This window comes from Ruminococcus sp. NK3A76, assembly GCF_000686125.1.
Taxonomy (GTDB): Bacteria; Bacillota; Clostridia; order Oscillospirales; family Ruminococcaceae; genus NK3A76.
Genome location: NZ_JMMA01000002.1, coordinates 2191517 through 2306859 on the forward strand (window position 1 = coordinate 2191517; position 115343 = coordinate 2306859).

114 protein-coding genes, 1 tRNA gene, 1 pseudogene and 2 riboswitches (2 of these 118 running past the window's edge) are annotated in these 115343 nt (G+C 48.6%); of the genes and pseudogenes, 75 read left to right on the forward strand and 41 right to left on the reverse strand.

The genetic code is table 11. The annotated features are described in order from the left end of the window. Positions 1–358, forward strand: the 3' end of a protein-coding gene (locus CD05_RS0110105) for a GGDEF domain-containing protein (RefSeq protein WP_028510397.1). Its footprint begins 1574 nt before the window's first position; only the last 358 of its 1932 coding nucleotides appear in the window; the start codon falls outside the window, past its left edge; it ends in the stop codon at positions 356–358. Between the two features lie 63 nt (positions 359–421). Here the strand turns inward: CD05_RS0110105 and CD05_RS0110110 are convergent, their stop codons facing one another. The 3 genes from CD05_RS0110110 to CD05_RS0110120 are packed head-to-tail and all read right to left on the reverse strand — an operon-like array spanning position 422 to position 2972. Continuing rightward, positions 422–1492, reverse strand: coding sequence for a hypothetical protein (locus CD05_RS0110110; RefSeq protein ID WP_028510398.1), 1071 nt, complete (start codon positions 1490–1492; stop codon positions 422–424). A 58-nt stretch (positions 1493–1550) separates the two neighbouring features. After that, positions 1551–2339: an APH(3') family aminoglycoside O-phosphotransferase gene (locus CD05_RS19785; protein WP_028510399.1), complete on the reverse strand. Its 789-nt coding sequence runs from the start codon at positions 2337–2339 to the stop codon at positions 1551–1553. 51 nt (positions 2340–2390) lie between these two features. Beyond that, positions 2391–2972 (reverse strand): hypothetical protein, encoded by a 582-nt coding sequence (locus CD05_RS0110120; RefSeq protein ID WP_028510400.1) that lies wholly within the window; start codon positions 2970–2972, stop codon positions 2391–2393. A 167-nt stretch (positions 2973–3139) separates the two neighbouring features. On the opposite strand from CD05_RS0110120, the gene hpt reads away from it, so the two are divergent. From hpt to CD05_RS0110205, 13 genes are all read left to right on the forward strand, one after another. Further along, a complete protein-coding gene (gene hpt / locus CD05_RS0110125; protein WP_028510401.1) occupies positions 3140–3688 on the forward strand; it encodes a hypoxanthine phosphoribosyltransferase in 549 nt (182 codons plus the stop codon). Between the two features lie 12 nt (positions 3689–3700). Beyond that, a complete protein-coding gene (locus CD05_RS0110130; protein ID WP_028510402.1) occupies positions 3701–5062 on the forward strand; it encodes an NCS2 family permease in 1362 nt (453 codons plus the stop codon). Between the two features lie 20 nt (positions 5063–5082). Beyond that, positions 5083–5526, forward strand: a complete 444-nt coding sequence (locus tag CD05_RS0110135; protein WP_028510403.1) for a nucleoside deaminase — start codon at positions 5083–5085, stop codon at positions 5524–5526. A 32-nt stretch (positions 5527–5558) separates the two neighbouring features. After that, positions 5559–6344 (forward strand): hypothetical protein, encoded by a 786-nt coding sequence (locus CD05_RS0110140; RefSeq protein WP_028510404.1) that lies wholly within the window; start codon positions 5559–5561, stop codon positions 6342–6344. 30 nt (positions 6345–6374) lie between these two features. Beyond that, positions 6375–7343, forward strand: coding sequence for a glycosyl hydrolase (locus CD05_RS0110145; protein WP_028510405.1), 969 nt, complete (start codon positions 6375–6377; stop codon positions 7341–7343). A 325-nt stretch (positions 7344–7668) separates the two neighbouring features. Further along, positions 7669–7754: transfer RNA gene (locus tag CD05_RS0110155), tRNA-Leu, on the forward strand. Positions 7755–8470: 716 nt separating this feature from the next. Next, positions 8471–8617 (forward strand): DUF6329 domain-containing protein, encoded by a 147-nt coding sequence (locus tag CD05_RS20635; RefSeq protein WP_156947427.1) that lies wholly within the window; start codon positions 8471–8473, stop codon positions 8615–8617. A gap of 209 nt (positions 8618–8826) precedes the next feature. Beyond that, entirely contained in the window at positions 8827–9759 is a 933-nt protein-coding gene (locus CD05_RS0110175) for a hypothetical protein (RefSeq protein ID WP_156947429.1), read from the forward strand. Continuing rightward, complete coding sequence (locus tag CD05_RS0110180) at positions 9756–10427, forward strand: response regulator transcription factor (protein WP_028510407.1); 672 nt, start codon at positions 9756–9758, stop codon at positions 10425–10427. The genes CD05_RS0110175 and CD05_RS0110180 overlap by 4 nt, the downstream gene beginning before the upstream one ends. After that, positions 10424–11485 carry a HAMP domain-containing sensor histidine kinase gene (locus CD05_RS0110185; RefSeq protein ID WP_028510408.1) on the forward strand — a complete coding sequence of 354 codons (1062 nt, stop codon included), beginning with the start codon at positions 10424–10426 and terminating at the stop codon, positions 11483–11485. Before CD05_RS0110180 ends, CD05_RS0110185 begins: the two co-directional genes overlap by 4 nt. A gap of 381 nt (positions 11486–11866) precedes the next feature. Beyond that, complete coding sequence (locus tag CD05_RS0110195) at positions 11867–12790, forward strand: ABC transporter ATP-binding protein (protein WP_028510409.1); 924 nt, start codon at positions 11867–11869, stop codon at positions 12788–12790. Beyond that, positions 12783–13688 (forward strand): ATP-binding cassette domain-containing protein, encoded by a 906-nt coding sequence (locus tag CD05_RS0110200; protein ID WP_028510410.1) that lies wholly within the window; start codon positions 12783–12785, stop codon positions 13686–13688. Before CD05_RS0110195 ends, CD05_RS0110200 begins: the two co-directional genes overlap by 8 nt. Beyond that, positions 13688–14455 carry an ABC transporter permease subunit gene (locus CD05_RS0110205; protein ID WP_028510411.1) on the forward strand — a complete coding sequence of 256 codons (768 nt, stop codon included), beginning with the start codon at positions 13688–13690 and terminating at the stop codon, positions 14453–14455. Before CD05_RS0110200 ends, CD05_RS0110205 begins: the two co-directional genes overlap by 1 nt. Before the next feature lie 607 nt (positions 14456–15062). Here CD05_RS0110205 and CD05_RS0110215 read toward each other — a convergent pair. Further along, positions 15063–15506 carry an Hsp20/alpha crystallin family protein gene (locus tag CD05_RS0110215; protein WP_028510412.1) on the reverse strand — a complete coding sequence of 148 codons (444 nt, stop codon included), beginning with the start codon at positions 15504–15506 and terminating at the stop codon, positions 15063–15065. A gap of 303 nt (positions 15507–15809) precedes the next feature. On the opposite strand from CD05_RS0110215, the gene CD05_RS18280 reads away from it, so the two are divergent. From CD05_RS18280 to ptsP, 14 genes are all read left to right on the forward strand, one after another. After that, complete coding sequence (locus CD05_RS18280; protein ID WP_051588942.1) at positions 15810–18029, forward strand: alpha-L-arabinofuranosidase C-terminal domain-containing protein; 2220 nt, start codon at positions 15810–15812, stop codon at positions 18027–18029. Positions 18030–18624: 595 nt separating this feature from the next. Next, positions 18625–18999: a GntR family transcriptional regulator gene (locus CD05_RS0110230; RefSeq protein WP_028510413.1), complete on the forward strand. Its 375-nt coding sequence runs from the start codon at positions 18625–18627 to the stop codon at positions 18997–18999. Positions 19000–19026: 27 nt separating this feature from the next. Further along, a complete protein-coding gene (locus tag CD05_RS0110235) occupies positions 19027–19914 on the forward strand; it encodes an ABC transporter ATP-binding protein (protein ID WP_028510414.1) in 888 nt (295 codons plus the stop codon). Next, positions 19904–20593: a hypothetical protein gene (locus tag CD05_RS0110240; RefSeq protein ID WP_028510415.1), complete on the forward strand. Its 690-nt coding sequence runs from the start codon at positions 19904–19906 to the stop codon at positions 20591–20593. Before CD05_RS0110235 ends, CD05_RS0110240 begins: the two co-directional genes overlap by 11 nt. 16 nt (positions 20594–20609) lie before the next feature. Then, positions 20610–21299 (forward strand): hypothetical protein, encoded by a 690-nt coding sequence (locus CD05_RS0110245; RefSeq protein ID WP_028510416.1) that lies wholly within the window; start codon positions 20610–20612, stop codon positions 21297–21299. Further along, entirely contained in the window at positions 21292–21498 is a 207-nt protein-coding gene (locus CD05_RS0110250; RefSeq protein ID WP_028510417.1) for a hypothetical protein, read from the forward strand. The genes CD05_RS0110245 and CD05_RS0110250 overlap by 8 nt, the downstream gene beginning before the upstream one ends. A 23-nt stretch (positions 21499–21521) precedes the next feature. Continuing rightward, positions 21522–22688, forward strand: a complete 1167-nt coding sequence (locus tag CD05_RS0110255; RefSeq protein ID WP_028510418.1) for a TraB/GumN family protein — start codon at positions 21522–21524, stop codon at positions 22686–22688. 663 nt (positions 22689–23351) lie between these two features. Further along, a complete protein-coding gene (locus tag CD05_RS0110265) occupies positions 23352–24353 on the forward strand; it encodes a LacI family DNA-binding transcriptional regulator (RefSeq protein WP_028510419.1) in 1002 nt (333 codons plus the stop codon). Positions 24354–24500: 147 nt separating this feature from the next. Continuing rightward, complete coding sequence (locus CD05_RS0110270; protein ID WP_028510420.1) at positions 24501–26387, forward strand: PTS beta-glucoside transporter subunit IIBCA; 1887 nt, start codon at positions 24501–24503, stop codon at positions 26385–26387. Between the two features lie 25 nt (positions 26388–26412). Continuing rightward, positions 26413–26967 carry a glycoside hydrolase family 32 protein gene (locus tag CD05_RS19790; protein ID WP_051588943.1) on the forward strand — a complete coding sequence of 185 codons (555 nt, stop codon included), beginning with the start codon at positions 26413–26415 and terminating at the stop codon, positions 26965–26967. Then, on the forward strand, positions 26918–27646 hold the full coding sequence (locus CD05_RS19795) for a GH32 C-terminal domain-containing protein (protein WP_051588944.1): 729 nt from the start codon (positions 26918–26920) through the stop codon (positions 27644–27646). Before CD05_RS19790 ends, CD05_RS19795 begins: the two co-directional genes overlap by 50 nt. Continuing rightward, positions 27639–28616 carry a carbohydrate kinase gene (locus CD05_RS0110280; protein ID WP_028510421.1) on the forward strand — a complete coding sequence of 326 codons (978 nt, stop codon included), beginning with the start codon at positions 27639–27641 and terminating at the stop codon, positions 28614–28616. The genes CD05_RS19795 and CD05_RS0110280 overlap by 8 nt, the downstream gene beginning before the upstream one ends. A 15-nt stretch (positions 28617–28631) precedes the next feature. Then, on the forward strand, positions 28632–28892 hold the full coding sequence (locus CD05_RS0110285; RefSeq protein WP_028510422.1) for an HPr family phosphocarrier protein: 261 nt from the start codon (positions 28632–28634) through the stop codon (positions 28890–28892). A gap of 35 nt (positions 28893–28927) precedes the next feature. Further along, entirely contained in the window at positions 28928–30559 is a 1632-nt protein-coding gene (gene ptsP / locus CD05_RS0110290; protein ID WP_028510423.1) for a phosphoenolpyruvate--protein phosphotransferase, read from the forward strand. Positions 30560–30622: 63 nt separating this feature from the next. On the opposite strand, the gene CD05_RS0110295 is transcribed toward ptsP, so the two are convergent. The 8 genes from CD05_RS0110295 to CD05_RS0110335 form a co-directional block, all read right to left on the reverse strand. Next, positions 30623–31792, reverse strand: coding sequence for a hypothetical protein (locus tag CD05_RS0110295; RefSeq protein WP_156947431.1), 1170 nt, complete (start codon positions 31790–31792; stop codon positions 30623–30625). A 305-nt stretch (positions 31793–32097) separates the two neighbouring features. Then, complete coding sequence (locus CD05_RS0110305) at positions 32098–33207, reverse strand: ADP-ribosylglycohydrolase family protein (protein ID WP_028510425.1); 1110 nt, start codon at positions 33205–33207, stop codon at positions 32098–32100. 79 nt (positions 33208–33286) lie between these two features. Next, on the reverse strand, positions 33287–34189 hold the full coding sequence (locus tag CD05_RS0110310) for a hypothetical protein (RefSeq protein WP_028510426.1): 903 nt from the start codon (positions 34187–34189) through the stop codon (positions 33287–33289). A gap of 308 nt (positions 34190–34497) precedes the next feature. Beyond that, on the reverse strand, positions 34498–34833 hold the full coding sequence (locus CD05_RS21410; RefSeq protein ID WP_084262158.1) for an HD domain-containing phosphohydrolase: 336 nt from the start codon (positions 34831–34833) through the stop codon (positions 34498–34500). A 31-nt stretch (positions 34834–34864) separates the two neighbouring features. Further along, the gene (locus CD05_RS0110320; protein ID WP_028510427.1) at positions 34865–35527 is read right to left on the reverse strand and encodes a metallophosphoesterase; all 663 of its coding nucleotides are present in this window, start codon (positions 35525–35527) and stop codon (positions 34865–34867) included. A gap of 150 nt (positions 35528–35677) precedes the next feature. Next, positions 35678–36508, reverse strand: a complete 831-nt coding sequence (locus tag CD05_RS19800) for a CHAP domain-containing protein (protein ID WP_051588945.1) — start codon at positions 36506–36508, stop codon at positions 35678–35680. A 249-nt stretch (positions 36509–36757) separates the two neighbouring features. Continuing rightward, entirely contained in the window at positions 36758–40129 is a 3372-nt protein-coding gene (locus CD05_RS0110330; RefSeq protein WP_028510428.1) for a TIR domain-containing protein, read from the reverse strand. A 3-nt stretch (positions 40130–40132) separates the two neighbouring features. After that, positions 40133–40423 (reverse strand): RyR domain-containing protein, encoded by a 291-nt coding sequence (locus tag CD05_RS0110335; RefSeq protein ID WP_028510429.1) that lies wholly within the window; start codon positions 40421–40423, stop codon positions 40133–40135. 158 nt (positions 40424–40581) lie between these two features. Here CD05_RS0110335 and CD05_RS0110340 point away from each other — a divergent pair, with 158 nt between their 5' ends. Next, positions 40582–41256, forward strand: coding sequence for a hypothetical protein (locus CD05_RS0110340; RefSeq protein ID WP_028510430.1), 675 nt, complete (start codon positions 40582–40584; stop codon positions 41254–41256). Between the two features lie 57 nt (positions 41257–41313). On the opposite strand, the gene CD05_RS0110345 is transcribed toward CD05_RS0110340, so the two are convergent. From CD05_RS0110345 to CD05_RS19805, 6 genes are all read right to left on the reverse strand, one after another. Then, positions 41314–41940 (reverse strand): hypothetical protein, encoded by a 627-nt coding sequence (locus CD05_RS0110345; protein WP_028510431.1) that lies wholly within the window; start codon positions 41938–41940, stop codon positions 41314–41316. Beyond that, complete coding sequence (locus CD05_RS0110350; RefSeq protein ID WP_028510432.1) at positions 41937–43352, reverse strand: ABC transporter permease; 1416 nt, start codon at positions 43350–43352, stop codon at positions 41937–41939. Before CD05_RS0110350 ends, CD05_RS0110345 begins: the two co-directional genes overlap by 4 nt. Beyond that, a complete protein-coding gene (locus CD05_RS0110355) occupies positions 43342–44970 on the reverse strand; it encodes an ABC transporter permease (RefSeq protein WP_028510433.1) in 1629 nt (542 codons plus the stop codon). The genes CD05_RS0110350 and CD05_RS0110355 overlap by 11 nt, the downstream gene beginning before the upstream one ends. Beyond that, on the reverse strand, positions 44939–45853 hold the full coding sequence (locus CD05_RS0110360) for an ABC transporter ATP-binding protein (protein ID WP_028510434.1): 915 nt from the start codon (positions 45851–45853) through the stop codon (positions 44939–44941). The genes CD05_RS0110355 and CD05_RS0110360 overlap by 32 nt, the downstream gene beginning before the upstream one ends. Before the next feature lie 13 nt (positions 45854–45866). Further along, positions 45867–46223, reverse strand: coding sequence for a GntR family transcriptional regulator (locus CD05_RS0110365; protein WP_028510435.1), 357 nt, complete (start codon positions 46221–46223; stop codon positions 45867–45869). Positions 46224–46438: 215 nt separating this feature from the next. After that, the gene (locus tag CD05_RS19805) at positions 46439–47068 is read right to left on the reverse strand and encodes a 4'-phosphopantetheinyl transferase superfamily protein (protein WP_051588946.1); all 630 of its coding nucleotides are present in this window, start codon (positions 47066–47068) and stop codon (positions 46439–46441) included. A gap of 108 nt (positions 47069–47176) precedes the next feature. Between CD05_RS19805 and CD05_RS18305 the strand changes: the two genes are divergently transcribed. The 7 genes from CD05_RS18305 (at position 47177) to CD05_RS0110405 (ending at position 54483) form a co-directional block, all read left to right on the forward strand. Further along, complete coding sequence (locus CD05_RS18305) at positions 47177–47635, forward strand: MarR family transcriptional regulator (RefSeq protein ID WP_051588947.1); 459 nt, start codon at positions 47177–47179, stop codon at positions 47633–47635. 188 nt (positions 47636–47823) lie between these two features. Then, positions 47824–49230, forward strand: coding sequence for a condensation domain-containing protein (locus tag CD05_RS0110380; RefSeq protein WP_028510436.1), 1407 nt, complete (start codon positions 47824–47826; stop codon positions 49228–49230). Between the two features lie 17 nt (positions 49231–49247). Further along, positions 49248–49472, forward strand: a complete 225-nt coding sequence (locus tag CD05_RS0110385; protein WP_028510437.1) for a phosphopantetheine-binding protein — start codon at positions 49248–49250, stop codon at positions 49470–49472. After that, positions 49472–50986 carry an AMP-binding protein gene (locus tag CD05_RS0110390; protein WP_028510438.1) on the forward strand — a complete coding sequence of 505 codons (1515 nt, stop codon included), beginning with the start codon at positions 49472–49474 and terminating at the stop codon, positions 50984–50986. Before CD05_RS0110385 ends, CD05_RS0110390 begins: the two co-directional genes overlap by 1 nt. A gap of 6 nt (positions 50987–50992) precedes the next feature. Beyond that, positions 50993–51637: a hypothetical protein gene (locus CD05_RS0110395; protein ID WP_028510439.1), complete on the forward strand. Its 645-nt coding sequence runs from the start codon at positions 50993–50995 to the stop codon at positions 51635–51637. A gap of 282 nt (positions 51638–51919) precedes the next feature. Then, positions 51920–53257, forward strand: coding sequence for a TldD/PmbA family protein (locus CD05_RS0110400; protein ID WP_028510440.1), 1338 nt, complete (start codon positions 51920–51922; stop codon positions 53255–53257). A gap of 14 nt (positions 53258–53271) precedes the next feature. Then, positions 53272–54483, forward strand: a complete 1212-nt coding sequence (locus CD05_RS0110405; protein ID WP_028510441.1) for a metallopeptidase TldD-related protein — start codon at positions 53272–53274, stop codon at positions 54481–54483. A gap of 189 nt (positions 54484–54672) precedes the next feature. Here CD05_RS0110405 and CD05_RS0110410 read toward each other — a convergent pair whose 3' ends face one another. Then, a complete protein-coding gene (locus tag CD05_RS0110410; protein WP_051588948.1) occupies positions 54673–55581 on the reverse strand; it encodes a cation diffusion facilitator family transporter in 909 nt (302 codons plus the stop codon). A gap of 38 nt (positions 55582–55619) precedes the next feature. Then, a riboswitch (NiCo riboswitch) is annotated at positions 55620–55703 on the reverse strand. 234 nt (positions 55704–55937) lie between these two features. Between CD05_RS0110410 and CD05_RS0110415 the strand changes: the two genes are divergently transcribed. The 7 genes from CD05_RS0110415 to CD05_RS0110445 all read left to right on the forward strand — a co-directional run bounded on the left by CD05_RS0110415 (position 55938) and on the right by CD05_RS0110445 (position 62472). Next, positions 55938–56699 carry a response regulator transcription factor gene (locus CD05_RS0110415; RefSeq protein WP_028510443.1) on the forward strand — a complete coding sequence of 254 codons (762 nt, stop codon included), beginning with the start codon at positions 55938–55940 and terminating at the stop codon, positions 56697–56699. Positions 56700–57135: 436 nt separating this feature from the next. Next, on the forward strand, positions 57136–58470 hold the full coding sequence (gene gdhA / locus CD05_RS0110420; RefSeq protein ID WP_028510444.1) for an NADP-specific glutamate dehydrogenase: 1335 nt from the start codon (positions 57136–57138) through the stop codon (positions 58468–58470). A 27-nt stretch (positions 58471–58497) separates the two neighbouring features. Further along, positions 58498–58653, forward strand: a complete 156-nt coding sequence (locus CD05_RS20640) for a hypothetical protein (protein WP_156947433.1) — start codon at positions 58498–58500, stop codon at positions 58651–58653. 337 nt (positions 58654–58990) lie between these two features. Continuing rightward, on the forward strand, positions 58991–60112 hold the full coding sequence (locus CD05_RS0110430) for an NAD(P) transhydrogenase subunit alpha (RefSeq protein ID WP_028510445.1): 1122 nt from the start codon (positions 58991–58993) through the stop codon (positions 60110–60112). 17 nt (positions 60113–60129) lie between these two features. Next, positions 60130–60435 (forward strand): NAD(P) transhydrogenase subunit alpha, encoded by a 306-nt coding sequence (locus tag CD05_RS0110435; protein ID WP_028510446.1) that lies wholly within the window; start codon positions 60130–60132, stop codon positions 60433–60435. Beyond that, on the forward strand, positions 60432–61868 hold the full coding sequence (locus CD05_RS0110440; protein ID WP_028510447.1) for an NAD(P)(+) transhydrogenase (Re/Si-specific) subunit beta: 1437 nt from the start codon (positions 60432–60434) through the stop codon (positions 61866–61868). The genes CD05_RS0110435 and CD05_RS0110440 overlap by 4 nt, the downstream gene beginning before the upstream one ends. A gap of 22 nt (positions 61869–61890) precedes the next feature. Next, positions 61891–62472, forward strand: a complete 582-nt coding sequence (locus CD05_RS0110445; protein ID WP_028510448.1) for an ANTAR domain-containing protein — start codon at positions 61891–61893, stop codon at positions 62470–62472. A 278-nt stretch (positions 62473–62750) separates the two neighbouring features. Here the strand turns inward: CD05_RS0110445 and CD05_RS0110450 are convergent, their stop codons facing one another. Beyond that, positions 62751–63023 (reverse strand): hypothetical protein, encoded by a 273-nt coding sequence (locus CD05_RS0110450; protein WP_028510449.1) that lies wholly within the window; start codon positions 63021–63023, stop codon positions 62751–62753. Position 63024: 1 nt separating this feature from the next. After that, positions 63025–64416 carry an MATE family efflux transporter gene (locus CD05_RS0110455; protein ID WP_028510450.1) on the reverse strand — a complete coding sequence of 464 codons (1392 nt, stop codon included), beginning with the start codon at positions 64414–64416 and terminating at the stop codon, positions 63025–63027. 295 nt (positions 64417–64711) lie between these two features. Here CD05_RS0110455 and CD05_RS0110460 point away from each other — a divergent pair, with 295 nt between their 5' ends. The 11 genes from CD05_RS0110460 to CD05_RS20360 all read left to right on the forward strand — a co-directional run bounded on the left by CD05_RS0110460 (position 64712) and on the right by CD05_RS20360 (position 77473). Next, the gene (locus tag CD05_RS0110460) at positions 64712–64915 is read left to right on the forward strand and encodes a DUF1858 domain-containing protein (protein ID WP_028510451.1); all 204 of its coding nucleotides are present in this window, start codon (positions 64712–64714) and stop codon (positions 64913–64915) included. Between the two features lie 73 nt (positions 64916–64988). Beyond that, on the forward strand, positions 64989–65687 hold the full coding sequence (locus tag CD05_RS0110465; protein WP_037322944.1) for a class I SAM-dependent methyltransferase: 699 nt from the start codon (positions 64989–64991) through the stop codon (positions 65685–65687). Beyond that, positions 65684–66445 carry a Nif3-like dinuclear metal center hexameric protein gene (locus CD05_RS0110470; protein ID WP_028510453.1) on the forward strand — a complete coding sequence of 254 codons (762 nt, stop codon included), beginning with the start codon at positions 65684–65686 and terminating at the stop codon, positions 66443–66445. Before CD05_RS0110465 ends, CD05_RS0110470 begins: the two co-directional genes overlap by 4 nt. 79 nt (positions 66446–66524) lie before the next feature. After that, positions 66525–66914, forward strand: a complete 390-nt coding sequence (locus tag CD05_RS18310; RefSeq protein ID WP_037322949.1) for a four helix bundle protein — start codon at positions 66525–66527, stop codon at positions 66912–66914. A gap of 46 nt (positions 66915–66960) precedes the next feature. Next, a complete protein-coding gene (locus tag CD05_RS0110480; protein WP_028510454.1) occupies positions 66961–68718 on the forward strand; it encodes an NFACT RNA binding domain-containing protein in 1758 nt (585 codons plus the stop codon). Positions 68719–68764: 46 nt separating this feature from the next. Further along, complete coding sequence (locus tag CD05_RS18315) at positions 68765–69313, forward strand: barstar family protein (RefSeq protein WP_037322951.1); 549 nt, start codon at positions 68765–68767, stop codon at positions 69311–69313. Positions 69314–69329: 16 nt separating this feature from the next. Then, positions 69330–70241 carry a 1-phosphofructokinase gene (gene pfkB, locus CD05_RS0110490; RefSeq protein ID WP_028510455.1) on the forward strand — a complete coding sequence of 304 codons (912 nt, stop codon included), beginning with the start codon at positions 69330–69332 and terminating at the stop codon, positions 70239–70241. A gap of 24 nt (positions 70242–70265) precedes the next feature. Further along, positions 70266–70769 (forward strand): hypothetical protein, encoded by a 504-nt coding sequence (locus CD05_RS0110495; protein WP_028510456.1) that lies wholly within the window; start codon positions 70266–70268, stop codon positions 70767–70769. Between the two features lie 218 nt (positions 70770–70987). Continuing rightward, complete coding sequence (locus CD05_RS0110500) at positions 70988–74782, forward strand: hypothetical protein (protein ID WP_028510457.1); 3795 nt, start codon at positions 70988–70990, stop codon at positions 74780–74782. Between the two features lie 189 nt (positions 74783–74971). Continuing rightward, positions 74972–77311 carry a ferrous iron transport protein B gene (gene feoB, locus CD05_RS0110505; protein ID WP_347495241.1) on the forward strand — a complete coding sequence of 780 codons (2340 nt, stop codon included), beginning with the start codon at positions 74972–74974 and terminating at the stop codon, positions 77309–77311. 12 nt (positions 77312–77323) lie between these two features. After that, a complete protein-coding gene (locus tag CD05_RS20360) occupies positions 77324–77473 on the forward strand; it encodes a FeoB-associated Cys-rich membrane protein (RefSeq protein ID WP_084262161.1) in 150 nt (49 codons plus the stop codon). Between the two features lie 44 nt (positions 77474–77517). Here CD05_RS20360 and CD05_RS0110515 read toward each other — a convergent pair whose 3' ends face one another. Then, entirely contained in the window at positions 77518–78414 is an 897-nt protein-coding gene (locus tag CD05_RS0110515; protein ID WP_156947435.1) for a hypothetical protein, read from the reverse strand. Between the two features lie 303 nt (positions 78415–78717). Here CD05_RS0110515 and CD05_RS0110520 point away from each other — a divergent pair, with 303 nt between their 5' ends. From CD05_RS0110520 to CD05_RS0110535, 4 genes are all read left to right on the forward strand, one after another. Further along, the gene (locus CD05_RS0110520) at positions 78718–79131 is read left to right on the forward strand and encodes an ATP-binding protein (RefSeq protein ID WP_028510460.1); all 414 of its coding nucleotides are present in this window, start codon (positions 78718–78720) and stop codon (positions 79129–79131) included. 3 nt (positions 79132–79134) lie between these two features. Then, complete coding sequence (locus CD05_RS19810) at positions 79135–81294, forward strand: SpoIIE family protein phosphatase (protein WP_051588949.1); 2160 nt, start codon at positions 79135–79137, stop codon at positions 81292–81294. Positions 81295–81508: 214 nt separating this feature from the next. After that, a complete protein-coding gene (locus CD05_RS0110530; RefSeq protein WP_028510461.1) occupies positions 81509–81805 on the forward strand; it encodes an STAS domain-containing protein in 297 nt (98 codons plus the stop codon). A 10-nt stretch (positions 81806–81815) separates the two neighbouring features. Next, complete coding sequence (locus CD05_RS0110535) at positions 81816–82445, forward strand: hypothetical protein (protein ID WP_028510462.1); 630 nt, start codon at positions 81816–81818, stop codon at positions 82443–82445. Between the two features lie 46 nt (positions 82446–82491). On the opposite strand, the gene CD05_RS0110540 is transcribed toward CD05_RS0110535, so the two are convergent. Next, positions 82492–85578, reverse strand: a complete 3087-nt coding sequence (locus CD05_RS0110540; protein ID WP_051588950.1) for an HD domain-containing phosphohydrolase — start codon at positions 85576–85578, stop codon at positions 82492–82494. Positions 85579–86299: 721 nt separating this feature from the next. Here CD05_RS0110540 and CD05_RS0110545 point away from each other — a divergent pair. Both CD05_RS0110545 and CD05_RS18325 read left to right on the forward strand, forming a co-directional pair. Then, positions 86300–86851, forward strand: a complete 552-nt coding sequence (locus CD05_RS0110545) for a hypothetical protein (RefSeq protein WP_028510464.1) — start codon at positions 86300–86302, stop codon at positions 86849–86851. Then, positions 86848–87528 carry an EAL domain-containing protein gene (locus CD05_RS18325; protein WP_242841296.1) on the forward strand — a complete coding sequence of 227 codons (681 nt, stop codon included), beginning with the start codon at positions 86848–86850 and terminating at the stop codon, positions 87526–87528. The genes CD05_RS0110545 and CD05_RS18325 overlap by 4 nt, the downstream gene beginning before the upstream one ends. A gap of 140 nt (positions 87529–87668) precedes the next feature. Here CD05_RS18325 and CD05_RS0110555 read toward each other — a convergent pair whose 3' ends face one another. Together CD05_RS0110555 and CD05_RS0110560 are read right to left on the reverse strand one after the other, a co-directional pair. Continuing rightward, entirely contained in the window at positions 87669–88505 is an 837-nt protein-coding gene (locus CD05_RS0110555) for an IS3 family transposase (RefSeq protein WP_028510465.1), read from the reverse strand. After that, positions 88502–88852 (reverse strand): helix-turn-helix domain-containing protein, encoded by a 351-nt coding sequence (locus CD05_RS0110560; protein WP_028510466.1) that lies wholly within the window; start codon positions 88850–88852, stop codon positions 88502–88504. The genes CD05_RS0110555 and CD05_RS0110560 overlap by 4 nt, the downstream gene beginning before the upstream one ends. A gap of 101 nt (positions 88853–88953) precedes the next feature. On the opposite strand from CD05_RS0110560, the gene CD05_RS0110565 reads away from it, so the two are divergent. The 3 genes from CD05_RS0110565 to CD05_RS0110570 all read left to right on the forward strand — a co-directional run bounded on the left by CD05_RS0110565 (position 88954) and on the right by CD05_RS0110570 (position 91592). Further along, on the forward strand, positions 88954–89454 hold the full coding sequence (locus CD05_RS0110565) for a hypothetical protein (protein ID WP_028510467.1): 501 nt from the start codon (positions 88954–88956) through the stop codon (positions 89452–89454). Between the two features lie 51 nt (positions 89455–89505). Then, positions 89506–89661: a hypothetical protein gene (locus CD05_RS20915; RefSeq protein WP_198021595.1), complete on the forward strand. Its 156-nt coding sequence runs from the start codon at positions 89506–89508 to the stop codon at positions 89659–89661. A 560-nt stretch (positions 89662–90221) separates the two neighbouring features. Further along, positions 90222–91592 carry a TrpB-like pyridoxal phosphate-dependent enzyme gene (locus tag CD05_RS0110570; protein ID WP_028510468.1) on the forward strand — a complete coding sequence of 457 codons (1371 nt, stop codon included), beginning with the start codon at positions 90222–90224 and terminating at the stop codon, positions 91590–91592. Positions 91593–91678: 86 nt separating this feature from the next. Here CD05_RS0110570 and CD05_RS0110575 read toward each other — a convergent pair whose 3' ends face one another. From CD05_RS0110575 to CD05_RS0110605, 7 genes are all read right to left on the reverse strand, one after another. Next, positions 91679–93442, reverse strand: coding sequence for a 1-deoxy-D-xylulose-5-phosphate synthase (locus tag CD05_RS0110575; RefSeq protein WP_028510469.1), 1764 nt, complete (start codon positions 93440–93442; stop codon positions 91679–91681). A 47-nt stretch (positions 93443–93489) separates the two neighbouring features. Then, positions 93490–94251: an SDR family oxidoreductase gene (locus tag CD05_RS0110580; protein WP_028510470.1), complete on the reverse strand. Its 762-nt coding sequence runs from the start codon at positions 94249–94251 to the stop codon at positions 93490–93492. Beyond that, the gene (locus tag CD05_RS0110585) at positions 94244–95266 is read right to left on the reverse strand and encodes an SDR family oxidoreductase (protein WP_028510471.1); all 1023 of its coding nucleotides are present in this window, start codon (positions 95264–95266) and stop codon (positions 94244–94246) included. The genes CD05_RS0110580 and CD05_RS0110585 overlap by 8 nt, the downstream gene beginning before the upstream one ends. A 121-nt stretch (positions 95267–95387) precedes the next feature. Beyond that, a complete protein-coding gene (locus tag CD05_RS0110590) occupies positions 95388–96266 on the reverse strand; it encodes an AraC family transcriptional regulator (RefSeq protein WP_028510472.1) in 879 nt (292 codons plus the stop codon). 142 nt (positions 96267–96408) lie between these two features. Then, positions 96409–97482 carry an acyltransferase gene (locus CD05_RS0110595; protein ID WP_028510473.1) on the reverse strand — a complete coding sequence of 358 codons (1074 nt, stop codon included), beginning with the start codon at positions 97480–97482 and terminating at the stop codon, positions 96409–96411. Further along, complete coding sequence (locus CD05_RS19815; protein ID WP_028510474.1) at positions 97479–97871, reverse strand: hypothetical protein; 393 nt, start codon at positions 97869–97871, stop codon at positions 97479–97481. Before CD05_RS19815 ends, CD05_RS0110595 begins: the two co-directional genes overlap by 4 nt. Before the next feature lie 20 nt (positions 97872–97891). Beyond that, positions 97892–99739 carry a fibronectin type III domain-containing protein gene (locus CD05_RS0110605; protein ID WP_028510475.1) on the reverse strand — a complete coding sequence of 616 codons (1848 nt, stop codon included), beginning with the start codon at positions 99737–99739 and terminating at the stop codon, positions 97892–97894. A gap of 185 nt (positions 99740–99924) precedes the next feature. Here CD05_RS0110605 and CD05_RS0110610 point away from each other — a divergent pair, with 185 nt between their 5' ends. Next, on the forward strand, positions 99925–100278 hold the full coding sequence (locus CD05_RS0110610; protein ID WP_028510476.1) for a hypothetical protein: 354 nt from the start codon (positions 99925–99927) through the stop codon (positions 100276–100278). Between the two features lie 198 nt (positions 100279–100476). Further along, complete coding sequence (locus CD05_RS0110615) at positions 100477–100809, forward strand: hypothetical protein (protein WP_028510477.1); 333 nt, start codon at positions 100477–100479, stop codon at positions 100807–100809. A gap of 64 nt (positions 100810–100873) precedes the next feature. On the opposite strand, the gene CD05_RS20645 is transcribed toward CD05_RS0110615, so the two are convergent. From CD05_RS20645 to thiW, 6 genes and pseudogenes are all read right to left on the reverse strand, one after another. Beyond that, on the reverse strand, positions 100874–101122 hold the full coding sequence (locus CD05_RS20645) for a hypothetical protein (protein WP_156947439.1): 249 nt from the start codon (positions 101120–101122) through the stop codon (positions 100874–100876). A gap of 62 nt (positions 101123–101184) precedes the next feature. Beyond that, positions 101185–102489, reverse strand: coding sequence for a phosphomethylpyrimidine synthase ThiC (gene thiC, locus CD05_RS0110630; RefSeq protein WP_028510478.1), 1305 nt, complete (start codon positions 102487–102489; stop codon positions 101185–101187). Between the two features lie 13 nt (positions 102490–102502). Beyond that, positions 102503–103309 carry a bifunctional hydroxymethylpyrimidine kinase/phosphomethylpyrimidine kinase gene (thiD, locus tag CD05_RS0110635; RefSeq protein WP_028510479.1) on the reverse strand — a complete coding sequence of 269 codons (807 nt, stop codon included), beginning with the start codon at positions 103307–103309 and terminating at the stop codon, positions 102503–102505. A 17-nt stretch (positions 103310–103326) separates the two neighbouring features. Then, on the reverse strand, positions 103327–103962 hold the full coding sequence (thiE, locus tag CD05_RS0110640) for a thiamine phosphate synthase (protein WP_028510480.1): 636 nt from the start codon (positions 103960–103962) through the stop codon (positions 103327–103329). 28 nt (positions 103963–103990) lie between these two features. Beyond that, on the reverse strand, positions 103991–104794 hold the full coding sequence (gene thiM / locus CD05_RS0110645; protein ID WP_028510481.1) for a hydroxyethylthiazole kinase: 804 nt from the start codon (positions 104792–104794) through the stop codon (positions 103991–103993). Between the two features lie 199 nt (positions 104795–104993). Continuing rightward, positions 104994–105509 (reverse strand): annotated as a pseudogene (thiW, locus tag CD05_RS0110650) (energy coupling factor transporter S component ThiW); the annotation flags it as partial. A gap of 247 nt (positions 105510–105756) precedes the next feature. Further along, positions 105757–105864: riboswitch (TPP riboswitch) on the reverse strand. A gap of 169 nt (positions 105865–106033) precedes the next feature. On the opposite strand from thiW, the gene CD05_RS0110655 reads away from it, so the two are divergent. Continuing rightward, a complete protein-coding gene (locus CD05_RS0110655; RefSeq protein ID WP_028510483.1) occupies positions 106034–107302 on the forward strand; it encodes a hypothetical protein in 1269 nt (422 codons plus the stop codon). Between the two features lie 48 nt (positions 107303–107350). Here the strand turns inward: CD05_RS0110655 and CD05_RS0110660 are convergent, their stop codons facing one another. From CD05_RS0110660 to CD05_RS0110670, 3 genes are read right to left on the reverse strand one after another with little or no spacing between them, the layout of a single operon-like run. Further along, positions 107351–107869 (reverse strand): hypothetical protein, encoded by a 519-nt coding sequence (locus CD05_RS0110660; protein ID WP_156947441.1) that lies wholly within the window; start codon positions 107867–107869, stop codon positions 107351–107353. Between the two features lie 5 nt (positions 107870–107874). After that, entirely contained in the window at positions 107875–109056 is a 1182-nt protein-coding gene (locus tag CD05_RS18335; protein ID WP_051588953.1) for an SPFH domain-containing protein, read from the reverse strand. A gap of 15 nt (positions 109057–109071) precedes the next feature. Next, positions 109072–109986, reverse strand: coding sequence for a hypothetical protein (locus CD05_RS0110670; RefSeq protein ID WP_028510485.1), 915 nt, complete (start codon positions 109984–109986; stop codon positions 109072–109074). 180 nt (positions 109987–110166) lie between these two features. On the opposite strand from CD05_RS0110670, the gene CD05_RS0110675 reads away from it, so the two are divergent. The 9 genes from CD05_RS0110675 to CD05_RS19820 all read left to right on the forward strand — a co-directional run. After that, positions 110167–110883, forward strand: coding sequence for a DUF134 domain-containing protein (locus tag CD05_RS0110675; RefSeq protein ID WP_028510486.1), 717 nt, complete (start codon positions 110167–110169; stop codon positions 110881–110883). Continuing rightward, entirely contained in the window at positions 110883–111347 is a 465-nt protein-coding gene (locus CD05_RS0110680) for a C-GCAxxG-C-C family protein (protein WP_028510487.1), read from the forward strand. Before CD05_RS0110675 ends, CD05_RS0110680 begins: the two co-directional genes overlap by 1 nt. 4 nt (positions 111348–111351) lie before the next feature. Next, positions 111352–112161: an MBL fold metallo-hydrolase gene (locus CD05_RS0110685; RefSeq protein ID WP_028510488.1), complete on the forward strand. Its 810-nt coding sequence runs from the start codon at positions 111352–111354 to the stop codon at positions 112159–112161. Between the two features lie 66 nt (positions 112162–112227). Further along, positions 112228–112644 carry a sigma-70 family RNA polymerase sigma factor gene (locus CD05_RS18340; RefSeq protein ID WP_051588954.1) on the forward strand — a complete coding sequence of 139 codons (417 nt, stop codon included), beginning with the start codon at positions 112228–112230 and terminating at the stop codon, positions 112642–112644. Positions 112645–112673: 29 nt separating this feature from the next. Further along, positions 112674–112928: a helix-turn-helix transcriptional regulator gene (locus CD05_RS18345; RefSeq protein ID WP_156947443.1), complete on the forward strand. Its 255-nt coding sequence runs from the start codon at positions 112674–112676 to the stop codon at positions 112926–112928. 153 nt (positions 112929–113081) lie between these two features. Then, positions 113082–113753, forward strand: coding sequence for a DUF3990 domain-containing protein (locus CD05_RS0110700; protein WP_028510490.1), 672 nt, complete (start codon positions 113082–113084; stop codon positions 113751–113753). Continuing rightward, a complete protein-coding gene (locus tag CD05_RS0110705; protein ID WP_028510491.1) occupies positions 113731–114372 on the forward strand; it encodes a helix-turn-helix transcriptional regulator in 642 nt (213 codons plus the stop codon). The genes CD05_RS0110700 and CD05_RS0110705 overlap by 23 nt, the downstream gene beginning before the upstream one ends. Before the next feature lie 324 nt (positions 114373–114696). Beyond that, complete coding sequence (locus CD05_RS18350; protein WP_084262163.1) at positions 114697–115152, forward strand: GNAT family N-acetyltransferase; 456 nt, start codon at positions 114697–114699, stop codon at positions 115150–115152. A gap of 16 nt (positions 115153–115168) precedes the next feature. Further along, a protein-coding gene (locus CD05_RS19820; RefSeq protein WP_051588955.1) for a GNAT family N-acetyltransferase crosses the window boundary here: on the forward strand, positions 115169–115343 show its start. 560 nt of this gene lie beyond the right edge of the window; only the first 175 of its 735 coding nucleotides appear in the window; its start codon is at positions 115169–115171; the stop codon falls past the right edge of the window.

Below are 115343 nucleotides of genomic sequence, written 5' to 3' on the forward strand. Positions count from 1 at the left end.
CAAATACATAAACGACACATTCGGCCACACCGAGGGCGACTACGGCATAAAGCTCGTAGGCGAAGCTGCTCTTGCAGTGACCGAGCAAGGCGACATATGCGCCCGTGCAGGCGGCGATGAATTCTACATCGCAGGCATAAGGCCAAAGGGCAGCTTTAACAGCAGCAAATTGACAGAGCTTTTCTGCGACAAGCTCAGCGAGCTCGGCAAAGCGCACGACAACAAGCCGTTCCTTGTTTCGGCGAGCATAGGCTGTGCTGTAGGCAGCGGTGATGATATCGACTTTGAGACGATACTTGCCGAGGCTGATGAGAATATGTACCGCTTCAAAATGGCAAGAAAAAAGCAGCGCAGATGAATATCTGCCCGGTCAGAATCACACAAAAAAGGTATCGCACAATGCGATACCTTTTTTAATTGTTCACTCTTCACTCGGCGGCTGCTCCGCTTCGGGCATTATTATATCACAGATACCGAAATAATCTGTGGGGTCCTGCTTATTGGCATAGTCGGGGGTGGTTATCTTAAAGTCTTTAAGAAACGTCTCCGGGGGCGTGAGCCAGACTGCGCCCTTGTCCTTTGAAAACTCAACACGGCGCATATAGCAAATATCCTCCTGCGCATCGGGGTCTAAAAGCCAGTAGACCTCCTTATCCATAGCGATACCGTTACGCTTTATGTCATAGGTGAGCTTTACGCCTAAATATCCGCTGTCAAGCTCAACGCTCTCGCACTTTATCTCGCTCACACTGCTGTCATCGGCAGGCTCACGGAAGACATTTGCGGTATTAAACACATTTAAGATCTCGGGTATGGCGGCAGTATCGTTTGTATTTATGCCAAGCTCGAGCCATTCTCTGTGTGAAGCGTCAAGACCTGTGTAGTTATAGGCATCAAGTCCTTCATTTGCGATAAATGCAGGGGTGAGTTTTTCGATGTCGCTTTTGAGAAGTTTTACAAAATCCGCCTTGTTCTGTATGGGCGATATGCCATATTCGGGGTGCTCCTCCCACCAGGAGAGCGGCTGGAACACAGCGCCTATGCTCGTAGTGAACCCCACCCTCACAAACTCATGCGAGTGCGGGAAATTGCCGTTTGTAAGGAATATAGCCGCTATGCAGGTCTTGTTCTGCTCGTGGGTCTCTATTTCCTTTGGCTTTCTGTTCTCTTTTTCGGCTGCCTTGCGCTCGTCGTCAAGACGCTTTTCGTCATTCTGCTCGTAGATATAGGCATTATAGCCGTCAGGCAGCTTAAAGCTGACACCCAGCCTGTCATAAGACACGGTGCCGCCGTCGGGTGCAAGCTCACGGGCATACATATCGTCGAGCCTTACCGTATCGGGCAGGCAGGCGTATTCGTCAGCCTCGGTTTGGTTTATCTCGTTTGCCTGCGACATCATATCCTCTATCGTTTCGTGAGATGAATCCTTTTCATTGCAGGCACACAGCAGCAAAGCCGCTGCAAGAAGCGGTATCAGCTTTAAACATTTCATAGCGCTATCCCTCCTGACCATATATACGAGGCTGACATGGTAAATCACTCAAACTTTTTTAAAACAACTCATCAAGCAGCAAATAATACCGCAGCTTTTCCTCGTTCTTTTTGACACCTATGGCATCGAACAGCTTCTCGGGGTCAACGCCCTTGTAGACGTGGCCGAAGGTGCCGTCGGCGTTGTGCTTCAGGCTACGGTAGAGCAGTGAGATATCACGCCACTTGTCGGCAACGCCCATATCACCGGTGTCGATAAGGCCGCTTAATTTGTCGCCGTTTATAAAGATATTGGGCAGGCAGAGATCGCCGTGAGAAACGCACAGCTCCTCCTTGGGCTTATTCTGCTCTAACCATTCAAGCAGCTCCCACGGGTCGGAGAAGCCGCCCTCGCCATATGTACCGGGAGCGCTTTTTGACATATCGACACGCCCTGCGACCACTCTTGCCCTTGCCTCTCTGAGCTCGGTGTCGAGCCTGCGCTCACGGGGGCATTTTCTTATATCGACCGACCACAGTCTGTGCAGGCTGTCAGCAAGCACAGGTATCAGAAGGTCAGGGTGCTCCATATAGAACCTGTCGCACGCCATGACGCCCTTTACACGCTCCATGAGCATATAACTCACGCCCTCGCACACGCCGTGGTAGATAAGATGCGGCAGCGGCAGAAGCTCTTCAAGCGAGCACATGACACTTATCGATGCAAATATGCTCTCACTCATAGGCTCGGTCTTTAGCACCATATCATCATAGATATACACATTGCCCTCAGACATACCTGTCTTGTCTATCTGACAGGTCTTGCCTTCGATATAGTGTCTTATGTTTTCGGGAATGTTTTGGGTCATTTTTCTCACCTCTTAAGTACTATTGTTATAAAACTCAATTATATATGCAGATCAGAGATCAACAGTAACATATTCTGTCAATCCGTTTTCTTTAATGATCCTTTTTGCATCTGCGGCCGTCAGTGAAGCACTTATGATATACGGTATCTTCCGGGTCGCTTGCAGAAACTCTCCTAACGGCATCTCTAAAGAGAATGCTATTTTTATTTTCATCAGGATACGCTTGTCAGTTATTTCCTTTTTTATAATGATCTGTGGTGTCCTGTATGCATTGCCGACAGAGCCGGTTTCAATAAAGCAATCATTTTCCAGATAATAATTGACAGCATTTATCAGCTGCTCTACTGACAGCCTGCTGTTTTTTATCATATAGGCGGTGATAACATCGACTATTATTTCATCTGTAACATAGCAATACATATCATTCAGGGCAGCAAGGGCGGGAAGGATCTCCTCATCGTCATCTGTCACTGTAACCCAGTCGGTAATACAGCATTTCGTATTATTCTCGATCTTTGATGTGTCTTTATAGTATACAGCCCATCCGTCATCAGGTATCTCTCCGTTTTCATCATAGATACAGAGTAATTCTTTTATCAGTTCCCCGAAATCCAATATCCTGTCCTTTAACATTTTTTGAGACCTCCATGATCCGCCGCACTGACAGTACATATATACCCGGCTATGTTTTTTACATTATATCATATCCTATCGCAAATAGCAAGTATTGACTTGTTTTTTGGCACAGGATATGGTATAATGAATGTAACACAATAATACTCAAAAAGGAGGTATGACATATGATAATGACCGACAAGAATAACTTTGAAAAAAGGATAGAGCGTGTGCTCATATCAGAAGACGAGATAAGGCAGAAGCTGGCTGAATACGGCAGCATCATCGACCGTGAATACGAGGGCAAGCCGCTGCTGCTCGTGAGTGTATTAAAGGGGGCGTTCATCTTCCTTGCAGACCTATCAAGAAACATCAGCATACCGCACGAGATAGCCTTCATGGCAGCACAGAGCTACTTTGACGGCACGACTTCTTCGGGAAACGTGAACATCACCCTCGACATAGCTCAGGACATAAGCAATTATAATGTGCTTATCGTTGAAGACATCATCGACACCGGCAGAACGCTCAGTCTCATCTACGACAAGCTGAGAGCCAGAGCTCCCCTGTCACTTAAAGTCATAACGCTGCTCGACAAACCGGAAAGACGTGTCGTTGATTTTAACGCAGACTACACGCTGTTTACCATACCCGACCATTTCGTGATAGGCTACGGGCTCGACTGCGGCGAATACTACAGAAACCTTCCCTACATCGCACAGTACAGGGAATAAGAGGTGATGCCGATGCTTGAAAAGATATTTAAACTCAAAGAGCACGGCACAAGTGTGCGGACTGAGATAGTTGCAGGCGTTACCACATTCATGACTATGGCGTATATCCTTGCTGTAAACCCGAGCGTGCTCTCGGACGCCGGCATGGACCCGACAGCAATACTGCTTGCGACCTGCATTGCGACCTTTATCGGCACAGCCTGCATGGCACTTACGGCAAATCTGCCGTTTGCCGTTTCATCAGGCATGGGGCTGAATGCGTTTTTTGCCTACACGATAGTGCAGCTTGGCGGCTACAGCTGGCAGACGGCACTATTAGCGGTGTTTGCAGAGGGTGTCATATTCATCATATTCTCACTTACAGGTGTCAGGGAAGCTATATTCAACTGCATACCTCTCATGCTCAAGCATTCCGTATCGGTGGGCATAGGCCTGTTCATATGCTTTATTGGCTTGCAGAATTCAGGGCTCTCTGCCGATGCTGACACGCTTGTGTCTTTGATCGATTTCAAGGAGCATTTCCACACAGCCGGGATATGCGCCCTGCTCGCACTTATCGGAACTGTGGGCATGGCTGTGCTGTACATCAGAAAAGTCCCCGGCTCAATACTCATAGGCATTTTCGGCACATGGGCGCTCGGCATAATATGCGAGCTGACAGGCATATACACCCCCGATGCCGATGCAGGATATCAGACACTTATACCCACATTTACAGCAACCGATTTCTCAAAGCTCGGCGAGACGTTCGGCAAATGCTTTGAGACTGACCTGAATGAAGTCGGCATAGTCAATTTCATAGTGATAGTGTGCTCGTTCATGTTTGTTGACCTGTTTGACACGATAGGCTCGCTGATAGGTGTCAGCGCAAAGGCAGGCGTGCTCGATGAAAACGGCAGGCTGCCTGCAATAAAGCCTGCGCTTATGGCTGATGCGGCTGCGACGACGGCAGGCGCTGTGCTCGGCACCTCGACGACTACAACATTTGTCGAGTCAGCCTCAGGTGTCGGCGCCGGAGGAAAGACAGGCCTCACCTCGATGACGACGGCTGTGCTTTTCCTGCTGTCGATGTTCTTTGCACCGATATTTATAGCGATACCCTCATTTGCGACAGCGCCTGCGCTTATACTTGTAGGCTTTCTGATGTTCTCATCAGTCGGTGAGCTTAAATTTTCCGAGGAGAACTACACGCAGGTCATTCCGGCATATCTTTGCATAATCGCAATGCCGCTGTTTTACAGCATTTCGGAGGGCATTGCACTGGGCGTTATCTCTTATGTGGTGATAAACCTCACCTGCGGAAAGCGCAAGGAGATAAAGCCGGTGATGTATGTGCTGGCGGTGCTGTTCATCATCAAATACATATTCCTGTGATGTAAAAGGAGGGAGTTTTTATGGACAGATTTATGAAAGAAGCTATAGATGAGGCCCGTGACGGTATCCATGCAGGACACGGCGGACCGTTCGGCTGCGTGATAGTAAAGGACGGCAGGATAATAGGCCGTGGGCACAACGAAGTAGTAAAGCAAAACGACCCCACCTGTCACGGCGAGATGATGGCGATACGAATCGCCTGCAAAAACACCGGCAGCTTTGACCTGAGCGGCTGCGAGCTTTACACAACGGCAGAGCCCTGCCCGATGTGCAGCGGCGCTATAAAATGGGCAAACATCGCAAAGGTCTACTACGGCTGCAATGTTTCGGACACTGACAATATAGGCTTCCGTGACAAGGTGTTTTATGAAAACCCCGACGATGCATCGCAGGAGCTTGACCGGGCAGAGTGTCTTGAACTGTTTGAGGAATACAGGGGCATTCAGGGCAGGACGATGTACTGACCCGAAAAAAACATATACGGAGAAGTGTCGATATGAACAGGCTTATAATAGTTGAGGGGCTGCCCTGCTCCGGCAAGAGCACAGTCTCAAAATACATTGCCGACAGAGCGGGTGCGGTCTTTTATGACGAAGGCAGCGGCGAGCACCCTGCCGATTACGAGTTCCATGCTTTTTTGACTGAGTGTGATATATACACCTTTTCAGCCGGAGAGCAGACGCTCATAAGACAGCAAGCAACGCCAACTCACGGAGGATACATAGTGCCGATAGGGGCATTCAGCGGTGCGATGTGTGACAGGCTGATCCAATACAAGATATACGACTTCCTGCCGTGGGAGACAGAGCGGCCTCTGATGCTTGGCAAGTGGGAGGAGTTTGTAAAAAGTGCTGACAAGAACAAGCGATATGTATTCAACTGCGTGCTGCTGCAAAACCCCATGTGCGAGACAATGATGAGGTTCGGGTCTGACAGGCAGGTGTCTTTTGAGCACATAAAAAGCATCTGCGATATCATAAGGCCTATGGAGCCCTTTGTGGTATATCTTAAAATGAGCAATATCCGTGCTGCGATAGAAAAGGCCTTGCCGGAGCGTGGCAATGATTGGCTTGACGGGGTGATAAACTATCACTGCGGCGGAGCTTACGGAAAGGCAAATCACCTGAGCGGCTTTGACGGATACATCGCAGCGCTTGAAGAACGCCAGCGCAGAGAAACGGAGATACTGACAGCCTCAGGGATAGAGCACATGATACTTGATGACCCCTGCAATGACTGGGAGCGTGCCTACGCTCAGATAGCCGGGCGGCTCAGGATATAAGCAATAATTATTTGACACAAGGAGAAAAACATGAGCGACAAGCTGTACACACCTACAAACACCAACTCACAGAAATGCGTGAGAGATGTGCTCAAATACCTCTCAGGCATTACATATAATAAGATCATCACAGGGCAGCACGTTCAGACGCTTGACATGGAGGAGTACGAGCTGATAAAGGAGCAGACCGGCAAGGAGCCTGCGCTGCTCGGCTTTGAGCTGCTTTCATACTCCCCGAACATCAACTATCTCGACACAGACGACGAGTGCATGACCGAGGTCGTGGAAAACTACGGTATGCTTAAGCGTGCGTGGGAGTGGGCAGAGAAGAAGGGGCTTATCACATTCACATGGCACTGGTTCTCGCCGCTGGGAGGAAGGAGCAAGTCGTTCTTCACGGAGAACACAGAGTTTGACGCTTCGCTTGCTATCAAGGAAGGCACGCCCGAGCACGATGCACTGATAAAAGACATGGACGTTATGGCAGGGCTGCTGCGGCCTTTCTGTGACAAAGGCATACCGATACTCTGGCGGCCTTTCCACGAGGGCGACGGCGGCTGGTTCTGGTGGGGCGCTAAGGGGGCAAGTGTTGTAAAAGCGCTTTGGCGGATAATGTATGAGAGATACACCGTTCATCACGGGCTCAACAATCTCATATGGGTATGGAACTCACAGGTGCCGGAATGTTACCCGGGTGATGATGTGGTAGACATAATATCCCGTGACCTCTACCCCGAGCCTCACGCTCACACCTCACAGAAAGCTGCCTACGACGAGCTGTTAAAGATAACAGACACGCCAAAGATAGCAACTATCGGCGAGATAGGCGTTCTGCCCGACCCGGGTGCGATACACTCAGAAGGTGCAGGCTGGGCAGCATTCATGGTATGGTCGAAGGAATTTTGTCTGGGCGAGAAGCACAGCAGCTATGACTATCTCAGGCAGGTCTACAGCAGCCCGTTCTCGGTGACGCTCGACACTCTGCCGGCGCTTTACTGAAATTTCAAAAAAGCTCTTGACAAGTCGGGCATAATATGATATAATTTTAAAGTCGGGTCGGCAAGGCTCGGCTTTAAATTGTGGATCAGTGCGCAAGACACCCACCTCGCCGGATACGGGCGTGTAAAAATTCATATCTTTATTTTTTGGCTCTGCCAAAAATAATGCAGGAGTGGCGGAATGGCAGACGCGCTGGCTTCGGGTGGCGTTATGTTGATGACATATCCTGTACTATCGTGGATCAATTTGCATAAACTCAGCAAGCAGAGTTTGCACCCACCTCGCCAAATTTGAGGCGTATAAAAGTTTCAAATATTTATATTTTGCAGGAGTGGCGGAATGGCAGACGCGCTGGCTTCAGGTGCCAGTGATCGCAAGGTTGTGTGGGTTCAAGTCCCATCTCCTGCACCAACAAAAAGCACAATGTCTTGAGCGAAGCGAAAGATATTGTGCTTTTTGTTTTGGAGCAGAATGCAGACTTGAAGCCACTGTTCAACGTCCCATCTCCTGCACCAACAAAAAGCACAATGTCTTGATCGAAGTGAGAGATATTGTGCTTTTTGTTTATGGAGCAGAATGCAGACTTGAAGCCACTGTTCAACGTCCCATCTCCTGCACCATCACCTATTAACAAAAAAGATGACAAGGGCTCAAACAGCGTAGATACGCGGTTTGAGCCTCTTGCTTTACCCAAAATTTTTATATCTTAACCGAGGATGACATTTTCAAAATAACGCAATGCAACGGGACTTGAACCCGTACATTACTAAACATTATCAAGCAAATATCCATTTTTCGAGAGCGGAAAGCTCCCAAAAACAAGATTTTTTCAAAAAAACATTCATAAACATATCTGCCTGGATTTGTTGGTATCTCACAAAAATGAGGTACCAAGAAATTCGGGCTTTTTTTATTGCCCGAAAAACCATATACCATATTAATGGAGGACGAAAACAATGGACAACTACAAACTGTACGCAAACCTCATACGCAAGCCGAACTCAAGTGATTTCAACGCCCGTCCCTGCGTGGTGGAAGAATAGATCCCGCTCAGCCATTGGAGCTTTGAGCAGATCAAGCAGGATCCCCTGCACGACCATGAAGCGGTCAAGGCTTACCGCGACATTATGTTCTGCGATAATGAGACCAACCACTGCATTATGCTCCTTGATGACTTCGGGAGTGACGGCATACTTGTGGAGAGCGAGGGATATGACTATCCCCGGTACTCCTGCTTCGTGCCGAATGCAAGGGTGCTGTATGTCAGCTTCTAACCCTTGGTCACTGCCTTTGCTATCTTTGCCATTTTAATTACCTCCGTAAAGTATGGCAGATTTTGTTTTCAATGTCTGAATTATACTGTCCGTTTGTTGCAGTAAAGTTTGAGTTTTGTTTCAGTAATATTAAAATGAGCTGATGTGTCTTGAAAGCTGAATGGATTTTTGGTATAATGATAACAAGAATAGTCAAAGGGAGTGATACTTTGAGATCTCCACACTTTGCATACCAAAAACTGCTTCACCCGTCGGGGAAAGCAGTCGTACTCATAGATATTATCGCAGCTCCGCTTGTTATCATCGCACTGGTGTTTTTATCGCCGCTGAATCCCATTTCTATAGTCGCCTATCTGTTGTCCGCCTATGCACTTGCGATCTCGGTCATGAATGCAGGGCGAATATACAGAAATATCCGAACAGCAGTCAGGGAGGATAAAATTCCCGTAGTTGTGTGGTTCAAAAAAATGATGCGGAAAAACAAGTACACAGCTCTCTATTTGGAAAGCGCTGATTTCCGTGCGGAAATATCACTGTATTCCGGGCTTACAGCAAACCTGATATTTGCCGTATTCAAGGGTACATCGGGTGTGTATTATCATTCTACATGGCTTGGCTCTGTAGGGGTATACTATCTTGTGTTCGGGGCGATACGCTTTATGCTGATGAAGAATTACCGTGTTCATAAAAATGACGAGCATACAAAAGACATCCGTCTGCATGAATATGTGACCGTGCGAAGCTGCGGCGTTATGATGATCCTGCTCACGCTCACTGTAACGAGCATAGCTTACCACATGATCGAAAAGAACGATACGAGTAATTATTCAAAGCTCGTTGCAATCGTTTCAGCAGTCTATACATTTTATTATGTTATCACAGCGATCATCAGTGCGGTGTCCTTCCGAAAGCGTGACAATGCGATACTTGCCGCCACAAAAAAACTGAATATCTCAGGGGCGGCACTTTCGATGTTCACTTTGCAGACCGCCATGATACACACCTTTGACGGAACGGTAAGCAGTTATTCACGAACGATGAATACCATTACGGGTACAGCAGTCATGCTTATCATGCTGTGGAATGCCTTGTCTATGAGCGTCAGGGCGCAGCGAAACATCAGACAGGAGGAATTACAATGATACATATTTTAGTTGTTGACGATGACAAAGACCTGAACCGCCTTGTGTGCAGTTATCTGAATGACAGCGGATTTTCGGCAAAGGGCTGTCTGTCGGTAAATGAGGCATATGATGAGATGTACGCCAATCTTTACGACCTCATCATTTCAGACATTATGATGCCGAAAATTGACGGCTTTGAGTTTGCGGAGACTGTCCGTAAGCTGAATGCGAATATCCCTATTCTGTTTCTCTCGGCAAGAGATGATCTGTCGGCAAAAGAAAAGGGCTTCCGATTGGGCATTGATGATTATATGGTCAAGCCCGTGGAGCTTGCGGAACTGGAAATGCGTGTGAGGGCGCTCCTGCGCAGGGCGAATATCGCAGAGTCCAAAAAGCTGACGGTGGGCGACCTGACACTTGACGGCGATGCGATGTCAGGCACGGTAAACGGCGAGGAAATGCCCCTTTCCACACGGGAATTTAATATCCTGTTCAAGCTGCTGTCCTACCCGAACAAGACATTTTCGAGGGCGCAGCTCATGGACGAGTTCTGGGGCGTGGACTCTGACGCAAGCCTGCGTTCGGTGGACGTGTATATCACAAGGCTGCGTGACAAAACGGCGGTCTGCTCCGGATTTGAGATCAAGACGATTCGGGGTATCGGCTACAAGGCGGTACTGAAATGAAACATCAGGGAATTGCAAATGCCGTCAAAAACAGCCGTTTTCCGAAGTCGATTTTTTTCGGATATTTCGGTGCCTTGCTGCTGCTGTCCGGTGTGCATATCGCACTGCTGCTCGGTATGCAGCGGGCGCATTTCAATGAAATCCTCCTGATCCATGTGATTCTGATTTTCTGGGCACTGGTCGCAGGCGGGCTGACGCTCTACACGCGCCATCAGGTACGAAAGACCTATGAGCTGCCTATGCTCCGTCTTGCAGATGCGGCTGCAAAGATCGCAAAGGGCGATTTTTCGGTGCGCGTCGAGCCGATCAATGAGCATGAGAAATTTGACTATCTCGATGTGATGATCGGGGATTTCAACAAAATGACAGAGGAGCTTGGCAGCATTGAAACGCTCCGTGTGGACTTTTTTTCAAATGTTTCCCACGAGATCAAGACGCCGATCGCCGTGATCCAGAATGCAGCAGAAATGCTGAAAAAGCCCGGCCTGTCCGAGGAAAAACGACAGGAATACGTTGACACGGTCACAAATGCTGCCAAACGTCTGAACACACTCATCACGAATATCCTGAAGCTCAACAAGCTGGAAAAGCAAAGCATAACGCCTCATGTCAGTGCGTTTGATCTGTGCGATCAGCTTGTGCAGTCTGCACTGCTGTTTGAATCAATATGGGAGGAAAAGAGCATTGAGTTTGAAGCAGACATTGCAGACGAGCGCAGGCTCATCACCGCCGATGCAGAGCTTCTTCCGCTGGTGTGGAACAATCTGCTGTCCAATGCGTTCAAGTTTACAGAGAAGGGCGGAACGGTCACACTTCGGGAATACTCCGGAAACGGCAAGGTCATTGTCGAGATCGAGGACACCGGCTGCGGCATGGACGAGCAGACGAAAAAGCACGTCTTTGATAAATTCTATCAGGGCGACACCTCCCATTCTACTGAAGGGAACGGTTTGGGACTCGCGCTTGCGCTGCGTGTGTTGCAGCTTTCAGGCGGTGAAATTGATGTGCAGAGCGAACCGGGTAAGGGTACTAAATTTACCGTGACACTGAATATTTAGCGGAAAGCTGTCAGCTTACAGGGCTGGCAGCTTTTTAAGGCAACACCGCACGAAGATTGTGCGCAAATTACGCAGTCAGCTTTTTCGTCAGATTGCGCAGATTTTCCGAAGGAATACTACCGTATTTCAAGGAAAAAATGTGTAATATGACGGAAAAGATGCAAGTAAGTTGCGTACAAAGCCTTCAGGCGGTCTTTGTGCGGTGTTGCCTTAATATAACTGCAACAAAACTCAAACCTTACTGCAACAAAAGGGTAGTAAAATACAGACATACCAAATGAAACAGGAGGTCGCCTGAATGAGAAAGCGTATTGCGGTCATTGCAGGAATCACTGCTGCTGCCGGTGCAGTCATCGGTATATTTGTATGGAGGAAGAAAAAATGAGTATGATCGAAGTAAACAAACTTACAAAGGATTACGGTCACGGGAGAGGAATTTTCGATGTTACTTTTGAGGTGCATAAGGGTGAGACGCTCGGCTTTCTCGGCCCGAACGGTGCAGGCAAATCCACGACGATGCGCCATCTTATGGGTTTTGCTAAGCCCCAGAGCGGGACGGCGAGCATCGGCGGCCTTGACAGCACGGCAAAGCATCACGAGATCCTCAGAAATGTCGGCTATCTGCCCGGAGAGGTAGCACTCCCCGACGGCCTGACGGGCAGACAGTTTATCGAGATGATGCTTGCAATGAAGGGCACGGTCAGCAAGGGGCGCTCGGAAGAACTGCTTGAACGCTTTGCGCTGAATCCGGACGGCAATGTAAAACGAATGAGCATCGGCGAAAAACGAAAGCTGGCGGTCGTTACGGCTTTTATGTCAGACCCCGATATTCTTCTGCTCGATGAGCCGACAAGCGGTCTTGACCCTGTGATGCAGGACGTATTTATCGACTTTATCCGTGAGGAAAAGAAGTGCGGCAAAACGATACTGCTTTCAAGCCATATTTTCAGCGAGGTCGAAGCCCTCTGTGACCGCATTGCGATCATCAAGGACGGAAAACTGATCTCCACCGTAGATGCCGCCGATGTCAAGCACGGGCTGAAAAATGAGTTTACGATAGAATTTGAGACCAATGATGACTATGATAGATTCGTTCATTCGGGGCTGAATCCTGAAAAGGGCAATAAATCGTCTAAAAAGTGCGTGATCTCTGTTCCCGATCAACTGACAAATGCCTTTTTGTCGGCTCTTTCAAAGTGCCGTATCAGAAGTATTGACGAGCATTCCGTCAGCCTTGAGGAATACTTCATGCACTTTTATAAGAACGATAAGAGATTCGGTGTGGGGGGTGTGCAAAATGCCTGAGATCATCAAAATCGAGCATATGACCAAGGATTACGGCAAAGGGCGTGGAATATTCGATTTCAATATCTCGATCAATGAGGGCGAGGCATATGGGCTTGTGGGCACGAACGGCAGCGGAAAGACAACTACGATGCGTCACCTTATGGGCTTTCTTGCTCCCGACAGCGGAAGCTGCGAGATCGGCGGAATCAACTGCCGTCAGCATCCCGATCAGATTGCAAAGCGTGTAGGCTATGTGCCGGGGCAGATAGATTTTCCTGATGTAGGCAGCGGAACAAATTTCCTGAAAATTCAGGCGCAGTATCTCGGCATCAAGGATATGAGCTACACAGAAAAGCTGATAGATCTGTTCAAAATCGACACCTCTGCACCGCTGAAAAGAATGAGCAAGGGCATGAAGCAGAAAATGGCGCTTGTTGCAGCGTTCATGGCAAAACCGGATATTCTGCTGCTGGACGAGCCCTCTACAGGACTTGACCCCGTTATGCGTGATGCCCTGATAGAGCTTATCCTTGAGCAGAAAAAGCGTGGAGCAACAGTTTTTATGTCCAGCCACATTTTCAAGGAGCTTGAAGATACCTGTGATAAAGTTACGTTTATTCACAACGGTAAAGTAATCAATACCATAGGACGTGATCTCTACGATGAGAATATGCCGAGACTTTATCGTGTAGGCTTTGCGGATGAAAAACAATATCATGAGTTCAAAAGTCACACCGGCTTTCAGATAGAAAGCAGCAATGACAAGTATAAGCATCTAATGGCAGTTGTTCCGATGAACGAGATGAACAGCTTTGTCAGAGAGCTTGCAGATTACGATATGCGGTATATGCGGTATGTGCCGTATTCCCTTGAAATGTATTACAAGAAAGAGATAGAAAACGGAGGAAATGTATAATGTTCAGCTTACCTTTATTCAAGCAGTCAGTGAAATCAAACTGGGTGTTGTGGACTGCCATTACGTCTGTCATGTCAGTACTGTGCGTGCAGTTTGCGGCGCTTGAAATGACGCAGCCATTGCTTTTTATTATATTCTACGGAATGATGACGACCATTCTCCCTTCCATTTATGCTCTCGTGACAGCCAATAAGCTCATCGCCAATCAGGTCGATCGCGGATCTATGGCATATGTGCTGTCAACACCGATCAAACGCTCTGCTGTGAATATTACACAGTCTGTATTTCTGATAGGTTCTCTTGCGGCGATGTTCGGCATCGAAACGCTCCTTCACCTTGCGGTCAATGCTGCAAAGCCGATCACGATTGCAACGGCTCTTGGCAACAGTGAGCTCCCGCTTCAAGGAAATCTGACCGCAAAGATGATCGTGCAGGTAAACCTGTCAGCGTTTGTGGTCTGCATTGCGATCGCTGCTGTATGTTTCATGTTCTCCGACATTTTCAATTCTGCAAAATACGCCATCGGTCTGAGCGGAACATTCGTGGGGGTGAATATCCTTGCCAATATGCTCTCCATGTTCGGAAGCCTCGGTGTCGGAGGTCTTGACAAGTTCAAGTATCTGACTATCTGCTCTTTTTACGATTATCAGTCAGTGCTGTTTTCAGAGAATAACTGGATCACAAAAATGATATACCCTGCGGCAATTGCTATTGTGGCTTTAACGATAGGCTTGGTAGTTTTTAAGAAAAAAGACCTGCCGCTGTGATGATATAAAAAATATAATAAGAGGTCTATGCCCTCCATTCGGGGGGACATAGACCTTTTTTGTTTTGATATGGTGTTTATTAAGGCAACACCGCACAACCATTGTGCGTCAGACACGCAGTCAAATTTTTCGTCAGATTGGCTAAATTTACCGCAGGAATACTAACGTATTTCAAGGTAAATTTGGGTAATATGACGGAAAATTTGCAAGTGGATGGCGTGCAAAGGTATCCGCCGGTGGTTGTGCGGTGTTGCCTTAAGTAAATCGTTATTCCTGTATTTCCTGTATCAATGCCGCACCGTCCTTGAAACCGACTTTATATGCTGAACGCATCTCATCAGCAGCAGTCTCGCTCACGCAGTCAAGTATCTTGTGGATCACTTCGATCTGCTCCTCTCTCAGCGAATCCTCAAAGGGGATCGAACGGGTACTTGGGCGTATTATCGGGAATTACTTATCTTGTTATCGACTTTGAACCCAGTGGATTCAAAGTTTAGATCATGGCAGGATAATGATTCATTCAAATCACATAAAAACAAACTCCCCGGAACTGCTCATACGAACAGCTCCGGGGAGCATCATTTTGGGATCATAACTTAGCGAGGTATTATCCCTCAATTGCAATATACTTGTGATTCTCCATCTTCTTAGGCTCTGCCTTCGGAACGCAGATGTTCAGAACACCGTCCTCGAACTTCGCCTTCACATCGGCTTCTTTAACAGTATCTCCGATATAGAAGCTCCTCTGCATTGCGCCTGCGTAACGCTCCTGACGGATCAGCTTGCCCTTCTTAGTTTTTTCGTCCTTGTCAAGTCCCTTTGCGGCGCTGACAGTCAGATAACCGTTCTGAAGCTCAAGATTGATCTGATCTTTCTTGAAGCCCGGCAGGTCGATCACGATCTCATAGTGATCATCATGCTCATGAACATCAGTCTTCATGACCTGTGCAGCGTGCTTGCCGTACAGCTTCTTCTCCACGTCTCTGCCGAAGTCAGGGAATCTGAAGAAATCATCGAATAAGTTTTCACCGAAAATGCTTGGATATAACATAGGTCAGTCCTCCTTTTTTACTCGTCACATTGTTTCCATTGCTTCGAGCAAGGGGACGGAGGGTTCAGCACCCGGATCCTTTGGTGCTTCTCTGTTCCTTTGTTCTGATTATATTATAGCACTCTGAATTAGCACTGTCAAGGGGAGAGTGCTAATTTTCACACAGGTTTCATTTTTTTGACAAGATTGTCACATTAGGTTGTGAGCAATAATAATCTGCCAATTGACCTTTTGACCGCAGTATGGTATAATTATCCTATATCGATCAAAGAAGCATAATAATACACAGTGAGGTTTTTAAAAATGTATAAGATCAAAATTGACACAGATAAAAAGATCACAGATATTTCAAAGAGTCTTTACGGCATTTTCTTTGAGGATATAAACCGTTCGGGTGACGGCGGACTCTATGCCGAGATGCTGGCAAACAGAGCCTTTGATGACGGCGTTATCCCTGACAGATGCACCTACTCCCCGGAAAGTAAAACTATTACCTCGCCTACGGGCTGGGTATGCAGCTTTAACTGCTTTGAGGGTGAGGGGATCTACGGCTGGAGGGCTGACAGCGCCGAAATGTCGCTTACCGATAAATGTACTCTGAACAGTGCAAGAAAGCGTGCTTTGAATGTCCTCTTTAACGGCGGAAAAATATACAACAGGGGCTTTGAAGGGCTTGCTGTCAGAGAAGGCAGTGAATACAGATTCTATATGTTCGCCAAAACCGAGACCGCCGCAGAGGTCGAAGCTCGTCTGGTTTTAAGTGACGGTGTCTGCATAAGCGACAGTCACACGTTTATTGTAAAGGGCGGATATACAAAATACGAGTGCATTTTCAAGGCAAACAAGACCGACTTTAATGCGGCACTTGAACTGTATTCGGATTCTTGTGAAACAGTAACTATCGGGTTTACATCTCTGTTCCCCATTGATACTTTTTGCGGCAGAGAAAACGGGCTTAGAAAAGACCTGGCCACTATGCTTGTAGGGCTTAAACCGTCCTTCCTGCGTTTCCCCGGAGGCTGCATTGTCGAAGGCTTCACAAGGGAGACCGCCTACCGTTTTGAGGACAGCATAGGTCCTGTGTGGGAGCGCAGACCGCACCGCCTGCTGTGGGGATATAACTCCACCAACGGGCTCGGATTTCACGAGTTTATGCAGTTTTGCGAGGACGCAGGGATAGACGCTATGTATGTTTTCAACTGCGGTATGACCTGTCAGGCTCGCTGTCCCGATTATTTTGATGACGGGCTTGTGGAGGAGTTTTATCAGGACGCCCGCCATGCAATACTCTATGCGACCGCACCTGCCGACAGCGAATGGGGTTCACAGCGTGCCGCCAACGGTCACACCGAGCCGTTCAAATGTCTGAAATATCTCGAGATCGGCAACGAGAATTATGGTGAAGAGTATGAAAAGCGATACAAGCTGTTTTACGACAGACTCAAAGCGGAATTTCCACAGTTTAAGTATATCGCCACCGACCACGTTGAAAACAGCGGTCTTTCTGCTGATCTGATCGACGATCATTACTATGCCGATCCGCTGTTTTTCGCATCAAACCATGATACCTACAACGGTCACACAAGCACAGATATCTATGTTGGCGAATATGCATCAACTATCGGCTGTAAACAGGGTACACTTATGGGTGCGCTGGGTGAGGCGGCATTACTGACAGGGATAGAATGGGATCAGGACAAGGTAAAAATGACCAGCTATGCACCGCTTCTTAATAACCCGAGATTCACAGAGTGGCAGCCCGACCTTATAACATTTAACAATCATCAATGCTATGGTATTCCCAGCTACTATATGCTGAAAATGTTTGCAGAAAACAGGGGCAACTATGTTTGCGGCTGCGATGTGGAAACTGGATACTTTTCCCGTCACGATAAGGGCAGCACTTGCCTGCTCACAGACGGAGATAAAAAAGCTATCGACAGCACCGAAACAAACACGGGTGTTGTTTACAGTTATGATTTTGATAAGCCTGTCAATGAACTGCATCTCACATTTTTTGACAACGGACTTAAAAACGAAGATCAGAACCGCTATGAACTGACAGCGGCAGACGGCAGATGTACTGTGACACATTATAACGGCTGGTCAAAAATGATAGTTTCCGAAAGCGAATACACGGGCGAGCTTGAAGTCAAGAGTTTTACTTTTTCTATTGACGGAAACAGCTATGAACTCTGCATAAACGGCGATCTCCTGCACAGCGGAATTATAAAACAAGTGCCTGACATCACAGCGGTCTGCACAGTAGATACAGCTAAAAATGAACTGATAATAAAGCTGGTAAATCTGACTGAGAGTGATATTGAGGTTTCACTTGAAAGCGACAGAGCATTGAGCAGGGAGTTCTGTGTTCAGACTCTCACCGCAAACAGCAAGGACGATGGCAACAGCTTTGCTGAACCCGAAAAGGTCATACCAAGGCGCAGATGTATTTCGGTCGACGATAGTATTGTGCGCGTGTCTGCAAGTTCGGTCAATGTATTCAGGGCAGGTATAGGTTAAGGAGAACTTGATTTGTGATCAGTATATCATAATAAGAAATGGCTATCAAGAAAAAAGGGCAAAACTTACGGCAAAAACTCAAAATCTTACGGCAGATTTTCTGGGCTCTTTTTTCAGATATGATTTAAGGCAACACCGCACAACCCACGGCTAACGCCTCTGCACGTCATCTGCTTGCCAGCTTTCCGTCATATTACCCAAATTCTCCTTGACTTGCGCCAGCAAACCTGCGTCGAATTTAGGCAATCTGACGAAAATCTAGACGTCGCATCTGACGCACAGGAGTTGTGCGGTATTGCCTTAAAAAAAACAGAGAGTGTCCAGAAAAATAAGTAAGAATGATAGAAACTAAAAAAGCTCCATAATGGAGCAGAATGCAGACCCCCACCCGCTCAACGTCCCATCTTTTCATTAAAACATATACAGTCAAAAGCTCGTGTTCTACGGGCTTTTTTCTATGTTTTGGGCAATATCACCAATCAAGAAAATGAAATCATCCTGCTTTTTGACAAAATGATGTCTTGACAAAACTGTTTATGTGTTATATACTGTATATATACCACATAAACAGTTAAAACTGGAAGGAGTGCATCAGGTGAAAATATATCAGAATTCAAACGAACCTATATACAAGCAGATAGCCACCCAGCTCAGAGAGCAGATACTGACCGGCAAGCTGAAAGCCGGCGACCCTCTCCCCTCGATACGGGGTCTGGCACAGGACTTGAAGATAAGCGTTATCACCACTATGAAGGCTTACGAAGAGCTTTCAAACGAAGGACTGGCGACCGCTTCAAAGGGCAAGGGCTATTATGTCAACGCACAGGACGAGCGTATGCTCAAAGAACAGCATATGCGCCAGCTTGAAAAGAATCTGTCAGATGCGATATACTCCGCAAGGATAGCAGGTATCGGGCTTGAAGAAGTAGAACAGACGCTTGAGATGCTATGGAGCATTGACGAGGAATGATAGGCAATAAATAAGGAGATTAAGGATATGAATAACGCAATTGAGATAAATGGTATTACCAAAAGCTACAAGGATTTCACACTTGGTGAGGTTCAGGCCGCTATCCCCTGCGGCTTTGCAACGGCTCTGATAGGTGCCAACGGTGCAGGAAAGACCACGCTTATTGACATTCTTTGCGGTGTCACGAACAAAACGAGCGGTGACACTGTATACTTCGGCGACATGACAGATATTGATGATGACAGGCTGCGCAACCGAATCGGCTACTGTTCTTCGGCTAACTTTTTCCCTATGGACTGGACGCTCAAAAAGATAGCCGATTCTATGGAGCTCGGCTTTGACAATTTTGACAGGCAGCGCTTTGCACAGCTTTGCAAGCGCTTCAAGCTGGGCGACCCGGCTGAAAAGAAGCAGAAAAAACTCATGAAGCTATCAGACGGCAACAAGATGCGCACATACTTAGCCGCTGTGCTTGCAAGAGACACCGAGCTGCTTGTGCTCGATGAGCCTGCATCATCGCTCGACCCCCTCGCCCGTGATGTGCTCTGCGACCTGTTCCGTGAGTATCTTAACGAGCGTGACGGTGAACGTTCGGTGCTGTTCTCGACACACAATATCGCTGATATGGAGTATGCCACCGACTATGCGATATTCATGTCAAACGGCAAGGTCATAGAACAGGGCTTTGTCGAGGACTTAAAGCAGAAATACATACTCGTTCACGGCGATGCAGAGAACGCTGACAAGGCAAGGCCTTTCATGCTCTCCTTCTCAGGCGGAAGAACAGGCTTTGAGGGCATCGCACTTGCAAAAAACACAGATATGCTCGCAGCATACGACACAGCTATAGAGACACCCACATTACAGCAGCTGAGTGTCGGCATACTCAGAAAGGCGGAGGAAGATGACAAGTAAAACTCTTACGCTCTCGCAGGCGCACAAGATATACACAGGCAGCGGTATGTGGCTGTACGCTTTAAAGCTCGGCATATGCGGTGTGCTGATGTATTTTGCAAGCATACTCACCTTTTTTGCAATATCTATGCTGTCGAAGTGGGATGCTTCAGATGCTCTTAAAGAGATAACCGACATAGGGCTTATAAACATATTCCTGACGGTAGATGCAGGCATCATACTGATGATAACAGGGCTTGTGCAGTATAACAAATCATTGCCCGGCGGCAAGTATTTCCGCACGGTAAACGGCGGTTTTGACACTTACAGAAAGATGAAAGCCGCTTCAACTGTCGCCCGTGTCACAGCACTCATAATGATACTCATCTTCGGGGTCATCATTGATATTACGGGGACATTCACGTTCACACACGGAACAGTCGGTGCGGTGTATATAGGGGCATTTTTACTTGTCTGCGTTGGTCTTATAGACCTGTTGAGCCTTATCAAAAGCCCTGCATTAAGAGGCGGTGTAACGCCGGTCATTATCTTCGGGGCAGGCGCACTTGGTGTGGTAACGCCTGAAATATTTGACGGCAAGCTGTATTTTCCTCTTGCAGTTGCCGGGGCAGCAATACCACTTATCATTATTTCGCAGAAGGTAATGCTTGGCAACTACAAAAAGCATAAATGGAACTGACAAAGGAGTAAAAGCTATGAATAAAGCTGTAAGAGCATTAAAGCTATACGCAGAAGCGGCAGCACACCCGTTCGTGATAGGCTTTGGGCTGTTTTTGATGATAGGAATGGCACTTGCATTTATCATTGACCCTGACCCTGTCGGCGGTGATGAGTATTTATCAATGCTCGGTGCTGTTCAAATGGGCAATATGGGCGTGATACTAATGGTGTTTGCAGCAAGTACAAAGCTGCAGCAGAACAAGTTTTTCAGCTCCTGCACCTGTGCTAAGGAGCTGTTCACGATAGGGCCTGTGGTTGCGGTCACTATACTGTGCGTGTTATATGACACGCTGCTTGACGTATCGGCATATATCAATCTTGGCACACAGGGCTTGGCAGATACACTGGTATTCAACACTGTAAGCAGTATGCTGCTTATCATAGTTGGCGGCTGCTACGGCAAAAAGGGCGTTCCGCTCACGGCATTATTACTCGGTGCGGCATACTTTACTTTCCTGGGTTTCCCGATGGCAAGCAAAATCACAAATATCTCAAGCCATATCATCGGGCTTTCCCTGACGACAGCAGTTATCATTGCCGTATGCGGTTATACATTTGCAATTGCCTTTACGCTGATGATAGAGAACATCTGGTGGAAGAAGGGTAACAGATTTGCCCCGAACAAGTTTATACAGAATGCGCTGGAGGTACAGGAAAATGAATAAAACAAAGAAAAAGGCAATGTACATAAACCTTGCAGCACAGTGTGTGCTATATATATCAGTTGCAATATTTGCTGTAACTTATTTAACGGATAAAGAGCTGCCTGAATTACTGCTAATGATACTTATGGTGCTTGATCTGCTGACGCTGCCGGCGTTTATGTACGCATATCTGAAAACTATAGAGAAAGACAAAGAATAGAGACACAACAAACGGAGGTTTATATGAAAAGCAAAGCTATTATATCAGTCATTGCTATAGTGACAGCACTTTTCTGTGCATCATGCGGCAAGAAGGGAGCTGAGTCGTCTTCAAAGGGAGATTCATCAGCAGCAGAAACTACTGCTGAAAGCATCGTGACCGATGCGGAAGAAAGCAGCGACTCCGCCCCTGAGGGATCGTCCGAGCCTGCTGCCGAGGAGCCTTCGGAGACTGACAAGCAGCAAACACCTGAGTCCGTCTCAGAAAACTCTGCCAATACAGATAAAAAGAAATACGGCAGGACTGTTGACATCAATGATTACATCAGCACCAAGGAGATAGACCCGCCTTTATGGAAAGTCACCGACCCCATAAGCGGAAACTCGATATACCTTTTAGGAACGCTGCATTTTCTTCCCTCTGGTGTATCCGAATATCCCTCAGACCTGATAGACATTTACAACAGCTGTGATTCAATTGCAGTTGAGTATGACATCACGGCTATGCAAAGTGATCTCGGCGCTCAGTTAGCATATGCAAAAGGCATGATATATTCAGACGGAACCAATATCAAAGATCACATCTCGGAGGAGTCTTACAACAAGGCAAAGGATTACCTGACAAGCATCGGCGCATACAGCAAGATGCTCGACCTTTACACAGCAGGCTACTGGATAAACCAGCTGACCAATGTTGAGATCCAAAGGCTTGAAAACATTGATCTTACAGGCACGGATATGTATTTTATAACCAAGGCAAAGGAGAACGGCAAGGAAATCATAAACATCGAGGAGCTGTCAATGCAGACAGATGCGCTCAATGCTTATTCAGACGATTATGCTGATTACACGATAAGTGAAATGGTCGACAGTATCGACGACATCGACGGCTTTGCAAAAGCCTACGGCGATATGTTTGATATGTGGGCAATGGGCAGCGATGATGTTCTCACAGCGACGGAAACTGATGCAGAGGTCATCGAGTTTCCGCTAGATCTTTATGACGACTATGAAGCCTATACAAAGACAGTATTCTATGACCGCAATCAGTACATGGCCGGCAAGGCATCAGAGTATATCAAAGAAGGTAAGAACTGTCTGTTCATGGTAGGCTCTGCACATTACTCGGGAGAGTACGGCGTTGATGATCTTCTTGCACAAATGGGGTACAGTGTTGAGAAGATAAGCTGACATTCTGTTACCGTAAAAGCTGTTGCTCAAAGCGTGAATATGCAGATGACAATATCTATGATACAGACCCGGACGAACATGACCCTGACTGAGATATCGGGCGCTGACAAGGTACCTTTAAAACCAACTGATACGAGCTATGGAGGAGCATTATGAACTATCCCTACAAAACCGGCGGCGGTATTATCCCTGAAGGAGATATAAACGGGCCGGAAAAGGCAGATATTCATAAATATGACCCGGTGTATGATGATTAGCAAGACTTCAGGCAACACAGAAAATACCATATTTTAATATAGAAAAAGGAGCTGCGTTAGAGGAGCTCCTTTGCTTTTTCGGGTCATAGACCCAAGTGTTCAGTTTTTGTTTGTGGGTTTTAAAACAGCACTGTCACGAAACAAGATTATTAAATGTTATTGAGGTTCATATCCTTGTTGTTGTTGTTAAGGCTCTTAACGCTCTCTCTTTCGCCGATGTTTTCTTCGAGCTTGTCAAGTTCGTTCTTTTTGGGTACAAATTTTTTTATGTTTTTTCTATCTCATCTCACAAATGCCGCAGATATAAAAAAATCACGCCTGCATTTATGCAGTTTCACTATTGAACGGATATGAAAAACGTGATATAATATATGCAAACGATATCACATCGCAAGGAGGTGCGTTTATGAATATTTCCGAATTTGCAAAAGAAGCCGGCGTATCAGTTTCAGCAGTCAGCAGATTTTTCAATGACGGATATCTGAGCGATGACAAGCGTGAAAAGATACAGGCCGCCCTTGACAGAACAGGCTATATGCCAAGCTACAATGCAAGGACAGTGCGCACCAAGGTGACAAAGCTCGTGGGAGTTATACTGCCGAAGCTGTCAAGCGAGAGCATATCCCGTGTCACTGAGGGCATTAGCGAGGTGCTGGGCAAGGAGGGCTTTGAGCTGCTGCTCATCAACACAGCCAACGACTACAACCGTGAGATAAGCTCTCTCGAACTGCTGCGGCAGAACCGTGTTGACGGGGTGATACTGCTTGCAAGCGTATTCACGGAGCTCCACCGCTCGGTGCTTTCAAAGATGCGAATTCCCGTCGTGATAGTCGGCCAGCAGCTCAAGGGCTTCAACTGCGTCTGTCACAACGACATGGGCGCCGCCTATGCCATGACAAAGCTGATGCTCGACAAGGGAGCTGTGCGCCCTGCATTCATCGGCGCAAACCCGGACGACAAGGCCGCCGGGAACGACAGGCGTGCAGGTTTTGAAAAAGCGCTTCTTGACCACGGCATCACGCCCGACAAGAGCCTTATGGAGATTGCCAAATTCAACATGGATTCCGGCTACGAGAAAGCAAGGCTGCTCTTTTCACACCGCAGCAGACCCGACTGCATATTCTGTGCGACCGACAACATAGCCGCCGGTGTAATGCTCTACTGCCACGAGAACGGCATCAGGATACCTGAGGACGTTATGATAGGCGGCATAGGCGATTCAAGAATGGGCAAGGTGCTGCTGACACCATTAAGCTCGGTGCATCTGCACTACAAGACAGCCGGTATGTGGGGCGCAAAGATGCTGCTCGCAGAGCTTAAGGAGCCCGGCAGTGTACACCGCATACTCCAGCTCGAATACGACATCATCGAGCGTGAATCCACAAACCGCAAATGTGAAACTGTGTGAAACTTACGGAATATCTCGTTATAATTCTTGCTATCCGTCAATAGACTTTCATTCTGACCCGTGATATAATATATACAACAAATGAAACCGATATCATTTCATATGTGAAACAACATGAATGTCAGGATCATCTAAGGAGGGGTCAGTATGGATTACAACAAGTGTGCATCCGAGATACTGGGTGCCATAGGCGGCAAGGATAACCTCGCAAGTGCCGCCCATTGCGCCACAAGACTAAGGCTGGTAATAGCCGACAATTCAAAGGTAAAGAAATCCGTGCTCGAAAGCACAGACGGTGTCAAGGGCGTGTTTGAGGCTGCCGGGCAGCTTCAGATAATCATCGGCACAGGCACGGTGAACAAGGTCTATGATGAATTTATAGCGCTTGCAGGTATAGAGGCTGCAAGCAAGGACGATGTGAAAAAGGCCGCAGCGGCAAGATCACCCTGGTACAAGAGGGCTATCAAGTCACTCGGCGATATATTCGTTCCTATCATCCCTGCTATCGTGGCAACGGGTCTTCTGTGCGGCCTGCTCGGCTGTCTTTCAAAGGCCTTCCCCGACATAGCCGACACGCAGATTTACGCTCTGCTCGATATCTTCTCAAACGCAGCACTCACATTCCTGCCGATACTTATTGCAGTAAGTGCGGCAAAGATATTCGGTGCCAACACCTATCTCGGCGCCGTTATCGGTATGATAATGATACACCCGAACCTGATAAATGCATGGAGCGTCGGCGACGGCTCAGACCTGCCCACCCTCTGGTCGTGGTTCGGTCTGTGGGAGATACACGCTACCGGCTATCAGGGTCACGTTATCCCTGTAGTTATCGCAGTATTGCTGCTCTCGGTCATTGAGAAATGGCTGCACAAGAAAGTTCCTGAGATGTTCGACCTTTTCGTGACACCTCTTGTATCAGTTTTAGTCACAGGCTTCCTTACCATGACAGTTATAGGCCCTGTATTCTCGCAGATAGAGAGCTGGGTGCTCTCAGGCGCACAGTGGCTCATATCTATCCCCTTCGGCATAGGCTCGTTCATCATGGGTGCGGCATATGCACCGACTGTAGTTGCAGGCGTTCACCATATGTACAACGCTATCGAGCTCTCGATGCTCGCTGACAACGGCAAGAACATCTGGATGCCTATCGCAACAGCTGCAAACGTGGCACAGGGCGCAGCTGCCCTCGCAGTTGCTCTTAAGACACGCAACAAGAAGATAAAGTCAAAGGCTCTGCCTGCATCTCTCTCAGCGTTCATGGGCATTACCGAGCCTGCAATATTCGGTGTAAACGTAAGATTTGTAAAGCCCCTTATCGCCGGCATGATAGGCGGTGCCTGCGGTGCTGCTGTAGCTTCGATGACAAACGTTTATGCTACAGCAAACGGCGTAACAGGTATATTTGGCTTCCTTATCACTACCGACAGCTTTGTAGGCTATCTGCTCACATTCGCAGTTGCAGCAGGTGTGGCATTCGCTCTTTCGTGGTTCATGCACAAAGACCCTGCCGATGAGGAGCAGGCTGCTCCTGAGACAACTCAGGAAGACATTACTCCTGCACCGGCAGCAGAGTATGATGACAGCTCAGTTTATTCTCCCCTTAAGGGTCAGGCAGTTCTGCTTGCAGATGTACCCGACGAGACTTTCGCAGCCGAGGTGCTCGGCAAGGGCGCAGCAGTTGAGCCCTCAGAGGGCAGAGTGATAGCCCCTGCTGACGGCGAGGTAAGCACACTGTTTGATACTCACCATGCGATAGGTCTTACACTTGACAACGGCATGGAGCTTCTGATACACGTCGGCATAAACACAGTCGAATTAAACGGCGAGGGCTACACCGCTCACGTTTCCGAGGGCGACAGAGTGACAAGGGGGCAAACTCTTATAACCTTTGACACAGAGCTTATCAGAAACAAGGGCTACAAGCTCATAACACCTGTAATAGTCACCAACGCTGACGATTATTCCGAGGTGAAAATGGCTGACATTAAGAATACAGGATTCCTTGATGAGCTTATAAAGACTGCTAAGTAACAGCAAGTGAAGGGGTGTGTGCAAAATGGTAAACAGCTTCCGGCAGAGATTACACCTTGAACCGCCGACTGGCTGGCTCAATGACCCGAACGGTCTGTGCTTTTTCAAAGGCGAATACCACGTTTATTTCCAATACGCCCCTGACAGTGCCGAGGGCAGGGGCAACAAATGCTGGGGACATTTTTGCAGCCCCGACCTTATAAAATGGCGCTTCACAGGCACAGTGCTTTTCCCAGACACGCCAGATGACAAGGACGGCGTATACTCCGGCTGCGGCTTTGTTAAGGGCGACAAGCTGTATCTCTTTTACACTGGCAACGTAAAGGAGGAGGGCGAGCATGATTACATCACCTCTGGCAGAGGGGCAAACGTCATTCTCGTGACTACCGAGGACGGTGTGACGATGAGTGAGAAAAAGGTGCTTCTGAGAAACGCCGACTACCCCGACTACTGCTCATGCCATGTGCGTGACCCGAAGGTCTGGGAGGAGGACGGGCGCTACTTTATGGTGCTCGGTGCAAGGACGCTCGATGACAAGGGCTGTGTGCTATTTACGCTTCGGCGAAAGGGAATATCTTAGCATATCTCCGCAGGGCGTGCCGCATGAGAAATACAGCTTTCAGAATGTTTACAGCTCAGGGTATCTTGCATTGCAGACAGGCAAATACACCGAGTGGGACTGCGGCTTTGATTTTTACGCACCGCAGACATTTGAAGCCCCGGACGGCAGACGGCTGCTCATAGGCTGGGAGGGCATCGGCGATATCCCCTACACAAATGCCACAACAGCGCTCGGCTGGCAGCACTGTCTGACACTCCCCCGTGAGCTGACAGAGCATGACGGCGTGATATTTCAACAGCCGGCAAGAGAGCTTAAAAGCCTTCGCTATGACGAAAAACCTATAGAATATGAAAACACAGTGCAGCTGCCTTTCGAGCTTGAAGGGCGCTGCGAGGACAGCTTTATGATACAGCTTGGCGACATACTGACGCTTGAATACAACGGCGATGACTTTGCCATGCGCTTTACAGACCTTAAAGCCTCCGGCGGCAGAGACTGCCGGTATGCAAAGATAAAGGGCTGCAAGGACATTAGAGTGATAGCAGACACATCATCAGTGGAAGTGTATCTTGCAAATGGCAAGAAGGTGCTATCATCGAGAATGTACCCTGCCGGCAGTGAGATAAAGCTGCTCACAAAGGGCGTTACGGGAACGCTTTACAGACTTAACGGAACAGAGGTGAGTTACGATGGGTAATATACTTGCGGCGATAGGCGAAGCGCTTATCGACTTTATCCCCGACAGGAGCGGCTGCTCGTTTGACGAGGTGGGGGCTTTCGCACCAAAGGTCGGCGGTGCGCCGGCAAATGTATGCGCTGCTTACTCCAGGCTCGGCGGCAGGTCAAGGCTGCTCACGCAGCTCGGCGACGACCCGTTCGGCCACAGGATAATCCACAGATTAGAGGACGTAGGTGTAGGAACAGAATGCATTACGCTTACCGACAAGGCAAACACAGCGCTTGCATTCGTATCACTGGCAGAGAACGGCGACAGGACTTTTTCTTTCTACCGCAAGCCGTCTGCCGATATGCTGTACAGTGCCGAATGTGTTAAGGAAGAATACTTTGATGATGTATTCTGTCTGCACTTTTGCAGCGTGTCGATAGGCGATTTCCCGATGAAGCAGGCACACAGCAAAGCTATAGAGCTTGCAAGGGCAAGAGGCTGTATCATCAGCTTTGACCCGAATCTTCGCTTCAACCTGTGGGACAGCAAGGAGGCGCTCAGAGCCGCCGTACACGAGTTTATCCCACAAAGTGACATAGTCAAGCTCTCGGAGGACGAGCTTGGATTCATAACAGGCTGCTCCTCCCCCGAGGAGGGCGCACGGTGGCTGTTTGAGCGTGGTGTCAGAATGATGCTCTACACCTTAGGCAGCAAGGGCGCATATGCTTTTACTCAAAGCACTATGGCATTCTCTCCGGCGTACAAAGTACGGGCATCAGACACAACAGGAGCAGGTGACGGCTTTACAGGGGCATTTCTGTATAAGCTGCACGAGCTGGGCGCCAACGCAGACACGCTCTCAGAGCTTTCAGAGGAAACACTTGCCGGGTGTCTTGACTTTTCAAACAGGTTCTGCGCTGTGAGCGTAACTAAAAAAGGAGCTATCGCATCTTACCCTGACACGGACGAGATGCGGAACATAGATCTAAACCAAAACTGAAAGGAAGAATGACTTATGAAAACATTTGACTACACCGTAAAGGACGAGATCGGTATCCACGCAAGACCGGCAGGAAACCTCGTTAAGCTCATCAAGGGCTTTTCAAGCTCGGTGACTATCGAGAAGGAAGGCAAGCCGCCTATCAATGCATCAGCTCTTATGAAGCTCATGGGACTGGGTGTAAAATGCGGCGACACTGTAAAATTTACAGTTGAGGGCGAAGACGAGGAAGCAGCAGCATCGGCACTGGAAGAATTCATGAAAGCTAACCTCTGATCTCACAACAAAACAAGAAAGGCCGGGTGACGGATATGATCATATTTAAGGGCACGGGTGTTTACGGTGCTGTAGCTATAGGCAAGGCTTTAGTCTTCAAAAGGCAGGCCGCCGAGGTGCGCCGCAGCAGAGTCGAGGACACTGCCGCAGAGCTTGAACGCATCGAGGCTGCAAAGGCTCTTGCGGTCGAGCAGCTGACAGCGATATACGAAAAGGCTATCAAAGAGGTCGGCGAGACGAATGCCGAGATATTTGAGATACACATTATGATGCTCGATGATGATGACTACAACGAGTCTATCCGCAGCATAATCGAAACTCAGCAGGTCAACGCCGAGTATGCGGTCGCCGTCACCTCGGATAATTTTGCTGATATGTTCTCATCTATGAGCGATGCCTATATGCAGGCCCGTGCAGCAGACGTAAAGGACATATCAAACCGTCTTATCGCCTGCCTGACAGACAGCACTGCATCGGCATCATCAGATGATGACAAGATGATAGTATGCGCAGACGACCTTGCACCGAGCGAGACTGTGACGCTTGACAAGGACAAGGTGCTTGCATTCGTGACGGCATTCGGTTCAAGCAACTCACACACGGCGATTCTTGCAAGGAACATGAACATTCCGGCAGTCATCAGCGCCGGAGAGGAGTTTCTGTCATCTGTCGAAGACGGTGTGATGATGATAGTTGACGGCCACACCGGCGAAGTATACATCGACCCCGACGAGGAGACACTAAAGCGCTTTGAAGCCAAGCAGGCAGAGGACGCCAAAAAGAGCCAGCTTCTCCAGCTGCTAAAGGGCAAGGAAAATGTCACGCTTGACGGCACAAAGGTAAAGATATTTGCAAACATCGGCGGTGTCAGTGGCATCGGCGCAGTGCTTGCAAACGATGCAGGCGGCATAGGGCTTTTCAGGAGCGAGTTTTTATACCTTGAAAGCGAGGACTACCCGACCGAGGAGCAGCAGTTTGCCGCATACAAAAAAGTGCTTGAAAGCATGGCCGGCAAAAAGGTGATCATACGCACGCTCGACATCGGCGCTGACAAGCAGATAGATTATTTCGCACTCGACAAGGAGGACAATCCCGCACTCGGATTCAGGGCGATAAGGATTTGTCTTACACGGCCGGAGATTTTCCGCACACAGCTGCGTGCTCTGTTCAGAGCTTCTGTTTACGGCGACCTTGGGATAATGTTTCCGATGATAACGAGCGTATCCGAGGTCGAGAAGTGCCTTGCCGCCTGCGATGAGGTCAGATCAGAGCTTAAGGCTGACGGCATACCCTTTAACGAGAACACCGAGATAGGCATTATGATAGAGACGCCGGCTGCGGCCGTGATAAGCGACAGGCTTGCACCGCTCGTGGACTTTTTCAGTGTCGGCACAAACGACCTGACGCAGTACACACTTGCCTGCGACAGGCAGAATGCAAAGCTCGAAGCGTTTGTTGACACGCATCACGAGGCCGTGCTGCGGCTTATCGAGATGTCGGCCAAGAACGCCCACGCTAACGGCGCCTGGATAGGCATCTGCGGCGAGCTTGCAGCAGACACGACACTGACTGAGGCCTTCCTGCGAATGGGCATAGACGTGCTTTCATTCTCGCCGCCGTTCGTACTGCCGCTGCGTGAGAAGGTGCGCAGTCTTGACTTAAGATAAAACAGCAAAAACCACCGCTTTCCATTTGGGGGAAGCGGTGGCTTTTTAGTTATTCAGTTGTGATTATGCTCGCTTGTCAACATACGCCTTTGCGGCTTTGTAGTAAGCGTAGAGCGCCTTGACCATGTTCTTGTTTTTATCAGTCTGCTTGTCGCTGTTTGCAACGGCTTCGCAGTAGTCGATGACATTGTAGTTCTCGATGCTGATAGCATTTGTGCTATCGGGTGTTTCTGAACCTTCAAATCCGTAAACAACTATCTTGCCGTTCTCCTTATCAAGCTCGTATGCAAGCTGCGGAGCAACATCATAGTAATAGCCGGTGTTGTTCTTGGGGAGGTCTTTGAGTGCTAAGACTTTATCGCCGACCTGTATTTTCACAGCACTAAGCTCCTTGGCAGTCATGCTTGAATCTACTGTGAAATAGTGGCGGACATAAACATCGCTTACTGTCATAGCTGTCGAGCCCTTGTATGTTACCTTTGCGCCCTGAGCAGATACAGGTCTTACGAACGGTGTAGCGCTCTTGGGTGCTACGGCCGATACATCAACTGCAATGCCTTCCCCACTGTTTGCGAGCAGGGTCGTATTGTTGTTAAGTGCAGTCTGAGTATAGCCGCCGTAATTGAGCATAGCCTTAAGAACTTCTGCACCGTCGAGGTTGGATTTTATTGCTGCTTCGGCATAATCCTTGATACTTCTTGTCTTTGTATCGACCGGCTTGTCTGAGGTTGCAAGATACAACTCGGCCTTGATGTCGATTGCCATTTCAGAGGCTGTCAGCGGAAGTCTTACTCTGTAATACTTGCCGTTCTTGTCTGACTTGTTGATAGGCTTCTTGACTGTGGTTGTTGTGCCATAGTGGTCGTAGGTGAAGACTACATATGCGCCTTCGACTGTATCAACATCAGTTGCTTCTACAAGGAAATTGAACTCAACTTTTTCCTTGAAGCTAACGGTATTTCCTGTTGAGAATTTTGCACCCTTGATTGTATACTCTGCCGATTCGAGCTTTGAAAAATGCGTCTCATCGCCGCTTGATGATACGGATACTCTGTAATCGCCCGGCTCTGTGGGAGCTGTGTTTCCTAAGCATACACCGGCTGCTGTGAAGTAAGTATATGTGAGCTTGCCGTAAGCTGTGCCGTTTATTGTAGGCTCGTGAGCCGTGCCGTCGTAGACATAATCGGGCATTGAAAGCGTCCATGTCTGCTCTGACTTATTGGTGACGGTCACAGTGCCGAGCTTTGTGGGTGCTACGGCGTTCCAGTCTGTGCCCTCGGCTATTTTGTACCAAACATAATATGTGCCGGCAGCATCTGCTTTGATGTTGTCGTATGTTGTCCAGCTCTCGGCATCAGCGGCAGGGGCTGTGTCTGAGGTCGTAACAGCGTATTTTACGGCTGCAGCTTCGCCGGAACTGTACCGGCCACTATAGCGAATGCCAGCAGGCTGGCTGTCATTCGCTTACATGCAATATTCATGGTTACTTTCTCCTTGTAAGTTTTTATCCTGCAAATGCGTATTTGTAATATATCAACTCACCTGATAAACGGATATATCGCCCTGATGTACTTTCTGTCCCACACCGGGTCGAAGACCTTGCCGAACTCGCTCATCTTGCAGTCGTTGTACAGGTCGTCTGCTATTTCAAGTATGGTGTCGTAAAGCTCTAAGCCCTGCTTGAACTTTTCGGGTATCGCCTCAAAGCCCGTGTATGTGCCGAGGATATTGCCGAGCACTGCACCTGTCGAATCGCTGTCGCCGCTGTGGTTGACTGCTGCGGCAATGGCTTTTTCAAAGTCGTCCTGATAGCGCACGGCACAGAATACGGCTATGGCAAGCGTCTCCTCTGCCACCCAGCCCTCGCCGAGCTGACGAATGGCTTCAAGATCGGGGGTGGTGCTCTTTGCAAGGGAGAGAGCTCCGCTCATTATCTCTGAAAAATAATCGGTGTTCTTAGTGGCCGGGAACAGCTCACGCATGGTGTTTAAGGCGTCATTCACAGCGGCTTCTACAGTAATGTCGCTCTCGCTTAAAAGCCTTACTATATGCGAAAGCGCCGCCGCAGGAATGTAGCCCAGCTCGTGCCCGTGAGTGAGGGCTGCTGCATCTGCTGCGAGCATATCGCTCTGTGTGATATCCATGGTCGTATCGGTAAAATACAGCCCTATCGGCGCTACTCGCATAACGCCGCCGCAGCCCTTGCTGTCGTTTATCGGCTTGTCTATCGTGCCGTCTGCACCGCCGGCTATCGCACTCATGCAGGTGCCGCCGGGGGCACGCCTGTCATAAAGCCCCGGAACATTCAATAGCCACGACTTGCGGTATTCGTTCTTTGTCGGGAAGCCGCCCTCCTGCGTTCTGTACCACGCCTTGTACATATCCCTTATGTAATCTATATAACTGAGCCTCAGCCCCTTCATCATCGCACGGGTGGTGCAAAGCAGAAGACCGTTTGCTGTAAAGAGCGTCATCTGCGTGTCGTCGGATATCTGCGCCGTGCCGTTTGTGAGGGAATACTCTGTTATCCCCTGCTCGCCGAATTCCTTGAAGATGCTGTTTGCCGTCATGAATTCGACCCTGTAGCCGAGCGCATCGCCTGCTGCCCCTGCAACAAGGCAGCCCCTGAATTTATCTATGCTTCTCATATCAATTCACCTCGTATAGTAAACACAAATGCCCCCGGCACAGCTTTTGCAGTGCTGGGGGGTGTGTTATTGTTGTTTATCAGAGCTTCTGTACAATGGTCTTATCGTTGCTGATGATCTTTTCGCTGTCCTTTATCATCTGGTCAACGTTTATGCCTGCGCCGAAGTTTTCATTGAGCGTGCCGACAAGCTTATTGAAGGTATCGAGCGGATAGTACATCTTGTAATTGGGATAGAAGTCCTGCTCCCGTATCTCAAATTCCTGCTCTGTCTTGATAGCATTATAATACTTCTTGCAGAAGCCGTCTGAGGAGAGCATCGACTTAAAGATATCCACAGCGTCCTTAAGGCCGTTTTCCCACTGCTCCTTGGTCATGCCGTCTTTGTTAAGCTCGCTTGCAGGCTTTAGCAGCTTGCCGAAGTCTTCATATATCTTGCCGAGCTTCTGCTTTTCAGCTTCGCTGATGCCGATTTGCACCAGTGAATCCTGGAGCTTGCCCTTTATATCAGCCGATGTGACAGTCTTCCTCTCAAATAACTTTGCATCTGTACGCTCAGGAGCTTCCTTATCAAGCTCAGCCGATCTCTTGGGGTATGCAGAGTACCACTTGTCATATTCTGATGCAGGCTGCTCGTTTGCCTTTTCGTTCTTTTCCTTGTCTGCATCTGTAGGTGAAAGCAGCTTGTCATATTCAGCTATCTTCTTTGTAACGTACTTGTCAATAAGTGCTGTTACCTCATCGAGCTCCTGAACTGCGGCTATACGTCTCTCGGCCTTTTTGCTGTCCTCGCCCCATATTCTGCCGAGCTTGTATATCTCGCCTGCAACACCGTTGCCGGCTTCACCGTTGTAAATATCACGGATATCCTTATACGGCTTCCGGAAGAAAGGTACATCCTGCTCCCTGATCTCGCCTCTTCCGAGCTTTTTCTTATATCCGTTCTCGCACAGATATGCATTTGAAACAAAGTGCGCCATCATATCCTACATATCTCTTATGAGCTTGACCTGATCCTCGTTAAGTGATCTTGTATTCTGTAAGAATTCCTGATAAGTGAATGGCATAACTGATTCCTTCATTTACATTTATGATGGTGCGGCCTGTTTTTAAGGCTGCTTGATTTGCGTTTCCATAAGTAATACCCTCTGCTCCACCTGACGGATGCAGTTTTGGCAAATTTCGGCACATTGCACAAGTAAACTCGTTATTATGCATAACGCTCACATAACAGCTACAACATAGCGGTCCATGTGATATGAGCCGCTTATTTATAATATGCTGTTTTGTGTTATTCGTGCAGCCTGTACTCAGTATCCGAGTCGATAATTTCGAGCATTATCTTTGCAGGAATGGGGTCAAACTGCGTGCCGATGTTCTTTTCTATCTCCTCACGCACCACATTCTGAGGAAGGTATTTTCTGTAGCTGCGGTTAGAGGTCATAGTGTCGTAGCTGTCAGCCACGGCGATTATCCTCGCAAAGAGGGGTATCTTCTCGCCGGAGATACCGTCTGGGTAGCCCTTGCCGTCGTAGCGCTCGTGGTGCCAGCGTGCGCCGACAGGCAGCTCCTGCAGGCTCTCTATCTCGGAAAGTATCTCATAGCCCCTTAACGGGTGCGTCTTTATGACATCTGTAAAAGTCTGTCAAATCGTTTAGCTATATTTTTACAACATCTTCATAAAGAATATACAAGTTGCCGAAATCATTATCGACATGGAAATGCCCGGCGTACCATTTCTTAAAGTCAAGCTCTCTGTAAAGCCATTCAAAGTAGCCGGTAAGCTCTGCGTCGTGCCTGTCGGGTACCAGACCGAGCCTGTGTATGAATGATTCCGGAACGGTATGTGTGAGCACATAATCCACCTTATAGCCAAGGCGTTCGAGGGTGCTTTTAGCGTTGTCGTAATCTTCATTGCCTGGCAGCTCCTGCGGCCACCATGATATACCCTCATATCGGGTTCCCTTATCAACTGAATATGCACCGCCAAAGCAGAAGAAGGAATGCCCCTCAATTTCAAAGCACTCGCCACGCATCAGGTGGAAGATATTCTTTCTGACACGGTGAGCTTTTCCTCCGCAGAACTCCTCGACCGGGTAGGAATACAGCCTGTTGAAGTTCTCGTGATTGCCGTCAACAAATGCTATGGTAAACGGCATAGCCGACAGCGCTTCAAGAGCCTTTTCGCTCTGATAGCTGCCAAGTGTAAACCCGAAGTCGCCGCAGACTATCAGTATATCTCCCTGCGAGATGCCGCATTTATTTATCTTTGGTGTTATATCATTTATATCTCCGTGAGTATCGCCTGTTATGTAGATCATTCTTTCGCCCTCTTTCCATAATATATTATATCACACCTTAAAGAAAATGTACAGAAGAAAAATGCAAGCACCTGTCAGCTTTTCCAAAAAGCGTTACGCACAAAAAAAGAGCCGCAATCTGCGACTCTTTTCACTAATATTCAGTTTTTTTCAAGGCTTGACCAGTGATCCCTTCTTGAGCTTTCCAAGCATGGCGATATTCTGAGCGGCCGTACCTCTATAGGTCTTACCGTACTTGGAGACAAGGTCAGAATTTGCGTAGTATATCTTTGTCCTGTAGTCAAATGAGCTCTTTGCACCGATGGAGTTGAGTGCTGTGACTACCGAGCCGCTGCCTCCGGTGTACTTCTTAAATGTTGTGACTGTGCTTGCAGTTGAAACTGCCTTTGATGCTTCTGTAAGTACGCCGCCAATCACGTTGTCGTTTGTCTTGTATGCAGGCCTTATGAAAACTGTTGCATACTTTATCTCACGGGTGTACTTATGAGCTGCTGTGCCGCTGCCGCCTCTTGTCTCGACTGTTGTTACTGTGCCCTTCTTGCTGTTTACTGCAACAACCAGACCTACATGGCCGTACTTGTTGAGACGGTAGTTTGCATTTATCTTTGTCTTGCCGCCCCATACGATAACGTCACCGGGCTGAGGAGTATTTGTGCGCTTCCAGCCGCTGGGGAGCTTGTTTGACTGATAGTTTGTAGCGTTGCCGCCTACATTGTAACCTACGAGGTATCTGTAGTAAGCCATTACAAGGTCTACACACTGGCAGCCATAGCTTCCGTCTACGTCCTTTGCCCAGCTCTCGCTTGCTCTTGCGTTTATCCACTTGACTGCCTGATCCTTTGTTCTGCTGCTGTCTGCTGCATCAGCCGTGATAGCCGTCTCATTGAAAATACCCTCTGTCACACTGTTGCTGAATGCGCCTGTCATCATTGTTGCTGCCATACCGAGTGCTACTACTGTTGTTGTGATCTTCTTCATCATTCTTGATTCCTCCTGAGAATTTGTTGTGAGGCGTTGCCTCTGGGTTTGTTTTTCCTTCTGTATTAGTTATACCACAGATGATTTTCTGTGTTTTAAGGGGGGGAGGTTTTTTCTCTCGCCCTTTTTTATCCGAGCCGTTTTCCTTGGCTCTGATATAGTTATACCATATCGGGTGAGGAGCGTTTTGAGGGGGGGATAAAAAACTCACCGTCCCGGAAGCTCACTCCCGAAACGGTGGTATTGAAAAACCTATTCAAGCGCTGACAGATACTCGTCTGCCTTTTTCTTTAGCTGACTGGTGTTGTAATACGGCACGACCGCCGAAGTCTCCATGCTATCATCATAGATAAACAGCCGCTCATTCTCGCCGCTGCCGCCCCTTGCCACAAGATCGGGGACAGTGTACTTTATAGTAAACCGCTCTGTGTCTATCACATAGCCTGCACCCGACACCCGAAGCAGCAGGCAGCCGTCGCTCATGCTGTCAAGTGATGCGTAGGCTTCGTTTTCCGCTATTCCCGAAAGGATATCTTTAGAGCCTGCCATATCGAGCTGTATGCTGCCGTCAACAGCGCCGTCTTCACCCAGCCGGTAAAACGCCCCGTCGGCACCGAGGATATAGACCCTCTCGTCATACGCCATGCCCAGTGCAGGCAGAGAACTGAGCCCTGTGATGTCAGTTCTCCTAAGCAGCTCGCCTGTGCCTGCGCTGAAGTATTCGACAAACATACCGCTGTGAAGCACGCCGACTGTGTTGTCATCGAGCCAGAAGGTATTCATTATATCAATGCCCTCTGCCAGCTCGTGGCTCTCGCCGAGCTTTGTCCTTTTGCCGGTCTCGCTGTCGAATACTGCAATGCAGTATTTGCTCTCGCCTCGCACAAACTTATCTTCAAGCAGGCCGAACACTGCCTTTTTCATATCAGGTGAAGGTGAGATGCAGTCAGGATAATCGCCTTCAGTCTGGGAACCAAGGAATATGCTGCCAAGTATCACCCCGTCATCGCCGGGCTCAAATTTCGTTACCTTGCCTGACTTGTCGATGAAGATAAAGCTGTTGCCTCTTTTTTTATACCAGAAAGCATTATCCCCGGCAGACATGACCGTGCCGCTGTTTATATCTTTATCATCCAGTATCTCTTTAGCACTCTTGGCATCAAGGTCAATAAGCAAAAACTTTGTGCTCACCTTTGCCAGTGCCGTGTCATCACCAAGAAAAACAGCTCCGCCAAAGCTGCTTAAGCTGTATTCTGCATCACTGTCAAATGCTCCTTCTATAGCCGAGTATTTCTTCTTGCCGGCATCATAAAGATAAAGGCCGTATGCATATTTTTCCGAGCCCTTGCCGTCTGATATCTTCGCCTTTTCATACACCAGTGCCTTGCTGCCGTCACGGCTGACATCGGTTATCATCTCACGCCTGTTCTGTTCGCCTGTACGGGAAAGCTGCTCACGGTCTTCGTTTTTTATCTTCTTTTGTATCAGGGCTGTTTTGTCATTCCTGCCGACAGTTACATAGCAGCCATTGCAGTATGCCGCCTTATCGATATCTGTACTGAACTCTGATAGCAGCAGTGTGAATTTGTAGTTTTCCTCCTTATTATAAAACGTCAGATATTCATTCCCGTCTGCCGTTATGACACATACAGGCCCGGAATACTGAGCTGTACATTCACATATCCTTGCCCCGGCATCAGATTCATCTATCTTTCTGCCTGTTTCGTGATCAAACTCATAAACCTTTTTCTCAGTGACAACGGTCAGGATATCTGACTTATCATTTGTCTTGTCTTTATCTGTCTTTTTAACATATATCTCGTCGGCATTGTCATAGACTGTCTGCATAAACTTAAGGTCTTTAAGCTCGCTGTCAAAGCAGAATATGTCTATCCTGTATTTCGGGGAGCCCCACACATTTATAACGACAACGCTGTCATCAAAATGCACGAGCTTCATATGATCGCTGTACACTTTGTCCGAGTCGGCATACAGCGTCGGCTGATCCTTGCGGATAGCTGCTTGTTCGCCGTTAATATCATAAACGTATATTTTACCGTCTTTTGCTATGCACATCATATTTTCGGAAGCAAACATTTTTGTATCGGAAAAGACAATGTCGCCCTCATAGCCGCCGTTTATATACACCGTCCTGCTTATCTCACCTGTCTGTGAGTCTATGTACAGCAGATAGGCATTATCACCTGCCGCAGGATACAGAAGATTACCTGCAAGATCATGAACCAGGAAAAACACTCCGTCGTCGGTCACAAAAGCATTGTCAAGAAAGTATTTATCAGTCGGCACATCTGCCTGCCATAACACATCGCCTGTTTCGGGGTCTATCTTGATAACAGTGTTTGTACGGTTTGCCCTGAAAGTCAGGTAGACCTCCTGCTTTTCTGTAGACTCGACTGATTTCCTTCTGACCTTGTCATTAACATAGCCAAGGCCTGAGCCCTGCCATGTTCCAAGAGAATAATTATCTGAATATCTCTCAAACCGTGTCTTCTCGCCCCCATGAGAAGATGTGATGACAAAGTCAAGGGCATTTGAGCCGTATTCATTAAAATAGTCTTTAAATATCTCATCACGGACAGTGTATTTGTGCATAAGCTCGCCTGTCTCTGCGTTCCAGAAATATATGCCCGAGCTGTCGCTTGAAACGACTGTCTTGCCGTCGCAGATGCATTCGAGCCGCTCGACGTTCATATCGTGTACGAGCTTTTTAGCAGGAAGCATCTTTTCATACTCATACAGCCCGAGCTCCTTTGAGAGCGCATACTCTGCCCTTGTGACCGGCGGTATATCATCATCGCCCGACAATGCCTGCCCGGCATACTCCACCGCCTGCAAAAGGTCGCCGCTGTCATACATAAGCAGCGAGCGCTCGGCAAGGTTCTCCTTGTCCTTGACAATAAGGCTCTTGTTGGTCTGTTCAAGCTCCTCGTTTTGCTGCTGTATCTGAGCGTTCTTTGATGATATCGCAACTGCCGACGAAATGCTCACCGCAGCTATCGCAGACAGTGCCGTGAATACCGCTGCCGCACCTATGATATACTTTTTCACCCTTCGTCTTCTCTCACGCTGATACAGGTCATCGAAGCCGCAGCCGAGCATCGTTGCAGCTATCCTGAGATATTCTGTGTCAAGGCGCTTAAGAGATGCCTTCTCGCTCTCAGCAGTTATGTTCGCTGCAAGCGGCTCTATCTCTTTGACAGTCTTGACGGTGTTCCCCTTGCTGTCGGTCGTGATGGTCTCTGCAAACCTTAAGCTGTCCGGGAATGACTGCTCGGGCGTGCCGTTTATCAGCAGGGTCATAATACCGTCTGTCGTGCCGCCGTGGAGCTTTTTGAAATACTCTATCTCTGCCATGCACCATTTTGACTTCTTGTAGTCCTTTGAGCATATGCAGATAAGATACTCAGAGTCACTTAGCGCCTGCTCGATGCCGCTGCCAAGGTCAGGGTCAGACTGAAGCTCTGTCTCGTCACGGAACACCCTGAACCTGCTGCCGCCCTTGCCGGGCTTAAGCGCTTCGAGCTTCTTTTGCAGCCTGTCAGCCACCTTCTTGTCAAAGGGCATATGCCTGTAGCTTATAAAAGCCTTGTATTTGTATCCCATAGCTTACTCCCCTGCTGCCGTGACCTTATAGCCCAGCTTGATAATTAGCTTTATAGTCTCCAGCGCTGTTTTTCTGTCGTATTCCTTTTCGCTTTCGGGCAGCTCGCTGTAAGGAACGAGAAGCGGCGTGGTCTTGCTTGCTGCGTCTTTTGTCTCGCCGTATGTCCACCCCTCTGCCATTCTTCCGGCAGCCCATATATCGTGGACGTTCTGCGCTATCCTTTCAGTCAGGGCTTCAAGCTCACACGGCAGCTCGATGCCGCTCGTATCTATCGGTATCGGCTCATATCTCATAGTATCAAACCTCTTTTTCGTTGCTTATTTATTCAAATAGATTATACACCAAATCACAGCAGCACGTCAAGTATGCCATTTTTGCGTAAAATTATTGACATAAAGATTTTTTTGATGTATAATAAGGAATGACAAAACACCAAAAGGGAGAGATATCTATGAAGAAAACACTGGCAGCTGCACTTGCACTTATAATGGCTCTGGCAGCTTTCACAGGCTGCTCGGACAAAGACAGCAGCTCAGGCAGCAAAAGTGGCAGCTTACCCACATCATCTGCGGCGCAGACCGGCGGCACAGCTGAACCCGTTCCGTCAGACAAGGTGCTTGACGTTATGGGCGCACTGACAGGCGACGGCGGCAGCGAGGTCATAGGCATGACAAAGGAAGACTTTGACAAGGTCACCGACAACAGCTTTACTGAGAAAACCGCAATAGAATACGAAGACGGCGGCGACGGCGATATATATGCAGAGTTCTCACTCGGAAAGTCTGACAGCATTCTCGGCGGCAGGGTCGCTCTCGGCAAGGAGTATGATATTGTTTCCACCCTCAGATTCAAGGGCGGCAAGCTCATAAAATACACTGAAAATATAAGGAATATCGAAAAAGAAGAGGCTGATAAGATAAGCGAGACCTTCCTTAAGGCATTTGACGGCAAGCTGCCTGAGGGGTATGAGCAGGCCACCCCGGTAGAGCACGGCAGCAAACGTGAGGTAGGCTTCACAAAGGGCATACATGACTACTGCATCTCTATGAACCGTGACAAAAACCTCGATGATGAGTATTATTTGACTTTCGCACTTGAAAAATACGACGAAAGATACGGTATGTAACATATTAAGGCAACACAGCAAAGCGGCGCTCACATGATGTGAGCACCGCTTTTTGTTTTATAGCTTTTTTACTATTTCGTTCTGTAATTCGTTTTTTATCTTCATTATCTCAGGACGCAGCTTTTCAACCGTCTGCTTGTGCTCATCGGATACACCATATTTAAAATCCAGAGCATCATTGTTTTTTATATCAAATCCGCATGGGGTGCTTCCGATATATACATAGCCCGTGTATCTTACACTGTCAAACCTGCCGATCATTGCATATATCTCATAGTCATATTCTGCGCCGTCATATTTGATAGGCTCCAGATATTCATCTGAGGGATATACATCAAAAAAGCCGGTGTTATCAAGCTGTATACGCAGGGTGTAATGGCCTGTTGACGGTTTTGTATATGCTAAAGTACATTTACGGCTGCCGTCGGAAAACTCATACGGTGCATAGCTCCAGCCCGACGTACTGTCAAGAGCCTTTTCCTCGTCGATACTGCGAAGACTTATAAGTCCGTCGTAGTATTTTTGGTTATAACCCTTCCACAGGGAAACATCTATCACCTTTGCTATGACTGCAAGTGCCAGCAAAACACAGATGCATATCTTTACCGTTTTATCGCTTATGCGCAGAGGCTTAGCCTGGTCACTGTCAGAAAAAGCTGTGTTCGCTTTCGTTTTTATACTCACTTTCCCTGCACCTCCTTAAGCTCTGTCAGCATATTTTCTATATCTTCGTTCTTTATGCAGTACCAGCGTTTGACAAGCGAGCGTTTTGCTTCATCGGCATTATTTTCCCTGACGGTAAGATATACCTTTGTGTATCCGGGCTCGGTATCATTATAATGGTCAGGTGAGAGGAATAACATATCACCAAAAGAAAGCTCACGGCCTGACTTATCCTCATAGCGCTTGAGTATATCTGCTGTCTTTACCAGAGACTCTCCGTCATCGGTGCTTTCTGACAGCACATTGTCTTCAAAGTATTCCTTCTCGCTGCTGATGCTTACCTTATAATCCTTGTCGGCTTTATCAACAGGCAGGCAGCTTATCCCGAAGCATTCGGTGAGCGCAGCCGCAATGACAGCTGCACCAAGTGCAGCGCAGAGAACAGAGAACACCGCTGCTCTTTTAATGATAAACCGCTTGTTAAAGCCCTTGAACACAAGAACAGCGATATACACTGCAATGCCTGCTATACAGCCGACAGATACTCCCCAGAAGCCCTTCTCAAACAGCATTGCGCTGGCAAACACAGCAGTGCATACAAAAATGACTGCCATAAAGAACACAGCCGCCGGCGGAAATGAGAATATGCTCTTTCTGCTGCGTGAACAGTATACCCTGTATGCCAGAAATACCACAGCAGCGGATATGATAATGTTGACACAGCCGGTGAGCAGCAATGCTGACGGGGTGTACTTGTTCCAGTCTTCCAGGCGAAATAAAAACGAGTAGGTCTCGCCTGCGCCGATGCACGACACATATGCAGGCATCGTACCGCTCGTGCTGACATGAGCGCACTGCATAACCACCCGATACAGCGCTATCGGAAATGCCGTGACGGCTGCTATGCTGATAAACGACACTGTCAGCGCACCCATGTGTGAGCTTGTGAAGACGCTGCATATCAAAGCTGTGGCATCAACAAATATCACGCACACGAGCATCACTATAAAGCAGCTGAACCATTCGCTCACTGCGGCCGAGACATTTATCACAGGCGAGAACACGAGCATTATAAACAGTGTGCCGAGCATAGATATTATATAGGGTATCACCGTAAATGCTATTATCATGCAGAACCTTGCCGAAAACCTGCTGCCGCTGCTCACAGGGAGCGAGAGCGTCACATCTGCGGTCTCAGGCTTGTGGCAGTCATTAAAAAGCTCTGTACACATCAGAACTCCTACCGCCTGCGCTATGATAAATATCACTATCGCAAAGCTCGGCATCTCAAAGCCGGTCATATCGGCAACGTCGAGATCATCGCTCACATAGTACATCAGCGGGATCATCAGGTAAAGCACTGCAAAAGCATACACATAGCCTTTTACTCTGAAAAGCTCTGCCTTTATGATACTAAATAGTTTACTGTTCATCATTTCCCTCCCCGGGGATATCATCTTCCAAGGCTTCGTCGTACTCGTCATATACGTCGGGATCTTCTTCAGCCACAGCATATTCGACCATTCTGTCACCGAAGCGTTCCTTTAATGCCGAGCGCAGCTTCGGTATATCCTCATCATGTATACGAATGTAATATGAGCAGTTATCGTATTCCTGCAGATCAACGTCGCTAATGCCGTCACCGCAGAAAGGATACATCGACACAGCAAGCAGTCTGCACCCCTCAGGCTTGTATAACGGATCCCTCACATGGCCTGTATAGTCATTCAGATCATGTCCGGTAAGCCCTATGAATTCCGAAAAGCTCTTGACTGTCTTGACATCAGCATCGTATTCTGACACTGTTTTGTTGATCTCATCTATATCGTCACGGTAAACGCATTCCATATAGATGCCTGGAACTTCATCTTCTGTTTCCTTATCTTCAAAATGTTGGCAGATATCAAGTGAATAGCCGCCGTTCTTCACCATATACGAAGGGTGTGTGGGATAGCCGAGCCCGTCTGTGAAATACACTACAGCCGACAGCGCCACAAAGCCGCACATGATGCCTGCGAGCCCTGCGAACCAGCGCCCGCACTTTTTTGGCTCAAAGCCATTTCTTTTGAGCAGGAAGCCGTAAACGAGCCCTCCAGCGACAACTGCCGCATAAGGGATATACGCCATTGCTCCTATTGATGCGTATATTATCGCAGCTATACCTGTCAGGCCGATGATGCACATCAGAAAAGGCTTGGCAAAGCGGTTGCAGGTAAGTGTCGCTCTGTCTCTCCTGCGGTAGATAGGATATCCTATCATCATGATACCAAAAGACATAAGGATATTCACACAAAGCCCTATCATCATAGGTGTAAAGCCTGCTTTGTAAATGCCTTCGGTGCGCATCATCTCAAGATCAAGGAGCTGGATACTGTCAAGCCCGAAGCAATAATAAAGCGGATATGCTATAAAAGTATCACGAGCATTTTCAGAGATCTGTGCCGAGCGGAAGATAAGCTCAAGCATCAGCAAAGGCAGCAGAGCCGCAGACCCCACAGCGAACACAGAGGTTATAGCAGCCTCGGCAAAGGAATTGCTCATAACACTGCACAGAAAGCTCATAGCGCCTGTGAGCATTATCACCGACAGCCCTATCATAAAGAATATAAGCGAGCCCCTGACATACACGATAAAGCTATCATGGTGCTCAAATATAAAATAGTCTGACAGCATGGTGCATACGGTCGATACCACGCCGCATATGATAAACGGCAGCACTATGCATCTAAAAAAAACCAGCACCTTTGAGAAATACCGCTCCTTCGCCGTCATAGGCAGCGAGAGCATAATGTCTGACTGGGTGGGGTTGTGCATATCACGGAATATCTTTACCGAGAAAAGCAGGGATATCACACCGACAGCTATATACACTATAGGGTAAACAGTCGGAACACCGAACACATAATCGTGGTCATACATCAGCCCCTCGCTTGCAAAGGAGCATATGAGCACGATGAGCAGGCAGGCGACTATGAATATCTCGTATATCCTTATGCAGACCAGCTTCTCAGCCTTTATATTAGCCTTCATTCTCTGTAATGAAACCTGCATAGCCCCTCGCCTCCATTTCATAGATAAATACTTCTTCGAGAGTAAGCGACACAGCCTCGGTCATTCTCGGTGAAAGAGCCTGAGCACTCTTTACTGCCTGCTCCTCGCCTGCGTGAACTATCATCTGCACCACACTGCCAGTCCTCATCGTCTTGATGAGCCCGGGCACGGCGGCCTTAATGCTGTCATCATCAGGTGCGCTGCCGTCAAATACCAGCTGCAGCTTGCAGAAGCCTGAGGTTATGCTGTCCACCTCATCGCAGAGCACTATCTTTCCGCCGTGGATAAGCATTACTCTGTCGCATATGCCGCTTATCTCGGCTATGTTGTGAGATGACACGATGACGCTCGTGCCGTTGTCGAATATCTCGTCTGTTATCATGTTCTTGACAGCCATTCTCATTGCAGGGTCGAGCCCGTCAAATGCCTCATCGAGCATAAGATACTCAGTCCTGCAGGCAAGAGCGATTATGACTATCGACTGGCGCTTCATGCCCTTTGAATAGGTCGAGAGCTTTTTGTCTATCGGCAGATCAACCTTCGCAAGCAGCCTTTCAAAAGTCTCCTCGCTGAAATTCTTATAGTAGCTCTTGTAGTAGTCCTTAAGCTGCCTGAGCGTGAACGATGTATACTGCACCGTCTCGTCATTTACAAAGAAAATCCTGGCCTTGGCCTCTGCGTTGTCATAGACATTCTCGCCGTCTATGCACACACTGCCCGAGCCCGGCTCGTAAACTCCGCACATACAGCGCATGAGCGTCGATTTGCCTGCGCCGTTCGAGCCTAAAAAGCCGAATACACTGCCCTTTTCGACTTTTAGGTTTATATCATCGAGCACCTTCTTCTCGCCGAGCGAGAGCGAAAGGTCTTTTATCTCTATCATATAGATCCTCCTTTTACATATTCTTTTCAGCCTCGTCTATCAGTTCAGATATACGCTGCCTGTCGATGCCGCCCCTGAGCGCTTCCGTCAGCTTGTCAAGAAGCTCCGTTTCAAGGCGTTTGTGTGCGCTTCCCTGCTGCGTGGCAACAAAGCACCCCCTGCCGGCTGCGGAATATATTATCCCGTCACGCTCGAGCATCGAGTATGCCTTGGCTACAGTGTTGGGGTTAAGGCCAAGCTCCTTTGCGAGCGTCCTCGCACCGGGCAGCTTGTCGTCTTCTCTTAGCAGACCCTTTGCGATATCCGAACACACGCTTTTATATATCTGCTCGTATATCGGTACACGGGATCTGATGTCTATCGTTATCAAAGGCAGTACCCCTCCTTCCTATGCGGTTTTGTTGTCTGCTTTCTCTTTTTCGTTTTGTTTTTCTTTTGGATTCTTAAATCTACTGTACAGTGTATTAAGTGTACTATCTGTCGTAGTACACTTAGAGTATAGCACAGCTTTTTCTGTTTGTCAATACCCTGAAATATATTTTTTCAAAAAAAACAGCACCGCACAAAACCTGTACGATGCTTTATCTACACTATATCATTCACGCCAAGATGAACTATGCTCTCTTTAAGCTCAGCTGTACTCAGCCCCTTCTGCTCACAGGCTGCGAGCGAGTATCTGTCAAAGTGCAGATATGCCCCCGGGAAACCCTCTGCCGAAGTGTCGGCTGTCTTCATGTCGGCAGCTATACCTGTGCCGAGCATTTTGAGGTATGCTTCTTTCATGCACCATATCCCCCGGAATGTCAGCTCCGGGTCGGCAGATGAGTTGATAAGCTCTGTCTCCTGCTGAGTGCATACACGCTTTATCACATTGTTCCTGAGCCTGACCGGGTGCTGGATATCTGCTCCGACCTCACTGTCTGAAAGCGCACATATACAGCCCTCTAAGCAATGGCTTATGTTGAAAAACACACCCGGCACATCTGCAAGATAAGGCTTGCCGTTGTCTTTCACAGCCATGGAAAAGCTCTCTATGCCGTATTCCGCAAAAAGGCCGTATCCAAGCAGCCTGTAGGAGACAGCACACAGAACGCTGTCACTTATATTCTTATATCTTAACGCCTTTTGCCGCCTGTGCGCGGGCAGCATGGCAAGAAGTCTTTCATAAAGCCCGCCTGTTATTTTCTCAGGCTCGTCAAAAAGATATATACGCATATTTATCACCCAAGCTATATTATACCATATCCTGCGGATTTTGCAAGGGCTTTACAAATCATGATAAATGTGATATAGTTATGTAAATATGACGGAGGAGATGATGAGATGACCGACAAGAACAACCTGCCTGAGGAGCTTTACGGTGTGCTTGCAGAGCTTCTAAACCGAAAGAGCAATATCGCTATCCTTGACAGCATAAGGGGCGAATACGGCGTGCTCAACTGTCTTTACGGCCAGGAGGAAGGCGCTTCTGCCGGCGAGCTGTGCGAGAAGCTGCACGTCGTTCCGGGAAGGATAGCTGACATATTAAAGCAGCTCGAAAAAAAGGAGCTTATCCTCAGGCGCAAGGACGACAACGACCGCCGTGTAGTCAGAGCGACAATAACCGACAAGGGCAGGCAGATGCTTGAAGCCAAGCGTGAGCTGATACACAAGGAATACAAGGGAATGTTCGATATCCTCGGCGAGAAGGACGTAAGAGAGCTTATCCGCCTGCTTCGCATAGTTTTGGCCTACTACCCCGAGTATAACGAAACTGACGAAACAAAAACCGAAACGGATTAAATCATATAAAAAGTTTAACCTCCCAACTTTTATAATTGTTGATAAAGTCAATTGATTTTATCAAGTGATTGGTATATAATAAAAGCATAAGAGATGCTTCGCATTACGAAATAAAGTGCCTTTGCATAAAATTTGTTCGTATTGCGAAATAAATGTCAGATCATGAAAAAACACGGAGGTCAACTGATATGCTCAAAAACATCGGCGGGATAGAATATGACTGCTATCCACTAACATCAGCACAGCTATTAAACCTCTCGCTCATCAAGGCAGGCGCTACGGGTGAAGTCGAGAACATCGGATGCGGCAACTATCTTCAAATAGACATGAACATTGCTGCACTGCGTGAAGCGCTCAACCGTGCAGTCGAAAGATGCGAGTCCATGAGGCTCAGGATATGGAGAGACCCTGATACAGGCGAGGAATGGCAGTATGTTGTCCCCTATCAGAACGAGTATTTCGAGTATTATGATTTCTCGGCATGGAACGAGGACAAGGTACACGACGTGCTCAACAAGTGGACATCGCAGCCCTTTGACCTCTACGGCGGCAAGCTGTCAAGAATAGTTATCGTAACTCTGCCTAACGGCTTTAACGGCTTCTACTTCAACGTTCACCACGCCTGCATGGATTCAAGCTCGGTGATAGCTTTCACAAGAGACGTTATCGAGATATACTGCTCGCTCCTTTACAATATGCCCTACCCCAAGCCGATGTCATCATACATCGAGTCGCTTAAGAAGGATATGGCCTACGAGGGCAGCAAGAAGCAGAAGAAGGACGAGGAATACTGGCACAAGCAGCTTGAGCTCCCCGAGCCGATGTACACCGACTACACAGGCCCCGGCAGGCTTATGCAGCTGAGAAAAGAAAACAAGAACAAGAAGCAGCGCTGGGGCGTGCTCGCAAGCTCCGACGGCAAGGGCAACACCATAACCTACGAGGTAGATGTGCCTTCCACAATGAAGATAATGGAGTTTGCAAAGAAATATGAAGTGCCGGTAAGTGCTATAATACTCCACGCTATCAGAACAGTTCTTGCCAAATTCAACAACAACGAGAAGGATATCACGATAAGCGACCTTGTCAGCAGACGCTCGACACTTGCAAACAAAAAGTGCGGCGGCGTAAGGATGCACTGCTTCCCGCTGAGAACTATCATGCCTATGAAGACGACCGTTTTAGAATCTATCCGCATGATAAAGAAGGCTCAGGACGAGATATTCATTCACTCCGACTACGACCCGTTAAAGTGCTTCGGCGACATAGCCGAGAAGTTCGGTGCAGCACCCGGCTCGACATATGCGAGCGTTGACTTCACCTATCAGCCCGGCACACTTGCAGGCATCGGCCAGACGCTCAACGGCATACCCTTCAAGAGCAGATGGTACAGCAGCGGCAAGCAGCCAAAGCCTATGTATATAACAGCTATGCACCGCCCCAACGACGGCGGCCTCAACTTCTACTTCGGCTATCAGACCGAGTGCGCAACGCCTGAGGAGATAGAATTCCTTTACTACTTCACGGGCAGAGTGCTGTTCAGAAGCATTGAGAACCCTGACAAGACACTTAAAGAAATAATAGATATGACCTGATGAAAGGAGAAACAGTTATGTTTGAAAAGATGAAAGAGCTTATCACCCAGTATGTAGAGGTAGACGCCGACAGTATCACAGAGGAATCACGTTTTATAGAGGACTTAGGCTTCAACTCATATGATATCATGTGTATGCTCGGCGATGCTGAGACAGAGTTCGATGTTGACATCGACGAGGAAGCAATAATGAAGTGCAAGACAGTAGGCGACCTGCTCGAATACTTCGGAGGTCAGAAATAATGGAAGAACTAAAGACCCTTAAGCAGCTCGTATACCAGGCGGACGAGCAGTACAACGATGAGATATTCTTAAGCGAATACATCAACAAGCAGTTCCGCAACACATCGTTCCACGAGTTCCGTGTTGCGTGCGACAACATAGCTGTATGGATACAGAAGCACTTTACGGAAAAGACCCACATCGCACTTGTCGGCACTACTTCGTTTGAATATCTGAGCGCATGGTTCGGCGTACAGTGCAGCTGCAATGTATCCGTTCCGCTCGATACCAACAACTCACCTGAAAACATCGCAGACGAGCTTTTCCGCTCTGACAGCAAAATGGTGTTCCTCGATGACAAGCACGTCAAGGACATTCCCCTTTTCAAGGAGAAGTGCCCGGACATAAAATACTTCGTTCATCTTAAAAAGCCTGAAGAAGGTATGCTTTTCTTAGGCGACATAGCAGCAGAATATGCAGGCCAGCAGCCCACAGGTGATGTGACAGAGGACGAGCTCGCAGCTATCCTTTTCACCTCCGGCACGACCGGTGTCAGCAAGGGTGTTATGCTTAGTCACGGCAACTTTATCGACAACACCACCTGCACACCTGATGATGATTACCACGGCATGAAGCTGCTCACAGTGCTGCCGATACACCACGTTTTCTGCTTTACTATCGACATTCTTCACAGCCTCTGGAACGGTGTTACCGTATGCGTAAACGACAACCTTTTCCACATAGCAAAGAACTTAAAGCTCTTTGAGCCTGAATACTGCACCTTCGTGCCTATGATAGCATCTACCATTCTCGGCAAGATGCAGCAGGCAGCAAAGAAGATACCCCTAAAAAGAGTTATTGCCCGTGAGACATTCGGCAAGAACTTAAAGGCTATCTTCTCGGGCGGTGCTTACCTTGCGCCCGACATAATCGAGGGCTTCAAGAAATTCGGCATCGACATAGCTCAGGGCTACGGCATGACCGAGTGCGCTCCGAGAATATGCACAGGTATAGTGGGCTGCCCCAAGCCCGACTCTGTCGGCAAGATAGTAAGAGGCTGCGAGGTAAAGACTGTTGACGGCGAGATATGGGCAAGAAGCAAGTCTGTAATGATGGGCTACTACAAAAACCCTGAGGAGACTGCAAACACCCTCACCCCCGACGGCTGGCTCAAAACAGGCGACCTCGGCTACGCTGATGACGACGGCTACCTTTATATAACAGGCAGAAAGAAGAACCTCATTATCCTCTCAAACGGCGAGAACGTATCCCCTGAGGAGATAGAGAACAAGTTTGCAGCATTCCGCCCGATAAAGGAAATGGTAGTCTACGAGGCAGACCAGGTGATAACCGCACAGATATATCCCGACCCTGACTACAAGTCTAAGGACATTCAGGCTGAGATACGCAAGAAGGTAGATGAGGTAAACAACTCATTCCAGCCTGCAAAGAGGATAGTCAACATAATCTTCCGTGACAAGGAATTTGTCAAGACTGCATCAAGGAAGATAATCCGTGCAAGGATAAACGAGTGATCGGCTATGGAGACAGGATTTATCGTATCTGTAGTACTTAACCTACTCGCATTCGTGCTAATGGTAGTCGGTATCGTGGTGATGCTAAAGGGCATCGACGCTGATGAGCACCTTGCAGCCGACGGCTTAAGGGCTGTGAAATACTTCACCGTGCAGTCAAACTGGCTTTACGGCACCTATGCGCTCGTTTTTGCGATATGTGAGATAGCCTGCGGCTCGGCTGATAAGATACCTGCCGGGTTCTACACGCTCAAATACGTCTTCACAGTCGGTGTGACGCTGACGATGCTCACGGTCATATTCTTTTTGGCGCCGATAGTCGTAAAATCCTACCCCGAGCTTTTCAAGGGGGCTAACCTTTACTATCATCTGCTGATACCTGTGCTCGGCATAGTGTCATTCTGCTTTTTTGAAAAGGACTGTACGCTCAGTGTGAAGCAGACGCTTTACGGCATGATACCCTTTATGCTCTACGGCGTTTATTACTCGATAACCGCCCTTTCACACGCAGAGAACGGTCAGGTCGAGGAAAAGTATGACTGGTACAGATTTTTGGCACACGGCACGAGCAAGGCGATACCTGCAATCGTAGTAATGGTCGCAGCAGCGCTCGGTGTATGCTTCGGGCTGAGGTTTATACATTCATTATAATAATAAGGCTCATATACCGGCGGTATATGGGCTTTTTTATTGACTTTGTCAGGTGAAAGTGATATAATTAATTTAAGGCAACACCGCACAAAGACCGCCTGAAGGCTTTGTACGCAACTTACTTGCATCTTTTCCGTCATATTACACATTTTTTCCTTGAAATACGGTAGTATTCCTTCGGAAAATCTGTGCAATCTGACGAAAAAGCTGACTGCGCAATTTGCGCACAATCTTCGTGCGGTGTTGCCTTAAACTTTTATATAGAAAAGAGGTCTGATAAAAATGTATAGATTCCCTGAGGGCTTGTATGCCGATATACGCATAGAGACTACCGATGATGCACACTACCAGCTGCAAAACGGAGAAGTCAAGCAAAACAGCGAGACATCTGTCACCGGCGCTATAATAAGAGTATACGACGGCAATATGTGGTACACAAGCATTACCAACGATACCGACAGCATACAGCAGGAGCTTGACAGCCTTGCTGAAATAGCCGGCAAAAACGCCGATATCGAAAACGACCCTATGGTAAAGCTCTTTGAAGTTCACAAAGACAAGGTGCTGCGCTTTGAGGGCGAGAAGGATCTCAGAAAGACCACACGCAAGATGCGTGAGGAGCTTGTACAGGGCTATGTTGATGCCTGCATCGACAAGAATGATGAGGATATGAAGCAGTGGTACGGCGGCTACACTCAGACGCACTTTGTAAAGCAGTTTTTCTCTTCCAAGGGTGCTGAGATAGTGCAGGATTATCAGACCTGTGCTATATGGATATGGTATGATTTCGTGATAGACGGCATCAAGTACGACGGCGGAAAGATGATACAGGGCTTTTGCTTTGATGATCTTAAAGGCCACGAGAGCGAGGTAACAGACAAGCGTGACAGAGTTATCGACTATGCAAAGAATGCAGTCGATGTCGAGCCGGGTGACTATGTATGCGTGCTTCACCCGAACGTTACGTCGATGTTCACGCACGAGAGCTTCGGTCACAAGAGCGAGGCAGACCATATGCTCACAGACAAGACATTGCAGGACGAGTGGGTAATGGGCAAAAAGGTCGGCTCAGAACTTGTGAGCATATATGACAGCGGCACTATGGAACACCGTGGCTACATAGCCTATGATGACGAAGGCACAAAGCCGAGAGAAACTTACCTTATAAAAGACGGCGTGCTCTCAGGCAGGCTGCACGATGCAAACTCGGCAGCAGTCTTAGGCGAGGAGCTTACCGGCAATTCAAGAGCGCAGGATTTTGGCTACTCCCCCATTGTGCGTATGACGAACACTGTCATGGCAGCAGGTGAGAGCGACCCTGAGGATATCATCGCAGGTGTCAGCGACGGCATATATGTTTATGATGTTTCCTACGGCACGGGGTCAAGCACATTTACCATGAAGCCCACTATCTGCTACCGCATAAGAGACGGCAGGATAGCCGAGCCGCTGAGAGTAAATGTAGTGACAGGCAGCGTGTTTGAAACGCTCTTTAACATCGACGCTGTAGGCAATGACCTGAAATTCACCGAAACAGGCTGGTGCGGCAAGGGCGGTCAGCGTATGGCGGTATCAATGGCAGGACCGACTATCCGTGTCAGAAAGCTAAATATAAACTAAGGGGGGTGTGACCAATGCAAAAGGAAATAATACGCAACACAAACTCAACAAGCAGCATCTTTATCGAGGACAGCAAGTTCAAGAGCTTTGAAAAATACAACCGCACAAACAATTCGTTCCGTGTGTATGACGGCGGGTATGCAGGCGTGCAGTATTTTCAGGGGAATGTCTCCGACGATGAGGGCTTTAAGCAGGCGCAGGCAAACCTCTCGCTTAAGCGCCCATACAAATTCACCCTTGAAACAGGCTCACGCCACCGTGACAGGACAGAGAAAGAGTATTCCGACCGTGAGCTTATGGACATAGCCCGTGAGTGCCTTGACTACCTTAACACCCACTACCCGGATTTCAGATTCAACGGCAATGTTGAGACCACAAAATTCTCCCAGTATATGCAAAACACTCTCGGCCTTGATTACAGCGACACCGACACGGTAATTCAGGTGAGCATAGGCTACAAGCACAAAAGCAGCAAGGATATCGACGACGGCTACTTCGCTCTTGGCAAGCGCACATTTGACATGAAGAAGTTCACCGACATGGCCGACAACTACCTGACCGCCTTTACAAACAAGGCAGAGCTGCCTGAGGAGCTTATAATACAGGAGCAGTATTACGGATATCTTGGCAAGTTCTACGAGCTGCTCAATGCAGAGAACTTAGCCCTCGGCACATCTCTGCTCACAGGCAAGGTCGGGCAGAAGGTCTTTGCCGATGACTTTACGCTCCTTCATGATGTGACAGATGAGGAGATGTGGCTGAACAGCTTCTATGACGGCGAGGGTGTCGTCTGCGAGAATGACAGGTTCGTATACATCGAAAACGGCGTGGTCAAGACAGGCTTTGCCGACAAGTTCACCGCCGACAAACACAATATGCCGCACACAGGCAGCGCCAGCGAGAACTTAGCAGACGTTCCCCACAACGGCTATCTTAGCCTTCGCATAAAGCGCTCTGACAAGACTGCAAAGCAGCTGCTTGACGGCAGGCTGTCAGTAGTGCCTATCTGTGCATGGGGCGGCGGCTACAACGAAAGCGGCGAATACGTCACCCCCGTTCAGAAATCCATGCTCTGCGACGGCGAGAAGCTCATAGGCTCTCTGCCTGAGTTTACGATAAAGGGCAGCATTTTTGATATATTCGGCAAGGACTTCATAGGCGTGCCCTCTGACAACGCCGTATTTGAAGACAAGCACGTTATCATGAAAATGGAATACAGCAAGTAGCAATGCACAATGAATGTGTCAGCGCATAGCGCTGAAGATATGCCCGTTCGTGCAAGCCGTATGCGGCGGCTGCCCTTACCCCCTGCACCCGAACAATTTGATAAAAGCAACAACCCCCGAGATCCAGTGGATCTCGGGGGCAATTTTTTTAATTTACTTGCGCCAAAGGCGCACACCTCAATTGTGCATTCATTTGATGTCCGGATTGACGTGTACCATGCAGTGCTTTACTTCGGGGAAGGCGCTCTCTATGGCATCGTGTACTGCCTCAGCTGTGTCGTGGGCTTCAACGAGCGTCTTTGCAGCGTCCATTGATATCTCGACCTCGACGTATATCTTCGAGCCGAAAAGCCTTGTTTTAAGCTCATCTATGCCGAGCACTCCGTCTGTTGAGAGAATGACCTCACGCATCTGTGACACCTGCTCCTCATCGCAGGCCTTGTCTATCATCTTGTCTACCGCATCACGGAATATCTCTACAGCGGCCTTTTCTATGAAAACACATATTATAACGCTTGCGAGCGGGTCAAGCACAGGTGCGCCCATTCTTGCGCCGAGGATACCGGCAAACGAACCGACCGACGACAGCGCATCAGAGCGGTGGTGCCACGCATCAGCCATGAGTGCGCCCGAGTTTATCTGTTTTGCCGCACGCTTTGTGTAGTGGAACATCAGCTCCTTGACCACGACCGACACGACAGCCGCCGCAAGCGCAAGAGCACCCGGCACTGCAAGGTCGTATTCTTCGGGGGTGATTATCTTTTCTATGCCGCTCATGCCGATGCCGAAGCCTGTGGCTGCAAGCACGACTGCGAGTATGACCGATGCCACACATTCCATTCTCTCGTGGCCGTAGGGGTGCTCCTTGTCGGGCTGCTTTCCTGCGAGCTTTACCCCAATGATCACGACAAGCGTGCTGAACACATCAGATGCCGAATGCACAGCATCGGATATCATCGCACCCGACTTTGCAAAAAGGCCTGCAAACAGCTTTATGAGCGAAAGTACAATGTTAACAGCTATGCTCACCGCCGAGACCTTCATGGCAACAGCAGCCGAAATGTCTGTTTTCTGCGTGTTTATATCGTATCTTTCCATACTATCATCTCCATAAAAAAACACCTGCGGAACAAAAACACTGTCCCGCAGATGTGATAACTGCTGCCCTCGGGCCCGACTGCACGGCATTACTCAGCCGCCGTCTGTTCACTGTATTATATGCATATTCTTATAATGCGGTGAATGGTCTTTGTAATAATATAACACATAACAGAGCTAATGTCAATAGTCCGTGCCAAATAGTGACAATCCTATAAATTTCATACAAATTACACCCAATTCACGCTATGTTCTTGACAAAATGTATTTTGTTGTGCTAAAATTAATTCAATGGCAAGGGCGCTGTAATTAATTATTACGGCGCCCTTATTCTGTTTTGAAGGGAGTAAGGCCTTGTGAGCGGAAAATACCGTGTGCTTATATTTGACAACAACCTGAGCTGCTATGACAGACTGAGGAAAATGTCTGTATGGCATGAGAAGGGTTTCGAGATAGTCGGAAAGACTTCTAACATCACAGATGCTTTGAACATCTGCAAAAACTCGCAGGCCGAGCTTGTGATATGCTTCAACAGGTCATCTCTTCCGAGCACCGAGGCTGTGATATCGGCTGTTTCCGAGGTGTCTCCGTCAACTGTCTGCATAGCTGCCGGAAATGCCGGCGACAGCGAAACTATGCGGCGCTGCTTCATAATAGGTGCGATAGACTATGTGAGCGAACCTGTAAGCGAGCTGCGTCTGTGCGAGGCTCTTGACATAGCAGAGGTCAGGCTTACACAAAGCCTTTCGGGGAGCGATTACAGCCAGACTGTAGAGGAATTCATCTCCGAGCTCGATATCAGTGACAAGCGCTTCCTTGAACGTCTTACGGCGTTTTTAAACGAGAGCAAGGACGTTATCGCCACCACAGAATCCGCTGCTGACTGGTTCGGATTCAACAAGGATTATTTCGGCAGGCTCTTTAAATCAAAGGTCGGCATGACCTTCGGTATATTCTATAAGAGCTTCAGGATAAGGTATGCTTCCCGTCTTCTTTCATCAGGAAGATACCGTGTATATGAGGTGAGCGAGATGCTCGGCTTCTCGTCTGTTGACTATTTCAGCAACGTCTTCAAGAAGCTCACCGGCAAGACTCCCTCGCAGGTAAAAAGCCTGTGAAATAACGGCGTTTACGCCATATCAGGGCATTTGTCATAACTTAAATTTCTATGTAAATATCTGAAATTTAGGGTATCTGTTTTGTGTCTGCTATGGTAATATATTATTGTAAAAACAATATGAGCGTCGAAAGCAATAATGAGATCATCATCTAACCCATCATATATTTTTCGCTCAAGGGGAAGGCTGCGCAGCCTGCCCCTTGTTCGTGTTGTTTTTGCTTTGCCCCTCGTATGGGAGCAGTATATGCACAGTCTTGAAATAATGGTCAAAAGTAGTTTTTTTATAGGATAATGCAAATTGACTTTTGACAAACTATAATGTAAAATATATAACAGTTAAGGCAATGGCGCCCTAAATCACCGCTTGTATCTCATTGTATCTCAGGCGGTTTTAGTGTCATTGGCTTTTTTTTATTTTTAGGAGGTTGTTTTTTATGTCTTATGTTGATGAAGTACTTGAAAGCGTGATTGCCAAGAACCCTGCTGAGCCCGAGTTCCACCAGGCTGTAAGAGAGGTTCTTGAATCTATCAGACCCGTTATCGAGAAAAATGAGGATGCATTCAGAAAAGATGCACTTCTCGAGCGTATCACAAACCCTGAGAGACAGATCAAGTTCCGTGTTCCGTGGGTAGATGACAAGGGTAACGTTCAGGTAAACACAGGTTACAGAGTTCAGTTCAACTCTGCTATAGGTCCTTACAAGGGCGGTCTCAGACTCCACCCCTCAGTAAACCTCGGCATCATCAAGTTCTTAGGTTTTGAGCAGATCTTCAAGAACAGCCTTACAGGCCTTCCGATCGGCGGCGGTAAGGGCGGTTCCGACTTCGACCCCAAGGGCAAGAGCGACAGAGAAGTTATGGCATTCTGCCAGAGCTTTATGACAGAGCTTTGCAAGTACATCGGCGCTGATACAGACGTTCCTGCAGGTGACATCGGTACAGGCGCAAGAGAGATCGGTTATATGTTCGGTCAGTATAAGAGACTTCGTGGCGTGTTCGAGGGCGTTCTCACCGGTAAGGGTCTTTCCTACGGTGGTTCTCTCGCAAGAACAGAGGCTACAGGCTACGGTCTCCTTTACATAACAGAAGAGCTCTTAAAGAGCAAGGGCGATTCGCTCAACGGCAAGACAGTTGTTGTTTCCGGTGCCGGCAACGTTGCTATCTACGCTATCCAGAAGGCTCAGCAGCTCGGCGCAAAGGTAGTTACCTGCTCCGATTCCACAGGCTGGGTCTACGATCCCGACGGCATCGACGTAGCTGCTCTTAAGGAGATCAAGGAAGTTAAGCGTGCAAGACTTACTGAGTACAAGAGCTACAGACCCAACAGCGAGTACCACGAGGGCAAGGGCGTTTGGACAGTCAAGGCTGACATCGCACTCCCCTGCGCTACACAGAACGAGCTCGGCATCGACGATGCTAAGGCACTCGTTGCTAACGGCGTAAAAGCTGTATGCGAGGGCGCTAATATGCCTACAACTGAGGAAGCTACAAAGTTCTTTCAGGACAACGGCGTATTCTTCATCCCCGGCAAGGCTGCAAACGCAGGCGGCGTTGCTACATCTGCTCTTGAAATGTCCCAGAACAGCGAGAGACTCAGCTGGACATTCGACGAGGTTGACGCTAAGCTCAAGGGCATCATGGTAAACCTTTTCCACAACATCGACGATGCTGCTAAGCGCTACGGTTTCGAGGGCAACTACGTTGTAGGTGCTAACATCGCAGGCTTCGAGAAGGTCCTTGACGCTATGAACGCTCAGGGCATAGTCTGATAGTAACATAAAAAGGGCGTGTATATCATGAAAAGTATTTTTGACGAAACAAAGCAGATCGTGCCCTATACAGTAAATGTGGGTGAACACCCCGAGATGCTTATAGGCACACCCAGCAGAGACAGAAGGCTTGACGTTGCTGACAGCTGCAAATATGCTGTCAACGATGAGACGTTTGACTGAATAGATTAAACACAACTCATATTGGCTCAGCCTTCCATATTATCTGGCAGCACCGCTGTTATACGAGGCAAAACCGCACAAAGACCGCTTGTCGGCTTTGTACCAAATCCACTTGCATATTTTCCAGTCATCTCACACATCTTTCTCTTGGAATACGGTAGTATTCCTGCGAGAGATCTATGTGACCTGACGAAAAATCTGACTTCGTGTCTTTGGCACAATCTTTGTGCAGTATTGCCTCCACGGTGCTGCCCTTTGCTGTTTTTTTGGTTTTAAAAGTTAAGACATATTTTGCCTGACTTTTGAAAATATATGATGGTCTGAAAGGAGTATAGTGATGAAAAAAATTCTTCTCTGTAAAGAGAATGACCCGCTTGAAACAAGAACTGCGCTCATTCCCGATGATATCAAAAAGCTGACGGCTATGGGCTATGAGATCAGCGTGGTCAGAGGAACGGGTGAAAAAAGCGGCTTTTCCGATGAAAGCTATGAAAAAGCAGGTGCTAAGCTCGTTTCATCAAACGAAGAGGGCTACAAGGGCAACGAGATCGTGCTGCGTATAATGAAGCCCGAAAGCATTGACGGAATTGAAAAAGGCACACTGCATCTGAGCTACCTTGACCCGTTCAATGAGCGTGAGCTGCTCGACAAAATGGCAGCAGCAGATCTGATGGCAGTTTCTCTCGAAATGATCCCGAGAACTACCCTCGCTCAGAAAATGGACGTACAGTCATCGCAGACATCTCTTGCAGGTTATGTGGCTGTAGTAAACGCCGCAGCAAGACTTCCCAAGATACTCCCGATGATGGTAACACCTTCAGGTACGATCAACCCTGCAAGAGTATTCATCATCGGCGTAGGTGTTGCAGGTCTTCAGGCAATAGCTACTGCTAAGAGACTCGGCGCAAGAGTTGACGCATTTGACACTCGTCCTGTTGTTGAAGAACAGGTCAAATCTCTCGGTGCGAGCTTTGTAAAGATCGACCTCGGCGAGATGGGCCAGACTGACCAGGGCTATGCTAAGGAGCTCACCCCCGAGCAGATAGCAAAGCAGCAGAAGGCTCAGGCTAAGGTATGCGAGCGTTCGGATATCGTTATTACAACAGCTAAGGTATTCGGCAGAAAGGCACCCCGCCTTATCTCCAAGGACGTTATCTCAAGAATGAAGAGAGGCACTATCATCGTTGATATGGCTGTTTCTACAGGCGGTAACGTTGAAGGTTCCAAGCTCTTTGAGGAAGTTGTAACAGACAACGGCGTTATCATCATGTCTGGTGATATGCTTGAGCGTCAGGTCCCGCAGGACGCATCCAAGATGCTCTCCGGTAACTTCACTGCTTTCCTTACACACTTCTATAATAAGGAGACAAAGGAGCTCGACGTTAACCTTAATGATGAGATAATGAAGGGCTGCCTGCTCACACAGAACGGTCAGATAATACACGAAAGATTCAAATAATAAAAGGAGAAAAATATATGGCAACAGGTGAGATATTACTGCTCGTATTCGTATTTGTTATCGCAGGCTTCCTGGGCGTTGAGCTTATCTCTAAGGTACCCTCCCAGCTGCACACACCGCTTATGTCGGGTACAAATGCGATCTCGGGCATTACGATAGTCGGTGCTATTTCGGCAACTGCCGTAGCACTCCACACAGACGGCATGATCTCTAATATATGCGGCTTTGCTGCGATAGTTCTTGCTACTATCAACGTTATAGGCGGCTATATGGTAACAGACAGAATGCTTGAGATGTTCAAGAAAAAGGGGGATAAAAAGTGAGCTACGAAAAAATAAGCGTAGTACTGACCACCGTGCTTTACATGGTGTCCTCGGTACTTTTTATCCGTGGTATAAAGCTGCTCGGTAAGGCAGACACCGCAAGAAAGGGCAACAAGCTCTCCTCTATCGGTATGCTTATCGCAGTTGTTACTGTTTTACTTGAAAAGAATGTTACTGATACTCTTACAGAGGGCGTTATGGGCAATGCCTACATCTGGGCAATAGCTGCTATCGCACTCGGCGGTATCATCGGTGCTATCTGGGCAAAGAAGGTCGAGATGACCGGTATGCCCCAGCTCGTTGCACTCTTTAACGGCTTCGGCGGCCTTTCCTCGCTGCTCGTAGCCCTCACACAGTTCATGACAGACAAGAGCATCAACACCTTCTCCTCTATCGCACTCGGTCTTACCATTGCGATAGGTGCTATCGCCTTCACAGGTTCGATAGTTGCATGGGGCAAGCTCTCCGGCAAGATGTTCAAGAAAAACGTTTCTATACCTGCAAAGAACTTTGTAAACGGTCTTCTTGCTATAATCGGTCTCGGCGGCGTGGCTGTATATGCACTTTCCATCTCGGGCGTGCTTGATGCTTCTCTCGGCGATATAGGTATCATCGTTGTAACAGCTGCTTACCTTATACTCGGCCTTACAATGGTCGTTGCTATCGGCGGCGGCGATATGCCTGTTATCATCTCACTGCTCAATGCCTTCTCAGGTCTTGCAGCAGCATTCGCAGGCCTTTCGATATCCAACTCGGTGCTCGTTGTTTCGGGCTGTCTCGTTGGTACATCGGGTCTTATCCTTACACTTATCATGTGCAAGGCTATGAACAGAACTCTTTACAGCCTTCTCTTCGGTTCCTTCGGCGGCGCTGCCAAGAAGGGCGCAGCTGGCGAGCAGAAAGAGCCCAAGGCTATGTCTGTTGAGGACGCTTACCTTATCCTCGAAGCTGCAAGCTCTGTAGTATTCATCCCCGGCTACGGTATGGCTGTTGCTCAGGCACAGCACGCAGTCAAGGAGCTTTGCGACAAGCTCGAAGAAAACGGTGCAGAAGTCAGCTTTGCTATCCACCCGGTAGCAGGCAGAATGCCCGGTCATATGAACGTTCTTCTTGCTGAGGCTAACGTTCCCTACGAGCAGTTAAAGACGGCTGATGAGATGAATCCTCAGATGCCCAACACTGACGTTGCTATCGTTATCGGTGCGAACGACGTTGTTAACCCCTCGGCTATCAACGACGAGACTTCGCCTCTCTACGGAATGCCTATCATCAACGCATTCGAGGCAAGAACAGTATTCGTTCTCAAGCGTGGTAAAGGCACAGGCTTCTCGGGTGTCGAGAACCCGCTCTTTACAAACGATAATACAGTAATGATCTACGGTGATGCAAAGCAGACAGTTTCCTCTCTCGTAAGCGAATTCGACGAGGGCTGATGTCTGTGACGGAGGTGTGCAGATGGAGTCGGAAAATACACGATACAGTACGCTTATCGTATCCGGGTACAGAAAGTTTACCCAGAGCCTTAAGCAGATACTGATTGAGAATGAATTTGATGACCCCTGCATTGCCGAAAGTATAAATGATGCTAAACGGCTTGCTGACAGCAGGCCGTTTGATATTATACTCATACGTCTATCAGCACCAGATGATGCAAGCCTTGCGCACATAACACAGCAGCTTGCAAAAAAGAGCACCTGTACGGCAGTTTTCACTTCCCTTGACAGCTACGACAGCCTTTTTGAGATGCTGTCACCGAGCGGCATATATCTGATACCGCTGACGCCGTCAAAGCAGATGCTGCTCTATTCGCTCGACTGGCTCAAAGCCGGCTGCGAGCGTGTAAAGCAGAACGACCGCAAGAACCTCAGCTTTGATGAGAAGATACGCCAGCTGCGCATGGTAAACCGTGCGATATGGCTGCTTATCGAGCGTGATGATATCACTGAGGAGCAGGCGCAGAAAAAGCTCGAAGCTATGGCAAAGGAAGAAAACATTACCCGAGCCGAGGCAGCTGAGAAGATCATTTCACAGAAATAGCTATAAAGAAAGCGACAGGTCAGACCTGCCGCTTTTTTAGTTATCAGTTGTGGTGTCCTGCCGGCGCATGACGGTATGCCCGTTCGGGCTTTTTACCCTAACTTATAGGCAACACCGCACGAAGATTGTGCGCAAATTGCGCAGTCAGCTTTTTCGTCAGACCGCACAGATTTTCCGAAGGAATACTACCGTATTTCAAGGAAAAAATGTGTAATATGACGGAAAAGATGCAAGTAAGTTGCGTACAAAGCCTTCAGGCGGTCTTTGTGCGGTGTTGCCTATATTATCCCGTAACGATAAAGCACCCCACCGGCGGCGGTGAGCACGCCTGCTGCTATGAACAGCGCCGGAAGCCATACGCCACGCTTGTCGTCTGACCTGACTATAGCTATCAGCCCGACAGTGCCGAACACAAAAAAGAACTGCCCGAGCATCACAGGCACGAGCCATTCTCTGCCGCCGGTCTTTGCAGAAACTATCATCAGCACCACCGAGCCTGTGAACCACACAAGAAACACCAGCGACACTAACAGTTTTATCAGCTGCTTCATATCAAAGCTCCTTGTTTGCGAGATTTTTGAGCCAGCGCTCCTTTTTGAGCCAGATGTGGAATACTACCACCTTGACAAGATCGAGCAGCTTGACACCGAGATACATAGCCACCGGCCCGATATCCGTTGCAAAGCCGAGGATAAACAGCATCGGCAGCATGATGAATATCGTTATCGCCGAGTCGGTGTAAGCACCCATTGCCGTGTCGCCGCCTGCACGGGCGACTGCCATCTGCGAATTCATATATACCCATATCGGCATAAAGCAGCTCATCATTATTACCATGCTGCGGCAGATATCGACTGCACTATCGCTGAGCCTGCCGAACACTATCGGTATTATAAGCGTAGTTCCAAAGCCGAACAGCGCCATGAACACGCCGAACACCGCCGAGCCTGAAAGCAGCCATGTCTTCTGCTGCCTTGCCTTTTCGAGCTTTCCCTCGCCGAGCGTCTTGCCGATCATTACACCTGTCGCCGAATATATTCCGCCGAACGCCACGAAGAACAGATTAGCTATCGCAAAGCTCGAAGCCATGCCCGACACTACATCTGCTCCTCCCCTGCCGTTGTAGATAGCTGTCGTGATAGTTTCAGACAATACCCACACCATTTCGCAGAAAAGCACAAACGCACCCTTTTTGAGTATCCTTACAAACAGCGCCCTGTCGATTCCGAAAAGCTCACCAATCTTAACGGCAAATTCAGGCTTTACCCTGATATAGATGATCAGGAAAACTATCAGCTCGACCATTCTTGCGGTGACTGTCGCTATCGCTGCACCCTTGACCTCAAGCCTTGGGAAGCCGAGGTTGCCGTATATCAGCAGCCAGTTGAATAGCGTGTTGATAAGCGTTGCAGCGGCTGTGACTGCAAGAGGTATCTTTACCCTGCCCATGTCACGAAGCGAGCTTGCTATGCACATTGATACCGTCATCGGCAGACCCATAAAGAACATTATATGTATGTACTTTACTGCCTCGTCAAGAATAAGCTCTGCCTGCGTGTTGCCAATAAGCATTAGCGATAGTACCTGCCTCGGGAAAACGAGACATACGAGCAGGTATGGTATGAATGCTGCAAGCCCCATCATCAGCTTGAACAGAAATGCCTGCTTCATGCCGCCGGAGTTCTTTGCCCCGAAAAACTGTGTCATATAGATGCCGCCTGCCATGCAGATAGCGTTCAGATACACAAAGAACACAAAAAGCACCTGCCCTGCGACATTAACGCCCGACATAGACACATCGCCAAGACCTGACACCATGAAATTATCTATCAGCGACACAAGGCTCTGTATAAGCTGCTGCAGCATGATAGGCACAGCGAGTGCAAGAGCTCCTTTATAAAATCCACGGTCACCGAAAAGCCGTTTTGTCTGTGTTTGCTCCATTTGTACCTCCCTTTGTTCAGACAGCCGGTAGTTTCTTTTTATTTCAGCTGTCATGCCGTTTTTTGACTTAGTCTTCTTATTATACCACTATTTATCAAAAAAGAAAAGGGGGCAGAGCAAAAAATCTCCATACTATAGGCAACAGCCGGTGAGCGTGCGGTGTTGCTGTATATAAATGCAGTATACAAGTTATTAAGACAGTAGACCTTATAAGTATATTTTTTGTTAAGGTACTTGATTTTTGTCGGAATAAGGGGTATAATAGAAGCATATAATGTTAACAGGAGGAATTATAATGGCATTTGAAGTTACAAAGGACACTATAATCGGCGATATTCTCGATCAGGATGCTGGTACTGAGCCCTATTTCCTCGAAATGGGTATGCACTGCCTTTTCTGCCCCTCATCAAGAGGAGAGACTATTGAGGAAGCCTGCATGGTACACGGTGTTGACCCCGCTGACCTTATAGGCAAGCTCAACGCACATTTCGCAGGATGATCTGTCTGCCCCGATACTCTTTATGCGTATCGGGGCTTTTTTTAGGAACAACGTATAACAACGGAGTACATATATGAATATACTGACCGACAAGCGGCTGCTGCTGTGCGCATCAATGGTGCAGGGCAGGTTCGCTGCCGATATAGGAACAGACCACGGATATCTGCCGGCTCACCTCATAAAAGAGGGGCTTTGTGACAGATGCGTGGCTTCTGACATAAACGAAAAGCCCCTTGCCTCTGCAAGAAAAACTGCCAGTGAGCACGGGCTTTCAGAAAAGATAGACATAATACTCTCAGACGGGCTGAAGGAAGTGCCGCTTGAGGGAATAACCGATATAATCATCGCAGGCATGGGCGGCGAGCTGATAGCTAAGATAATAGATGACTGCCCCGGTCTGCGTGAGGGAGCACACCACCTCATATTACAGCCTATGACAAGGCCTGAGGCGCTGAGGGAATATCTCTACCAAAACGGCTTTGAGGTCGATGCGGAGAGGTGCGTTCACGAGGGCAGGTTTGAATACTCGGTGATGAGCGCATACTTTAAAGGCGGCAAGCCAGGCTATGACAATGACGACAGATACAGGATATTCGGCCGCATTGACCTTGCTGACCCGGCAGGCAGAGCGTATGCCGAGGACAGGCTAAGAAAGCTCACCACCGCCGCAAACGGTATGCTCAAAAGCGAGGAGAGCAGGGAGACGGGCGAGCATATAATGAACATGGTGAAAAATCTTACCGAATTACTCACAAGGGAGGAACAGGCATGATACTTGTTCGTGACATATACAGATACATTGACGAGCTTGCACCCTTTTCGGCGCAGGCAGGGTATGACAACAGCGGCCTTGTTATCGGCAACCCCTACTACGGTGTCAAGACAATGCTCACAGCACTCGACATCACAAACGACATAATAGCCGATGCCGAGGAGCTTGGCGCAGAGCTCATCGTCACACACCACCCCCCTATCTTCCGTGCGATAAAGAGGATAGACACCGAGAGTCCTGTCGGGAATCTTGCAATGAACGGCATATCCGTCATCTCGGCGCACACCAGCTTTGACAGTGCAAAGGGCGGCATGAACGACATTCTCTGCGAGAGGCTGGGGCTTACCCCTGACAGGCCGCTTGCCATAGAGGACGGCGTACCGATAGGCTACATATGCCAATGCGCCGCCACGACACCTGAGGAGTTTGCCGATAAGATAAAGGCAGCCCTTAACTGCGAGGTCGTGCGCTACAACGACATGGGCGGCAGCATCGAGACAGTCGCAGTATGCTCAGGCAGCGGCGGTAGCCTGCTTGCAGACGTACTCGCAAACGAGTGTGATGCATACATCACAGGCGACATAAAGCATGATGTCTTCATTGATGCATACAACGCAGGCCTGACTGTCTTTGATGCAGGGCATTTCCATACAGAAGACCTGTTCACAGATTTCATGGCACAGAAGCTGAGCGAGAAGTTTCCTGAGCTGACAGTGCTAAAAGCACCGAGCGACAGGGACGTTTTAAGCTACGCTTAAAACAGTTAACAGTTAACAGTTATCAGTTAACAGTTAAGGTATCGGCGCAAAGCGCCGATGTATCTAAAAGGTGGTTGCTATGAATAGTGAAGGTATGGTACTGGATAAAAGCAAATCTTTTGCAATAAGAATAGTAAAACTATATAAGTATCTTTGCAATAAAAACGAGTTTGTTTTATCAAAACAGCTTTTAAAGAGCGGCACAAGTATAGGTGCAAATCTATCAGAAGCAAAATATGCTCAAAGCCGCAATGATTTTCTGAACAAGGTAAATATCGCTCTTAAAGAGGCATCAGAGACAGAATACTGGCTTGAACTGCTTTATAAAACCGAATTTATATCAGAAAAACAGTATAGCAGCATAAACAAAGACTGTTCGGAGATAATCAGAATGCTTTCTTCAAGCGTCAAAACTATGAAGATTGAAAATAAAAATCCGTCTGCCGAAGGCGGACACCTCAACTGTTAACTGTTAACTGTTAACTATTAACTATTATCAAGGAGCGAAGCGACAAATGGCTTTAGACGGCGTATTTTTAGGAATAGTCAAAAACGAGATATCCGTCCTGCTTGACGGGCGTGTGGATAAGATACACCAGCCGTCAAGAGAGGAGATACTTATAACATTCCGCACCCGTGAGGGCGGATATAAGCTGCTTATAAACACCTCGGCAGGCGGTGCGAGGGTACACGTTACCCGTGCTCAGATAGATAATCCCCGTGTGCCGCCGATGTTCTGTATGCTCATGCGAAAGCTGCTCTCGTCGGGCAAGCTGATAAGCATCAGACAGGACGGACAGGAGCGTATACTTATGCTCGATTTCGACTCATCGAACGAAATGGGCGATATCGTGCGCATAACCCTTGTCATCGAGATAATGGGCAGGCATTCAAACCTAATCATACTCGATAACGAGGGAAAGATAATTGATGCTATAAAGCGTGTCGGGCAGGATATGTCTTCCGTGCGGCCTGTGCTGCCGGGAATGATATACGAAGCACCGCCCAAGGATAAAAGACTCAGCCTGTTTTCACTCACAAGACAGGAGCTGAGAGCGGCACTTGACGAAAACTCACACGCAGAGCTTTCAAAGGCGATACTCAGGAGCATCGAAGGCCTCTCACCTGTCTTCGCAAGAGAGTGTGCTTTAAAATGCACGCACGACGAGATAGCCGCAGGTGAACTGACAGACGAGGGCTTTGAAAAGCTCTATCTGTTCCTTTCGATGCAGGCGCAGCTTATAGAAAAGGGTGAGAATAAGTTCACCGTGCTGCTGTCGCAGGACGGGCTGCTTAAGGACTTCTGCTTTGCGGATATAAACCAGTACGGCTCGCTCATGGAGAAAAAATATTTCTCCTCGGCGTGCGAGACGCTTGACCACTTCTTCACACAGCGTGACATCACAGCACGAATGAAGCAGCGTGCGAGCGATTTGTATAAATTCTTGCAGAACACCCGTGACAGGATAAACAGGCGAACTGCCAACCAGCGGCAGGAGCTGCTTGAATGTGCCGACAGAGACAAGCTGAAGATATACGGCGACCTGCTAATGGCAAACCTGTATAACTTCAAAAAGGGCGACAGCTTTGTAAACGCTCAGAATTACTACGAGGAGGGCAGCCCCGAGGTCAGGATCAAGCTCGATGTGCGCCTGACCCCCTCGCAGAATGCGCAGAGGTATTACAACGAATACCGCAAGGCTGACACTGCCGAGAAAAAGCTCACAAAGCTCATAGAGCAGGGCGAGCAGGAGCTTTTGTACATCGACTCGGTGTTTGATAACCTCACCCGGGCGCAGAGCGAGACGGATATAGACGAGCTGCGGATAGAGCTGCACGAGCAGGGGTATTTAAGATCGGCAAGGCTCTCAAAGGGTGCAAAGAATGTAAAGACCCAGCCGCCGATGAAGTTTTTATCATCTGACGGGTATGAGATAAGAGTCGGGCGCAACAACAAGCAGAACGACCGCCTGACCTGCAAGGACAGCGAAAAGCTCGACATATGGCTGCACGTCAAGGAGATAACCGGCTCGCACGTCATCATATCGGCAAAGGGCGGCGATGTGCCTGATGATACGATAATGCAGGCTGCACAGATAGCGGCTTACTACTCATCGGCAAGGAGCTCGGCACAGGTGCCGGTGGATTACACGCTTGTGAAGTTTGTTAAAAAGCCAAATGGCGCAAAGCCCGGCATGGTGATATTCACAAACAACCGCACGCTCTACGTCAAGCCTGACGAGGAGCTCGTAAACAGCCTGAAAGCAAAATAACAGGCATCAGCAAAACAATCAATGCATTAAAAACGGGGGAAATAATATGAAAGCAGTCATTTCAGATATGCTCGGCGGCTTTGTAAACGGCTGTATATCGGCCAAGGTATTTGAGAAGCATCTTTATGCGCATATGAACGAGTATCAGAGGGAGCTTGACAAAAACACCTTTGATATGCTCGTATTTGCAGACTACGGCGATGAAAGCGATATAGGACATTTAAAGCGGTTTATGTGTGATGCTTTCCCGGCATCGCTTTACAATGACGGATACTTCCGCAGCACGAACAAGGCCGACATCGCCGAGGCATACAGACTTTCACACCCGGATATGTCGCAGCTTGTGATAGATCTAAGCGACATTGATACGACAGACGAGCTTCACACGCTGCTGAAGCGCACGCTCTCACTGCCCGATACATACGGCAGGAACTGGGCATCGCTCGAAGACATGATAGACCTCTCAGCGTGCAGGAGCATAACGATAAACGGCTACGGCAGCTTCTATCAGAAAAACGTCAAGGATGCGCTCATTTTCGTATGGCTGATAAGCAAGAACAAGTCAGGCGACTGTCTGCTGACAGTCAACAACTGACCCGGGAGGAACTGATATGATATACACAGTCACCTTCAACCCGGCGATAGATTATGTGGTCCAAACACCTGACCTGAGCCTTGGCATAGTAAACCGTGCAACGAGTGAGAATATGTTTTTCGGCGGCAAGGGGATAAATGTCTCCTGCGTATTAAAGGAGCTTGGGATAGATAGCGAGGCACTTGGATTTACGGCAGGCTTTACAGGCGAGGCTATCGAAAAAGGGCTTGCTGATATGGGCATACGCACAGGCTTTATAAGGCTGAAAAGCGGCTGCTCACGCATCAATGTAAAGATAAAATCATCAGAGGAGACTGAGCTAAACGGCAAAGGCCCTGACATCGACGACGAGTCGCTCGGGCTGCTGTTTGAAAAGCTCGGCACGCTGAAAAAGGGCGACACTCTCGTGCTTGCAGGAAGTGTGCCTTCATCGCTGCCTGCTGACATATACGAGAAGATTCTGAAAACGCTCGACGGGCGTGGCATACGCTTTGTTGTCGATGCCTGCGGCGAGCTGCTTTTAAACGTGCTAAGATACAGGCCGTTTCTTATCAAGCCAAACAACTTCGAGCTGGGCGAGCTGTTCGGTGTCAATATCAAAACCGATGCCGACATAGAAAAACACGCCCGCAAGCTGCGTGAAATGGGGGCTGCGAACGTGCTTATATCTATGGCAGGCGACGGAGCCATACTGATAGACGAGCAGGGCAACACCCACCGCTGCGGCGTCTGCAAGGGCGAGGTGAAAAACTCCGTCGGTGCAGGCGATTCGATGCTCGCAGGGTTTATAGCAGCACTTACCGAGCGTCCCGGCGACTACGGCTATGCACTCAGGCTCGGCACGGCAGCAGGCGGTGCGACGGCTTTTTCCGAGGGGCTTGCACAAAAGAGCATGATAAACAAACTGCTAAAACAAACAGAGATATAAAACACGCTCAGGAGACACACTGCAATGAACAAAGCGAAAAAAAGAATGATCATCATAGTTACAGCGGCTGCGGCGGTATATCTGCTCATACTATTATATATCATGTGGGGCAGATACTTTTTCGCAACGATAGATGATATGTCAAAAGACATCGGAGCTGATGACACAGAACACGTTATATGGGAATACTATTCAGACCCTGACAACCCCGATGCTGCCAATTCAGACCATTACATCGCATTTTATGATACAAAAAAGGGCTGGTATACAATAGGAGATGAAATGCTGGACTGCAATGTGGAATGTGAAGATAAGCTGTTCTCCCACAGGATAAGGTTCTACACATATGATACAGACGAAAACGGCAAGCCCTTTGATCCCAGGCTGGTATGCGAGGGCAGCTACAGATTCAACGACAGCGAGCACCTTATCGTCTATGTCGATGATGAATTCATCGGCGAAAACACCGGCGGAAGAAGCGTTTTGGAATTTGAGAAGAATTATTACGCATATGCTTTTGAGCTATGATGCAGGAAGAGCATTTGGTTACAGCTTAATAGAGTTTTGAGGATTCCTCACCATGTATATTATTACAGAGGTGAGGATTTTTATAGGCTGACAGAAGCGTTCACAAGTCTATTCAAAAATTTGAAATTATTTGTTCAGAAAATATTGCATTTTAAAACAGGATATGCTATAATAGTATCGTATATTTGAACAGCATCAAATAACGAGGAGGAGTATATATGAACAACACACGGAAGCGTGTGACAGCCGGCTTACTGGCATTTGCTATAGTGGCCGGTACGATACCGGCAAATGTGCAGTGGGCAGAGGTGTTTGGCGGAAGTACTATTGTGGCACAGGCGACAAATCATACTGTTAGTGATCTTAGATCATTATCCACATCGGCAAAAGAATGGTATTTAGATGGTTCAAATACAAATGCTTTAAATGAAGTAACTGGCGGCGCAACTCTGCTTAACTCTTTACATTCTGCCATTCAGATTGCAGATGATTATTTGAATTATACTAATGATGATACATATTCACTTGATCAAAATGAAGAAGAAATATATACAACTCTCGAAACCGCTTTCAATGCCGCAAAAGCAGCACTTAACGGTAGCACGCAGACCGCCCCAACAGTTACCACAGCGCCCTCGGCATTAAACCCGACCTACTCCGGTTCTGCACAGACACTTGTCAGCGCAGGCACGGCAAGCAGCGGCACGATATACTATGCGCTCGGTACAGATACAGCAGCTACCGGAGCTTACACCACAACTATCCCCTCCGAAACAAACGCAGACACATATTATGTGTGGTATAAGGCTATTGACGGAAATTCTGAATCCGAGGCAGCTTGCGTGCCGGTGACTGTCTTTCCCAAAAGCATATACGGAGCAACGGTCACGCTGAGTGCGGCTTCGTATGATTATGACACCTATGAGCATAAACCGACCGTATCAAGCGTTGCGATCGACAGCCTTACATTGACTACAAGTGATTTCGACGTTTCTTATCCTGATGACTGCACAAGCGCAGCTGAAAATCTGACCGTTACAGTCACAGGCAAGGGCAACTTCAAAGATGCCGCAACGGTGGTTTTTTCTATCGTTCCTGGCACACTCTCAGGCATATCTGCCACTGGCTTTGCCGGCGCATATGACGGCCAGCCACACAGCATTTCAGTGACCGGCGTTCCTGAGGGTGCAACAGTTAACTACAGCACGGACGGAGAGCATTATTCCACAGCAAACTGCATATACCAAGACGTAACAGACGGCGCACAGACAGTATACTACAAAGTCGAAAAGACAAACTATACAACGGTGACCGGATCGGCAACAATTAATATCACAAAAGCCGCTCCCAATGTGACCGCCCCGACAGCAAGCGCCATAACCTACGGTCAGACGCTTAATGACAGCACACTTACAGGCGGCTCGGTAACAGGCATAGGTGGTAGCAGTATCAACGGTACATTCGCATGGAAAACTCCCACAACTGTTCCTACAGTCTCTAACAGTGGGTATACAGTAGTATTCACCCCGAATGATACTACGAATTATAATACTGTCGAGTTAACTGTCAGCCCGACTGTCAACAAAGCCACCCCAGTTATATCCACCGCTCCGACAGCAAGCGCCATAACCTACGGTCAGACGCTTAATGACAGCACACTTACAGGCGGCTCGGTAACAGGTGTTACGGGTGCAACTCTTGAAGGAGCATTTACCTGGACGACATCATCAACCGCACCTGATGTTGCTGACAGTAATACAACAGAATACAACGTAACGTTCACTCCGAATGATGCAACAAATTACAATACTGCCAGTTGCAATGTCAAGCTGACAGTCAATAAGGCAGCCCCGTCAGTAACAGCTCCGACAGCAATTCAAAGCCTTGGATACACAGGATCACCAAAGGAACTTGTGACCGCAGGCACGGCTACAGGCGGTACGATGTATTATGCTGTTACTGACAACACAGCAACTTCTGCACCAACTAATGACAGTGCATGGAGCACTACAGTTCCTTCCAAAACAGATGCCGGCAATTACAAGGTGTGGTATATAGTTCGTGGTGATGAAAACCATACTGATACAGTTCCTGCATATGTTGAGGCGTCTATCGCCCCCGCAGAAAACCCAATAGCTTTCACAGCTGCACAAACTGTGACAAAGCCTTTCAGCGAAAGCGCACAGACAGCGACACTGACTGCCGCAGCAGACGCAGAGGGTACTGTGACCTATTCGATCGACAGTCAGAAAAACAGTGCTCAGACAGCTGTTTCGTATTTCTCACTTAACGGAACAACGCTTGGTATAGCAGCAAATACGCCAATTGGTACATATACAGTTGCCGTGAAAGCATCAGCAGCCGGAAACACAAATTATAACAGTAAAACAGCGACTTCAACTGTCACAGTGACTGTCGATAAGGCAGATAACTCATTTGCCACAGCCCCTGTTCTCGCAAGTGCTCCGATGTATACCGGAACGCCTTTAAGCCTTATCGCAACACCCGGCACACCCAAATTCGGCAACGCAGATAAAGTGAGCTACGCAGTAACAACAACTGACACAGCCCCTGCCGCTGATGCCGAGAGCTGGACAACATACGACAACATCAAAGCAGATGCTGCCGGCACATATTATATATGGTATAAGATATCAGGTGAGGATAACTGGAACGCTGTAGCACCAACAAAACTCGGCGCAGTGACCGTTACCAATAAATCAGACCAAAGCTGGACTATATCAATGTCCGACTATGTCTACGACGGCATAGCCCACGAGCCTACGATTAACGGTACAGCCTATGGCAAGCTCACATATACTTACTTCACATCTGCCGGTGTATGCTTAGGAAATACAGCTCCCACAGAGCCCGGCGATTACAGAGTATCCGTATCATCAAGCGGCGATGAGACGCATTTTTCAATGCTCGAATCGGCTGATTATACTATCAAAGGCGCAAAGTTCTCGACCGGCAACACGGTCAGCTTCAAGAAAATAGTCGAGTTCAACTTCCTCGTAGAAGCAACTGACGTTGATACAGTTGAGGGCGCATATGTAGTATTCACATACGACCACTATGGCACAACAACCACAGTCAAAAAGCCTATCAATAAGGACGACAAGAACGGCAAGTATTACAGAGTAAGACTTCCGCTTACAGCTTCCGAAATGGCAATCGACATCAAGGCCGAGCTCTATCTCGCAACCTCGGATAAGCCAGTAGATACCAGGACAAGGAGCATAAAAGACTACGCCGAAGCTGCAATCAAGGCAGACCTCGACGGCGCTGATGTTCTCAAAGCAATGCTCAACTACGGTGGCTATACGCAGACGGCACTTGGAAACAATACAGAGCTTCTTGCAAACAGCGGTGAGGGCATAGCAGTTGACGTATCAAGCATAAGCCCCAAAAGCGCTACAGCATTTGAAAGGCCTGAACCTTACGAAGGCGCACAGAGGACTTCAATTGGCGGTATCCCCGAAAATGTCAATATAAAGTTCACCCCAAAGGTCACATACAAGGGCTCGACTGTTATTACCAAGAGCGATGTGTATGTACGCCACTATTTTGAAGTTGATCCAAGCCTTTCTTCCGCAGAGCTTGAAAAGGTCATGGTGCAGGTCGGCTACAATATCCCTGTCCCGATCACCAGGCTAAGAAAAAACAGCACAGGCTACTACTATGACACAGCTCCCCAGCTTGCTTACGAGCTTGACAAGGAGAATAAAAGCATCTTGGTTTTCGGCTTTGCAGGAACTGTAACAAACATTGAAGCCTACACAGAGGTTGACGGAAACAGTGTGGCATCAGGAGCTAAAATAATCGAGATAACTCCGGCTGAAAACTCCTCATACAGCTTATATTCGATATATATCGAAAACTACAGCGTAATAGACTACTGCGAGGCTGTTGCAAACAGCAACAAGCAGACCGCTGCAAGCAAGAACATGGCAAAGGCGCTCTACTCTTACTACATGGCTGCCAAGGCTTATGTTGAAATGAGGGCGTAACGGCCGAATAGCATACACACCGCTGTCTCTCAGAGACGGCGGTGATTTTTATCCTCTCAGGTCGAAAGCGTGCGTGTTTGTAAGATCCGGTTTGTAAAAAGGCTGTTAACTTTTCCACAAGTGGTTGCTTTTGGGTAACTGATGTGATATAATAAAGTTAGCCAGATATAACTTTTAAAGGAGCAGTGTATGTTGACACTTAAAGAAATAAAGACCGGAGAAACGGTGCGTGTCGAAACGCTCGGCGGAAACGGGGCGCTGAGACAGCACTTTCTCGATATGGGGCTTATCCCCGGCACGGAGGTCACGCTTGTCAAATTCGCCCCGATGGGCGACCCTATGGAGCTGCGTGTAAGAGGCTATGAGCTTACTCTCCGCCTTGACGATGCGGCACAGATAGAAGTATCAAAGCTCGATGAGCCGGCACAAGCTAAAAAACACAGCAGAAAAAAGAAACACTCTGAGCACCCGGGTCTTGGCGAGGGCGGGCGCTTCCACGCAAAGGACGACGGCACTCCCCTGCCTGAGGGCGAGGTCATGCGCTTTGCACTTGTGGGAAATCAGAACTGCGGCAAGACGACGCTCTTTAACCGGCTGACCGGCTCAAAGCAGCACGTCGGGAACTTCCCTGGCGTGACAGTTGACCGCAAGGACGGTGCGATAAAGGGGCACCCCGACACGCTGATAACCGACCTTCCGGGAATCTACTCGATGTCGCCCTACAGCAGCGAGGAGATAGTCTCACGAAACTTCGTCATCGACGAAAAGCCGCACGCTATCATAAATATACTTGACGTTACCAACATCGAGCGAAACCTGTATCTGACGATGCAGCTTTTAGAGCTTGATATACCAATGGTCGTCGCCCTCAATATGATGGACGAGCTGACTTCAAACGGCGGCAGCATAGACGTAAACGAAATGGAAGCGCTTCTCGGCGTGCCTGTCGTGCCGATATCTGCGGCGAAAAACGAGGGCGTTGATGAGCTTGTCGAGCACGCAATACATATAGCTCACTACCAGGAGAAGCCTGTAAGGCAGGATTTCTGCGACAAGACAGAAAACGGCGGCGCAGTTCACCGCTGCCTGCACGGTATCTCCCACCTGATAGAAGACCACGCAGAAAAAGCCGGGCTGCCTATACGCTTTGCGGCGAGCAAGGTCACAGAGGACGACCCGCTTATCATCACCAAGCTGAAACTCGACCTGAACGAGATAGAAGCCCTCGAACACATAGTAACTCAAATGGAAAAAGAGCGCAAGCTCGACAGAAGTGCGGCAATTGCCGATATGCGCTTCTCATTTATACAGAAGCTCTGTGCTGAGACTGTCACAAAGCCGCACGAGAGCCGTGAACATATCCGCTCACGCAGGATAGACAGTGTGCTGACCGGAAAATACACGGCTATCCCCACATTTATCCTGATAATGGCGCTTGTGTTCTTCCTGACATTCAACGTCATAGGCGCTTTCTTCCAGGAGCTGCTTGAAAAGGGCGTTGACAGGCTCACCACCGTCTGCGACAATGCCCTGACAGATGCCGGGGCGAACTCAGTTATCCACAGCCTGATGATCGATGGCATTTTCGCAGGTGTCGGAAGCGTTATCAGCTTCCTGCCGGTGATAGTCACACTGTTTCTGTTCCTATCGCTGCTGGAGGACAGCGGCTATATCGCAAGAGTGGCTTTCTTTATGGATAAGCTGCTTCGTAAGATAGGCCTTTCGGGGCGAAGCATCGTGCCTATGCTCATAGGCTTCGGCTGCTCGGTGCCGGCTGTCATGGCAACACGAACCCTCCCCTCCGAGCGTGACAGAAAAATGACTATCCTGCTCACCCCGTTTATGAGCTGCACAGCAAAGCTGCCGATATATGCATTCTTTGTAAACGCATTTTTCCCCGGCAAGGGCGGCCTTATAATGGTAGGGCTTTATCTGCTGGGCATCATAGTCGGGATCCTTGCGGCGCTGCTATATAAGGGAACAGTCTTCAAAGGGGAGGCAGTGCCCTTTGTAATGGAGCTGCCAAACTACCGCCTGCCTGCTGTCAAAAACGTAGCCCAGCTGCTCTGGGAAAAGGCAAAGGACTTTTTGCAGCGTGCGTTCTCGGTCATTCTCATAGCGACCGTGATAGTATGGTTCTTGCAGAAATTTGATTTCAGCCTGCACATGACAAGCGATGCCGGCGACAGCATACTTGCACACCTCTCAGGGCTTTTCACCCCGATAATGGAGCCGATAGGCCTTGGCGACTGGCAGATACTCGTTGCCCTGATATCCGGCTTCATGGCAAAGGAAAGCGTTGTGTCTACCCTTGAGATACTATATAACGGCGGCGTGGCCGCTGCTATGACCTCGCTGTCCGCTGCCTGCCTGCTGGTCTTCTCACTGCTCTACACCCCGTGCGTTGCGGCAATAGCTTCTGTCAAGCGTGAGCTCGGCAGCAAATGGGCGGCTGCTGTTGTATTGTGGCAGTGCGGCATTGCATGGGTCGCAGCACTTTTTGTACACCTGATAGGCTCACTGATCTAAGGAGAGAATAACATGAATATTACAGATATTATCCTTATACTGATAATAGCGGCAGCACTGGTGCTCGCTGTAAGGAGTACGATAAAGCAGCGCAGGACAGGCGGCTGCTCATGCGGCTGCAGCGGCTGCAATATACAGTGCTCTAAAAAACAAAAGCAATAAGGTATAAGAAGACCCCCGGAATAATATCCGGGGGTCTTATAGTATCATTTCTTGTCGTAGACATTCACGCCTTTGTCGCCGTCGTAGTTTACAACTATCTCGTATTCCTCGCCGTCAGGAGAGGTCAGCGTATAGGTGTTCTCGCCCTCCTCGTAGAAGGTCACTTCGAGCACTGCCGTGTCGTCAGCGCCCTCGCTGATAGCAGGGTCGCTTATGCCTGTATCCTCGGCAGTTACGCTCCAGCTGTCGGTCAGAGGGTATTTTGCATCGTCAAGCAGCACCACGCAGTTATATCTGTATGTATGAGCAAAGGCACACACAGCGCCTATCAGCACAGCCACGCCGCAGCTGACTGAGGATATCAGCCTTGTTTCACGGTCGGCTATAAGAGCCTTGACCATTACCGCCGCAGCCCCGAAGCAGAAAAGCACCGCCGCTGTCTGATACACAGGCCGCCCGACAAAGCCTTTAAGATGCACAAACCCATACAGCACCATTACCGCAGCAGTGACAGAGAGCAGCCACACTCTGCCCTTGCCGTCTTCTTCCTTAAAGAAGCGGCAAGCAAAATATGCATACGGCACCGAGCACACTATAACAGGCACCCAGCCTATGAACTCCTCGGGCGCTGCCCTGTTGAACGGCGTTTTTATCATAGCCGCAAGAAAATGCGAGCAGAACAACATTCCGCCGGACATCAGCGCCGCTTCGACCTCCTTGCTGCACTTCATGGCGATGAGCAGCACAAGGACTATCCAGAGCTCGGCCGACTGCGATATATTATACAAAGAGCACATCTTAGGCATTACAAGCGCACAAATAGCCGTGAGCACGCCCATGGCACCTGTGAAGATACCGAGCCTTTTCCACGTCAGCTCGAACTCTCTGAATCTTTTGCAGAAGCTGTTTAAGACCACTAACATCCCGTTTTCCCTTCCCATATCTTTTACTTTCGCAGTGCTTTGGCCAATAATCAGCCAAAGCCCAACATCTTATACTATTATAACACATTTTTCGACAGAAGTCATTCACCATTTTGGTAAATTGAAGAATTTGTTTATTTTCCATAAATTACACCTCGTATTTTTATTCTTTTTATAGTTTTACATCTTTGTTACATACATTTTTGCCTTTAGCTAATTGACATTCTGTTTGCTTTTTGGTATAATAATTGTGTGTAGTTCCTGCTTTGGCCGAAGCTTTAACCTGCAGGAACAAATCAAGCGTTGCAAGGAGGCGCACTTATGAAAGAACTGACGGTTTTGGCAAAAACAGACAATCTCGATGAGATAATCCAGTTTGTTGACAACGAACTTGAATCTGCTGAGTGCTCGATGAAGATACAGATGCAGGTGCAGCTCGCAGTCGAGGAGATATTTGTAAACATCGCAAACTATGCCTACACCCCTGAGGAGGGTACTGCGACTATATCCGTTGACCGCACTGAGGACGGCGCTCTGCTGCGTATAGTCTTCAAGGACAACGGCACCCCGTATGACCCCCTCGCCAAGGACGACCCTGACATCACCCTTAACGCAAAGGACAGGTCTATCGGCGGTCTTGGCATATTCATCACCAAAAAGAGCATGGACAACATATCCTATGAATACAAGGACGGACAGAATGTACTTACACTCGAAAAGAGGATAGTGGGTTAACAGATGAAAAAGCTATTTGGATTTAAGCTCGGGGGGCTCCAGCAGAAAATTCTCAATCTCGTGCTGATATTCCTGATAATTCTGACAGCCTGCGGAATGCTGTTCTCTGTTTTTAAATCACTTAGGCTCAGCAAGACGGTGAGCGAAGCAAGAGAAGAACAGCAGACGGCTATTGAAAAGACCTCTGCTCAGACCATGTATCAGGTCACAGAGTCTTCGCTGACAAAGACTAATTCGCTGCAGTCAGATGCGGCTGATGCACTGTTCGGCGAGATAGAGAACAACATAAAGGCACTGCGCTCGCACGCACAGAGCCTGTTCGAGCAAAGAGATACCCTGGCACCGGCAGAATACAGGCTGCCTGAGCCGACAGACGACGGCAAGGTGCTCGATCATGTGCTGTATGAGGAGGGCGTTGACTACACAAAGTCGGAATACTTACCTATCGCTGCTCATCTCAAAAACACCATGATATCACTTGTCAAGACGAATCCTAAGATAACGAGCGCATATATTGGTCTTGCAGACGGCACTCATATAGGCATATCAAACAGCGGTTCATCTCTCTTTGATGAAAACGGCAAGCAGAAGCCATACCCCGTGCGTCAGAGACCCTGGTATAAGGGCGCTATAGACCGTGGCGATGTTTATTTCACCGGCGTTGAAAGAGATGCCTTTGAAAACACGGTATGCATCACCTGCGCTGCCCCCGTTGTCGTAAACAACGAGACAGTGGGCGTTGTCGGCATAGATGTTGAGCTTGACACCATTGATGAATACATCCGTGGGTCGGAAGCAAGTGCTGGGTTTATCTTCATAGTCGGCAGCAACGGCAAGGTGTTGTTCGCACCTGAGAACAACGGCGTCTTCACAGTCGAGACTACTGAAAACGCTGAAGACCTCAGAGATTCGGAAAACACCCAGCTCGCCACCTTCGTGGCACTGGCGCTTATGCAGGACACAGGTCTGAAGCAGATCAGGATTGACGGCAAGGAATACTACATGGCAGGCTCGCCCATGAAGACAGTGGGCTGGACGGTCATCTCGGCAGTTGAAAAGAGCATAATAGATACTCCGACACAGAGTATGCTCAATGAGTATGACGAGATAAATGTGCAATCCTCCGAAAAATACACTAAAAGCACCGACAACCTGAGAAAGCAGACACTTGCAGTTGTCGCCCTGGTACTCGTGGTAGGTGCTGTGGCTGCACTTTTTGTTGCAAACAAGATAGTAAAGCCGATAGAGAGCATGACTGATGAGATAATCATCGGCGGCAAGACAGGCAAGCTGTTTGAGATGAAGGACATCTACAAGACAGGCGATGAGATACAGGTGCTCGCAGAGTCGTTTGATGACCTGTCAAAGAAAACAGCCCAGTATATCGAGCATATAACACGCATAACCAAGGAAAAGGAGCGCATAGGCACAGAGCTTGAGCTTGCAAGAAAGATACAGGCCGATATGCTGCCCTCGATATACCCTGCATTCCCCGACAGGCCGGAATTTGACGTATATGCCACCATGCACCCCGCAAAGGAGGTCGGCGGCGATTTCTACGACTTCTTCCTGATAGATGATGACCACTTAGGCCTTGTAATGGCTGACGTTTCGGGCAAGGGCGTGCCTGCGGCACTGTTTATGATGATGTCGAAGATCCTCATAGGCAACTTCGCCATGATGGGCGGCTCGCCTGCCAAGGTTCTCGAACAGACAAACAACGTCATTTGCCAGAACAACGAGGAGGAGATGTTCGTCACCGTATGGTTCGGCATACTTGAGATTTCCACCGGTAAAATAACCGCAGCCAATGCAGGCCATGAATACCCCATTCTCAAAAAGGCCGACGGCAGCTTTGAGCTGTTCAAAGACAAGCACGGCTTTGTGATCGGCGGTATGGACGGCATGAAATACAAGGAATACGAGTTCACGCTCGAAAAGGGCGGTGCGCTGTTCCTCTACACTGACGGTGTGCCTGAGGCGACCGATGCAAGCGACGAGATGTTCGGCACAGACAGGCTGCTTGAAACTCTCAACCGCCGCAAGGACGAGGATATCAATGTAGTAGCGCTGCTTGAAGATGTTAAAAAGTCGGTAGATGATTTTGTGGGCGAGGCAGACCAGTTTGATGATCTGACCATGCTCGGTCTGATACTGACATAAAATAATAAAGGCAACACCGCACGAAGATTGTGCGCAAATTGCGCAGTCAGCTTTTTCGTCAGATTGCACAGATTTTCCGAAGGAATACTACCGTATTTCAAGGAAAAAATGTGTAATATGACGGAAAAGATGCAAGTAAGTTGCGTACAAAGCCTTCAGGCGGTCTTTGTGCGGTGTTGCCTAAAGATAATCAATTGAAAGGAGTTGGCCTTTTATGAAGATCAACAAAAACATAAACAATGAGACACTTACCATTTCGGTAGACGGAAGACTTGACACCATAACTTCCCCCGAGCTTGAAAATGAGGTCACATCAAGCATCAGAGGCATCAAGGAACTGGTGTTCGATTTCAACGAGCTTGACTACATCTCATCGGCAGGCCTCAGGGTTCTGCTCGCAGCACAGAAGCTCATGAGCGAGCAGGGCAGTATGTATATCACAGGCTGCAGCGAGGATATCTTAAGCATATTTGAGATAACAGGGTTTTCTGATATACTCACAATAAAATAAGGAGGATAACATGACTACAGACATCATTCAGGTATATGGTGACCTAAAGGGCAGAGAACAGGCTCTTGATGCTGCTGAAAAATTCTCCGAATACAATGGCATAACCGGTAAGAACGCCATGTATGTGCGCCTGCTCACTGAGGAGGCTCTTGGCATGATACACGGCATAATGAACAACTTCAAAGGTGAGATATGGCTCGAAAGCGAGCAGACTGAGCAGGGAAAGACCTTCCGCATACATCTGAAAACCCCCAGAGGTGTTACCGAGACTCAGGAAAACAAGCTGCTTTCCGTTTCATCGACAGGCAAGAACGAGAGTGCCAAGGGCATCATCGGCAAGATAAGAGAGATGATACGCATAGGCACCCAGAGCATAGACCCCAGCGGCGAAGGCAGCCTTGACAGCTGGTTCACCATGGGTCTGCCGCACGGCAAATCACGCTTTATAGACGATTACTATGTAGGCTACTGGTCGCTCGACACCTACCGTGACAACATAGAAATAGAAGGCGACGAGGAGACTCAGAGAGACGCCTACGACGAGCTTGAAAGGTCTATAGTTGCAAAGCTCTCAGACGATGTCAAGGTATGGCTCAGGTCAGACTCGACTGAGGTCGTTATCGAAAAGCTCATGAAATAACAACATATGCAAATATCCCGATACGAGATGTATCGGGATATTTCTTTTATTCTGCCTTTTTTCTGATGTTGTCGATGTCCTCGGTGGTTCCGCCGCCGTCATCATCGGGAGCACGGAACTTGCCCTGGTCTACGAGCCGCAGGAAAGCATCTACAACGTCGGCCGTCAGCTGCGTGCCTCTTACCTCTTTTATGATAGACACTGCCTTGTCGAAGTTCATTCTCTTTCGGTAAGGCCTGTCTGAATACATCGCATCAAAGGTGTCGGCAACTGCGATTATCTGAGCCACCCTCGGTATCTCGTCGCCTTTGAGCCCCTTGGGATATCCCTTGCCGTCAGGCCTCTCGTGGTGAGCGCCTGCGCCTATCGCAAGCTCCGGCATTATGCTGATATCCTTAAGTGTGTTGTAGCCGAGCGCCGAGTGAGCCTTTATCTGTGCAAACTCACTGTCGGTCAGCTTGCCCTGCTTGTTGAGCACCTCGGCCTTTACACCTATCTTGCCGATATCGTGCAGCATGGCGATGTTGTAGTACTTCTCAACTGTCTCCTCATCGAGCCCGAGCTCCTTTGAAAGCATCATGGTATACTCGGCAACTCGTGACGAATGGCCGTTTGTATACTTATCCTTCATATCTATTACCTTCGCAAAGGCTTCAACTATCTCACGGATAAGCATTTTCTGCTCTCTGTCCTTTTTGAGATAGCGCTTCTTTATAACATAGCTGAGTATCAGAAACAGCACCGTGAGCACTACTATGCCTGCTACTACGCATAGTGCCTTGAACCACGCCTGCTCGTAGTACATCTTCTTTTTGACTATGCGAACGCTCAGCACCTTGCTCGAGCTGCCGTTTATATCCTCTATCTCCATGCGGAAATCGTAGCTGCCGCCGCTTAGGTTGGTATAGTCTATCGGCACGAGCTCGCTGCGCCTGATAGTCGTGCTGTTTTTCTCAAAGCCTTCGAGCTTGTATGTGACCTTGGGATTTAACAGCGAATAGTTGAAAACATAGCTGTATACCGTTATCTTCCTTGTCTCTGCCGGTATGATGAACCTGCCGTCAGACTCGGGATATATCGCCTCGCCGTCGGCCTCGATGTAGGGCACGGTCATCTTGATGTTGTCAACGCTTTCAAATGGCTTTTCAATGTTGACCTTTGCAACGCCCGTCGTGCCGGATATAAACAGGTCGCCGTCGTCAGTCAGCTCGCTGTAGGAGTTTGATGTGGATATGCAGCAAAGGCCGTTATCCTTGCCGTAGTAGATAGGGTTTATATCCTCGTTTTTCAGCAGCTCGTCAATATTCGCCACATATATGCCGTGGCTTGAGAGCACCCAAACATCGCCCTTGCTGTTTTCATACAGGTCAAAGTTGTTTGAATAGGGGAAGTTATTTATAGTGGTTATCTTATAGTCCTTATCCATATAGGCTATGGAGTTGCTGGTGACTATCCAGTAGAGGTCTTTGTTTTTGCTTTTCTTGACCCTCATCACAACGTCTGACATAAGGCCGGAATCAGTTCCCTTATAGGATATACCGCTGCTGCTTATGATATATATACCGCCGCCGTCTGTGCCGACGATTATATCGCCGTTGTCAGCCTCGGCGACACTCAGCACCTCGGTGTTTGCGAGCCCGTCTGATTCGTTATAGACCTTGACCACCTTGTCGTCCTGTATCCAGGCAACGCCGCCGGTGCAGGCTGCAAGGAACGAGCCGTCCTTTCTCTCGACGACCACTCTCACACGTTCAGAGGGCATACCGTCTGCCACGGTGAATTTCGTGACCTTGCCGTCATCGTATCTTACGAGCCCGTGCTCGCTGAAGGTCGATATCCACAGCCTGTCCTTGCTGTCTCTGATTATAGAGCGTATCTTGTGGCCGAGGAGCATACTTTTAAGGTCTTTGTCGTCGCACTTTACGCCCGATGCCGTAACAGAGCTCGTGACAGGCATTTCCTTTATGACCTCACCGCCGCCGAGCACAGTCAGGTCACCGTCGCTCGTGCCGATAAAGAGTTTGTCCTTGCACACGCAGGTGGAATACACGACCCTGCTTTCGAGCAGATATTTCTCATACAGGTCGGTGAACTGGTTTGGCACTATCTTCATAACGCCCTGCTGCGAGGAGACGAACCAGAGGTTTTTCTGATAGTCTACCATCATTCCCTCGACAGCGTTATTCATAGGCACGCTCGAAGCGACCCTGTAAAACTCCCTGTTGCTGAGATACCCTATGCCGCCGTCCGTGCAGACCCATATCATATCACCTACAGCAGCTATCGAATTCACATTGTCAAGCGGGGCTATGTCATATTCAGTGACAACGGTAAAGCCGCTGCCGAATTTGCCGTAATACAGCTTGTCAGTCCTGTCGCCTATGTACGCATAGCCGGGGTTTGAAGAGTCAGGCAGGAAGGCTCTGATATTGGGTATGCCTATCTTTTCAGAGTTGCAGAATTCGACAAGCACCCCGTCCTTTATCGTGAACACTGCCCCCTCGATAGTCACACCGTATATAGTGTCGTTTGCGCCGAGCTGGAGCGAGCGTATGTATTCATCATTTATCTGCGGCTGGTCGAGCACTGAGATGTTGAGATCCTCATCGGCTGTTATGATGCCGTGAGTGGTGGCTATATAGACAGTTCCGCTGCTGTCCTCGGTTATCGAGCGCACAGAGAGCGAGCGCAGGCCGTCCTTCTTGCCGAACATCTTGAATTCGCCGTTTTCCATAACAGCCACGCCGCTGTCGTTTGTGCCGACCCACAGGCGATTCTTCGAGTCAACGAAAAGGCTCACAACGCTTGCGATACCCGTTGTCGAGTCGATACGCTCAAAGCTGTTGCCGTCGTAGCGTATAAGACCCGAGTAGCTGCCTATCCAGATAAAGCCCTCCTCCGTCTGGGCTATGGCGTTTGCCTCGGAGGTCGGCAGGCCGTTGGTGTTGTCGTACATCACAGCCGAGTAGCCGTCGCTCTGGCCTGTAGGGTCTACCGATATGCTGGCTTCATCGCCCCCACTCTCTGCTGATGCCATAAAAGCATACGGCACATCAGACAGGATAAGCACAAAAGCTAAGATCAAACAAAACACAACACCTGCCGCTCTGCTGCGGCGACCGGTAATCAACATATCAACTCCCCCTCCCGTCAGGATAGTATTTTTTCAGCATATATTATAACACATTTTAATAAAAAATTCAATACTCCTGCTGACAAAATAATTATATCTCCTATCAGCAAAACTGGCATTTGCGAAAAGTCACCGTCAGCACACACAACGGCGGCAATTATGTCAATTATTATAATTATTTCTTAAAAGTAAAAGTTTACAAAATTTCTTGATTCTATGTCGTTATATTGTATAATTATATTAGCTTAAACTAAAATATTATGAATTGGGGGGGATATGTATGGATCTGCGGACATCGCTCACGATAGCGCTGTCTTTGTTGTGATTGCACTGTGCATTTGTACAGTTGTAGCCAACAGGTCAAAAAAGCAATAGTTAAGCCTGTGGCAATGCTTGATCTTGCAATCATCCCGCCGCTAATCGGAAATCTCATTCTGATAAACTCAAACTTTGATAAGCTCTCAAAGATCGGCTACTATGTATACTTCATTGGCATGGATCTTATGGTGCTGGCGCTGATTGGCTTTGCAATGGCCTACTGCAAGGGTGCTAACGGCAGCCACAAGACCCCGAAGCTGATATATGTTCTGCTCGGCATCGACGTTTGTCAGGAGCTTTTAAACCCGTTTTTTTCACCACTCATTCGATGTCGAGAGTGTCACGGTCAATGGCGAGCCGTATTTCAGGCTTATACCCCACATAGGAGAGACCTTCCACAGAGTTGTGGATTACACTCACTATCCTTGTCGGCATAATACTTATCTTCACGGTGGTATCTGTTAAAACACCGAAGATATACAAGGAGCGCTACGTCGTTAGCCTTGTTACCATTGTGACCATGTCTGCGTGGGAGTCATTCTACATAATCACAAGAACGCCTGTTGACCGCTCGATGATAGGCTTCGGCCTTGCAGACGTGCTGACATTCTACTTCTCGATAATGTACAGGCCGCTGCGCTTTCTTGACAGAATGCTCTCGGATATCGCATCTGATATGCAGCAGTCACTCTTTGTGTTTGACCCGGACGGGCGGTGTATCTGGGCAAACGAGCAGGGCATGAAGCTCACCTGCACCGAAGCAAGGGAGCTTGACAGCATTCCCGAAAAGCTCACGGCGATATTCGGCGATATCATGACTGCTGAGGATACCACTTTTAACAAGACCACAGGCTCGGGAGACAGCGCCAAATACTTCACGCTGCAAAGGCGCATAATGACCGACTCAAAGCAGCCATATCAGAGAAGCAGCTACGCCTCTACCTCCAGCCTATAGCTGACAGGGACGGCAACATAGTCGGCGCTGAGGCTCTTGCAAGGTGGCAGCACCCGGTACACGGCTTTATGTCGCCGGCGAGCTTCATACCTGTGCTTGAAAAGAACGGCCTTATCATTGAGGTAGACAAGCATATGTGGCGCTGCGCCTACGAAACGTTTGCAGGGTGGGCTGACAATGACCTGTTCATATCAGTAAACATCTCGCCGAAGGATTTCTACTTCTCAGATGTTGTAAAGGACATCAAGGATCTCGTAAGCGAATACGGCATACCACCTCACAGGCTCAGGATAGAGATCACCAAGACTGTGATGATGAACAACGCCGAGGAAAGAATGGCCACCCTTGATGAACTCAGGGCTGCCGGCTTCATCGTTGAGATGGACGATTTCGGAAGCGGCTATTCATCGCTCAACCTGCTGAAGGAGATGCCTGTTGATGTGCTGAAGATAGATATGCGCTTCCTCTCTGTCAAGAAAAACAGAGACAGGGCACGCATAATCGTCAAGAACATAATCAGCCTCTCAGAGGAGCTTGGCATAGACTCGCTCACCGAGGGCGTTGAGACAGAGTATCAGTTTGAACAGCTCGCCGGGATGGGGTGCAGGCTGTTCCAGGGCTACTATTTTGCAAAGCCAATGCCGATAGAGGAATTTGAGAGCTTTGCATCAATTTAAGGTAAAAAAAACAAATACCGAGGACAGATAAAGAATGAGAAGAAAGATACGATCACATATTGAACTGACCCCAAAAAGTTAGACAAACTTTTCAAAGAAAACTTGTGCAAAGCGACTAAGAGAGATCTTGGTCGCTTTTGTCATGCAGCGTTGAGTCTGTATTCAACAGGTGACATTCCATCAAGCTTAAGCTTGATGCGCTTTGTGTTGTACCAAGCGATGTATGAATGTAGTTCTGAAATGAAGTGCTCAACAGATGAGAATTCCTGTAAGTAGAGAAGTTCTGTTTTCAGCAATCCAAAGAAGTTTTCTGCACAGGCGTTATCAAGACAGTTTCCCTTTCGTGACATGCTTTGTCTTATGCCTTTATCTTTGAGCATTTTCTGGTACTGCTTGTGCTGATACTGCCAGCCCTGATCTGAATGCAAAATGAGTCCGGTGTTTTCCGGTATCTTTGCAAATGCTTTATTCAACATATCGGTCACTTGATTCAAATTAGGGTGGTAACTCAGGTTGTAGGACACAACCTCTCCGTTGAAAAGATCGATGATGGGCGACAGATACAGCTTGACACCAAACAGAGCAAACTCTGTCACATCTGTGACCCATTTCTGATTTGGCTTATCCGCTTTAAAATCACGTTCCAGAAGATTTGGTGCTATTCTGCCGACTTCACCCCTGAATGAGTTGTATTTCTTCATGCGAACGCGGCAGAATATACCCATTTTACGCATTAATCGCTGAATTGTCTTGTGGTTTATCTTATGCGTTTTTCTCAGTTCTTTCGTTATCCTACGATAGCCATAGCGTCCTTTGCTTTCATCATATATCCTGCGGATCTCTTCCTTGATCGCTGCATATTTATCCGGTTTTGGATCATTGAGTTGCTTGCTGTAATAGTAATAGGTGCTGCGAGGGATACCGGCAACATCAATGAGCAGACCTATCTTGAATTCATGCCTCAGTTCCCAGATCACTTGTGCTTTTTCTCTTGCCGTACCCTTTCGGAAACCAAGGCATTCAATTTTTTTAAGTATGCATTCTCCGCACGAAGACGCTGAACCTCGGCTATGAGGTCTTCTTCGACTTCTTTTTTCAGTTTTGGAGGACGACCTGTTGATTTGCGCCCACGACGTTCAACATAAAATCCTTCTTTGCCTTCTTCAAGATAGATGCGCTCCCACTTCGCAACTGTCTTATCTCCTTGTGGAATGTCAAATTGTTTTGCAGTTTCCATATAACTTAATTTCTCGTTCTGCATTGTTTCAACCACTTTGATCTTAAATTCGGGTGTGTATCTCTTATTGGGTATTCCTTTAGGCATAAAAATGCCCCCCTTTCGTTAGATTCCTAATTGGTATGTTTCTATTATACCACATTGTCTAACAAAAGGGGAGCATTTCAAAGCAAAGTCAATCAGAGACAGTGGAAGAAAGCAGTTCAGAAACAGTAAAAGCTAAAGAAGATTCAGTTGCTGATACTTCCGAAGAAAGCAGCAAAGACTCCGAAATAGACGAAGATGATACGATTGTTGACACATCAGAAGAAACGTCTAAAAGTGAGGCGCTTGATGTTGAGCTTGTAGAAAGTGGCTATTGTTTGACAACGGATAATGATTATATAGAATATGGTGTTATAGTAAACAATCCGGATAAGAATAATTACTATGAGTTTTATATAATTATTGTAACACTATATGATAAAGATGGCAGCGTATTATCTACAGAAGACCAAACAATGGGCATTATTGCTCCCGGAGAACAACAGGCGTTTGGTTCATTTGTTGAAACAAATGGCGAAAAGCCCAAAAAGGTGGAAATTGAAATTGAGCCTGGTGATATAGTTACACCTTCCGATCATATTGAATCTTCTGAATTTGAGATAAGTGGCACTAGAATTAGAACTGATGAATTTGACGATATATAATTTACCGGAAAAATAAAAAACAACAGTAGTTTCGATTGCAGTTCAGCTGGTTTGACAATAATACTTAGAAAAGACGGAAAAATAGTTTGCGGTAGGACCTCCTATGTAGACGGTCTTAATTCCGGAAAAGAAAAAGCTTTCGATTTTGATGAATATGGTTTACCTGAGTATGATTCGTACGAAATGTATGCACATGATTGGATGTAATAGAATTATTCAGAAACATGGTTATCCCGCTGACACATCATCTTTAATAGCATATTTATATGAGCTATTTACAATGTCATTAAAGGTGGTGTGTTAAAGGGATAACCATTATTTTTTCTCCAACTGCAAAAATACAAAAATCCCCTCTCTCCCTCTTGACAAACGCAAAAAAATGATGTATAATACTTTTAGCACATAAAAGCATTAAAGCAATAATAACAAACCGTCGAGCAAGAGTAAGTAGTCATTGACCTTCCGTTCACAGAGAGCTGCCGCAGGCTGAAAGGCAGCATCGGGAACAGTGATGAATGGGCTTGTGAGGGTGACCGAAAGCCGCAGCAGCAGCAAGTAGCAGTCAACGGGTGTTCTGCCCCCGTTATCAATGCAGGCTCGTATGTCAGTACGGGCGCCGAGAGGGCGTTTATCGCCAGATTGGGTGGCACCGCAGGTTTAGTAATTACCCTGTCCCATGTTTTGATATGGGGCAGGTTTTTTTTATGGCAATACGCACAGCGGCTGTGCTGTGCAGGCTTATTCTTTACTGAAAGGAAGATGTAAACATGGAAAACAAGATACCCTACAAGATCTATCTCGACGAGAGCGAGCTGCCTAAGGCATGGTACAATGTCAGAGCTGATATGAAGACCAAGCCTGCTCCGCTTTTAAACCCCGGCACAGGCAAGCCGATGACTCTTGAAGAATTAAGCGTAGTGTTCTGCGAAGAGCTCGCCAAGCAGGAGCTTGACAACGACACGGCACTTATCCCGATACCTGAGGAGATATTAAGTTTCTATAAAATGTACCGCCCCTCGCCGCTGGTAAGGGCATACTTCTTGGAGAAGGCTCTCGGCACGCCTGCCAAGATATACTACAAATTCGAGGGCAACAACACCTCGGGCAGCCATAAGTTAAACAGCGCTATCGCTCAGGCTTACTACGCTAAAAAGCAGGGGCTCAAGGGCGTTACCACCGAGACAGGTGCAGGCCAGTGGGGCACTGCGCTGTCAATGGCGTGCGCTTACTTTGACCTCGACTGCAAGGTATACATGGTAAAGGTTTCCTACGAGCAGAAGCCTTTCAGGCGTGAAGTCATGAGAACATACGGCGCTTCCGTTACCCCCTCACCGTCTGATACTACAAAGGTAGGCCGTGAGATACTCGAAAAGTTCCCCGGCACAACAGGCTCGCTCGGCTGCGCTATATCCGAGGCAGTTGAAGCAGCTGTTTCGCAGGAGGGCTACAGATACGTCCTCGGCTCGGTTCTCTCTCAGGTACTGCTGCACCAGTCGGTAATAGGCCTTGAAACAATGGCAGCCTGCGACAAGTACGGAATAAAGCCTGACGTTATCATCGGCTGCGCCGGCGGCGGCTCCAACCTCGGCGGCCTTATCTCACCCTTCATGGGCAGAAAGCTCAGGGGCGAGGCTGACTACAAGTTCATCGCTGTTGAGCCGGCTTCCTGCCCGTCACTCACAAGGGGCAAGTACGCATACGACTTCTGCGACACAGGCATGGTTTGTCCTCTTGCAAAGATGTACACTCTCGGCAGCGGCTTTATCCCCTCACCCAACCACGCAGGCGGCCTGAGATATCACGGCATGAGCTCTGTGCTCTCCGAGCTGTATGATGAGGGTCTTATCGAAGCAAGAAGCGTTGAGCAGACATCTGTTTTCGAGGCAGCACAGTATTTTGCAAGAGTAGAAGGCACCCTGCCTGCACCCGAGAGCAGCCACGCTATCCGTGCAGCTATGGACGAGGCTATCAGGTGCAAGGAGACAGGCGAGGAGAAGACTATCCTATTTGGTCTTACAGGCACAGGCTATTTCGATATGGTGGCATATCAGAAGTTCAACGACGGCGAGATGAGCGATTATATCCCGTCTGACGAGGAAATAGCAAAGAGCCTTGCTAACCTCCCGAACTTAGGCTGATACTAATACTAAAAAGCATAACGGCATATCTGCAAGCTAAAAGCAGATATGCCGTTATTCTTATGTGAGGAGAAATATATCTCAGTTTATATGTCAAGCATTTTCTTTGCTCTTTCCGCTATAGCCTCAGGAGTGATGCCGAGCTGATCCAGCACCTCTGATGCGTTGTAGCGGTCATAGAAGAGCTTTTCAAGGCCAAGGCAGCTGACCTTCATGTCGCTGTCGCCGTAGAAAGCCGCAATCTTCTGGCCAAAGCCGCCGTCGAGCACGCCGTCTTCAAGGGTTATGACAGCGCTGTGCTCTGCTTTGAGAGATTCAAGCAGCTGTGTGTCAAGCCCGGTGATAAATCTTGGGTTTATAAGCGTAACATCTATGCCCTGCTCTTTTAAGAGCGCTGCTGCCTGCTCGCCTGTCTGGTAGAAGTCACCGAGGGCGATGATAGCCGCACCTCTCCCCTGCTGTGTTACCTCGAATTTGTTAAGCTCGCTGTAATCTGTCGGGTAAGCCTTGTCTGAATGCACCACGCCGTTGCAGGGAACTCTTATAGCTACCGGGTATCTGTTCTGTTCGAGTGCCCAGCCGGTCATTGCGAGGTATTCCTCAGCGCAGGTCGGGGCGAGATATACAAGCCCGGGGATATTTGATATCATGGGTATATCGTATATGCCTATATGCGTAACATCGCTCATGCCCCACACAGATGCCGAATACACAAGGAATGTGACAGCCGTGCCGTTTAAGCATACGTCCTGCATTATCTGGTCGTATGTCCTCTGCATGAATGTGCTGTTGACACCGAAGACAGGCTTGCCGCCGTTTCTGGCAATGCCCGATGCAAGAGCCGTCGCTGTCTCCTCAGCTATGCCCACATCGAAAAACTGCCCCTTAAACTGCTCACGCTTGTCCTCGGTAAAGCCCATAAGAGTAGGCGTAGCAGCGGTGATAGCGCACACCGAGCGGTCGTTTTTCATCTTTTCCATAAGGAACTCACAGGTGATCGAGCCGTAGCTCTCGCCGTCCCAGTTCCACTTGCCTTTGCCTGTTTCGGGGTCAAAGGGCATATGCCAGTGCCAGTCCTCACGGTCCTTTTCGGCTGGCTGCCAGCCCTTGCCCTTTTGTGTGACTATATGCACGGCAACAGGGCTCACGCTGTCCTTAACTGTTTTAAAAGCTTCTATCAGCTGCCCGATGTCGTTTCCGTCCTGCACGAACACATAGTCAAGCCCCATAGCTGTGAAAAGGTTCGTCTCGGCCTTTCCGCTGCCCTCACGCAGAGCTTTGAGATTTTTATACATTCCGCCGTGGTTCTCGGCTATCGACATATCGTTGTCGTTCACTACTATGATGAAGTTCGTGTTCATCTCACCTGCAAAGTCGATGCCTTCAAGCGCTTCTCCGCCGCTTAATGAGCCGTCGCCGATAACGGCTATGATATTCTCGCTGCCGCCTGTGAGGTCTCTGCCCTTGGCAAGGCCTGCTGCAAGGCTGACGGAGGTCGAGGTGTGGCCTACATTGAAGAAGTCATGCTCGCTCTCCTCGGGGTTGGTGTAGCCTGACACGTCGTTAAAGTGCGCCTCGTCAGTGTAGGCGAGCTTTCTGCCGGTGAGTATCTTGTGCGGATAGCACTGGTGCGAAACATCGAACACTATCTTGTCCTTCGGCGAGTCAAACACATAGTGCATGGCGATAGTCGCTTCGACAATACCGAAATTAGGCCCGAAATGGCCGCCGTGCTTTGAAAGGCGGTTGAGCATCGCATCACGGATATCCTGCGCAAGAGCCTTAAGCTCGTCTGTCGTCAGGCCTTTAAGGTCACGGGGGCTGTTTATCCTGTCAAGTATCTCGTACATATATCTTGTCCTCATTTCTGTAGCTGTGTTGAGTTTAAAGGTGTGTATCAGAGCCCTATAGAGCCTGTATATACGGGTATCTCGCTCTCGGCCTTGATCACTGCTTCTTCAAGGATCAGGCCGTAGAAATTGCCGGCTGAGAAGTTTCTTCCCGAGCGCTTGTCGTCTATGAATGCACCCACCACAACGCCCGGCAGCGAGCTTTCGGGGGCATTTGGTGCGTGCGCACCGCCGAGGTCTGTCCTGCACCAGCCGGGGTCAGTAATGTTTATGCATACATCTGTGCCGTTTACCTTTGAAGCGAGGTCCATAGTCACCTTGTCAAGCGCTGCCTTGCTTGCGCTGTAGCCTGCCTGCTCCGGTTCAAGTCGTATGCCGCTCGTGGTGTTTACTATACGGCCGAAGCCCTTCTTTTCCATTTTTTCAAGGAAGTGGTAGGTTATCATCATGGGGGCTATAGTGTTTATCTTAAAGCTCTGCTCATAGTCAGATGCAGGGGTCTTAAGATACTCTGTCCTGTAGGCGACCTGTATGCCTGCGTTGTTGAGCACGATATCTATATCGACACCGAGTGCGTCGATATCATCGAGCATCTTTTCTACCTGTACAAGGTCTGAAAACTCAGCGCCGACTGCATAAGCCTGCACACCGAGAGCCTTGACTTCTGCGAGCACCTTGTCGCAGTGCTCTGCCGTTCTTCCCTGCAAAACAAGGTTGCAGCCACGCTCTGCCATAAACTTGGCAGCGCCGTATCCTATCCCTCTTGCGGCACCTGTAATGAATGCCCAGCGTCCCTTTACATCAATCATTGTTCATAGTCTCCTTTGCTTTTTCCAATACTTCTATCACCCTGTCGCACCATTCGTCGAATTCCTTGTCTTCATTCTGGAACTCGGGGTGAGAGAGGATATTCCTGACCGTCATCTTGATGCCCTCCTCAGCGGATATCTCTGCTTTGAAATCCGGCACGAGACTCTTTAGTTTTGAGTTGTCAAATATCACCGTGTTTGATTTATCGCCGGTAAGACTTCCTGTGAAGTCATACTGCCTGCCCATATCTGCAAGCATCTGCGAGGAAACGTAGTATGGCTTCAGCTCCTTGCCGAGTGCTTGTGCGATAGCGCCGTATATCCTGTTCCAGCTGACGCTCTCATCAGTAGTTATGTGGAAAGCCTGGCCTATAGCCTTCGGATCGCCTATAAGCCCGACGTAGCCCTTTGCAAAGTCGCTGTTGTGGGTTATCGTCCAGAGTGACGAGCCGTCGCCGTGTATGATGACGGGCTTGCCCTCCATTATGCGCTTTACCACCTGCCAGCTGCCGCCGTTTCCGTGTACGCCGAGCGGCACGCTGCGCTCGTCGTAGGTGTGGCTCGGCCGCACTATTGTCACAGGGAAGCCGTCCTTCTCATAGCGCTCCATAAGATAATCCTCGCAGGCTTTCTTGTTGCGTGAATACTCCCAGTAGGGGTTTTCAAGAGGTGTTTCCTCGGTTATGATATGGCTCCTTGGCGGCTTCTGATATGCAGATGCCGAGCTGATATAGATAAACTGCTTTGTCTTGTCCTTAAAGAGCCTGTAGTCACGCTCAAGCTGCGACGGCACAAAGCCTATGAACTCGCCCACGCAGTCAAAGGTCATTCCTTCGAGCTTTTTAGCAACATCTGCCTCGTCGGAGATATCTGCGTTTATTACCCTTACATTCTCCGGCAGCTCGGACGTCCTGCTGCCACGGTTTAAAAGATAAAGCTCGTCGCCCCTTTTGGCAAGAAGCCTTGTTATCGCCATGCTGATAGTTCCAGTGCCGCCGACAAATAGAATTTTCATGTTGGTGTCCTCCTTAATGCTATTGAATCACACTGATTTTTAGTATCATAGCATATTTCAAAGAGACAATCAACGGTTTTTATGCATTATTAGAGATTTATTCTATTTTTGTGTCAAAAGCTCATACTTTTGGCTGCCTGCTTTTTATACGAAACTGCTTGGGCGTCTGCCCTCGGAGCTTTTTGAAGCTGCGTATGAAATGGCTCTCGTCTGAAAAGCCTGTGCGGCGGCTGATAAACGCAAGGTCGTGGTCGGTGAACAGCAGGTACTCCTCAGATTTGAATATCCTCATGCGCTCAATGTACTCCTTGCAGCTCATGCCGTACTGCTCACGGAATTTCGCCGCAAATCCCGAATAGCTCATATGGCACTTGGCGGCGATATCAGCCACACGGATATTCTCTTCCAGGCGGCTGTCGATATACTCGGCGATATTCTCGATACCGTATATCTCAGCCGGGCTGACAGGGCATTTATTCATGTTGAGCCCCGAGGCCGTCCACTGCCTTACTATGCCAAAGATAAGCCTGTATATCTGCGCTCTCAGCATGATATCACGCCCGTAGAGATACTGCTCTGTCTCGCTGACGCAGTCTGAGAATATCTCCCGGCTGTGCAGTGCCTGAGCTGTCTGTGTGCCGAAGTGTATCTGCATATCATTGCTCTGGGCGTACCTGAATATCGACGAGACTGACGGCGCATATGACGAGGTGTTAGGAAACCTTGCCGGGTCAAACTTTATGCCTGCAAAGACCACCTGCCCGTCATCTGCCGAGTAGATAGAATGCACCGACGAAGGGTAAAAGAGTATCAGCTCGCCCTCACTTACGGTATACGGTCTGCCGTCGCAGGAGATAGATGCCGTACCGCTGAGCACATATATAAACTCCGCAAAATAATGCCAGTGCGGCTTTACCGGGAATGGGTCTTTCTTTGTGTCAAAGACGAATGTCTCGACAGGCGAATTCAGGCTGTCCTGCTTTTCAAAGAGACTGCTCATGTATTCACATCCTTTCACGCAAAGCTGCTATAATAGATTTTTACAATTTTTAATATGATAACACAAAACACAGCAAATTGCAATAGCTGAAAACAAAAAAGCCTGCTACACATAATAAGTGCAGCAAGCTGTTATGATCATTCTATTCTTTCTTTGCTTCTTCCGGCTCAGGCTTTATGCGCTTTATAAACACCGGAATGAGCGAATATATCCTCGTAACGCCATACGATATCATAAGAGATACAAGCGCTATAACTATAACAGACCATACACCGCCGAATTTGAAGGGGTCATACCTCGTGACGGCGAATATGTATTTGAGCACTGCCATATGCAGAAGATATATGCCGAAGGAGCATCTTTCAAGCTCGCAGGCTATAGTATCAAGTATAGGTATCCTCTTATCACCCTTGCAGCCACTGAAAGCGCCGAAGATGCAGAAAGCCGTTACAACATATATCGGGCAGGAATAGCTGCCGAGCAGTGATGTGACCTCTTTTGACTTGGTGTCTATGCAGGCAGCGGTGAAATACACCGTAAATGCAAGACCGACTGATGCGGTAAACGCATAGTACCACGCAGGCAGCGTGAAATACTTATTATGCAGCATATACCCGCAAAACAGAAACAGCGGATAAACACTGTAAACGCAGATGTAAAACGCCGTCTGCGACCCTGTGACCGTCTCAACGAGAGGCCGCATCGACAAGAATGCAAAGAGTATCACGCACAGGTAGCAGACAAGGTTCTTGTCACTCTTTTCAGTCACGGCCTTATACACGGGCATCATAAGATAAAGCGCTATCATAAGATAGAGATACCACATATGCTTCCAGCCGGTGCCGAGGATAATGTTATCCCGGGTGTTTACAAAAAGTGCCCCCGTGACCTCTTTTTTGATGAGCTTTTCATCAAACAGCTCGAACAGGAAGGTGAACACTGCAAGCGCAAGCGCCATTTTAAGCACGAGCCTGCCGAACAGCTTTTTGTAGCTTAGCTTCCGCTCCGGGTCGAGCAGCAAAGCGCCTGTCGCCATTACAAAGCACGGCACCGCCCACATACAGCAGTTCCTGACAGAGAGCATGAGCATATGCTGTGTCTTGTCCTTTGCAAAGGCATCTGCGGCGTAGAAGGTGTGCAGCACCACTACAGCGATACACGCCAAAGCCTTTAGTCTGCTAAGGTAGAGTATCCTCCCCTTGCTTTGCTTACTCAAAAGAACAGCCCCTCGTCATCGCCTACGCAGCCGTCGTCAGGGCTCTGTGTCTGAGCCTCGGTCTCCTGGGCTGTTGTGGTGGTCGTTTCATCCGTTGTTGTGGTTGTTTCCTGAGTGGTAGTAGTTGTTGTTTCCTCTGTTGTAGTAGTCGTCTCGGTCTCAGTTTCAGTCTCAGAAGCCGTTGTAGTAGTCTCCTCAGTAGTTGTTGTCTCGGGTGCCTGAGTAGTCGTTGCCTCAGTCTCCTGACTGCTCTGTGTGCTGTCTGCCTGTGACGATGCTGCCGCAGCTGTTGCCTTTGAGCTGCTGTCAGACGAGCTGCCGTCTGTACCGCATGATGCAAGGCTCATTATTGCCGCTGCTAAAACAGCTGTAAGAATCATTTTTTTCATTGTCGTTCCCTCCGTTGATATCAGCCCTTAGTGGCTACATAACCGTACTTTGAATACATCCATGTGCCGTGTGTGCCGTAAACTATACAGAACCCGTTTCTGCCTGTCTCAGTGATGAAGTCGGGGTCGCAGATGTATGTAGTGCCGTTTAATGTGAGCTCTGTCCATGAATGAACGCTCGTACCTACTGCGCCGTGTACCTGTCTGCAATCATAGCCCATAGTCTTTGCCATTTCAGCAAACATAGCTGCCATGCAGAAGCAGTGGCCGTAGCCGTGCGAGAAGCCATAGTCTGCATACCATTCCATAGTCACGCTGCCGCTTCTCGGAAGTCCTGCGCCTATCCACGGAACGGCTGCCGCATAGCAGGCCTTTTTGATATCCCAGCCGCATACGTCAAGTCTTGCTGCTGCCTTCTGATACTTATATATCTTCTTTGCCTTGAACTTGCCGCCGCAGTTGACGCTGCCGTTTTTAACAAATGCCTTGACTGTGAGATAGCCGCCCTTTTTGCCCGAAAGGCCTGTGACTGTATAAGACCTTGCAGACGAGCTGAGCGTGGTTATCTTTTTCCATTTATCAGCCTTTTTCTGCTTGTAGTAAACCACATAGCTCGTTGCACCCTTGGTCTTCTTCCAGCTGAGCTTTGCCTTGCCCTTCTGAGTGGTAGCTATGCTGAAATCGACCTTTGCCGGAGCTGCCGTCACCTTTGTGTAGCAGCCTGTCTTTGATGTATATGTTTTACCGCCCTGTGTCCTGCAAGCCTTGACGCCGAACTTATACTTTGTGCCTGCTGTAAGGCCTGATATAGTTGCAGTGTTCGAGCTGACTGTTGTCTTGAGCACATACTTGCCTGTTGTGCTGTTGAGCATATACACCTTATAGCCTGCAGCGCCTGTTGTCTTTTTCCATGTGAGGGTCACAGAGCTCTCAGTTGCCGACTTTGCCTTAAGGCCTGTAACGTCTGCGAGTTTTATCGAAAAGCTCCTCTGAAGGCTTCCCTCGTAGTTGCCGATACCTGTTATGGTGACATAGGCTGTGCCTACTGCGTCGTTGTTCTTATATGTAAGCGTATAGTCTCTGTTCTTGACGAGCATCCTGCCGCCTGCCCTTACTGTGACAGTTGGGGTAACAGCATTTGCATTATACACAAAGCTGCTTGCCGAAAGAGTGACCTCAGCGCCTGTGAGAGATGCTTTCTTTATAGTAAAGCTCTTTTCCACCGAGCCTGTGAACCTGCCGATACCGACTATTCTTACAGCCGCATTTCCTGCGCTGTTGTTGTTTGAAAAGATGAGCTTGTAATCAACGCCCTCAGAAAGAGTATTGCCGCCGTAAAGCACAAGGATACCGGGCTTTTTGGAGCTGCCGTCGTATGTGAACTCTGCAGGCGAGAGCGTGATAGTCGCATTGCTTATATCCACAAGGTCAGTTATCTCGCATTCAAAGCCGTTTTCCTCAGCGTATTTCTTTGCAAGCGATGAATAGCCGCAGAGAATCTTTACACCCTCTGCCTTTACACCGTCTGCCACAAAGCCGGCCGAGCCCTTTTCGGGAGCTGTCTTGTCAGACTCAAACTTAATGCTCTTTATCCCTGTGCAGCCGTAGAATGCGCCGCCTGCAACAGCTGTAACGGGCTTTTCGTCGATAGATGCAGGTATGACCACATCAGTCGTCGTGCCGTTAAACTTTACGATAGTCACATTCCCGTTCTCATCGAGCGAATACTCAAAATCGCCGTAAACGAGTGCTTCGTCCTCTGCATAAGCCTTGATAAGGCCTGCACCGCTGTCCGTGCCGCTTACAGCGCCTGCACCGAAAACGCCAAGAACTGCCGCAAAGCAAGCCACAGCCAATGCTTTTTTCATAAAAGATCCTTCCTTCCGTTAATTGATATACTTAATTCAACACCAAATTTTGTTATAGCACAGCCATTCTTATTTGTCAATCAAATGGCTTATTTTCGGCGGTTTTTCCAATTATTTAGGGGTATATGGCGGCGCTATTATTAAAGGTTATATGTGACAATTGACATATATGATGATATTGCGTATTGACAGCCGGGCTTGACGAGACGATATCCGACGGCAGCTGGGAAAAACTCGAAGAACAGGCAAGAGAGAACGAGCAGCTGAGTTTACAGCTCGTCGTGCCTAAAGCTTATCTTGAAAGCGAGATAGGCAAGCTCAAAGAGCTTGGGCTATTAAGCGAGAAAAACGGCCTTTATCAGAGCGACATAGTGATACTCACAAAGAATTCGGCAGACGCAAGGCACAAGGCAAATGAAGACCGCTTAAAAGAAAGTGCCGCCTACATCAAGGCAGCATTTACAAGATGCTCGATAAGATGCTCGATGAATTTAAAGGCGTGGGCTTTTACGGGTGCGATATGCCGCTCAATTTCCTGAAGTGGCTGATACTCACAAGGCTTTTAAAGCTCGGATACCGATATTTTGGGCAACACCGCACGACCATTGTGTGTCAGTATGCGGTTGTTCAGCTTTGCTGAACACTCCGAATTTTCGTCAGAATGCCCATTTTTGCCGCAGTTTTACTGGCGTAAAACAAGGTGAAATTGGGTATTATGACGGAAATTCGGCAAGCAGATGGCACACAAAGGCCAGAGCCGGTGGTCGTGCGGTGTTGCCTTTGAGGAAGATGTCGTAGGCGAGCTGCCCGAAGACGAGACAGTGCGCAGATTTCTCACAGAAAAAGACCCGGCAGGCGACCTTTATCTGCCGTTCATGGGCACATCGGCCTCAGACCACGGAACGATAGAATATCACTGGGTAAAGATAAACACACCCGATGCCATGAGGCAGAAGATCGGCCGCTCAGGGTCTTGGATACATTCTCAGGCAGAGGTGAATATGCTTATCGGCCTTGCGAACAGGCAGCCGGAAACTGCATTGAAAAGATGCTCTGCACCGAGCTTATAGAAAGCGGTGCTGCACAAAATCCGGGCAGCAGTATAGTGCTTAACTACCCCTGCTTTACAAAAGCTCAGGCAAAGGCAGCGGCTGATATCCTTGAACCTTTTGCACAAAAGCTCTGCGAGCAGGCATAGGGGCGCTTAGCATCTGCAAAGCAGGCCACAGCCGAGCATCTGCCCGAGCGCTTTATAAAGTACATAGACGACATGGCGATGATGTATATGTATGACGAGGTGGGCGTTTTCACTCGCCTGCTCATCGAGGAGGGCTGGCTCGTTCCCTGCACAGGGGGAATGAACCCTGCAAATATCATAGTCACCGAATAACAAAAACACTCCCGTTCCGTAATGGAGCGGGAGCTTTTTGCTGTATACTGTTTTATCAGAGAATGTCTACCATCTCGCCTGCAAGTGCCTTGTTCATGCTTCTTACAGCACAGAACTTACCGCACATCGAGCAGGTGTCGTCATGCTCGGGGGCACGGCTGTCACGGATAGCCTTTGCAGTTTCGGGGTCAATAGAACACTCCCACTGCTTGTCCCATTCAAAGTTGCGCCTTGCGTCGGCCATTTTGTCGTCGATATCTCTTGCGTGGGGGATATGCTTTGCAATGTCGGCTGCGTGAGCTGCTATCTTAGATGCGATTATGCCCTGCTTTACGTCGTCAACATTCGGCAGTGCAAGGTGCTCGGCCGGGGTAACGTAGCAGAGGAATGCAGCGCCTGCTGATGCTGCTATCGCACCGCCTATGGCAGATGTGATGTGGTCGTAGCCGGGAGCGATATCAGTAACGAGCGGCCCGAGAACATAGAAAGGCGCACCCGAGCAGATAGTCTGCTGTATCTTCATGTTAGCCTCTATCTGGTCAAGCGGCATATGGCCGGGGCCTTCTATCATTACCTGAACGTCCTTTGCCCACGCACGCTTTGTAAGCTCGCCGAGACGCACAAGCTCCTCTATCTGGCATACGTCGCTCGCATCGGCAAGGCAGCCGGGGCGGCAGGCATCGCCAAGAGATATAGTCACGTCATACTCACGGCAGATGTCAAGTATCTCATCGAAGTATTCATAGAACGGGTTCTCCTCGCCTGTCATGCTCATCCATGCAAAGATAAGCGAGCCGCCACGGGATACGATGTTCATCTTGCGCTTGTGCTTCTTTATCTGCTCGATAGTCTTTCTTGTTATGCCGCAGTGAAGGGTAACAAAGTCAACACCGTCCTCTGCGTGGAGCCTTACAACGTCGATAAGGTCCTTTGCTGTGAGTGTTGCAAGGTCACGCTGATAGTGTATAACGCTGTCGTAAACCGGCACTGTGCCTATCATAGCCTTGCACTCACTTGTGAGCTTGCGGCGGAATGGCTGTGTGTTGCCGTGCGACGAGAGATCCATGATAGCCTCGGCACCCATATCAACGGCAGCGTTTACCTTCTGCATCTCGATATCGTAATCCTTGCAGTCTCTTGAAACGCCGAGGTTTACGTTTATCTTTGTGCGCAGCATCGAGCCTACGCCCTCAGGGTCGATACAGGTGTGCAGCTTGTTAGCGCATATAGCCACCTGACCTTTAGCAACGAGGTCTCTTATCTCCTCCTCGGTGCGGTATTCCTTCTTTGCTACTATCTTCATTTCGGGGGTGATGATGCCTCTCTTTGCAGCATCCATCTGTGTGGTATAATTTCTCATGACATTTTTCCTTTCAGCATTTTTCTTCCGAAAACCTTGAACGCAGGTCAAACGAGTGCGCCATAGGCCCTGAGCCTTGTCCTAAGTCGAGCTGTGCCGCAAGAGCGCCCGAGATATACTCCTTGGCTCTTTGCACCGACTCACTCAGGTCAAACCCCTTTGCGAGATCTGATGCTATAGCGCTTGACAGCGTGCAGCCTGTGCCGTGGGTGTTGGGATTGTCGATGCGCCTGCCCTCGAACCACTCAAAGCCCTTGTCCGAGCAGAGCAGGTCGCTTGCATCGCTGACACTGTGGCCGCCCTTGAGCAGCACAGCGCACCCATAGCGTGAAGCTATAGTTTCAGCTGCCTTCTGCATATCGTTTCTGTCCTTTATATCCAAGCCCGAAAGCACCTGTGCTTCGGGAATGTTCGGTGTTACCAATGCTGCGAGGGGGAAAATCCTCTCGGTCAGTGCCTGCACAGCGTCGGTCTTTATAAGAGCCGAGCCGCTTGTTGCGACCATTACCGGGTCTGCGACTATGTTTCTGGCGTTATACTTCTTCAGCCTGTCTGCTATTACCTCTATCAGCTGTGTCGATGCCACCATGCCTATCTTCACCGCATCAGGGAAGATATCTTCAAACACGGCATCGAGCTGTTGCTCTAAAAACTCAGGCGTCACCTCAGATATCGCACGAACGCCCGTGGTGTTCTGAGCCGTGAGCGCTGTTATTGCACTCATAGCATAAACGCCGTTCATCGTCATAGTTTTTATATCAGCCTGAATCCCTGCACCGCCGCAGGAATCACTTCCGGCTATCGTCAATGCTGTTTTCATAAGTGTTCTCCTAATTTTCAAAAGCCCAGCTTGTCATTAACTGCCTGCGAAAGCTCCTCTACCGCCTGCTTGGGGTCGTCAGCTTTCATTATCGCACTTACAGCGCACACGCCTGCTATGCCTATGCCCTTTAAGACATCTATATTGTCCTTGTTGAGGCCGCCGATAGCGTTAACGGGTATCGGCACTGTCTTGCATATCTTATCGAGCATCTCAGTTGATGTGAGCACTGTCTTGACCTTTGTTGTGGTAGGATATATTGCCCCGACGCCGAGGTAATCTGCCCCCTGCTCATATGCTTCTTTCGCCTGCTCGACAGTCTTGGCGGTCGCACCTATTATAAAGTCATCGCCGAGTATCTCACGGGCTGTCTTTATCGGCATATCGCTCTGTCCTAAGTGAACGCCCTCGGCCTTTGCGGCGAGTGCTACGTCTATCCTGTCGTCTATGATGAGCGGCACACCAAACTCCTTTGTCAGTGCGTGTACCTTCTCTGCAAGGGCGATATACTCCCTTGTCGTGCGCTCCTTCTCACGAAGCTGTATCAGGCTCACACCGCCTTCGAGAGCTGCCCTTACACGGGAAAGAAACTCCTCCTCGGTGTACATAGTGCTGTCGGTTATAAAATATATCCTTGTGTCAAGCTGTTTCACACTTATTCCTCCAAAAATGAAATACGCTTTACTGTGCGGCTCTGCGCTCTATGTCTGCAAGCGCCGCTATCTGCTCGTCTGTCACTGTCGAGAGTGCATCGAGCAGGTAAACACCGAAAGTCCCCGAGCCCTTGTCAGTCTCAGAAAGCTGGCCGCATATGCCGAACACTGCCGCTGCGGCAACTGCTGCATCAAAAGCTGCTGCCTTTGACAGATACGCCGCACACAGCGCCCCCTGCATACAGCCTGTGCCCGTTATCGTGCCAAGCTGAGGGGTGCCGTTATGTATAAGGGCGATATCCTGCCCGTCTGTTACTATATCTGTGCTGCCGCTTGCTATGACTACCGAGCCTGTGCTCCTTGCAAGGCTTACAGCGGCAAGCGCTGCATCATCGGCTGTGAGTGCTAAGTCAGCATCGACCCCGGACGACGAATAGCCCTCTCTTAGCAAAGCGACGACCTCTGAGTAATTGCCCTTTACCACAGAGGGCGTGTACTTACCGGTAAGCTCCAGCGCATAGCTCCGCCTTGTTGCAAGGCAGGCCGCACCGCACACGTCGAGCACGAACGGAATTCCCTTTGTACTTGCTTCCCTTGCGCTTATCATCATCGACTGCTTGCGAACATCGGTGATATTGCCGAGATTGAGCATCACCGCACCTGCCGTGCCTGTGATGACTGCTGCCTCCTCCGGGTGCTCTGCCATGATCGGGCGTGCCCCTGTCGAGAGGATAACGTTAGCACAGGGATTTATGGATATCGGGTTTGTTATACAGTGAACGAGCGGTCTTTCATTTCTGACACCGGCTCGTATGTCACTTATCAGCTCCAAGCCTTTCCCCTCCGGTCTTTTTGACTGTAAAAACTAAAAGCGCTGCGACTGCAAAGGCCGCCGCAAAGCCATAGGCTACATACGATGTCGTCTTTGCACTAAGCTCTAAAACTCCGCCCAGCACCTTGACGACGATAAAGGATACCGCACCGAATGCCGCTATTGTCAGCGCTGTAGTGAGCGGGCTGCTGTTGTCGGCATACACAGGCGAGCCAAGGCGCTTCTGCATATTTGCAAGAGTGCCGTTGTCAGCGAGCTTTCTAAGGAAGATATACGCTATGCTTCCTCCGATAAGCGTTCCTGCAATGAACGACGGGATATAGAATACCCAGCCCAAGCCGTCACGCCCCCAGATGAACTTCATCACAGGGTAGGACACGACAGCACCTATCAGGCCTGTTCCGATTATCTCGCCGAGCACGGCAAAGAGCAGCTTGCCCTTTGAAAGACGGTAGAACACTCCAGAAAGGAATGCCCCGAACACCGCACCTGTAAGTGCCAGCGGCGGTATGCCCATAAGGGTCATTCTTATTATTCCTATCAGTGTGGCGCAAAGCAGAGAATACCACGGCCCGAGAAGTACCGAGCACACGATATTGATAAGATGCGCCATAGGGCACATACCCTCTACACGAAGTATAGGCGAAATAACCACGCCGAGTGCAACGAGCATAGAGAGCACGACCATTTTCATGATGCTTTCTTGTTTTTTCATCTTGAATTCCTCTTTTCGCTTATGGCAATACTGTACAATGGTCATGCAGTATCGCCTTGATTTGCGGTCGCAGGTCATTTCCTGCCTCTCACCCCGAAACACGGGTTCCCATCGCAAAAATACAAGACACAAGGCGCTCCCCTTCTATCCGCCCGAATCATCGGGATATCCTTTCGCCACTTCCTTTCATTATCAACATAAAAACAGAGGCTCCCAAAACGGAAGACCTCAGCAAATGCACATAATGACAAAACGCATCATAAAGCACCTACGTCGGCATTATCCGAATCAGGTTTCAGGTCGAAGCATAGCTTTGCTTCCTCTCAGCCTATTCAAAGCTCCCTTTTTATCTCTGCAAGATAATGATACCACTAATACGCCGCTTTGTCAATAGCCGCACAGAAGATAAGTCTTAATTTATTCTGAATTCTCAATTTTGCAGCAAATATCCGCCCGGCACTTGAAATTTAAGAGAATTTATGATATAATTAACGGAAAGATACTAAAAACAACTGGTGAGAAGCATGGAATACAGAGTAAACAACCTATTATACGCCGCAGGCAGTGACCTGCACAACACGATAAGAACGCACATTGAGCTCACAGAGCCGGTGGACGCAGAAGCGCTGAGAGAAGCTGCCGGCCTGGCTATCAAAAGATACCCGTATTTTTCAGTCAGGCTGGTGCGCAGGGGCGAGAGCTATGTTCTGGAGCATGACCCCAGCCCGCTTGTCATAAGCCACGGCAGCAGAGCCATTCCCCTCGGCGGTGAGGAAAGCGGCGGACATCTTTTCGCCATAGCATATGAGGGCAGCAGGATATACATTGACACATCGCATTTCCTGACAGACGGCAACGGCAAGTTTCCTTTTATAAAGACGCTGCTTTATAGCTATCTGCACATACTTCACCCGGAGGATGAGTTTGACACCTCAGGGATCAACCTGCCTGACAGCGAGATAGCTGAGGCCGAGGCTGAGGACTACCCCTTCCCTGACGAGCCTGTGGATACAGCTCCGCTCGGGATAAACGACAGGGAGGAGAAGATATTCACGCTCGATGACCAGCCGGCAGGCTATGAGAGCCGTGACAAATGGACCTGCTTTTGCTTCAAGATCAAGCAGAAGGACATGATGAGGTTTGCTTCAAGCGTTGACGGAAGCCCGGCATCGTTCATAGCCTCGATAATGTACCGTGCCATATCCGAGCTGCACCCTGATACTGAGCTGCCGATAGTATGCGGTATGCAGCACCAGTACAGAAAGGCTCTCGGCAAGCCGTTGAGCCATATGTGCCATGTAAACATAGTGCCTATCACCTACACAAACAGAATGCGAAACAGAGATATCGAGCTGCTAAACACTATGGCACGAGGCACAATAATCGTCAGGGCTGATGATGACAACGACAAGCTGAGCATCAATGCGCACATAGCAAACGAGAAAAAGCTCGGCACGCTCTCGCTCAAAGAAAAGCATAAGCACATGAAGGCATTTCTTACAGACAGCATCGGACAGAACACCTTTGAGGTGAGCTACACCGGGCGTGTGCCTTTTTGCGGACTTGACAAGTACATCGAGAGCTTTTATCCGTTTCTTGACATGAGTCTTAGCGGCGGAATATCGGTCGAGATATTCTCGCTGCGTGACATCTTCTGCATAAACATAATGCAGCGAAACGATGACCCCAGGTATGCCGAGCACTTTGCAAACCAGCTAAGGCTTAACGACATAGGCTGCGAATGCGAAAAGCCCTGGCATTTTGAGATAAGCGACTTTGTTCTTCCACAGTAAAATACTCCGGGCGGCACCCATTTTTTCTGGGATACCGCCCGGTTTTATTTATGCATTAGCTTTATCAGTGAGCGCTTTTTTCTCCTGCGAAGGCGGTGTGCCGTCCTTGCCGGTGCCGCATATCTTGCAGAACTTCCCCGTCTGCTCGCTGCCGCAGCCTTTGCACACCCATGTCTTTGTGATGCTGCCGCTGTCGGCTATGCGCTTTTTAGCCTTGATGATTCGTGGGTGATCCTCAAGCGCCGGGTAGAGCTCCCTTAAGGTAAGCGACTCGACCTTGATATACCGCCTCATGTTTTCAAGGCTGCCGACTGCTTCTTTCATCATATCGCAAAGCTCGGCCTGATGCCTTATTATCTCATCATAGGAGCAGCCGTTCCTTGCGAGTGTGTTAAGGCCTTCGCTGAGTATCTTTTCAAACGCCTTATCTGTGGCAGCTATCAGCCTGTCATCAAGCTCACCCGAATAGCCCACATAAGCCCTGACAGTGAGCTTAAGGCCAAGACTCAGCTTTTTGTCAAAGTATTCTGCACCGTCGAGCGCTATAATGCTTCTGTGCTCGCTCATAAAGATCACTGTCCCTCCGTGTTGCTGCCGCAGTTAGGGCAGAATTTCATTTTCATAAGCTCGGCCGGGAATTCAAAGCCGCAGCTTTTGCACACCTTCTTTTCAGGCCTGCTCTTACCGCAGTTGGGGCAAAAGCGCATGGTGTTGGTCATGCCGCATTCGCAGACCCATTCCTCGCCGGCAGATGCCGCCTTGGGCTTTGGTTCTTCCTTCATCAGCTCGTTGACATTGACGCCGCCTGCATTCTGCGCAAACCCCATGCCCATAAAGCCTGTCACAGCGCCTGCGGTGTTCTCTGCGGCGGATTCCATAGCGTTTGCTTGAGCAGCGCCTACCCTTGCGCCGAGCATCGACTTGTCCTTCGAGTACGCCCTGCTCTCCTGCAGGTCTCTTATCTTGTCTATGCTTGCATCGTCCGGCAGAATGCTTGTCAGGGCTATCGACATTATCTCGATGCCACGCCCCTCTTTCCACAGCTTTGCCGTCTTCTCACGGAGGATATCTGTAAGCTCCTTGGTCTTCGATGGCAGCTCGTCGTAGCGCACACCTGATTTTGCAAGCTCGCCGAGCGCCGGCAGGATAGCGTCTCTTAGCTCGGCCTTTATCTGCGGCTCGAGCAGCTTTTTCTCATAGCGCTCTGCCACGTTGCCGCTGACTGATGTGTAGAAGGTTATCGGGTCGGTTATCATAAAGGAGAACACGCCGTACCCCTGCACGGTTATAGTCAGGTCAAACTCGCTGTCACGGTAGGGCACGTTGCCAAAGCCGAAGCGTGTGTTCATTATCTCCTTGGTGTTTACAAAGTATGCACGCTGATCCTTGCCTGCGATACCGCCGAATGCAAAACGCTTTTTCATCTGCTCAAAGGCTGCATCGAGCGCATCGCCGAAATCGCCTGTGAAAGCTGACGGCTCGGTGTCAAAGCTGTATTCATAACCCCCCTGCTCGGCAGTGAAGTCAACTATACGCCCGTCCTCGACGATAATGAGCATCTGCCCGGCATTAACGGCTATGCGGCTGAACTGCGTGATAACATTATCGTCCTTGTTCGCACCGCCGCCGGAGCTTTTGGCGTGGCCTTTCTGTATCAGCACATCGCTGCTCATAGCGTCACAGTATATATAGTCCTCCCATATATCGCCGATATATGAGAATGCGCTCTGTGTAAATGCTTTTATAAGTCCCATCTTGTCACCTCTTTGCTATTTGAGCGCCCAACATCCGCAATAGTCGCTTGCACCGTTTGTGTGCCCGCCGTTTGAGCAGTTGTTACCGCCCCAGAAATATCGGCAGTTGCCGCAAAATCTGTCAGCACCTCCGCTGTATTGCGGAGTCCGTATCTTTATCATTCCAAGCTCGCGCTGATGTCTTTCATTTTGTATCTGGCTGAGCTTTGCCTGCCGCTCAGCCTCTATCTGCCTGCTGCGTGCAGCCTGCTCGTTCATTCTCTTTCTTTCTTCCTCGAGCTTATAGCTGCCAAAGGAATGATAACTGCCGCTGATAGCACCCCTGAGATACCCCGAAAGGCTCTCATTATACTGCTTTGCCATCTGCTGTATCTGCGAGGAATCCATCTTATTGAGGTTTGCACCTGCATCTGCCAGCCCGACAGCAAGCCCCGACAGCTTTCCGATAAACCCCTGCGCCGGGTGCTCCTTGATGTTTTTTACACTTATCATACCGCATTTAACACTGTGCCCCCACGCCTCCTCGGCCTTTTTTAGCATAGCGCTCTTTCTCTCCGCCTTTGAAACGGGAATGTCTATGCTTATCATGCCCTCGGGGTAGTCGGTGTCGCAGTATGGGCAAGCGCTCTCGCCGCTCTCTATCGGCGCACCGCAGAGAGTACACTTGGAAAGCCTGCTTTTCATAAGCTCCTTTATCTCCTCGGGTGAGCTTTCGGCATAGTCCTCCATAGTCTCAAGCTCTTTTAGCATTGCCTCTGTGAGCCTGCGCTCCTCTATACAGTCCTTGCAGTTCTCGCTCGGGATACACAGCTTTGCGCACCAGTCACCCGGCTTCTCCACTGAAACAGCGTCGTTGTAGCTCTTTTTGGCGTTGCTTATCTCCTTTGAGATATTCGAGAGCTGCTGGCTTATCGATTCAAAAAATCCCATACTGTCACCTCCCCGTAACACCCGTCTGATTTGTTACTATTATAGCACAATTTAACACAAATGTCAATGATTTTGTGTAAAATGCTCAAAACCGTAAATGATCAGGTGCCGTAGAAGCGATACTTGACATAAGTCGAAAATTATGTTATAATTGACATAAGTCAGAAAGGAGATGTGGCTATGCCAAGACCGCAAAAATCACGCCGGATATGCTGCTACCCTGATTACTGGAGCTTTGCGCCCGATCAGGACAAGGCGAGCGACACGGTAATTATGTCGCTTGATGAGTTTGAGACGATACGGCTGATAGACTATTTCAGCAAAACGCAGGAGCAGTGTGCAGCTCAGATGAACGTTGCACGCACTACTGTCACGGCGATATACGACACCGCACGCAGAAAGCTTGCACAGGCGCTGGTCGAGGGCAGGCGCATCGTTATTTCGGGCGGAAACTACACGATCAATAACAGCATCTCTCAGGAGATAGCAAGGAAAGGAACAGGCATTATGAGAATAGCAGTAACTTATGAGAACGGACAGATATTCCAGCACTTCGGCAGGACAGAACAGTTCAAGCTCTACGACATAGCTGACGGCAAGGTGATAAACGAACAGGTGGTCGGCACTGAGGGTGCAGGGCACGGCGCACTTGCAGGATTTTTGAAAAATGCACAGGCTGATGTGCTTATCTGCGGCGGCATCGGCGGCGGAGCACAGATGGCTATGCAGGAGGCAGGCATCACTCTCTACGGCGGCAACATGGGCAGCGCTGATGATGCGGTGGCTTCGTTCCTTGCAAAGACACTTATACAGAATGAGAGCCCCACCTGCGACCACCACGGTCACGAGCACAGCGAGGGTCACTCATGCGGCGACCACGGATGCGGTAAACACTGATGAAGTACGACCACGTTGAAAAAGCCGCCTCGCTCTTTGCCGGGGGCATGAACTGCGCCCAGTCGGTGTTTGTGGCCTTTGCAGATGTAACAGGCATGGACGAGCAGCTTGCAAAGCGCCTGTCGTCCTCCTTCGGTGCCGGAATGGGGCGTATGCGTGAGGTATGCGGCACCTGCTCGGCGATGTTCATGGTAGCAGGTATCCTCTACGGCGAGGGAACGGAGCTTGACCATAATGTCAAGACCGAGCACTACAAGCGCATTCAGTACCTTGCAGAGGAATTTCGCAGGGAGCACGAAACTATCATCTGCCGTGACCTTTTAAAAGGCCTTGGCGTAACAAGCACCCCCACACCCGAAAAGCGCACAGAGCAGTATTACAAGGTGCGCCCCTGCATAAAGTTTGTGCGCACGGCGGCGAAGATACTTGACAGGTATCTTGAAGAAAACCCGCCCGAGAGGTAAGCCTATGAAGATAATAACACTTGTAGAAAACACCTGCGGTGATGAGCGCTGCACAGCAGAGCACGGGCTTTCGCTCTACATCGAGACGCAAAAGCACAAGCTGCTGCTTGACACGGGGCAGACTGATGCCGTAGTGAAAAACGCTGAGGTCTTAGGAGTTGACTTATCGGCTGTTGACACGGTCATTCTCAGCCACGGGCATTATGACCATTCGGGCGGCATACTCCCATTTTCACAGGTAAACCGAACTGCACAGATAATAATGCAGCAAAAAGCTGCCGAGCCGCACTACAACGGCGAGCGTTACATAGGCATTGACAAGGACATACTGAACCTGCCGAATATTCAGCTCATTGACGGCGATATGCAGCTTGATGACGAGCTGTTTTTATTCAGCGGCATAACAGGCAGGCGGTGCTATCCTCAAGGGAACCTCAAACTCTCACGGCTCGAAAACGGCGTGAAGGTGCCTGATGATTTTTCGCACGAGCAGTGTCTTGTCATCACACAAGGCGACAAACGCTGGCTGCTCTCGGGCTGCTCACACAACGGGATACTCAATATCCTCGACCGCTACAAAGAGATATTCCAAAGTGAGCCCGACTTTTGTCTGACAGGCTTTCACATGATGAAAAAGGACGGCGTGTACACCGATGAAGAAATGGCTGTCATCATTCAGACAGCAGAGGAGCTCTCAAAAATGCACACTGTCTTTTACAGCGGCCACTGCACGGGGATACCTGCCTTTGAGATGATGAAGGGCATCATGGGCGACAAGCTAATCGCTCTGCACTCGGGAGAAAGGGCTTTGTGACAGAGCACATAATATAAGAATAGTACGACCCCTCCGGTGAATATAATACTCCCGGAGGGGATAATCATGTTTGAGCATATATACCGGTTTCTGTGCGAAAACCTTTTATACTTCGCACTTCACTTTGACGGGCGCAGCGTCTTCCCGAAGCCGTTGTCAGCCGCCGAGGAGAGAGAATGCTTTGAGAAAATGGAGCAGGGCGACAAGGGAGCACGAGACAAGCTGATAAGCCACAATCTGCGCCTGGTCGCACACATCATCAAAAAATACTACAACACATCTTCCGAGCAGGACGACCTTATCTCGATAGGCACAGTCGGGCTGATAAAAGGCGTTTCGACCTTTGACTACAAAAAAGGCACACGCTTTGCGACATATGCGAGCAGGTGTGTGGAAAACGCTATTCTATCAACACGGACACAGATGTCGGAGATGATCGCAGAGAATTTGTCTGCAAGGTATCTGACAGTCTTTACCTCGTGACCTCGCCGGACAAGCCCGACAAAACAGAAATGCTGTATAAGCACAGCTTCAGCCCGAATGACCTCCCCTGCCCTATTGGTAAGGATGCGCCGACAAAGAACAAGCTGAGATACTACCGCACGCTAAAAGGCTTAACGCAAAAACAAGCGGCCACGCTCATAGGCATTGACCGCTCGACATATATTCGCTGGGAAAACGGGGAAACAAAGCTTTATCATCAGAGCAAGCTCGCAAAAACGGCTGAGGTCTTCGGGTGTGAGACATCTGAGCTGAGTGATGAGTAAATGACTTTTATGATCTGCGGGCGAAGGCGTTATGATCGACATCATCAACGTCAGTTTTGCATAATTTCATTTATGCACTTTACCGAAAAACAGATGCGCCTATTGACATTGTATCGCTATGGCGATATAATAATACTTGGGAGAGTGATTTTTATGATCGTTTATCATGGTTCTGACCATATTATAGAGACACCGACGTATAACGGCAGCAAAAGAGCAAATGATTATGGATATGGATTCTATACGACCGAGAGTATTGAGCTTGCCAAAGAATGGGCTTGCTCTGACAATCGTGACGGCTTTGCCAATCGCTATGACGCAGATCTTGACGGATTGTCAGTGCTGAATCTGAATTCACCTGATTATTCTATTTTAAACTGGCTTGCCATACTGACAAAGTTCAGGACATACTGGCAGAGCGGAAGCATTTCAGAGGAAGCCAAAGAGTATCTGTATAAAAACTTCTTTATAGACCCATCCGATTATGATGTTATCATCGGTTACCGTGCAGATGACTCTTATTTTTCGTTCGCTCAGGATTTTGTCGCAGGAACGATCTCTCTGTCAAAGCTCTCGGAAGCTATGCTGCTCGGCAAGCTTGGAGAACAAATAGTTTTCAAAAGCCAACGATCATTTTCTCATATCCGTTTTGCAGGTGCAGAGCCTGCCGATGCCGAGACCTACTATATCAAGAAAAACACAAGGGACACCGAAGCACGCCGTGAATACAGAAAAACGAAACGCTCGCAGGACAGCATAAATGATATTTTTATGCTCGATATAATGAGGGAGGGCATTAAGAATGGAGATCCGCGCTTACGATGAATCATATATCAATACAGCACAAAGCATTTTAGGCCACGCAGTTGATTTTGCCGTGCTTACTCTGCATCTGGAGCCTGATGTATTCGGCACAGCTTTTGCAGTCTCTGATGCATCTAAACAGTTTGGCAGCGGCAATCCGAAATATGTTGCAGGTATGACAGGCTGTGAGCTTGCAAGGTCAGTTCTTTCACAGACAAATACTCCGTTTACAGACAGCGAAGATATTATGTATCTTGATAAAAGCCCTGAATACTGGTGCGGCTGGGCGCTTGCATATTATCAGTGGCATTCATCAAGACCGTTTATGGAAATACTGAATGCCGTTCCCTTGTCAGACATCATTTCAATGTACTCTGTTTATCACGAAATGGATATTGAACACTTCACTCAGCATATGGACGAGCTTATAAAAAACGCAATGCCTGCCACACGTCTTAAGACTAAGCGTATAAACTGCGGGCTTTCTCAGTCACAGCTTGCCGCCGATTCAGGTGTCGCCGTGCGGCAGATACAGCTTTTTGAGCAGCGTCAAAGAGACATCAACAACGCCGCAGCCATCACCTTACTTCGGCTGAGCAAGGCGCTTCATTGCCGTATGGAAGAACTTATTGAGTATTAAACCAATTTGATATAACGCAATAACACCGGCTCAGAGCACACCCTACGAGCCGGTGTTTAGTTTATCCCGTTGTCATTTAATAATATTATGTTTTGGGTAAAACATGATAAGTTCTTTGAAATGATCCCCCCATTCATACCATTGGTTATGAGTGAGGGGATATTTTATTATCTTCGCTTAGTCCTTATTATTTATGCACTATTTCACCTTGACCATTGTTAAGGTAAGCTATGCTCCGGTTGAAATGAAGTTCAAAGTATGCTATAATATAAAATACCAACACCACTCGTGATGCGGTAAATCCTAATTCAACTGGAGGTCATAATGATAGAGACCAAACGACTGAGAATATATGCAGCTTCTAAGGAAGAAATGGAAACGTTCATAGAGTCACAAACAATTGATGTACTCAAACTCGCTTATTCAGAAATGCTGAATGGCTGCCTGAATAACCCCGATCAATGGGAATGGTATGCCATATGGATGATCGAGTTGAAGACCGGTACGCATATCGGAGAATTGTGCTTTAAAGGGCTTGATAAAAACGGTATTGCCGAGATAGGATACGGGATCAATGAAAAACATCAAAACAACGGCTATGCAACCGAAGCAGTAAAAGCGGTCCTGGAATGGGCTTTGAATAAACCAGACGTAACTGCTATTGAAGCCGAAACAGAGCCCGAAAACGCTGCTTCAAAAAGAGTCCTTGAAAAATGCGGATTTGTATTAAACGGCAAAATAGGCGAAGAAGGACCTCGTTACACCATAACTCGTTTTTGATTTGCGGAGGAGTATCATGTACAAAGTAAAAAACTATTCGCAGTATAATGATATTGCAAAAGAGATAAAATGCGGAACTGTTTATCCGATGTCGATGACACAGGGCTATCAAAGCGGAGAAGCTTATACTGACGGGAAGGCAATGCTTTTTCACCATGACTGCGGTTTTGCATTTCTGTGCGGAGATACGG

What these genes read in the sequence shown, in the direction of transcription:
- CD05_RS0110445 (WP_028510448.1), top strand. Translation starts at nt 61,891, where the DNA reads ATGGAGTCGGAAAATACACGATACAGTACGCTTATCGTATCCGGGTAC.
- CD05_RS18335 (WP_051588953.1), bottom strand. Translation starts at nt 109,056, where the DNA reads ATGGGACTTATAAAAGCATTTACACAGAGCGCATTCTCATATATCGGC.
- CD05_RS0110700 (WP_028510490.1), top strand. Translation starts at nt 113,082, where the DNA reads ATGATCGTTTATCATGGTTCTGACCATATTATAGAGACACCGACGTAT.
- CD05_RS0110520 (WP_028510460.1), top strand. Translation starts at nt 78,718, where the DNA reads ATGAAAGAACTGACGGTTTTGGCAAAAACAGACAATCTCGATGAGATA.
- CD05_RS0110575 (WP_028510469.1), bottom strand. Translation starts at nt 93,442, where the DNA reads ATGTACGAGATACTTGACAGGATAAACAGCCCCCGTGACCTTAAAGGC.
- CD05_RS18280 (WP_051588942.1), top strand. Translation starts at nt 15,810, where the DNA reads ATGTATAAGATCAAAATTGACACAGATAAAAAGATCACAGATATTTCA.
- CD05_RS0110355 (WP_028510433.1), bottom strand. Translation starts at nt 44,970, where the DNA reads ATGCAGGTTTCATTACAGAGAATGAAGGCTAATATAAAGGCTGAGAAG.
- CD05_RS0110395 (WP_028510439.1), top strand. Translation starts at nt 50,993, where the DNA reads ATGGAGACAGGATTTATCGTATCTGTAGTACTTAACCTACTCGCATTC.
- CD05_RS0110240 (WP_028510415.1), top strand. Translation starts at nt 19,904, where the DNA reads ATGACAAGTAAAACTCTTACGCTCTCGCAGGCGCACAAGATATACACA.
- CD05_RS0110360 (WP_028510434.1), bottom strand. Translation starts at nt 45,853, where the DNA reads ATGATAGAGATAAAAGACCTTTCGCTCTCGCTCGGCGAGAAGAAGGTG.
- thiC (WP_028510478.1), bottom strand. Translation starts at nt 102,489, where the DNA reads ATGAGAAATTATACCACACAGATGGATGCTGCAAAGAGAGGCATCATC.
- CD05_RS0110670 (WP_028510485.1), bottom strand. Translation starts at nt 109,986, where the DNA reads ATGGGATTTTTTGAATCGATAAGCCAGCAGCTCTCGAATATCTCAAAG.
- CD05_RS0110460 (WP_028510451.1), top strand. Translation starts at nt 64,712, where the DNA reads ATGGCATTTGAAGTTACAAAGGACACTATAATCGGCGATATTCTCGAT.
- CD05_RS19810 (WP_051588949.1), top strand. Translation starts at nt 79,135, where the DNA reads ATGAAAAAGCTATTTGGATTTAAGCTCGGGGGGCTCCAGCAGAAAATT.
- CD05_RS0110215 (WP_028510412.1), bottom strand. Translation starts at nt 15,506, where the DNA reads ATGTTATATCCAAGCATTTTCGGTGAAAACTTATTCGATGATTTCTTC.
- CD05_RS0110185 (WP_028510408.1), top strand. Translation starts at nt 10,424, where the DNA reads ATGAAACATCAGGGAATTGCAAATGCCGTCAAAAACAGCCGTTTTCCG.
- CD05_RS0110410 (WP_051588948.1), bottom strand. Translation starts at nt 55,581, where the DNA reads ATGGAAAGATACGATATAAACACGCAGAAAACAGACATTTCGGCTGCT.
- CD05_RS18350 (WP_084262163.1), top strand. Translation starts at nt 114,697, where the DNA reads ATGATAGAGACCAAACGACTGAGAATATATGCAGCTTCTAAGGAAGAA.
- CD05_RS0110255 (WP_028510418.1), top strand. Translation starts at nt 21,522, where the DNA reads ATGAAAAGCAAAGCTATTATATCAGTCATTGCTATAGTGACAGCACTT.
- CD05_RS0110405 (WP_028510441.1), top strand. Translation starts at nt 53,272, where the DNA reads ATGCAAAAGGAAATAATACGCAACACAAACTCAACAAGCAGCATCTTT.
- CD05_RS0110205 (WP_028510411.1), top strand. Translation starts at nt 13,688, where the DNA reads ATGTTCAGCTTACCTTTATTCAAGCAGTCAGTGAAATCAAACTGGGTG.
- CD05_RS0110435 (WP_028510446.1), top strand. Translation starts at nt 60,130, where the DNA reads ATGGCAACAGGTGAGATATTACTGCTCGTATTCGTATTTGTTATCGCA.
- pfkB (WP_028510455.1), top strand. Translation starts at nt 69,330, where the DNA reads ATGATATACACAGTCACCTTCAACCCGGCGATAGATTATGTGGTCCAA.
- CD05_RS0110560 (WP_028510466.1), bottom strand. Translation starts at nt 88,852, where the DNA reads ATGCCTAAAGGAATACCCAATAAGAGATACACACCCGAATTTAAGATC.
- CD05_RS0110605 (WP_028510475.1), bottom strand. Translation starts at nt 99,739, where the DNA reads ATGAAAAAAGCATTGGCTGTGGCTTGCTTTGCGGCAGTTCTTGGCGTT.
- CD05_RS18340 (WP_051588954.1), top strand. Translation starts at nt 112,228, where the DNA reads ATGTTTGAGCATATATACCGGTTTCTGTGCGAAAACCTTTTATACTTC.
- CD05_RS19815 (WP_028510474.1), bottom strand. Translation starts at nt 97,871, where the DNA reads ATGAAAAAAATGATTCTTACAGCTGTTTTAGCAGCGGCAATAATGAGC.
- CD05_RS0110280 (WP_028510421.1), top strand. Translation starts at nt 27,639, where the DNA reads ATGGGTAATATACTTGCGGCGATAGGCGAAGCGCTTATCGACTTTATC.
- CD05_RS0110265 (WP_028510419.1), top strand. Translation starts at nt 23,352, where the DNA reads ATGAATATTTCCGAATTTGCAAAAGAAGCCGGCGTATCAGTTTCAGCA.
- gdhA (WP_028510444.1), top strand. Translation starts at nt 57,136, where the DNA reads ATGTCTTATGTTGATGAAGTACTTGAAAGCGTGATTGCCAAGAACCCT.
- CD05_RS0110675 (WP_028510486.1), top strand. Translation starts at nt 110,167, where the DNA reads ATGCCAAGACCGCAAAAATCACGCCGGATATGCTGCTACCCTGATTAC.
- CD05_RS20635 (WP_156947427.1), top strand. Translation starts at nt 8,471, where the DNA reads ATGTTCTGCGATAATGAGACCAACCACTGCATTATGCTCCTTGATGAC.
- CD05_RS0110530 (WP_028510461.1), top strand. Translation starts at nt 81,509, where the DNA reads ATGAAGATCAACAAAAACATAAACAATGAGACACTTACCATTTCGGTA.
- CD05_RS0110335 (WP_028510429.1), bottom strand. Translation starts at nt 40,423, where the DNA reads ATGAGATATGAGCCGATACCGATAGATACGAGCGGCATCGAGCTGCCG.
- CD05_RS0110655 (WP_028510483.1), top strand. Translation starts at nt 106,034, where the DNA reads ATGGAATACAGAGTAAACAACCTATTATACGCCGCAGGCAGTGACCTG.
- CD05_RS0110380 (WP_028510436.1), top strand. Translation starts at nt 47,824, where the DNA reads ATGCTCAAAAACATCGGCGGGATAGAATATGACTGCTATCCACTAACA.
- CD05_RS0110200 (WP_028510410.1), top strand. Translation starts at nt 12,783, where the DNA reads ATGCCTGAGATCATCAAAATCGAGCATATGACCAAGGATTACGGCAAA.
- CD05_RS0110705 (WP_028510491.1), top strand. Translation starts at nt 113,731, where the DNA reads ATGGAGATCCGCGCTTACGATGAATCATATATCAATACAGCACAAAGC.
- CD05_RS0110515 (WP_156947435.1), bottom strand. Translation starts at nt 78,414, where the DNA reads ATGGGAAGGGAAAACGGGATGTTAGTGGTCTTAAACAGCTTCTGCAAA.
- CD05_RS0110430 (WP_028510445.1), top strand. Translation starts at nt 58,991, where the DNA reads ATGAAAAAAATTCTTCTCTGTAAAGAGAATGACCCGCTTGAAACAAGA.
- CD05_RS20360 (WP_084262161.1), top strand. Translation starts at nt 77,324, where the DNA reads ATGAATATTACAGATATTATCCTTATACTGATAATAGCGGCAGCACTG.
- CD05_RS0110450 (WP_028510449.1), bottom strand. Translation starts at nt 63,023, where the DNA reads ATGAAGCAGCTGATAAAACTGTTAGTGTCGCTGGTGTTTCTTGTGTGG.
- CD05_RS0110235 (WP_028510414.1), top strand. Translation starts at nt 19,027, where the DNA reads ATGAATAACGCAATTGAGATAAATGGTATTACCAAAAGCTACAAGGAT.
- CD05_RS0110535 (WP_028510462.1), top strand. Translation starts at nt 81,816, where the DNA reads ATGACTACAGACATCATTCAGGTATATGGTGACCTAAAGGGCAGAGAA.
- hpt (WP_028510401.1), top strand. Translation starts at nt 3,140, where the DNA reads ATGATAATGACCGACAAGAATAACTTTGAAAAAAGGATAGAGCGTGTG.
- CD05_RS0110390 (WP_028510438.1), top strand. Translation starts at nt 49,472, where the DNA reads ATGGAAGAACTAAAGACCCTTAAGCAGCTCGTATACCAGGCGGACGAG.
- CD05_RS0110110 (WP_028510398.1), bottom strand. Translation starts at nt 1,492, where the DNA reads ATGAAATGTTTAAAGCTGATACCGCTTCTTGCAGCGGCTTTGCTGCTG.
- CD05_RS0110140 (WP_028510404.1), top strand. Translation starts at nt 5,559, where the DNA reads ATGAACAGGCTTATAATAGTTGAGGGGCTGCCCTGCTCCGGCAAGAGC.
- CD05_RS0110250 (WP_028510417.1), top strand. Translation starts at nt 21,292, where the DNA reads ATGAATAAAACAAAGAAAAAGGCAATGTACATAAACCTTGCAGCACAG.
- CD05_RS18305 (WP_051588947.1), top strand. Translation starts at nt 47,177, where the DNA reads ATGACCGACAAGAACAACCTGCCTGAGGAGCTTTACGGTGTGCTTGCA.
- CD05_RS0110305 (WP_028510425.1), bottom strand. Translation starts at nt 33,207, where the DNA reads ATGAGAAGCATAGATAAATTCAGGGGCTGCCTTGTTGCAGGGGCAGCA.
- CD05_RS0110500 (WP_028510457.1), top strand. Translation starts at nt 70,988, where the DNA reads ATGAACAACACACGGAAGCGTGTGACAGCCGGCTTACTGGCATTTGCT.
- CD05_RS0110455 (WP_028510450.1), bottom strand. Translation starts at nt 64,416, where the DNA reads ATGGAGCAAACACAGACAAAACGGCTTTTCGGTGACCGTGGATTTTAT.
- CD05_RS0110385 (WP_028510437.1), top strand. Translation starts at nt 49,248, where the DNA reads ATGTTTGAAAAGATGAAAGAGCTTATCACCCAGTATGTAGAGGTAGAC.
- CD05_RS0110495 (WP_028510456.1), top strand. Translation starts at nt 70,266, where the DNA reads ATGAACAAAGCGAAAAAAAGAATGATCATCATAGTTACAGCGGCTGCG.
- CD05_RS18310 (WP_037322949.1), top strand. Translation starts at nt 66,525, where the DNA reads ATGAATAGTGAAGGTATGGTACTGGATAAAAGCAAATCTTTTGCAATA.
- CD05_RS19795 (WP_051588944.1), top strand. Translation starts at nt 26,918, where the DNA reads ATGACAAGGGCTGTGTGCTATTTACGCTTCGGCGAAAGGGAATATCTT.
- CD05_RS0110285 (WP_028510422.1), top strand. Translation starts at nt 28,632, where the DNA reads ATGAAAACATTTGACTACACCGTAAAGGACGAGATCGGTATCCACGCA.
- CD05_RS0110480 (WP_028510454.1), top strand. Translation starts at nt 66,961, where the DNA reads ATGGCTTTAGACGGCGTATTTTTAGGAATAGTCAAAAACGAGATATCC.
- CD05_RS0110465 (WP_037322944.1), top strand. Translation starts at nt 64,989, where the DNA reads ATGAATATACTGACCGACAAGCGGCTGCTGCTGTGCGCATCAATGGTG.
- CD05_RS19800 (WP_051588945.1), bottom strand. Translation starts at nt 36,508, where the DNA reads ATGATGAAGAAGATCACAACAACAGTAGTAGCACTCGGTATGGCAGCA.
- CD05_RS18315 (WP_037322951.1), top strand. Translation starts at nt 68,765, where the DNA reads ATGAAAGCAGTCATTTCAGATATGCTCGGCGGCTTTGTAAACGGCTGT.
- CD05_RS19790 (WP_051588943.1), top strand. Translation starts at nt 26,413, where the DNA reads ATGGTAAACAGCTTCCGGCAGAGATTACACCTTGAACCGCCGACTGGC.
- CD05_RS0110145 (WP_028510405.1), top strand. Translation starts at nt 6,375, where the DNA reads ATGAGCGACAAGCTGTACACACCTACAAACACCAACTCACAGAAATGC.
- CD05_RS0110400 (WP_028510440.1), top strand. Translation starts at nt 51,920, where the DNA reads ATGTATAGATTCCCTGAGGGCTTGTATGCCGATATACGCATAGAGACT.
- CD05_RS0110685 (WP_028510488.1), top strand. Translation starts at nt 111,352, where the DNA reads ATGAAGATAATAACACTTGTAGAAAACACCTGCGGTGATGAGCGCTGC.
- CD05_RS0110470 (WP_028510453.1), top strand. Translation starts at nt 65,684, where the DNA reads ATGATACTTGTTCGTGACATATACAGATACATTGACGAGCTTGCACCC.
- CD05_RS0110270 (WP_028510420.1), top strand. Translation starts at nt 24,501, where the DNA reads ATGGATTACAACAAGTGTGCATCCGAGATACTGGGTGCCATAGGCGGC.
- CD05_RS0110680 (WP_028510487.1), top strand. Translation starts at nt 110,883, where the DNA reads ATGAAGTACGACCACGTTGAAAAAGCCGCCTCGCTCTTTGCCGGGGGC.
- CD05_RS0110135 (WP_028510403.1), top strand. Translation starts at nt 5,083, where the DNA reads ATGGACAGATTTATGAAAGAAGCTATAGATGAGGCCCGTGACGGTATC.
- CD05_RS0110580 (WP_028510470.1), bottom strand. Translation starts at nt 94,251, where the DNA reads ATGATTGATGTAAAGGGACGCTGGGCATTCATTACAGGTGCCGCAAGA.
- feoB (WP_347495241.1), top strand. Translation starts at nt 74,972, where the DNA reads ATGTTGACACTTAAAGAAATAAAGACCGGAGAAACGGTGCGTGTCGAA.
- CD05_RS19805 (WP_051588946.1), bottom strand. Translation starts at nt 47,068, where the DNA reads ATGCGTATATATCTTTTTGACGAGCCTGAGAAAATAACAGGCGGGCTT.
- CD05_RS0110540 (WP_051588950.1), bottom strand. Translation starts at nt 85,578, where the DNA reads ATGTTGATTACCGGTCGCCGCAGCAGAGCGGCAGGTGTTGTGTTTTGT.
- CD05_RS0110350 (WP_028510432.1), bottom strand. Translation starts at nt 43,352, where the DNA reads ATGAACAGTAAACTATTTAGTATCATAAAGGCAGAGCTTTTCAGAGTA.
- ptsP (WP_028510423.1), top strand. Translation starts at nt 28,928, where the DNA reads ATGATCATATTTAAGGGCACGGGTGTTTACGGTGCTGTAGCTATAGGC.
- CD05_RS19785 (WP_028510399.1), bottom strand. Translation starts at nt 2,339, where the DNA reads ATGACCCAAAACATTCCCGAAAACATAAGACACTATATCGAAGGCAAG.
- CD05_RS0110120 (WP_028510400.1), bottom strand. Translation starts at nt 2,972, where the DNA reads ATGTTAAAGGACAGGATATTGGATTTCGGGGAACTGATAAAAGAATTA.
- CD05_RS0110660 (WP_156947441.1), bottom strand. Translation starts at nt 107,869, where the DNA reads ATGAGCGAGCACAGAAGCATTATAGCGCTCGACGGTGCAGAATACTTT.
- CD05_RS0110320 (WP_028510427.1), bottom strand. Translation starts at nt 35,527, where the DNA reads ATGATCTACATAACAGGCGATACTCACGGAGATATAAATGATATAACA.
- CD05_RS0110340 (WP_028510430.1), top strand. Translation starts at nt 40,582, where the DNA reads ATGAAGAAAACACTGGCAGCTGCACTTGCACTTATAATGGCTCTGGCA.
- thiD (WP_028510479.1), bottom strand. Translation starts at nt 103,309, where the DNA reads ATGAAAACAGCATTGACGATAGCCGGAAGTGATTCCTGCGGCGGTGCA.
- CD05_RS0110585 (WP_028510471.1), bottom strand. Translation starts at nt 95,266, where the DNA reads ATGAAAATTCTATTTGTCGGCGGCACTGGAACTATCAGCATGGCGATA.
- CD05_RS0110615 (WP_028510477.1), top strand. Translation starts at nt 100,477, where the DNA reads ATGGCACACAAAGGCCAGAGCCGGTGGTCGTGCGGTGTTGCCTTTGAG.
- CD05_RS0110195 (WP_028510409.1), top strand. Translation starts at nt 11,867, where the DNA reads ATGAGTATGATCGAAGTAAACAAACTTACAAAGGATTACGGTCACGGG.
- CD05_RS0110130 (WP_028510402.1), top strand. Translation starts at nt 3,701, where the DNA reads ATGCTTGAAAAGATATTTAAACTCAAAGAGCACGGCACAAGTGTGCGG.
- CD05_RS0110310 (WP_028510426.1), bottom strand. Translation starts at nt 34,189, where the DNA reads ATGATGGCGCACTTTGTTTCAAATGCATATCTGTGCGAGAACGGATAT.
- CD05_RS18345 (WP_156947443.1), top strand. Translation starts at nt 112,674, where the DNA reads ATGCTGTATAAGCACAGCTTCAGCCCGAATGACCTCCCCTGCCCTATT.
- CD05_RS20640 (WP_156947433.1), top strand. Translation starts at nt 58,498, where the DNA reads ATGAAAAGTATTTTTGACGAAACAAAGCAGATCGTGCCCTATACAGTA.
- CD05_RS0110570 (WP_028510468.1), top strand. Translation starts at nt 90,222, where the DNA reads ATGGAAAACAAGATACCCTACAAGATCTATCTCGACGAGAGCGAGCTG.
- CD05_RS0110330 (WP_028510428.1), bottom strand. Translation starts at nt 40,129, where the DNA reads ATGGGATACAAATACAAGGCTTTTATAAGCTACAGGCATATGCCCTTT.
- CD05_RS0110180 (WP_028510407.1), top strand. Translation starts at nt 9,756, where the DNA reads ATGATACATATTTTAGTTGTTGACGATGACAAAGACCTGAACCGCCTT.
- CD05_RS0110245 (WP_028510416.1), top strand. Translation starts at nt 20,610, where the DNA reads ATGAATAAAGCTGTAAGAGCATTAAAGCTATACGCAGAAGCGGCAGCA.
- CD05_RS0110590 (WP_028510472.1), bottom strand. Translation starts at nt 96,266, where the DNA reads ATGAGCAGTCTCTTTGAAAAGCAGGACAGCCTGAATTCGCCTGTCGAG.